This window comes from Telluria sp. BA11, from assembly GCF_056680305.1.
In genome coordinates, this window is the sequence record NZ_CM155275.1 from 4,862,205 (window position 1) to 4,977,547 (window position 115,343).

Here is a 115,343-nt window from a genome sequence, read left to right on the forward strand (position 1 = left end):
AAGCCATCATACGAGCTTGCGGACAAGGCGGCGCACGGTTTTACACGCTGTTACAGCGCGCAAAATTACCGGTACACATGCCTAACTGCGCATCAGGCCAGAATCGTCAGCAACCCGTCCAGGCCGGAAAAGTTCAGTGCTACATCGGCCTGCGCGCGCACGACCGGCTTGGCGCGAAACGCCACTGACAGCCCGGCAATGCCCATCATGCTGAGGTCGTTGGCACCGTCTCCCATCACGACCGCCTGCGACGGCGAGATACCCAGTTCAGCGCACACACGCTCGACGGTGCGTTTCTTTTCTTCCGCATCGACGATCCCGCCAACAACGCGCCCGGTCAGCTTGCCATCCGCAATCTCGAGCACGTTCGCGTGGGTGTAGTCGAGAGCGAGGCGCGCGCCGAGACGCTCGGTAAAGAACGTGAACCCACCCGACACCAGCAGCGTCTTGATACCGGCCGCCTGCACGGCCTTGAGCATCGCCTCGCCACCTGGCGAAATGCGCAGGCGCTCGTCATATACCCGCTGCAGCGCGCCAGCGTCCAGGCCTGCCAGCAAGGCGACGCGGCGCCTGAGGCTTTCCGAGAAATCGAGCTCGCCGCGCATCGCCGCCTCGGTGATTTCGGACACTTGCGGCTTGAGGCCCTGCATGTCGGCGATTTCGTCGATGCACTCGATCGTGATCAGCGTCGAATCCATGTCCATCGCGACCAGACGCACATCGGCCAGCGAACGGCCGGGGGCGATGAAGGTGGCGTCCACGCCTGCCTCGAGCGCAGCGGCATCAATGCGCTCTTTCAGGTCAGCGCTGAACACCACGCCTTCACAGCGCAACGCATGTGCGCCCAGGTCCGTGGTGCGCTGCGGACTGGCCAGTTGCGCCAGTCGCACCAGTGTGGCGGGATCGGCCTGAGGGCCTTGCAGCACCAGATTCATCGTCGTGTTCATGCGAGTAGTTGTTTGATGGTCTGTTTGATCTGGTTCACGCGCGCCGACAGGTCGGGCATGCTGGCCGTGATGCGCAGCTTGTCCTGGCCGGCCAGCTTGACGTGGCGGTTCTTCTGGATCAGCGTGATGATCCTGATCGGATCGATCGGCGGCTTTTCCATGAACTGCAGGCTGGCCGCTTCGCCATGGGCGTCGATCTTGACGATGCCCACGGCCTTGGCGGCGATGCGCAGCCGGTGCGTCTCGACCAGCGCCTTCACGGGCTCGGGCAGCTTGCCGAAGCGGTCGATCAGCTCCTCCTGCATGCTGTCGATACGGTCCGCGCTTTCGCAATTGGCCAGGCGCTTGTAGATCGACAGGCGCTCGTGCACGTCGCCGCAGTAGTCGGCTGGGAGCAGGGCGGGCACGTGCAGATTGATCTCGGTGGTCGACGACAGCGGCGCGGCCAGGTCAGGTTCCTTGCCGGCCTTGAGCGAGCGCACCGCCTCGTTGAGCATGTCCGAATACAGCTGGAAGCCGATCTCCAGCATCTCGCCGGACTGGTTCTCGCCGAGAACCTCGCCCGCGCCCCGGATTTCCAGGTCATGCATCGCCAGGTAGAAGCCACTGCCCAGCTCTTCCATCTGCTGGATGGCGTCCAGGCGGCGCTGCGATTGCTTGGTCAGGTTCTGCACGTCGCTTACCAGCAGGTAGGCATACGCCTGGTGGTGCGAGCGGCCCACGCGCCCGCGCAGCTGGTGCAGCTGCGCCAGGCCGAACTTGTCGGCGCGGTGCATGATGATCGTGTTCGCGGTCGGCACGTCGATGCCGGTCTCGATGATGGTCGTGCACAGCAGGATGTTGAAGCGCTGCGCCACGAAGTCGCGCATGACTTTTTCCAGGTCGCGCTCGTGCATCTGGCCGTGGGCCACACCGATGCGGGCCTCGGGCAGCAGCTCCTGCAGCATCGCGCGGCGGTTCTCGATGGTGTCGACTTCGTTGTGCAGGAAGTAGATCTGGCCGCCGCGCTTGAGTTCGCGCAGGCAGGCCTCGCGGATGATCGAGCCGTCTTCGCTCCGTACGAAGGTTTTGATCGCCAGTCGCTTTTGCGGCGCGGTGGCGATGATCGAAAAGTCGCGCAAGCCTTCCAGCGCCATCCCCAGCGTGCGCGGGATCGGGGTGGCGGTCAGCGTCAGCACATCGACTTCGGCGCGCAGCGATTTCAGCGCTTCCTTCTGGCGCACGCCGAAGCGGTGTTCTTCGTCGATGATGACCAGGCCCAGGCGCGTGAACTTCACGTCGGGCGAGAGCAGTTTGTGGGTGCCGATCACGATGTCGAGCGTGCCGTCGGCCATGCCCTTGATCGCGTTGTTGATCTCCTTGCCGGTCCGGAAGCGCGACAGCTCGGCGATCTTCACGGGCCAGTCGGCAAAGCGGTCGGCGAAGGTCTGGGCATGCTGCTCGGCCAGCAGCGTCGTCGGCGCCAGGATCGCGACCTGCTTGCCACCCATGACGGCGATGAAGGCCGCCCGCAATGCGACCTCGGTCTTGCCGAAGCCGACGTCGCCGCACACCAGGCGGTCCATCGGGCGGCCCGACGTCATGTCCTTGATGACGTTGTGGATCGCCTCGGCCTGGTCGGGCGTCTCTTCGAACCCGAAGCTATGCGAGAAGTTTTCGTAGTCGACATTCGAATATTCGAACGCGTGGCCCTGGCGCAGCGCGCGCCGCGCGTACAGGTTCAGGAGTTCGGCAGCCGTATCGCGCACCTGCTCGGCGGCCTTGCGCTTGGCCTTTTCCCACTGGCCCGATCCGAGCGAATGCAGCGGCGCGTCTTCGGCGGCCGTGCCCGAGTAGCGCGCAATCACGTGCAGCTGCGACACCGGCACGTACAGCTTCGTGTCTTTCGCGTATTCCAGGTGCAGGAACTCGGTCTCGCCCTCGCCCAGGTCCATGCTGGTCAGGCCCATGTAGCGCCCGATGCCGTGGTTGATGTGCACGACCGGGTCACCGATCTTGAGCTCGGACAGGTCGCGCACCATCGACTCGACCTGACTCGTCGCTTCCTGCTTCTTCTTGCCGGCGCGCCGGCCCGAACCGGCATACAGCTCGGTCTCGGTAATGAAGACCAGGTGGCCGGCGCCCGCATCGAGCAGCTCGAAGCCGGCCTGCAACGGGGCCACGCCCAGCGCCAGGCGGGCATCGCTCGCGCGGAAGCCCTCGAAGCCTTCGACCGGCGTCAGATCGAGTCGGTATTCACTGAAGTACTGCTGCAGCGTCTCGCGCCGGCCAGCCGAATCGGCGCAGATCATCACGCGCGTGTCGCTGCGCTCCAGGTAGGTGCGCAGGCTGGCGAGCGGATCATCGAGGCGGCGATTGACGGCGACGTCGGGAATTGGCGCCGACAGTTCGGAGGCCGGTGCGAGCGGGTCGCGCGCGATATTCCAGCGGCCATGCGTCTTGATGCAGGTGAAGAACTGCTCGGCGCTCAGGAACAGTTCGGTCGGCTCGAGGATCGGGCGCTCACGGTCGCTTTTCAGGAAGCGGTAGCGCGACTCGGTGTCCATCCAGAAGCGATTGATCGCGCCCTCGATATCGCCGACCAGTGCCAGCGACGCGCCGTCGGGCAGGTAGTCCAGCAGCGTCGAGGTCGAGTCGAAGAACAGCGGCAGGTAGTACTCGATACCGGCCGCGGCGATGCCGTTGCCGATGTCCCGGTAAATCGGCGAGCGTGACGGATCGCCCTCGAAGCGTTCGCGCCAGCGGCCACGAAAACCGGTTCTCGCCGCTTCGTCCATCGGGAATTCGCGGCCCGGCAGCAGGCGCACTTCGCGCACCGGGTACAGCGAGCGCTGGGTGTCGGCATCAAACGTGCGGATCGATTCGATCTCGTCGCCAAACAGGTCAAGGCGGTAGGGCAAAGCCGAGCCCATCGGGAACAGGTCGATCAGGCCGCCGCGCACCGAGTACTCGCCCGGCGACATCACCTGCGACACGTTCGTGTAGCCGGCCAGTGTGAGCTGCGCCTTCAGGCGCACTTCGTCGAGGCGTTCGCCCTGGCGGAAGAAGAAGGTGTAGGCCGCCAGGAACGACGGCGGCGCCAGGCGCACCAGCGCCGTGGTCGCCGGCACCATCAGCACATCGCACTGGCCGTTACGGATCTCGTGCAGCGTGGCCAGGCGTTCAGACACCAGGTCCTGGTGCGGCGAGAACGCATCGTACGGCAGCGTTTCCCAGTCCGGCAGCAGGTGGCAGGCCAGCTTGCCATCGGCGAACCACGGGATTTCATCGAGCAGCCGCTGGCCATCGCTGGCATTGGCCACGACGACGGTGAGCATCTGGCCCTGGGCCTTGAGAGCAAGCGCGGCAACCGCCAGCGCGTAGGCGTCGGACGAACCATGAAGGAGCGGCAGGACGAAACGATGGCCTGCTTTGGGGAGGTGTTTCTCGAGGTCGAAAGGCATGCCGCGTGCTTGAGATATCCGTGAAAAATGCGCTGGAAAGTGGTGGCCAATTATAGTCGAACGCGTGCCCGCCCGCCGCGCTGCGTGGAGAGCGGCGGCTTGTTCTGAAACTGAATCACGGGCATGATTGCGCTAACATAAAAACAATGGAGATACGATGCGCCCTGCCTACACGGCCTTGCCACTGCTTGTTTCATACCTGCTGAGCGGAGCAGCCAGCGCGGCGCCGCCAGCGCCGGTGGTCCTGTTCGACAATACGCCGCGACCCGGCGTCGAGATCCTTGCGCTGGCGCCCGATACGACGCACCTGCTGAATGGCGAGAAAGTCACTGCTGACGCCGCGCTGCGCACGACCTTCCCGGATAGCTCCATCGAACTCGCGCGTAGCAAGCGGCCCGACGGCGGCGCCGCGCTCACGCTGCAATGGCGCCAGATATGGAAAAGCGGCGTGGCGCTGCAGACGGCGCCGCAGGACCTGCGGCCATTCCTCGCGCGCGGCACGCTGGCGTTCGACCTGAAGGTCGATGCGCTCGACGCGGGTGGCCTCATGGTCAAGGTCGGATGCGGTCCGTCGTGCGAACGCCAGGTGCCGTTCGTGCTGCCGGGGCGCGCCGCGCAGGGCAAGGGCTGGCAGCGCGTCGTGCTGGCGCTGTCGTGCTTCGCACGCGATGGCGACGATTTCTCGCAGGTCGCCAGGCCATTCACGCTGGAAGGTACCGGCAGCGGCCAGGTCAGCATCGCCAACGTGGCCATCGCACCGGGCGGCACGCCGAACACGGCGTGCGCGGACTGGCGCACCGTGGCCGTCACGCCCGCCAAGCTCGACGAAGCGTGGTCGATCGACTGGTGGTTGCCCCGCCATCGCCAGAAACTGGGCGAGGCGCAGCAGATGGTGCGCAAAGCCCGCAGCCCGCAACTGGTCTTCATCGGCGACTCGATCACGCAGGGCTGGGAAAAGGAAGGGGCGCCCGTCTGGCAGACGCACTATGCGAAGTTTGATGCGCTGGACCTCGGCTTTGGGGGCGACCGCACCGAAAACGTGTTGTGGCGATTGCAGAATGGCGCCGTCGACGGTCTCGATCCGAAAGTGGCGGTGCTGATGATCGGCACCAACAACACCGGCTTGCGCGGAGATTTCCCGGCCAGTACCGTGGCCGGCATCCGCCGCAATCTCGACGAAATCAAGCAACGCCTGCCCCGCACGCGCATCCTGCTGATGGCGATCTTCCCGCGCGACGCCACGCCCGAGAGCCCGCTCCGGCGCATCAACGAGGCGATCAATGCCCAATTGCCGGCACTGGCCGATGGCAACCGCGTCGTGTTCCTGGACGTGAACGGCGCGTTCCTCACGCCCGATGGCACGTTGAGCAAAACGATCATGCCCGACCTGCTGCACCCGAACGAAGCGGGCTACGCGATCTGGGCGAAGGCGATGCAGCCTGAACTCGACCGCCTGATGGCGCTGCCGCGGCTCTAGGGAATTGTGTCCGTGCGTTCGACGATGCGCCGGTTCGCGACGCCAAACGGCACGTGCACCATCGGGATGGTGCCGCCCGGGCCGGACTTCAGATGCGTGAGCTGGTCATCAAAAAAGATGTGCGGCTTGAACACCGACAGCACGCGCGCCTTGTCCATCCCGCCCAGGAAAAAGGTCTCGTCAGCCGAGACGCCCCAGCTGCCCAGCGTCGTCACGACGCGTTCGTGCGCCGGCGCGCTGCGCGCCGTGATGATCGCGATCCGCACGATCCGGCGGTAGTCCGGGTCGGCCTGCTGGGCGTCATGTTCCAGCTGCTGCAGCATGGCCAGCTTGCGAAACATCCCGGCCAGTGGGCCAGGCTGGTGCGGACGCGCCATGTGCAGGGTTTCGTGGGCGTGGAATTCGCCCAGGTCGTTGTTGCGCTTGTAGACCGTTTCGGATTCATCGTCGGCGATGACGCCGTCGAAGTCGAATGCCACCCGCAGCTCGATGTCGTCCTCCTCGTCGGCGATCGCCGACGGCAGCACGAGACCGGCCGGGTAATCGACCGCGATGGCGCTCTTGACGTCCTGTTCGTTCGCGGACAGGAACAGGGCGGTGTTGAATGCCGGCAGATACGGGTAGGGCGATTTGCCGCTCATGAACACGGCGCGCGAGATGTCCAGGCCGTAGTGGGCGATCGAACGCATCACACGCAGGCCCGTCTCGGGCGAATTGCGCGAGAACAGCACCACTTCAACGGGCGCCTGTTGCGGGAAGCACCGATTGAGGCTCAGGAAACGCCGGATGAACGGGAACGCGACGCCGCGTGCCAGGATCACGTCGCGCTGGCGCGCCTGGTGGCTGCGGTAGGCTTCCGGACCCTCGTCCAGATACACCTGGTGCGAGTCAGACAGGTCGAACAGCGCGCTGGAAGCGACGCCGATCACGAGTTTTTCTTCGATGGGAAAGGGCATTCAGGCGTCCTGCCGGTCGGCGTTGTCGGTGTCGTTGAAGGTATCGTAGACCTGGCGCAGGCCGGCGGGCAAGGCGGCCACGGCGGCCACGAATGCCGGCTGGCCGCCCCCGGCCAGCATGTGCAGCTTGGCCAAACGGTCGGCCTCGCCAAGCGCAGCGGGCAGACTGGTGGACATGGTGGCGGGGTCGCCCAGATGCGCGATGGCGTGGCCGATGGCCGCTGGCAGCTCCCACTGGCCGGCAATCCCGGCAGAGATCAGGCGCGCGGCGTGCACCAGGCGCAGGCCGAAGGCATCGCTGTCGGGCAGCCCGCCGGTGGGCAGCAGCCCATCGATCACACGCAGCGCCACGACCAGGCCGACATTGTGCATCAGCCCCGCCAGATACGCTTCGAACGGATCAGCGCCATGGTTTGGCGCCAGCAGGCTGGCCGCCTGCGCGCACTTCTCGGACTGATTCCACAATTGCGGCGCGACGAGGCGCGCCAGGCGGCTGGTCTGCAGGCTGATAATCCGGCGAAACGCCACGCGCGCCAGCAGCATGCGCAAGCCGTTCTGGCCAAGCAGCAGCAGGGCCCCTTCCAGGTTGCGCACGGGCGAACTTGGCTGGTAGTACGGGCTGTTGACTTCGCGGAGGACTTCAGCGACCAGTACGGCATCTTGCGCCACCTGGCGCGCAAGGTCGGCCGATGAAGCGGCGTCGCTGCGCAGGCTGCGCAGCACTTGCGGGATCACGGCCGGCACGCGCGGCACGAGGGTGCTTGCCGTGTGCGGATCGCGCACGAGGCGCGCCAGTTCATCAAGCACCAGGGTTTCGTCGCCCGCTGCGCCCGTCACATGCGGACCGGCCAGCCAGTGGAAAAATGCGAGATCCAGATCGAGCGCAGGCGAATCGTCGACGATCGGCGTGGTCACTGTATCGGACAGCGGCAAGGTAGACGGGGAGGGAGGTTGGTCGACAGGCCCTGCGGGCGCGGCACCAAACAGGCGTGCGAGCCAGCGCTTCATGGGGAGGATATTACAAGAGGTAGGGGCATGGAGCGATTCTACCGCGCCAGCCCGACGCACGACCGGAGACCCGGCCATGCGTGAATCAAATTACTTCCTGGTGTCCGAGCTGGTCGTCGTGTGACCAGTGTTGGTTGGGGTGCTGGCGGTGCCAGTGGCCATCGGCGCACCGGTGTTGGTGCCGTCGGTTGGGGTAATGCCCATCTGCGCATCGACCGTCGCGTTGCCAGTCGAGCCGGCAGCCGTCGTGCCCATCGAGGACGAACCGCTGCTGCTGCTGCTGGTGGTGCCCATGGTGTCGGTGGTGTTGCAACCGGCCAGTGCGAAGGCCATGATGCCGCCAATGAGTGCAGTGTGAAGAGTTTTCATAGCATTGCTCCTTGAGAGTGAAATGGCATGGTCAGGTGCGGCCACCCGGGGGTGACCGACTGACTAACCCACGCGCACGGTGGGCCGCTGTGGGTTCGTGCTTCTGCTTCTGCTTCTGGATCAGCGGCCGGTGGCCGAGTTGGTGACTGGCTCGTTGTTGCTGGTGGTGCCCGATGCGCTGTTCACGCCGGTAGCACCGGTGGCGCCCGAATTCCAGCTACCCTGGCCTGCGGTGGTGCTTGGGGTCTGCACCGAGCCGGTGGTCGACATCGTGCTGCTTGAGCCCGACATGCTGTCGGTCGTCTTGCTTGGCGTATCGCATGCTGCCAGGCCAAAAGCCATCATGCCTGCGATCAGTGCGGTTCCGAGGGTGCGTGTCATGGTTGTCTCCGTGATGATTAAGTTGTCTTATCATCAAGCAACCGCGGGTTCACACGAATAGGAACGGAGAGTTCATTCTTGTAGGACGACACGCCCAGCGCACGTCAGCGCAGGCGTCAGTGCACGCCTGAATTCAGGCCTCAATGCAGGTGTCAATGAATTTCCGCATCGTGCGTGGCCAGCCAGGCCAGCAGCTCGGGGGCTGGTAACGGCCTGCTGTAGAAGTAGCCCTGCACCTTGTCGCACAGGTGGTTGCGCACCACGTCCAGCTGCGACTGCGTCTCGATGCCTTCGGCCACCGTGGTCATCCCCAGGCTGCGGGCGACCTTGACGGTGGCTTCGATCAGCACGCGGTGATGGGCGCTGGTATCGGCCTGGCAGACGAACGAGCGATCGATCTTGACCGTGTCCACCGGCAGCAGGTGCAAACTCGACAGCGACGAATACCCGGTACCGAAATCGTCGAGCGCGAGCTGGATGCCCAGAGCCTTCAGGTCGTGCAGGCGCTGCTGGATGTCCTGGTCTTGCGCGGCCAGGCTTTCGGTCACTTCCAGCTGCAGGCAGCCCGACGGCATGCCGGTGTCGCGCAGGATGCGGCGTACGCCGTCGATCCACCCCGGTTGCGCCAGCTGCGCGCGCGACAGGTTCACGGCCATCAGGCCGGGTGCGCGCTCGCCCAGGCGCGCGCGCCAGTCGAGAAAGTCGCGACAGGCGCGTTCGAGCACGAAGTCGCCCAGCATGCCGATCAGGCCGCATTCCTCGGCCACCTCGATGAAGTCGATCGGTGGCACGATGCCGCGCACCGGATGGCGCCAGCGCACCAGCGCCTCGACCCCGGCGGCGTAATCGACGCCGCCGCACGGCAGCAGGCGCACGACCGGCTGGTACACGACGAACAGCTGTTCTTCGACCAGGGCCTGGCGCAGTTCGGCTTCGATGCCGGCGCGGCGCGCGGCGCGTTCGCGCATGCTTGGCGCGAATACCACGTGGCGGTTGCCGCCGGCCCGCTTGGCCTCGACCATCGCGATGCCGGCGTCGCGCAGCACGTCGTCCGGCTCGCGCAGTGCGATCTCCGGGTCGTCCAGGCTCCAGGCCAGGCCGACACTGGCGCCGCAGACAATGTCGTGGCCATCCACCAGATACGGGTGGGCCAGCGCGTCGAGCAGGCGCAGCGCGATGCGCTCGGCGTCGGCGCGCCCGCGCAGGCCGTCCAGCAGGACGACGAATTCGTCACCGCCCGTGCGGGCTGCCAGCTGGCCGGCCTGCGTGCCAGGTTCAATACGGCCCAGCGCCGGGCGCAGCGCACCGCGCAGGCGGTCGGCCATGTGCATCAGCAGATGGTCGCCCACGGCCTGGCCCAGGCTGTCATTGAGCTGGCGGAAGCGGTCGCAATTCAACGTCAGCACGGCGAAGCCGACGTCGGACACCGGCTGCGCCAGCAGGTGCTGCAGCGCGTCGCGTACCGCTTCGCGGTTGGGCATGCGGGTCAGGTTATCGGTGCGCGCGGCATTGCGCAGGCGGCGCGAGAGCACCTCTTGCTCGCGCTGCACTTCGAACGTGGCGTCGGCCACGGTCGCCATCAGGCGCTCGGGGTCGAGCTTCATCAGGTTCAGTGCCAGTACCTGCAGGCTGCCACTGGCCGCGTGCGGCACGCCCACCGGCAGGCGCAGGCCTTCGCAGATCATGCCGGACGGTTCCAGAAATGCCTCGACCATGGTTGCCAGGTGCGGCGCCACGGGCGCCAGCACGTCGAACAGGTTGTCCAGGCCCTGCGCGGTGGCCAGCGGCATCAGAAGGCGCGACGCCATCGGGTTGAGCATGTCGACCGTGCCGTCGAGCGAGGTCTGGGCCAGGCCGATCGGCGCCCGGTACAGGAACTGCACTAGCGCTTCGTAGGCATCGACCGCCTCGTGCTGCACTTTAGGCTCCATCGAGCGCCTCCTGGGAAGTAGCGACGGCGGCTTCGGGTTGCCAGGCCAGGGCGCGGTTGCGGCCCGCGCGCTTGGCCGTGTACAGGGCCTGGTCGGCTTGCTTGATGAGCAGGTCGACGCCGCCATGGCCGTCGAGGGCGACTGCCACGCCGGCGCTGATCGTGCACACGATCGCCTGGCCGTCGAAGCTCTTGGCGTCCAGCGCAACGCGTGCGCACAGACGTTCGGCCAGATCCAGCGCATGCGCCAGGTCGGTCGACGGCAGCAGCACGGCAAATTCCTCGCCGCCGATGCGCGCCACGACATCGACTTCGCGGAAGAAGTCGAGCAGGATCGCTGCCAGGTGCTGCAGCACGGCGTCGCCGCCCGGGTGCCCGTAGCGGTCGTTGATGGTCTTGAAGTGATCCGCGTCGAGGATGATCATCGCCGTCGGTCGCGGCGCGGCGCGGCTGCGTTCGAACTCCTGGCTGGCGGCGTCGAACAGCGCGCGGCGGTTCGCCAGGCCAGTCAGGTGGTCGCTGAACGCCTCGCGCCGGCGCCGCTCGGCGATGTCGCGCTTGTCGCTCACGTCGCGCAGGATCAGGCAGTAGGCCGGGCCCTCTTCGCAGGGCAGGCTCGGGGCGCCATCGGCGGCTTCGCGGTCGGCTTCCGGCAGCGGCGCGATCATCACGCTGCCCCAGAATGCGCTGCCGTCGGCGCGCAGCAGGCGGCTTTCGTCCAGCGCCCAGCCGTCGGCATCGGCTTCGCGCAGGCGGTCCAGCGCGCGCTCGGGCGTGATCGCATCGTCGGGATAGAACATCGTGTAACTCTGGCCCTCGGCGGTGGGACCGAAGCCGGTCACGCGGCCGATGCTCGGGTTCCATTCGCACAGGCGGCCCTGGGAATCCAGGCTGGCCAATGCGTAATCGGTGATGCCGGTCAGGACCGCATTGAGCCAGGCGTCGTTCTGCCGCTGGCGGCATTCGCGCCGCACCTGCTCGGTGATGTCGTCGATGACCGCCATGATGCGGCTGGCGTCGAGCCGGAGCAGCGTGATCGACAGGATCTGCGGCATGCGCTTGCTGCAGCCGCTGCCGGCATGCAGGTGCACGTGCATGCCGTCGCAGATCTTGCCGCTCTGGACCGTGCTTTGCTGGCACAGGTTGCGCAGGTCTGGCGCGATGTCCTCGAGCGCGACAAACAGGTTATCGAGCCCGCCATTGCGCGAGTGCGGCATCAGGAGCTGGGCCGCGATCGGGTTGATCATGGCGATCTCACCGTCGGCGTCGAGCTGTACCAGCCCAACCGGCGCGAGATACAGGAACTGGATCAGCGCCTCGTATTCCGCGCTGAGTTGGGCGAGGTCGTCAGTCATTTTGGCTGCCGCTTGACCAGAACGTAGCGCGTCGCGCTGCCCGGGGTGGACAGCAGGCGCAGCGCGACTTTGACCGGACGCATGCGCAGCGTCAGCACGTAGTCGATGGTTTCGTCGAGGGCACTATTTTGTTCCAGCGCGTCATCGAAACGCTGCGCCACCATGAAGTTGTTCATGCAAGGAGCGACGTTGGTGAACAGCGGCTGGCCCAGGACGCGTTGTGGCGACAGGCCGGCGGCTTGCGACTCGAACGCGTTGTAGCGGCTGACCTCGGTGTTCGCGTCGAAACCGATGACGCCGAAATCGAGCTGGTCCAGTTCTTCGGAAGAACACGCGTCGAGTCGGGTGGCCAGCTCGGGAAAGTCAAAGGCAAAAGTCATGAATTGGGTGCCGACGCGCGGCCATTGGATATTGGTCATCGATGTTGCCATGTGCAATAAACACGTGTCAATTGCCCACTTGCAACAATTCACTATTTAATTGCGAGAATGTGCCTTTCACCACAGTCCCCGGCAAATTGACAGCCTTGTGTTTCAACGTCACCATGCCTTCCTCTTCATGTTCTCACATTTCATGACACACAAACCGGATGATGCGGCCTGCTGGTGGCGCGACGGGACCGGCCTGCAGCGCCTGGTCGCCGACTTGGTGGGCGCCGAATTGGCGGCGCTGCGGCCCGGCAGGCAGACGCTGGCGCAGCCCTGGCCGGCGTCGCTCGATCTGCGCGGCGATCTGGGCGCCGATTCCCTCGAGCTGATGGGACTGGCGTCGGCGCTGGAAACCCAATTGCACCTGCGGGGGACGGCCGACGCGCCGTTGCTGGTGCAAACGCGCCTGGCAGACTGGCTGGACGCGGCGCGCGCCGGCCTGGAAGCTGACGGAAGTGCGCTGACGTTTCGCACCTCGGGCAGCAGCGGCGCGCCCAAGCCATGCACGCATCCGCTGGCCTTGTTGTGGCAAGAGGTCGAGGCGCTTGCCCAATTGCTGCCCGGCCGCCGGCGCATCGTCAGCCTGGTGCCGGCTCACCATATCTATGGCTTCCTGTTCACCGTCCTGCTGCCGCGCCGCCTGGGTATCGACGTGTGCGACCTGCGCGGCCATGCGCCGGCGGCGCTGGCGGCCCAGTTGAGCGCGGGCGACCTCGTCATCGGGCATCCCGATCTGTGGCGCGCGTTCGGCCAGGCTGCCGGGCCGCTGGCGCCGGACGTCGTCGGCGTGACGTCGACGGCGCCGTGCCCGCCCGAGGTGGCTCGCGCCGCGCTCGGCGCGGGGTTGGCGCGGCTGGTGCAGGTGTATGGCAGCTCCGAGACCGCCGGCGTCGGCTGGCGCGATGAACCGGAGGGCGGCTATACGCTGTTCCCGTACTGGTCGCGCACTGGTCAGGGCGATGGCCTGGTGCGCCAGTGCCCGGACGGGGCGCGTCAGCCAGCCTTGTTGCAGGACCGGCTGGCGTGGCGTGACGACGGGCGTTTTCAGCCGGACGGGCGCATCGACCAGGCGGTGCAGGTCGGCGGCGTCAATGTGTTTCCGGGCTACGTGGCCGATGTGCTGCGGCTGCATCCAGCCGTGCTGGAGGCCAGCGTGCGCCGCATGCGGCCTGATGAAGGCGAGCGGCTCAAGGCCTTCGTGGTGGTGCGTGACGGCGTGACGCTTGATGCCGGTCTGCAGGCCGGTTTGCATGCCTGGCTGAGCGAGCGCCTGACGGCGACCGAATGCCCGGCGGCGTATTCGTTCGGGCCGCGCCTGCCGCGCGGGGCGAGCGGCAAGCTGGCCGACTGGATCATCGACAGCGACGTCTAGCGGCGTGCGCGCGCCTACAGAGCAACGAAGCTCTCGAAGCCGCCGAAGAACATGCGCTTGACGTCGAACGGTACGCCGCCCGGTTGCATCATGGCGGCCAGGCGCGGATCGTTCATGACTTTTTCGTTGACTTCGTCGCGGTGGGCGCGCGATTCGTAGACGGTCCAGGCGAGAATCACCGTTTCGCCCTCTTTGAGTTGTACGCTTTGCGGGAACGACGTGTGTTCGCCGGACGGGACATCGTCGGCGATCCATTCGCGGTATTCGAGCGCGCCATGCTCGCGCCATACGGCGCCGGCCAGCTGCGCCTGGGCGCGGTATGTTTCGATGCTGGAGTTGGGAAGCGGAAGGACAAAACCATCGACATATGCCATGTGGATCTCCCTGGACGGTTGGATGCGCGGGGCGCGTCTGTGACCCACCAGTACACGGCCCACGAGGTTCCCGACGGTGGTGTCGGGAACCTCAGGCTACCACAGGCTGTTGTCGGGGGGCGGTGCTTGCGGGGGCTGTTGCGGGGGCAGCGCCGGTGCCTGCGGCGGTTGCTGGGGCGGCTGCACCGGTGCAGGCGGCGGCGCGGGCGGCGCCACGTGCGGCAGGGCCTCGAGCGGCGACGGTCCCTCGAGCGGCGCGTCGTCGAGCGGCTGCTGGAACTCGTCGACGGGCGCCGCTGGCGGCGCGAGCGCGATGTCGATGGTACGTGTCTCGGTCGCATCCGCGTATTCGGGATAGATCCAGTCGCGGCCATCGTTGACCAGGTCCTCCGGCGGTGTGCGCTCCTGCGGTGGCACCTTGGCCAGCGCCACGCGCATGTAGTCGATCCAGATCGGCATGGCCAGCGTCGAGCCGAATTCACGGCCGCCCAGCGAGCGCGGTTCGTCGTAGCCCATCCACGATACCGCCACCACCTTGCCCGCGTAGCCGGCGAACCAGCCGTCAATGGCATCGTTCGTGGTGCCGGTCTTGCCAGCGAGGTCGGTGCGGCCCAGCTGCTTGGCCGAGCCGGCGGCAGTGCCGAAGCGGGCCACATCGCGCAGCATGCTGTCGACGACGAAGGCATTCCTCGCCGTGATGACGCGGTTGGCTTCCTGCGGGCCCTGGGATGGCGGCACCTCGGCAATCACGCTGCCATTGCCGTCGACGATGCGCTGGATCAGGTAGGGCTTGACGCGGTAGCCGCCGTTGGCAAACACCGAGTACGCGCCGGCCAGCTGCAGCGGGGTGACGGCGCCCGTGCCGAGCGCCATCGTGTAGTTGCGCGGATGGCGCGCCAGGTCGAAGCCGAAGTGTTCGAGATACTGGTGCGCGAAATCGACCGACACCGCGCGCAGCACGCGCACGGTCGGCACGTTCTTCGACTTGACGAGCGCCTGGCGCAGCGTGACTTCGCCGTCGAACACGCCGTCGTCGTTCTGCGGCCGCCACGGATTGTCTTCGCTGGCACCGGGCAGTTCGATCGGCGCATCGAGAATGCGGGTGGTGGGCGAATAGCCTTTTTCAAGCGCAGCCGAATACACGAACGGCTTGATGCTCGATCCCGGCTGGCGCCATGCCTGCGTGACGTGGTTGAACTTTTGCAGGTTGTAGTCGAAGCCCCCGACCAGCGCGTGGTAGGCGCCGGTGTCGGCGTCGATCGCGACGAACGCCGCCTCGACCTGCGGCACCTGCACGATGGCCCAGTCGCCGGCCTTGTCCTTGCTGACGCGGATGACGGCGCCCGGCGTGATCCGCAGCGATTCGCGCGCCGCTGGCTGCAAGCCGGGGCTCGCGAATTTCAGGCCGGCGCCCTTGACCACGATGTCTTCGCCGGACAGCAGCGTCACCCGCACTTGGCTGGAGCTGGCCGCCAGCACGACACCGGCCAGCAAGCCGTCGCTGGAGCGGCGCGCCTGCAGCGCGTCGGCAATCGTTTCGTCGCGTTGTTCAGGCTCCGATGGCAGCTCGACGCGCGCCTCGGGGCCACGGTAGCCATGGCGGCCATCGTAGGCCAGCACGTTGCGCCGCACCGATTCATACGCGGCCTTTTGCTCGGCCGCCCGGATCGTCGTCGTGACCACGATGCCGCGCGTGTAGGCTTCTTCGCCGAACTGTTCGTAGACCGCCTGGCGCGCCAGCTCCGCGACATACTGGGCCGGCGTGTCGAATTTCTGGCCAGCGTCGCGCTTGACGCGCAGCGGTTCGGCCAGCGCCGCGGTGTACTGCGCCTGGGTGATCGTGCCCAGTTCGAGCAGGCGCTTGAGGATGGCGTGCTGGCGCGCCGCCGCGCGCTTTGGGTTCGACACAGGATTGGTGCGTGCCGGGTTTTGCGGCAGGCCGGCCAGCATCGCCGTCTCGGCCAGTGACAGCTGATCGAGCGTCTTGCCGAAGTAGCTGCGCGCGGCGCTTGAAAAACCGTACGAGCGCTGGCCCAGGTAGATCTGGTTCATGTACAGCTCGAGGATCTGGTCCTTGGTCAGCGAGCCTTCGATCTTGTAGGCGAGGGCGACTTCGGTCAGCTTGCGCGAGAGCGTCTTCTCGTTGGTGAGGAAGAAGTTGCGGGCGACCTGCATCGTGATGGTCGATGCGCCCTGGCGGAACCCGCCGCGCAGGTTGGCGCGGGCCGCGCCCATCGCGCGGATGAAGTCGATGCCGCCGTGTTCATAGAAGCGCGTGTCCTCGATCGCGAGCACGGCACTTTTCATCATCGCGGGGATCTTCGCGATCGGGACGAAGTCGCGGTGCTCGACCCCGAACTGGCCAATCAGCACATTGTCTTGCGTGTAGATGCGCAGCGGGATCTTGGGACGGTAGTCGGTGACGGCGTCGATCGGCGGCACCTTGGCGCTGATCGCGCTCCACACGCCGATGGCCAGGCCGGCCGCGATCAGCACCAGCGCGGTGAAAAAGATCAGCACGTACGCGTACGCGCGCTTCATGCCCAGCAGGGTTTTTCCGGACTTTTGGTTGGTCGCTTTCAATGCCGAACTCTCACTCTAAAACTTGCTGCGGACCACGTAGCGGGCCAGGATCGGGCGATTATAGTCCGCTTTCAGCGCGCGCTTTCTTTCCGTACGTGCATGTGCGATATTCCTGCTTTCGGTTCGTCCGCAGCGGCGAGCTACGCCCGCAACCAAGGACACCATGCCGCCCGATTCAAGCTTCAAACCCTATATTCCCGCACATGCCCAGCTGGCCGAAATGACGCCACGCGCCCTGATCATGGGCGTCGTCCTCGGCATGATCTTCGGCGCGTCGTCGCTGTACCTGGTGCTAAAGGTCGGCCTGACCGTCAGCGCGTCGATCCCGGTGGCGGTCATCGCCATCACACTGTTCGGCGTGGCGAAGCAGCTTGGCGCGCGCGAGTCGACGATCCTGGAAAACAGCATCGCGCAGACAGCCGGTTCGGCCGGTGAATCGCTGGCCTTCGGCCTGGGCGTGACGATGCCGGCGATCCTGATCCTGGGCTTTGATCTGGAAATCTCGCGCGTGCTGCTGGTGGGCGTGCTCGGTGGCCTGCTGGGCATCCTGATGATGATCCCGCTGCGTCGCACGCTGATCGTCGACCAGCACCGCGAACTGAAATACCCGGAAGGCACGGCCTGCGCCGAAGTGCTCAAGGCTGCGGCCACCGACGTCTCGCGCGACGCCGCGGGCGAAGTGCGCATCGCCGGCAGCGACGCAGCCCGCATCGCCAAGCGCCGCGCGCTGCTGATCTTTGGCGGCTTTGGCATCGGCATCCTGTACAAGACGCTCAGCGTGTCGTTCAAGGGCTGGCGCGACACGGTCAACTTCGAGTTCGGCGCGCCGCTCAAGACGGGCAGCATCGGCGCCGAGATCTCGCCCGAGCTGGTGGGCGTGGGCTACATCATCGGACCGCGCATCGCGTTTACGATGGCGGCCGGTGGCGTGCTGGCGTCGCTGATGCTGGTCCCGATGATCAAGTTCTTCGGCGAGCTGGCCAGCACGCCGCTCTCGCCCGGCACGATCCCGATTCGCGACATGACGGGCGACGATATCCGCAGCGCCTACATTCTCTACATCGGCGCCGGCGCCGTGGCCACGGGCGGCCTGATCTCGCTGGCGCGCTCGCTGCCGACGATCTGGAACGGCTTGCGCGGCGGCCTGGCGGGCATGAAGAACGGCAGCAGCGCCGATGCTTCGCTGCGCACCGACCGCGACATCCCGATGAAGTGGGTCGTCATCGGGTGCCTCGCGATCGTCGCCGTGATCTCGCTGGCAGCGCCGCTGCACATGAACGTGCTCGGTGCGGTGCTGATCCTGGTATTCGGCTTTCTGTTCGCGACCGTGTCGTCACGGCTCGTGGGCGAGATTGGGTCGTCGTCCAATCCGATCTCAGGGATGGCCGTGGCCACGCTGCTGTTTACCTGCCTGATCTTCTTGCTGATGGGCTGGACGGGCGGCCAGTACTACGTGACGGCGCTGTCGGTCGGCGCAATCGTCTGCATCGCCGCCAGCAATGCCGGCACGACGTCGCAGGATCTGAAGACCGGCTACCTGGTGGGCTCCACGCCACGCATGCAGCAGTACGCGATCCTGTGCGGTGCGTTTGCGTCGGCGCTGATCCTGGGACCGGTGCTGCTCAAGCTGAACGACGCGGGGACCGTCTACGTGCCGGCAGCGCAGGTGGCGCCTGGCCTGACGGTCGATGCGTCCCGGTTGACCGACACCGGCACGCTGCATGGCCCGCAGGCCGACATAGACAAGAACACCTATAAAGTCTGGCACAAGACCGACACGGTCGGCGGCCCGGCCGGCAAGTACTTCGTCGACAACGCAGGCAAGGCCGTGTACCTGGTCGACCCGGGCATCAACGGCCATCACAAGACGCGGCCCGACGGCACCGAAGTGAAGAAATACGATGCGCCGAAAGCCGTGCTGATGTCGTACATCATCAAGGGTATCCTGGACCGCGAGCTGCCATGGACGCTGGTGCTGTTTGGCGTGATGATCGCGATCGTGCTGGAAATGGCAGGGATCGCATCACTGGCATTTTCGGTGGGCGTCTACCTGCCGCTGGTGGCAACGCTGCCGATCGCCATTGGCGGCACGGTACGCTGGCTGGCAGACCGCCGCAACAACAAGCTGCCGCAAAACCTGGGCCTGAACGAAGAAGAGCGCCAGGCCGCAAACGACCGCAGCTCGGGCGTGCTGCTGGCATCGGGCTATATCGCCGGCGGCGCGCTGGCCGGGATCATCATCGCGATCACGGCAGGCGTCCTGACGGACTTCGACGCCGCCGCGGCGCGCTGGGCCGAGGCCTACAACCCGTTCTTCGCGGGCGACAGCGCCAACGTGCTGAGCATGCTGCCGTATGCCGTGATCGTGGGCCTGCTGTTCTGGGTGGCGCGTGAAAAGCCGGTGAAGTAGGGCGGACCGGGCCGCGCAGTCGGCCAAGGCAACAGCTGGGGTCAGGTCTGACATTCGGACACGGCCTCAGCTTTAGTCGCTTCCAACAGCTGGGGTCAGGTCTGACATTCGGACACAACCTCAGCCTTGGACACTGCCAAAGCCGCGTTGCCAGTATTAGCACGGCTATGGGCCAGCTAGTTCCGACTCAACGACTGTAGAGATCGTGTCCAAATGTCAGACCTGACCCCGGCTTTTGGTTGAGATCGTGTCCGAATGTCAGACCTGACCCCGCTTTTGCGCTTTTGACTCCAAAAGATGCGAGGTGGTTGAAACAGAAACGGCGGCCCGCAGGCAGCCGTTTTTGTTGGTGCGTAACGCGCTGTTACTTCACGCCGTGCATCAGCTTCTGGATCACAGACAGCTGGGGTCAGGTCTGACATTCGGACACGGCCTCAGCTTTAGTCGCTTCCAACAGCTGGGGTCAGGTCTGACATTCGGACACAACCTCAGCCTTGGACACTGCCAAAGCCGCGTTGCCAGTATTAGCACGGCTATGGGCCAGCTAGTTCCGACTCAACGACTGTAGAGATCGTGTCCAAATGTCAGACCTGACCCCGGCTTTTGGTTGAGATCGTGTCCGAATGTCAGACCTGACCCCGCTTTTGCGCTTTTGACTTCAAAAGATGCGAGGTGGTTGAAACAGAAACGGCGGCCCGCAGGCCGCCGTTTTTGTTGGTGCGTAACGCGCTGTTACTTCACGCCGTGCATCAGCTTCTGGATCACCGGTGCGAGCAGCACCAGCAGGATGCCGCCGCCCAGCAGGGACAGCAGGCCGAAGTTGTAGCCGTCGAGTGCCGATGCCACCGTCATGCCGGTTTCGCCCGAGACGTGCGAGGCGAAGATGCCCGACAGGTTGTTGCCGATACCGGTCGACAGGAACCAGCCGCCCATGCCCAGGCCGACGAGGCGGGTAGGGGCCAGCTTGGTGACCATCGACAGGCCGATTGGCGACAGGCACAGCTCACCCACCGACTGGATCACGTAGACCGCGAACAGCGTCCAGAACGGGATCTTGCCGTTGCCGTCGATCAGCTGCGACAGTGCGTAGACCAGCAGGCCAAACGCGATGCCGTTGAAGATCAGGCCCAGGCCGAACTTGCGGGGGATCGATGGGTTGGCGTTGCGCTTGCCCAGCCAGACCCAGACGGCGGCGATGATCGGTGCGAAGACGATGATGGCCACCGAGTTCACCGACTGGAACCAGGCGACAGGGAAGGTCCAGCCGTTCAGGTCGCGGTCGACGATGTTATCGGCCAGGAACGTGAACGAGCTGCCGGCCTGCTCGAAGAAGCACCAGAACAGGACGTTGAAGAAGAAGATGATCATCATCGCCCAGGTCTTGTCGCGGGCCACTTTGCCTTCGCGGATACCTTCGATGATCAGCATCGCGGCCAGGCCGATGAACAGGACCGTCAGCAGGATCTGCAGGTTGGCGGCGCCTGCTTGCAGCAGCATGTAGACGATCGGGATCACGATCAGCGAGCCGACGATGACCACGGCCAGGCGCTTCGGGCTGGCCAGTTCGCCGACCGGTGCGCCGATGCCCTGGAGCGTCTTGCGGCCGATGAAGAACCAGACCAGCGAGATCAGCATGCCGATGCCCGAGGCCAGGAACACGATCTTGTAGGCTGGCATGGCGGCAGTGCCGAACACTTTTTCAGCCAGCAGCTGGGTCAGGATCGGTGCAAAGAATGCGCCGACGTTGATGCCCATGTAGAAGATGGTGAAGCCGGAATCGCGACGGGTGTCGTTCAGCGCGTACAGCTGGCCGACCATGGCCGAGATGTTCGGCTTGAACATGCCGTTACCGACGATGATCGTGGCCAGGCCCAGCTTGAACACGTCCTGGTTCGGAATCGAAATCATGAACAGGCCGGCCGCCATGAAGATGGCGCCGACCAGGATCGAGCGTTGATAACCGATGACGCGGTCGGCCACATAGCCGCCGAAGACGGCGCCGGCGTACACCAGCGCGAGGTAGGAACCGTAGGTGAGGTTGGCACTGGCCTGGCCAGCTGCGTCGCCGGCATAGAACTGGCCGACGATGTAGAGGACGAGTGCCCAACGAATGCCATAAAAAGCGAAGCGCTCCCAGAATTCCGTCATGAACAGCATCCACAGCGGTGCTGGATGGCCCATGATCTGCTTGAACTCTGGAAGAGGTCCCCGAGCTGGGGTAGTAGCTGCACCGCTCATGCGGTTCCTCCCGAAAATGTAATGACAAGGTAATTGTTATATGGCGCTATTCGACGGGCGAACGTTCCAATAGGCACGCATTCTAGTGCATATCCTGCATCATACGAAGCTTTTTTCCCCGTGTGCCGACGGGTCCCGAACATGGTGCACTGCACCCTGTTTTGGGGCGCGCATGCGCCATCGGATTGGCGTATATTGCTGTACAGGACGGTCAGATTATTGGCAGTCCGCATCACAGAATCGAACGAGGACATCCCATCATGACGCAAGCAGCAAGTGAATTACCCGTAGTAGATACCGAGCTGTCCCCCGAAAGCCGGCAGGTCGTCGACACGCTGATTTCGCCGGAAGGCCAGCTCGAAGTGCTGTCCAAATCCGAAGTCAGCAAGCTGCTCGACACCGGCCGCACCGGCCTGTACGACGTGTTTCGTAAATGTGCGCTTGCAGTACTCAATAGTGGCAGCGACATCGACGACGGCAAGGAACTGCTCGAGCGGTACGCGAGCTTCGACATCAGCATCCTGCAGCGCGAGCGCGGCATCAAGCTCGATATCCGCGGCGCACCGGCCAGCGCGTTCGTTGATGGCAAGATGATTCGCGGGATCCACGAGCACCTGTTCGCCGTATTGCGCGACATCGTGTTCGTCAATTTCGACGTCACCGACAACCCGAAGTTCGACCTGACGCGCACTGACGGCATCACCGACGCGGTATTCCATATCCTGCGCAATGCCAACGTGCTGCAGGCGCAGCGCAATCCGAATCTGGTCGTGTGCTGGGGCGGACACTCGATCTCGCGCATCGAGTACAACTACACGAAGAAGGTCGGCTACGCGCTGGGCCTGCGCGAACTCGATATCTGCACCGGCTGCGGCCCGGGCGCGATGAAGGGGCCGATGAAAGGCGCCACGATTGGCCACTCGAAGCAGCGCCTGGCGGGCGGGCGGTATCTGGGCATCTCGGAGCCGGGCATCATTGCGGCTGAATCCCCGAACCCGATCGTCAACGACCTGGTGATCATGCCTGACATCGAAAAGCGCCTCGAAGCCTTCGTGCGCACCGGGCACGGCATCGTCGTGTTCCCGGGTGGCGCAGGGACCGCAGAAGAAATCCTGTACATCCTCGGTATCCTGCTGCATCCCGATAACGCCGAGATCCCGTTCCCGCTGATCTTCACCGGCCCGGCGTCGTCGCGTGACTACTTCACGCAGATCGATGCCTTCCTGGCGCTGACGCTGGGCGAGGCGGCGCAGAAGCGCTACCAGATCATCATCGACGATCCGGATGCGGTGGCAGTGGCGATGGTCAAGGGCATCAGCGAAGTGCGGGCCTTCCGCAAGGCGCACAGCGACGCCTACTATTACAACTGGCGCCTGAAGATCGACCACGAATTCCAGAAGCCGTTCCGCCCGACGCACGAGAACATGCGCAACCTCGACCTGCACCGGGGCATCCCGACACACCTGCTGGCGGCCAATCTGCGCCGGGCGTTTTCGGGCGTCGTGGCCGGGAACGTGAAGGAAGAGGGGATCCGCGCGATCGAGCAATTCGGCAAGTACGAGATTCGTGGCGAGGCCGCGATCATGGGGCCGATGGATGCACTGCTGGCGTCGTTCGTCGAACAAAGCCGGATGAAGTTGCCGGGCAAGGCGTACACACCTTGCTACACGATCGTGCAGTAAGCATAAAAAAAGGCCGCCCGAAGGCGGCCTTTTTCATGCGAGCGTCAACGCCCCGAGACTCAGTCTTCCTTGCGCAGGTGCGGGAACAGCAGCACGTCGCGGATGTTCGGCGAATCGGTAATCAGCATCATCAGGCGGTCGATGCCGATGCCGCAACCACCTGCCGGCGGCATGCCGTATTCCAGTGCACGGATGTAGTCGGCGTCGTAGAACATCGCCTCTTCATCGCCTGCATCCTTGGCCTCGACCTGCGCCAGGAAGCGCGCTGCCTGGTCTTCAGGATCGTTCAGCTCCGAGAAGCCGTTGGCGATCTCGCGGCCGACCATGAACAATTCAAAACGTTCGGTCACGCCGGCGCGGGTGTCCGATGCGCGCGCCAGTGGCGAGACTTCGGCCGGGTAGTCGACGATGAAGGTCGGCTCCCACAACTGCGCTTCGGCGGTTTCCTCGAACAGCGCCAGTTGCAGCGCGCCCAGGCCGGCGGTGGCGAATGGCTTGACGCCGAACTTCTTCAGTTCGGTCTTGATGAACTCGGCGTCGTTCAGCTGTTCGGGCGTGTAGCCCGGCGCGTACTTGTCGATCGCCTCGATGATCGTCAGGCGCTGGAACGGCTTGGACAGGTCCAGCTCACGGCCACCGTACGACAGCACGGCGCTGCCATGCGCGTCGACCGCGGCCTGGCGGATCACCTGCTCGGTGAAGTTCATGATCCACTTGTAGTCGGTGTACGCCGCATAGAATTCCATCATCGTGAATTCAGGGTTGTGACGGACCGAGACGCCTTCGTTGCGGAAGTTGCGGTTCACTTCGAACACGCGGTCGAACCCGCCGACCACCAGGCGCTTGAGGTACAGCTCCGGTGCGATGCGCAGGTACATTTCCATGTCCAGCGCATTGTGGTGCGTGACGAACGGCTTGGCCGCGGCGCCGCCCGGGATCGGGTGCAGCATCGGCGTTTCGACTTCCATGAAGCCGTTGTCTTCCATGAAGCGGCGCATCGACGACATCGCGGCGGTGCGCGCCTTGAACGTGCGGCGCGTGTCCTCGTTCATGATCAGGTCGACGTAACGCTGGCGGTACTTCGTTTCCTGGTCGGCCAGGCCGTGGAACTTGTCCGGCAGCGGGCGGATCGCCTTGGTGATCAGGCGCAGCTGGCTCACTTTTACCGTGAGTTCGTCGACCTTGGTCTTGAACAGCGTACCTTCAACGCCCAAAATGTCGCCCAGATCATAACTGCGCAGTTCGTCCATCGCGGCTTCGCCGGCGCTATCGAGCGTGATGTAGATCTGGATGCGGCCGCTGGCCGACGGGCCCGAGCTGTCCTGCAGCGTCGCGAATGCGGCTTTCTTGCCCGCTTCGCGGCGCAGCATCATGCGGCCTGCCAGCACCACCGGAACCGGCTCGGCTTCGAGTTCTTCGCGCGTTTTTTCGCCGTACGCCTGAACCAGGTCGGCCGCCTTGTGCTGAGGGACGAAGTCGTTGGGGAAGGCGACGCCTTTTTCGCGGATTGCCGCCAGCTTGACGCGGCGCTCGGCCATGATCTTGTTTTCGTCGGCGCCTGGCAAAGGTGCCTGTTCTTGGTTCTCGGTGGTCATAGTGGTTGTTTCTAATATTGGTTGAACGTGCCTGCGATGCATTCAGCAGTAGTTAGGACAGCGAGAGCAGCGCTTCAACGTCCAGCTGCGTGAAGTCGTTGACGATCGCAATGACGTTGTCGAATTCGGCAAATGCCTCGGCGGGCAGCGTGGTGGTGAGCACCACGGCGCGCATGCCGGCGCGGCGCGCCGCTTCCACGCCCAGCGGCGCATCTTCGAACACGATGCAGTGCGCCGGCAGTACGCTGCAGCGGTCGGCGGCCTTGAGGAACACGTCAGGGTGCGGTTTGCCGCGCGGGACGTCCACTGTGCCCACGACAACGGCGTCGAACTTGCGCTGCAGGTCCATCTCGTCGAGGATGAAACTTGCGCTGCCCGGCGAGGCCGACGTGGCCACCGCCAGGGCCCAGCCCTGTTCGCGCGCGAGGCCGATGAAGGCGTCGAAGCCGTCGATCGTGCGCCGGTGCGGGCCATACAGCTCGCGGTACAGCACTTCCTTTTCGTGGTTCAGCGTTCCGAGCGCATCGTCGTCCAGATCTGCGCCCAGATAGTGGCGCAGGATTTCCTTGCCCTGGCGGCCGGCCGTGTCGCGAAAGAACGCATCGGGCTCGATGGTTTGGCCCCGCCGCGCGAAGAACGTGATCCACGCACGGGTGTGGAAGTCCATATTGTCGACGATGGTGCCATCCATGTCGAAGATCAGTGCGCGGGCGGGTGTCGTCATGTGGGGTAAGCCTTTATACGTTTTGCTTCAGGGACGCCGAGATGAAATCATCGAGGTCGCCATCCAGGACGTTCTTGGTGTTGCCGGTCTCGAAGCCGGTACGCAAATCCTTGATGCGCGACTGGTCCAGCACGTACGAGCGGATCTGATGGCCCCAGCCGACGTCGGTCTTGGAGTCTTCGAGCTTCTGCTGCTCGCTCATGCGGTTGCGCAGTTCGAGCTCGTACAGCTTGGCGCGCAGCATGTCCCAGGCTTCGGCCTTGTTGCGGTGCTGCGAGCGGTCGTTCTGGCACTGGACCACGATGCCCGACGGGCCGTGCGTCAGGCGCACTGCGGAGTCGGTCTTGTTGATGTGCTGACCACCGGCGCCGGACGCGCGGTAGGTATCGATGCGCACGTCGGCCGGATTGATCTCAATCTCGATCGAATCGTCGACTTCCGGATACACGAACAGCGACGTGAACGACGTGTGGCGGCCGTTGGCCGAGTCGAACGGCGACTTGCGCACGAGGCGGTGCACGCCGGTTTCGGTGCGCAGGTGGCCATACGCGTACTCGCCGTCGACCTTGATGGTGGCGGTCTTGATGCCTGCGACTTCACCGTCGGACTGCTCGAGAATCTCGGCCTTGAAGCCCTTGCGTTCGCAGTAGCGCAGGTATTGACGCAGCAGCATCGACGCCCAGTCCTGCGCCTCGGTGCCGCCGGCGCCGGCCTGGATGTCGATGAAGCAGCTCGCGTGGTCCATTGGATTCGAGAACATCCGGCGAAATTCCATCGCTTCGATGATCTTCTGGATCGCATCGACGTCGCCCGCGACGGCTTCCATCGTGTCTTCGTCGCCTTCCTCGCGCGCCATCTGGAACAGGTCCAGGGCGTCGGCGAGATCGGCCTTGGCTTTCTCGAGCGTCAGCACGACGCCCTCGAGCGCCTTCTTCTCTTTGCCCATTTCCTGGGCGCGCTTCTGGTCGTTCCAGATGGCCGGGTCTTCCAGCTCCTGGTTGACCTGTTCTAGTTTCTCTGACTTCTTATCGAAGTCAAAGATACCTCCGAAGTTCGGCCTCACGACCCGTCAGGTCGTTCAGCAGGGCGGAAATGGCGTTGATGCGTTCGGCTTCCATGATATCGGCAGTCTCAATGTGTGTTGAATCGAACCGGGGATTATACCCGACGCGTAGCCCCAATGTGGCGCTATGGCTTGCCCGGCGGCAGGGCAAGGGGTACCATCGCGCGGTCTCGTTACCCGGATTATCCATGAACCGCTCCCTGCGTTATCAGATCAGCACCGCGCTCGTCACCACCTTCGTTCCATTGCTGTTCAATGCTCCCGCCTATGCGGCCAAAGCGCCCGCCGGCGCCACCGCCGTGCTGGCCGTGCTGGAAACATCCGACCTGCACGCCAACGTCGTGGGCTACGACTACTACAAGCTGGCCGCCGAGCCGTCGATCGGCGTCGACCGCACCGCCACGCTGATCAAAGCCGCGCGCAAGGAGTTCACCAACACGCTGTTGCTCGACAATGGCGACACGATCCAGGGCACGGCGTTCGCCGACTACCAGGCGCTGGTCAAACCGCCCGCCTGCAACGAGGTGCTGGGCATCTACAAGATCATGAATGCGCTGGGCTACGAAGGCGGCACGGTTGGCAACCACGAATTCAACTACGGCCTGCCGTTCCTGAACCGGATCACGGGCAGCCAGTTCCAGGTCAAGGGCGTCGACAAGGGCGCGCGCTGCGCCGGTCCGGCGTTCCCGATCGTGCTGGCCAACGTGAACAGCCTGCAAACGAAGGCGCCGCTGTTTGCGCCATACCGGATCATCGACAAGAAGATCACGGCGCGCGTCCCCGATGGCAAGCCGGTCGAGACGCTGGTAAAGGTCGGCATCATCGGCTTCACGCCGCCGGACATCATGGCGTGGGACAAGCGCTGGCTGGAAGGCCGCGTAGTCACTGCCGGCGTGCGCGAAACGGCTGAAAAATACATCCCCGAGATGCGCAAGAAGGGCGCGCAGCTGATCGTGGCGCTGGCGCACGGTGGCCTGGATGATGCCCCGTATTCGCCGGCCATGGAAAACGCCAACTGGCACCTGGCGAAGGTGCCGGGCATCGACGTCATGCTGATGGGGCACGCGCACCAGCTGTTCCCGAACGCCGGGAGCACGGTCCCGCAATTCAACCTGCCGGGCGTGGACAAGGCGCGCGGGCTGGTGCACGGCGTGCCGACCGTGATGCCGAGCCAGTGGGGCAAGCATCTGGGCGTGGTCCAGCTGCACCTGGCCTACAATGGCAAGACCTGGTCGGTCGACAAGGACAAGACCGTCGTGCAGACGCGCGCCACGCAGACGGGGCCCAAGACCTTCGTCGAACCGGATGCCGAGGTAGCCGCCCTGGTGCGCGCCGAGCACGAAGCGACGATCGCCTACGTGAAAACGCCGGTGGGACGCTCGGCGTTTCGCATGACGAGTTATTTCGCGGATGTGGGCGATCCGTCGGCGCTCGAAGTCGTCAACCGCGCGCAGGCCGAGTACGTGAGCAACTACGTCAAAACCAACCTGCCGCAGTACGCCGGCGTGCCGGTGCTGTCGGTGTCGGCGCCGTTCAAAGCGGGCTTTCCGAGCGTGACGGATTACACCGACGTGCCGGCTGGCGACCTGGCGCTGAACAATGCGGCCGACCTGTATCTGTTCCCGAACTCGCTGTTTGCGGTGAAGGTCGATGGCGCAGGGCTGAAGGCGTGGCTGGAGACGGCGGCGCAGCGCTTCAACACGATCGACCCGGCGCTGAGCGCGCCGCAGGAGCTGGTCAACACGCGCTTCCCAAGTTTTAACTTCGACACGATCACGTCGAAGGATGTCAGCTACGAGATCGACGTGACCAGGAAGCCGGGCGAACGCATCGTGAACCTGACGTATCTGGGTAAACCGGTGGCGCCGGCACAGGCATTCCTGGTGGCGACCAATAACTACCGCGCCAGTGGCGGTGGCGGCTTCCCGGGACTCGATGGCAGCAATGTCGTCATCGCGTCGCCCGACAACAACCGCGACATTCTGATCGCGCACATCCGCGCGGCGAAAGAACTGACGCGCGCGTCGCATGGCGCGGCGCGCAGCTGGCGCTTTGCACGGGCCGAGACGAAGGGACAGGTGGTGTTCCATTCAGCGCCGGGCCTGGAGGGGCTGGCGCGCGAGGCAGGGCTGGGCAATGTCAGCCAGGTGAAGGCCGATGATGGCAGCGGCAAGGGGACGGCGTTGTACGCGGTCGATCTGTCGAAGTAAGCGATTCGATTGCGATGAATGCCGGCCCTGGGGCCGGCATTTTTTCGGCGCAGTCAACGTTAAATAGAGGCTGGCTTTGAACTGACGAGCAGTCCAGTGGTCCAACTCCTGTCCCCAGCGTCAGGAGTCGATCATGAAAGCGCCACGTTTCAAGGGCTGGTTCGCAAAACTGCCTTCGTTGAACCAGCCGCAGCGTCGGCAAGTGCTCGATGCCCTGCATCCTGCAGTCGGGCTCGATCAGGTGGTTGCGCTCATTACTGAGGTCAGAGCGCCAGACCGCTGCTGCCCCAGATGCGGCAACGAGCACTGCTACCGGCATGGTTTCGCCAACGACTTGCAGCGCTACCGTTGCTGTTCCTGCGGCCGCACCTTTAACGACCTCACCGGCACGCCGCTGGCGCGGCTCAGGCACAAAGCCAAATGGCTCGCGTATTCGCAGGTGCTGCTCGATTCACTCCCTGTGCGCAAGGCCGCAGATCGGGTCGGCGTACACCGCAACACCGCCTTTCGCTGGCGACACCGCTTTCTGCATTGGGTCAAGCTCGACCGGCCCGCGCTCCTGAATGGCATCGTCGAGGCTGACGAAACATTTCTACTCGAATCACAAAAAGGTTCGCGCACGCTCAATCGCCCGCCGCGCCGCCGCGGCGGGCGCGCTGCCAAACGGGGCATTTCCGGTGAACTGGACTGCATCCTGGTCGCGCGCGATCGCGAGGGGCGCACGGTCGATGCCGTCACTGGCCGCGGTGCGCTCAAGACTGCGCAACTCGAGCGTGACTTGCTGCCCAGGCTCGACAGGCAGGCCTTGCTGGTCAGTGACGGCCATCCCGCTTACCGTGCCTTTGCACGCAAGCACAGGATCGCGCACGAGACGGTAAATCTGCGTGCCGGGGTGCGTGCGAGGCGGCTAGGCAGCCTTGCCATTCACGTGCAGAACGTGAACGCTTACCACCAGCGCTTCAAGGCATGGCTACAGGGCTTTCGTGGCGTGGCATCGCGCTACCTGTCCAATTATCTGGGCTGGCGCTGGGCGTTGGATGGAAAACGAGTGATTTCGCCGGAACAATTGCTTGGCATTGCTATCAGCGTCATCAACAGATAACGCTGACTGAGCCATTTTTTCTAGTGCACCGGCTTTTTCTCGTCCTGCACCAGCACGAACGGGCTCACGACCGATGCCCACAGCGTCGCATCCGTCGCCAGCCAGGCTTGCGCCTGCTCGTCGCTGACCTTGGCCACCTGGCCGTCGCCCATCCAGCGCGTGATGCTGTCACGGTCGTCGTGCGCAATGCGCAGCGCGACATCGATCAGGTCGAGCGTGCTGGAGACCCACACCACGCTCCCGCTGGCGAAGTGGCGTTGCAGCTCGCTCCATGCGACGCGGCCGGTTTCGCGGTTGATCTTGTCGTGCAGTTCGGTGTCGTTCTCGGGTTTGGTCTTCATGTGCATGGTCATCTGGTCAAAGGATCTCGACCGCAGGTTGCGGCGAACCCGCCCATGTTAACCGATAGGTGTGTGCCTTGCGCACGTTGCCCACCAGCGCCGGGCGGAAGCACGCCAGGCACGTCCCGCCGGGCTGGCGCACGCTGGGGAAGATCACGCCGAGCGAACCGGCGCCCAGCAAGTCGTTCGCCAGCGCCTGCGACGCGATATAGCTGGCCGGGTCGAGGCAGGCCTCGAAGGCAGCGATGCCGCGCAGGTCGTGGAAGGTCGCGCTGAAGTCGGCCAGCAGGCACTGGTAGCTGACGCTGTCATCGAAACGGTTGATTTCGGCGTATTCGACGGTCTTGTGAAAGATGACTTCGGCCAGCGACGTGGCCGCGTCGAACCCGCAGTACCAGGCGCCACGCTCGCCATCGTTGAAGCGGCTGCCTTCCGGGCGTGCATACGTAAATGCGGCGTTGATGATGCGGAAGTTCGGCACGCCGAATACCAGTTCGTCCATGCCGATGCCCGGGGCCTGACCGGATTCGGCGCGCAGGCGTTCATTGGTCGCGTTATCGAGGTCGAACAGATCACGCAGCGCATCGTCGCTGTCGGCCAGGGGTGCGAGCACCGAGTCTTCGACATCGGCGAAACGCGACGGGATCAGACGGCAGGTATCGAGCTGGCGCAGCAGCGTCAGCCGTGGCGTGACGGGCGAGCTCACAGGCCGCCGCGCCTGGCGTCGAGTAGCTTGCGCACGGTCTGCATCGCCAGCAGGCCGCCGGCCTGCATGAAGGCGAGCGGCGTGCGGCCGGCAAAAATCGGGTTGGTGTTGGGCAGGCGTACCCATTCGTCGGCGAGCTTGTCGCCATACAGGATGTGCAGGCTTTTGTAGATGCCGAGCAGGTACGAGATGCGCGTGATGCGGTCGACTTCGAGCACCCGGTCGGGGTTTTTCTTCCAGTCGTAGAACGACGACGATGACAGGCCGCCGAGCAGCTCGCGCGCATCATCGTCGCGCAGGCCCCAGGCGGCGGCAAGCCGGAAAAAGCCGGTCAGGGCCGAGCGCGACAAACGTTCGCGCTCGGCCTTGGATGTCAGGTCGACCAGCGTCGCCGGCTCGAAACGGCTCTTGGGGTAGGCGTAGGCAAGGCTCATGATTCCTCCGGTTTTGGAGTATTTATACTCCAATTCGGGATCAATCGCAAGCCCCGTATGGCAGGCGCCCGATCGACTCAGTCGGCGCCAACCGCAGTGACAACGGCGCCAGCGCCGGCGCTGAGCATCCAGCCCGTCATCAAGAGATAGAACATCAGCAGCGTGAACAGCACCGAGACGCGGCGGGCATCCAGACCAGCAAACAGCGGCTTCTTGTCGTAGGCGACGCCAACGAAGTAGGCGCCAAACACGGTGGCGAGGTAGTGCACGGCGCCGAACGTTTCGCCCAGTTCGCCCTTGCGCGGATGGTCGATCAACAGGTGCGACAGGATGACCAGCACCAGGTACGGGATCGAGGCGGCCAGCGGCGGCAGGTACAGGCCGAAGCGCTCGACGAAGGTGCGCACGGCAGGGCGCTTGCGCGCCAGCAGCGGCAGGAACAGGTTGTGGATCAGGCCCGAAATCAGGATGACCTTGAGCAGCACGGCCTTGTGCAGGCTTTCTTCGCCAAAGCCCAGGTTGTGCAGATTGGTTTCGGCCTGGCGGTTATTTTGCAGGAAGAACTCGGGCGACTGGATCTGCAGGATGCGCTGGAACCAGCTGATTTCTTCCAGCGCAGCCACGGCCACTAGGCCGGTGAGGCCAAGCAGCACCAGCACTTCGAGCCGCATGCCGCCGTTCTTCCAGCGGTCGACCGCCACGTAACCGAGCAGGCCCGACGTGAGCGAGAACGCCAGGAACTGCATCCACTCGACGATGCCGTCTTCCACCAGCAGGCGCGAGAGCTCATGCGGATTGCCCGACCATGCCAGCGCCAGCAGCAGGATGAATGCATTGATGATGGTGGCCGAGATGATGACCGGATGTTTGTACCAGGGATGATTGACTGCTAACTTATTGACCACCAACTTGCTCCTTCAGAGACGTAAAATGTTCAGCCGCGATTGGCTGCAGCGCGGGGCCCGGTGCGGAATCGGGATCGCTATGACTTGATGGGCTGCGGTCAGTGACGCGGCGCCCCCTACGGCGCAGCGCGCCGACCAACAGCGCCGCAATGGCCCAGCCAAACAGCAGCGGGTCGAGCAGGGCGTCCCACAGATTCCCGCTTGGCAGGCGCAGCACCGAGAACAGGACGACCGCGCCCAGCACCGCTGCCGCAGTCCCGCGCGCGTGATGCCGCGCGATCGCCAGCGCACAGGCGCCGGCCAGGATGACCGCGACGAGCGGCGCCAGGACGCCGCCGAAACCGGCGTAATAGTAACCGCTCGTGAGAAAGCCGACTGCGTCGAGGTACAGCAGCGTCCCGGCCACGGCGAGCACGCCCGCCAGCGATGGCGGCATGGCCGCGCTGCGGCGGGCGCCGTTCCAGCGCTCCGTCAGACGTACCAGGCAGCAGCCCACCAGCAGGCCGCTGGGATACTGGAACGCCAGACCCAGGTACCAGGCGGGCGACAGGTTGCCGGGCAGCGCCATCAGGGCCAGTGCGCCGGCCAGGATGGCAGCCACCCCGGTGCGCGCGAGCGGCGCCGCGCCGCGCCACAGCGCGCAGACCACGGTGGCGGCGACAATCGCCCAGCCAATGCGGCCGTACACGATCTGGCTTGCGAGATCCGGCAATGTCATCTACGTGGAGCCTTCCGGTTGAATACGGTAGCGATGGTGCGCAATCGCCTGGCGCTGCCAGGTGTAGGTAATGTGCAGTTCGTTGCCGACCTGCTGCATCGAAGGATACGAAAATTCGTCACCGGCCGGCCCCTTGGCGATGTCGGCAATCGTGCGCCAGCTGCGCATGTCGTCCGAGATCGACAGGCGCAGGATGCTGCGCGCCGATGCGCCGCCTTCGACGTGATTATGCAGCATCAGGAACTGGCCGCTGGAAAGGCGTATCGCGGCGACCGACGTGCTGTAGTTGGGCAGGTCGAGCGCCGGCAGGTCGCGCCAGGTAGCGCCGCCATCGAGACTCGCTGCATGCTGGACCAGTTGTTGTTCGCTGTCGTCGCGCATCACGGCGCGCACCTCGTTCTTCGAGATGGCGACAAGGGCCGGCTGCAGCGTCGTGGTGCTGTTGCCGATGCGCGCCAGCGTGGTCGGGTTGCCGTCGGGATCGAACGCCATCAGCATCGGGTACTTGTTGCCGATCTCGAAATACACGGGGAGCCACCAGCCGCCATCGCTCAGCATCAGCGGCGCGGTGCGCACCAGCGCGCTGGTATTGAACAGCGGCGAGGTCGGCAGGATGCGGCGGACGTGGAAGGTGGCGCCCTGATCGTTCGACACCAGGTGCGCAATGCGCGCGGCGGCCCAGCCGCCCAGGCCCGTGGCCACGACATACAGGTGGATCTTGCCGGCGCGGTCGGTCCAGGCGACGGGGTTACCGATGCGGCGCACGCCGAAACCCAGTCCGGCGCCCAGCGTATCGCGGCTGGCGACCATCCTTGGCGCGCTCCACGCACCATGGGCCCAGGTCGAGGCAAAGACTTTGACATCCGGGCCGCTTTCACGGCTGCCGGCCCACCAGAACGCGAGCATGCGATTGCCTGGCAGGGCGGCGAGCGTGCTGGCGTGGGCCGATGGCATGCCGCGTGGCGCGGGGATGTGGGCGTGCGAGAGTTCGGTGAGCGTCACGCGACCAGGGCTGGTCGTGCTCATGGTGGGCATGGCAGCTGCACCAGATGCGCCGCGCCAGCGCAGCGCTTCCGCCGCGATCACGAGCACCAGCACGGCAAGCAGCAGGCCGCCGAGAAGGATCGCATGATGTCTAGGCGGCCGGGGGATCGCGGACTTCTCCATTCGCTTCCAGTCGAAGAACCCGGCAAGTGCGTTGCGCACGGGGTTCGGGCAATGAATTTTTCACCGGTAAAGTCATGCCAATGTCGCGGGCGCCAGCGTACGATCGTGACCGGGAAAAGGCGCTATCCTACCGTAAAGCTGCAAGAAAGAACATTGGGCGCTGATAAAAGACGCGTCGTTACGCGCCGAAACGACGCGGCGATTCGCATCCCCCGCGTCGTTGGTAACACCGCCTATACTGGCTTTTTCGACTCTTCTAGCATTGCCGCATGCGCACCACACTGACTCCGTTGCTGACTGTTTCCGTTCTTGCGTGCGCGCTGTTTGCGAGCGGCTGCGCGCACCGCAATCCGTATTACGACGCCGCCAAAACCCATCATCGCATCGAAGGCTTTGCGAACAATTATCCATCCAACCCTGCGTATCAACGGCCGCCGCGCGGCTTCTTCGAGGGCTGGGCTGCACGGATCGCCAACTGGACCGAGGACGCCGCCGTGCGTGCGCCGCTTGCGCCGATCGCGCCGGTGGCGCCCGACCTGGCCTTCATTCACGCCAACCACAGCGAACCGGCGCTGACCTGGATCGGCCACGCGACGTTCTTGTTCCAGAGCGGGACTGGCGTGAACATCCTGACCGACCCCGTGTTCGACGAGCGTGCCTCGCCGCTGCCGTTCGCGGGACCCAAACGCCATCAGGCGCCCGGCGTGGCGCTAGCCGACTTGCCGCGCATCGACGTCATCCTGCTCAGTCACTCGCATTACGACCACTTGTCGAAGGCGTCGCTGCGCGCGCTGTACCGCCAGCCGGGCGGGCCGCCGTTGCTGGTGGCGCCACTGGGCGTCGATATCTGGCTCGCGAAGAACGTGACGGGCGGCGACCGCTCGCGCATCGTCAAGCTCGACTGGTGGGAAAAGACGGTGTACCGGGGACTGGAACTGCACCTGCTGCCGGTGCATCACTGGTCGGCCCGCTCGCTGTGGGACCGCAATGCGACGCTGTGGGGCGGCTTTGCCGTCACGCGTCCGGGGTTTGCATTCTTCTTCTCGGGTGACCTGGGCTATTCGAAGGACATCGGCGACATCGCCGCGCGCTTCGGTGGCTTCGACCTGGCGGCCATCGGTATCGGCGCTTACCAGCCGCTGTGGTACCGCAATTCGCACGTGAGTCCCGACGAGGCGGTGCGCATCCACCTCGAGCTGCGCGTCAAGCACAGCGTGGGCATGCATTGGGGGACGTACCCGATGGGGCAGGAGCGCCTTGACCAGGCCCCGCGCGACCTGGCGCTGGCGCGTGCGGCGCAGGGCGTGGCGGACGACGCGTTCTTCGTGATGCGGCACGGGCAAACGTACAAGCCACCCACCGCGCCGTGAGTGGGGGCGGGGCGGTCGTACGCCCAGGTCAGGGCTGGGCGCGCAGGGTCAGCTTGACGATTTCGCCAGGTTGCCAGAGCCGCATGCGCGGCCCCCAGCCGCCGGCGCCGCGACTGACCACCAGCTGCATGTGGCCGATGCGGTACCAGCCCACCAGGTAGGGAAACTCGCGCTGGGCCAGATAGGTGAATGGCCAGACCTGGCCGCCGTGGGTATGCCCGGACAGCATCAGGTCGATGTCTTTTTGCGCGGCGCGCTCGATCAGGCCGGGATCGGGGATGTGCGCCAGCAGGATCGTGGCGCCGTCCAGCCGTTTGGGGAGCATGCGTTCGAGGCCGGCATTCACGTTGCGCCCGCCGCGCCTGGCGCGCCCGATATCGTCCAGGCCCGCCAGGTGCAGGCCTGGTGCGATCTCGACATGCTGGTCGCGCAGCCACTTGACGCCGCCGGCCGCGAATTCATGGATCGTCCCGCCAGCGTCGCCATAGTACTCATGGTTGCCGGTGATGGCCCAGACGCCCATGGCGGGCCGCAGCCGTTTGAGGACAGGTGCGAGCTGGGCGTCGTTGATCGGTTCGTCTTCGACCTGGTCGCCCAGCATCACGACGGCATCGGGATCGAGGGCATTGATCTGGTCGACCCGCTTGCCGAGCCACTCTGCGCGGCGCTGGGCGCCGAGGTGCGTATCGCTGATCGCCACCAGCACGGTGCCATCGAGCGCCTTGGGCAGGCCGGGCAGTGTGACTTCCTGTTCCACGATGGCCGGTGCGCGCATCGCCTGGAAGATCGCAAAACCGCTGACCGCCACACCCGCCATCGCGCCGAGGGCCAGAATACGCGGCGCCCAGGTCCGCAGCCAGAAACCGAAGCCCGTGACGATGTCGGCCAGCAGCAGATACTGCGTCATGCAGAACAGCACGCCCAGCCACGTCATCGAGAACTGCCCCGGCCACCAGCGCCAGTCGAGCGCCGCATCCCCGAGCTGCACGCCCCACAGATAGAACCCCCACAGCGCTACGGCGCCCACCCACCAGACACGCGCCGGCACGCGCGCACGAACCGGCCCCAGCGCATACAGGCGATGCGCCACATAAAGATGCATCAGCGAGCCAACGAAATTGATAATGATTGAAAACATGCATGCTCCCGCCGGCAACCAGCCAGCGCACAGGGAATGAGGGGGGAATGGCCAATCCGGCAAACCGGCTCATCATAGCGAACACGCCAGGATCATGTCGCCTGTAAGTATCCCGCCCGCAAACAGTTATCAAACAATTCGACTCTGACCCTAATTGTTACGTTTGCCGCAGAGCCCGCCTGACAATTAGGGTCAGAGTCGAATTATTGGGCAATTGCCTCAATTCGAGCGACCTCCAATTGGGGTCAGAGTCGAATTGTTTTGCAATTGCTCGGGGGACTTGCCCGGAGCGGTCAGGCGGATTCGGCGTGCTCGACCAGGAGCTGGACTTTGGTGACGCCGTTGTACTCGTTGGCGTCGAGGCGGAAGGCGACGCGGGCGCGGTCGCTCAGGCTGTCGGTGTGGCCGAACCAGATGGCGTCGTAGCGGCGGCCGTTCTTTTCCAGCTGCAGCTTCAGGTGGCGCTCTTTGAGAATGCGCTGACTGACGACGCGGAATTCGTCGCAGAACACCGGCGGCGCGAAGCCCTGGCCCCAGACCTGGCCGTCCATCAGTTCGATGAACTGGGTCGAGTAGAACTCGTCCTCGAGCGGCCCGTCGGTTTCGATGATGCGTTCGAGCTGCGCATCCGTCAGCCAGGCCTGGCCGACGGCTTCGAAGGCCTGGCAGAAGGTGTCGAAATTGTCGTGCCGCAGCGACAGGCCGGCGGCCATCGCGTGGCCACCGAACTTGTCGATCAGGCCCGGCACGCGCTTGGACACCAGGTCCAGCGCGTCGCGCAAGTGGAAGCCCGGAATCGAGCGGCCCGAGCCCTTGATCATGCCGTCGCCCGCTGGTGCGAAGGTGAACGTCGGGCGGTAGAATTTTTCTTTCAGGCGCGAGGCGACGATCCCGATCACGCCCTGGTGCCAGCCTTCGTCGAACACGGTGATCGTGCTGGCGCCGGTCGGCTCGAACGTGTCCAGGTGCAGCAGCGCGGTGTCCTGCATCTCGGCTTCGATTTCGCGGCGCTTGAGGTTGATTTCGTTCAGTTGCTGGGCGATGGCCCAGGCGCGGCCTTCGTCGTCGGTGGTCAGGCATTCGATGCCGAGCGCCATGTCCTGCAGGCGGCCGGCAGCATTCAGGCGCGGGCCGACGGCAAAGCCCAGGTCGAACGGCGTGGCGCAGCGCGCTTCACGCCCGGCCACCCGGAACAGCGCCGCCACGCCGGCATGCATGCGGCCAGCACGCATGCGCTTCAAGCCCTGCGCGACGAGGATGCGGTTATTGGCGTCGAGCTTGACGACGTCGGCCACCGTGCCCAGCGCGACCAGGTCGAGCAGGCTGTCGAGCTTGGGCTGCGTTTGTGCATCGAACACGCCGCGTCGGCGCAATTCCGCGCGCAGGGCCAGCAGTACGTAGAACACCACGCCCACGCCAGCCAGGTTCTTGCTCGGGAAGCCGCACTCGGGCTGGTTCGGGTTGACGATCACGCGCGCCGCTGGCAGCACGTCACCCGGCAAGTGGTGGTCGGTGACGACGACGTCGATGCCCAGCCCATTCGCCGCGAGCACGCCGTCGACGCTGGCGATGCCGTTGTCGACCGTGACGATGATGTCGGGCGCCTTTTCGCGCGCCGTGAGCGCCACGATTTCGGGCGTGAGGCCATAGCCGTATTCGAAGCGGTTCGGGACGATGTAGTCGACCTGCGCGCCCATCGCACGCAGCCCACGAAGGGCAACGGCGCAGGCCGTGGCGCCGTCGCAATCGTAGTCGGCGACGATCGTCATACGCTTGCCGGCGCCGATGGCGTCGGCAAGAAACGCGGCGGCGGCGTCGATGTGCTTCAGGCCGGACGGCGGCGACAGCGCTGCCAGTTCGCTCGAAAGCTCACGCGCGTCGAGCAGGCCGCGCGACGCGTAGATACGGGCCAGTACAGGGTGCACGCCGTCCTGGCGCAGCAGTTCGGAGGTGCGGAACGGGCAGGGGCGGGTGGAGAGTCGGGTCTTCAGGATCAATGTCTATCTCGGTCGAGTTGTTTCAGTGCGCTCACCAGTGTTCTCACTTCAGTGCGTCGAGCGTCGGACTGCGCCAGAATTTGCGCTGCGCCAGCGCGCTCGTCGTCGTCTCGAGCAGCCCTTCGCGGCTGCTCAGCACCAGCGTCAGCTTGCTTACGCGGCCCGCCTTCACGGCAGCCAGTAGCGGCGCGAACAGCGTATCTTCCAGTTGCCCCATCACCTGCAGCCAGACGCCCCAGTCGGATGCCTGCGCCGCTTCGGCCAGCGGGCCGACGACCAGCGTGCGGTCGGTCGACAGCAGATCGGCCAATCGGTCGAGCGTGTCGAACCGTTGATCACCGAGCGCGCCCAGCCAGCCCGGCACCGCAACACTGGCCAGCGGCTGCGTCGGTGCAGGCGCCGTCCGGCCCGCACCCCACATCCAGAACGCGTTCACGATCGGCAGCCGCTGCGTTTCGCGCGCGGCGTTCATCGGATGCGCGTGCCACGCCATCTGCACTTCGTTCTGCAGGCGCCGGTAGGCCAGCGCGGGCTGGCCCTTCGGCATGAAATCCGTCAGGTCCATGTTCACGACCGTGTCGGGCGTGGAGGTCTCGAAACCCGTCCAGTCGTCGGCGCGCAGGAACCACGTCTGCGCATCGCCGTAGCGCAGCGCATGGCCAATGCTTTCGCAGAGTTCGGCAGCCGTGGCGAACAGCGCACGGCTGTCGTCATCGGCCAGCGGTACCTGGCGCGTATCGGCCATCGTCAGGTGCGTGCGCGCGATCTGGATGTGGCCGGGACTGACGATGTACCAGTTGCCGCCATCGGGATCCAGCCCGAAGCCGCGCATGGCGGCAACGGCCACGTCAACCCCGCCCGCGGCGCCCAGGCCGAGCGCGCGCGCCAGCCAGGTTTCATGGGGCAGGGCGTGGGTATGCTCGGCCGTCCGCGTGCGCGTGGCGCCCGAGGTGCGTGAGAGCAGCAGTGCCAGCGCCGGCGTGTTCATCGCGCGGATCAGGTCGGGAGCAAATTCGGGAAGCGGCAGGGCGAACGGCAGGACGAGCGTAATATGAGCCATCCCGCTATTCTAGGGCAAATCGCCGCCGCCAGCGGATCACCATCCCGATTATGCCGCCGCATGCCCACTGGAATCCCCTAGTGGGTTTTTGATAATTGCGCCACAATCCCGGTTTGTCTGGCAAACTGCCGGGCTGATGCAGCCCGGCGCTGCGCCACCAATACAAAAATATAGCGGAACACAGCGGATCGGTCGACACGGACAGCATGAGCATCACCCACAAACTCCCCTACGAATGGCAGATCGGCCTGCGCTACACCCGCGCCGGCAAGCGCAGCGGCCGCAACAGCTTTATCTCCTTCATTTCGATGGCCTCCGTCGCCGGTATCGCCCTCGGCGTGGCCGCGCTGATCGTCGTGCTGTCCGTGATGAACGGCTTCCAGAAGGAAGTCACCAACCGCATGCTGTCGATGCTGGCGCACGTCGAGATTTTCGACAGCCGCGGCGCGCTGCCCGACTGGCGCGCCACCAGCCTGCAGGCGCTGCGCAACCCGCAGGTCAAGGCCGCCGCGCCGTTCATCGACGCGCAATCGATGCTGCTCGTCGACGGCGTCATGAAGCCGGCGCTGCTGCGCGGCGTGGCACCGGTCGAAGAAGCACTGGTATCGGACATCACGCGCCAGATGAAGGCCGGTAATTTCGCATCGCTGCGCGCCGGCTCATTCAATGTGGTGCTTGGCCGCGCGCTGGCCAAGTCACTTGGCGTCGACGTGGGCGACCGCGTCACGCTTCTCGTGGCCAGCAGCGGTATCCTGGGCGGCGCCAGCACGCCAGGCGAGAACCCGCTGCCGCGCACGCGCGCGCTGACCGTGTCCGGCATTTTCGAGGTCGGCCACTTCGAGTTCGATTCCACGCTCGCCCTGATCAATATCGACGACGCCCAGGTGGCGACGGGTGCCACGGCGCCGGCCGGCATCCGCCTGCGGCTGCAAGACCTGCACCAGGCGCCACGCGTGGCCTATGAACTGCAGCGCTCGATGCCGGGCGAATTGATCATGCGCGACTGGACCAAGGTCAACACGGTCTGGTTCGCGGCCGTGCAATCGCAGAAGAACATGATGTTCATTATTCTGACAATGATCGTGGCGGTGGCCGCGTTCAACCTCGTCTCGACGCTCGTCATGACCGTCAAGGACAAGCAGTCCGACATTGCCATCCTGCGCACGCTGGGCGCGTCGCCGCGCGCGATCATGAAAATCTTCATGGTGCAAGGCACGCTCGTGGGCCTGCTGGGCGGCCTGCTCGGCGTGGGCCTGGGCGTGCTGGTGGCGCTCAATGTCGACGTCATCGTGCCGGCCATCGAGCGCATCTCGGGCGTGCACTTCCTGTCGCAAGAGGTGTATCTGATCAGCGAGATGCCGTCCGAACTGCTGTGGGCCGACGTCGGCTGGATCGGCGGCGTGGCCGTGCTGCTGTCGTTCCTGGCGACGATCTACCCAAGCTGGGCCGCCTCGCGCGTGAAACCGGCAGAGGCACTGCGCTATGAGTAACCGCGCCCGTGTCGTTTGCCCCGATTCCAATCTGAAGCACGAAAATTCATGAGCATCATCCACAAACTGCCGTACGAGTGGCAGGTCGGCCTGCGCTACACGCGCGCCGGCAAGAGCAGCGGTCGCAGCAGCTTCATTTCGTTCATCTCGCTCATTTCCGTGGCCGGCATCGCGCTCGGCGTCGCAGCCCTGATCATCGTGCTGTCGGTGATGAACGGCTTCCAGAAGCAGGTCACCGACCGCATGCTGTCGGTACTGGCCCACATCGAGGTGTTCGATGCATCGGGCAGCATGCCGGACTGGCAGGCCAGGGCCAAGGAAGCGGCGCAGAATCCGGCCGTACTGGGCTCGGCGCCGTTCGTCGAGACCCAGGGCCTGCTGGTGCGCGACGGGATCATGCGTCCGTCGATCGTGCGCGGCGTGCTGCCCGGCGTCGAAGACAATGTGTCGACGGTCGCGAAGCAGATCCGCGCCGGCAGCTTCGATGCCTTGAAGCCCGGCAGCTTCAACATCGTGCTCGGTTACGCGCTGGCGCGCGCGCTGGGCGTGGGCATGGGCGACAAGGTCACCATGGTGCTGGCCCAGGGCCAGGTCACGCCGGCCGGCATGGTGCCGCGCACGCGCAGCTTCACGGTGGCCGGCATCTTCGAGGCCGGGCACTTCGACTTCGATGCGGCGCTGTCGTTCGTGCACATCGAGGATGCGCAGCGCCTCGAACGCCAGCAGGCGCCATCGGGCCTGCGCCTGCGCATCGCGAACATGCGCGAAGCGCCGCAGGTGGCTGAGGCATTGAAGCTCTCCATGAAAGGCGACCTGGTCGTGCGCGACTGGCCCAAGCTCAACGCCAACTGGTACGCTGCGGTGCAGACCGAAAAAAAGATGATGTTCATCATTCTGACGCTGATCATCGCGGTGGCCGCCTTCAACCTGGTGTCGAGCCTCGTGATGACGGTGACCGAGAAGCAGGCCGACATCGCGATCCTGCGCACGCTGGGCGCCTCGCCCGGCTCGATCATGAAAATCTTCATGGTGCAGGGCGCGGTCGTCGGTGTGCTCGGCACGCTCGCGGGCGTGGCCATGGGCGTGGGCGTGAGCAAGAACATCGGTGTCATCGTCCCGTTCATCGAACGCGTGCTGGGCGTGGAGTTCTTGTCCAAGGATATCTATTTGATCAGTACCGTGCCGTCCGAGCTGTACACGCCGGACGTCGTCACTATCGGCATCGTGTCGGTGGTGCTGGCCTTTGCGGCCACGATCTACCCAAGCTGGGCCGCCTCGCGCGTGAAACCGGCAGAGGCGCTGCGCTATGAATAATGTGAAGAACAATGCGATGAACGACGTGAACAAAACGAACGACGTACCCGTGCTGGCCTGCCGTGGCCTGGGCAAGACCTTCAACCAGGGCGATGCCATCGTGCGTGTCATCGACGGCATCGACTTTGCCGTGTACCGCGGCGAGCGCGTGGCGATTGTCGGTGCGTCCGGCTCGGGCAAGTCGACGCTGCTGCACCTTCTCGGCGGCCTGGATACGCCCAGCAGCGGCACGGTCAGCCTGCGCGGCGAAGATTTTGCGAGCCTGTCCGAATCCCGGCGCGGCGAACTGCGCAACACGGCGCTCGGCTTCGTGTACCAGTTCCACCACCTGCTGCCCGAATTCACGGCGCTCGACAACGTCATGATGCCGCTGCTGATCCGGCGCATGCCGCGCGCCGAGGCGCTGACGCTGGCGCAGGCCATCCTGGAACGGGTGGGCCTGGGCAAACGCGTCATGCACCGCCCGGGCGAGTTGTCCGGCGGCGAGCGCCAGCGGGTCGCGCTGGCGCGCGCGCTGGTTACGCAACCGGCCTGCGTGCTGGCCGATGAACCGACCGGCAACCTCGATCACACGACCGCGCAGATCATCTTCGACCTGATGCTCGAACTCTCGCGCACCCTCGGCACCGCCTTCGTGATCGTTACGCACGACATGGAACTGGCGCGCCGCTGCGACCGCGTGCTGCGCATGACCGAGCACGGGTTGCAGGCAGCGGAAGGCTGACGCCATGTGGATCGATACGCACGTTCACCTCGACGCCCGCGAATACGGTGGCGATGGCGCCGGCGTGGCGCGCAGGGCCGAAGCGGCCGGCGTCTCGATGATCGTCATCATGGCGGTAGAGCGGGGCAATTTCGATACGGTCGCGGCACTGGCGGCGGGCAGCCCGAACGCCTGCTACGCGCTGGGCATCCACCCGATGTGCGTGCCGCAGGCACACGATGACGACCTGGCCTACCTGCGCACGCGCGTCGAGGCGGCGATGGGCGATCCGCGCTTCGTGGGCATCGGTGAAATCGGGCTGGATTTCTTCATCCCCGAACTCACCACACCCGAGATGCGCGAGAAGCAGGCGCGGTTTTTCCGCGAACAGCTGCGCATCGCGCGCGACTTTGGCTTGCCGGTCATGACGCACGTGCGCCGCTCGCAGGACCAGGTGCTCAAGCACCTGCGCCAGATTCGCCCGCCAAGCGGCATCGCGCATGCGTTCAATGGCAGCTTTCAGCAGGCGCAGAATTTCATCGACCTCGGCCTGCACCTGGGCTTTGGCGGCAACCTGACCTTTACCCGCGCGTTGCAGATCCGGCGCCTGGCCACTGAGTTGCCGCTCGACTGGATCGTGCTGGAAACTGACTCACCCGACATCGCCCCTAGCTGGATTCATCCGGGCCGCAACAGCCCCGAGAATTTGCCGGGCATCGGCGCGGCGCTGGCAGAATTGCGCGGCGTGGACACGGATGTCGTGCGCATCGCTGCCCATCGCGCCTCGCTGGCCGCCATCCCGCGCCTGGCCGGCTTGTGCGCTGCCGTCTAGCCAGGCGGCCCGGCGAAGTTCCCGAAACGGCGCCTGGCATCTGTGACACCTGACAAAACGCCATCAGTACGGCGTGCCAAGATGTGCTTCCCCGAGAAACGCATTGGATGGACAGGAGATTCACGTGGACAACGCCAGCGAATTCCTGCGCATGCTGCAGAACGACCGTTCGCTATCGGGGGCGCACCGACCCATCCGGCTGCGTCTCGGTCACGCTGATCATCGGCTTGCCACCATCCTGTTGCCGCAGCGTGTTACGGGCAGCGAAGCCATTTGCGGCGGCGTCGAGTACACCGTCACCTGCGTTGCGTCCACACCGCGCCTGCCGCTCAAGGAACTGATCGCGCTGCCGGCCGAAGTCGCGCTCGTCACCGATCGTGGCGGATTGCGCGGCGTGTGCGGCATCGTGGCCGAAGCCCGCGCCGGCGATTTCGACGGCGGCCTGGGCGTGTACCAGCTGGTGATCCGCGACGCGCTGGCGATCATGGAAAAGCGCATCAACAGCCGTGTATTTCGCTACCAGAACGAACTCGAGATCGTGCAGGTGCTGTTCGACGAATGGCGCCTGTCGAACAGCGTGCTGGCCAGCGCCTTCGATTACGAACTCGATCCGCTGTTCGACCCGCGCCAGTTTCCGCCGCGCGAGCAGACCATGCAATACAACGAGTCCGACGCCGCCTTCGTGCGCCGCCTGCTGCGCCGGCGTGGCGTGGCCTGGACCTTCCGCCCCGGCCACGCGCGCACCAGGGCGAGAGCCAGCGAGCCTGACACATCACCCGCCCACACGCTGATGCTGTTCAACGATCCCAACACGCTGCCGCGCAACAGCGCCGGCGCCGTGCGCTATCACCAGGGCGGCGCCAGCGAAGAGCGCGACACGATCGTCTCGTGGTGCGCCGCGCGCCGCCTGCAGGCTGGCAGCACGACGCGGCACAGCTGGGATTATCGCAATCCGCTGGGCACCAGCTTCATGACGGCCACCGCGCGCGGCATGGCCGATCAGGGCCCCAGCGGCAATGGGCTTGCCGCCAGCCTGGACGACTACCAGGTCGAGATGCCCCATGCCGGCAATGACGTCGAAGACCACTGGCGCCTGGGGCAGCTGCGCATGAACCGGCACGAGCTCGACACCAAATGCTTTCATGGCGCGGGCACCGTGCGGGACCTGCGCGCCGGCGAGTGGTTCACCCTTAGCGGCCATCCCGAGATCGACACGCACCCGGCCGCCGAACGCGACTTCGTCATCACCGCACTGCACGTTGAGGCCGAGAACAACCTGCCGGCTGACGTCGCGCAACGGGTGCGGCGGCTGATGGGCACGGCGCTCACCGGCGCCGACAGCGCGTTTGCGGCGTCGGTGCTGGCGTCTGCGCCTGGGGCTGCGCCGGCGCATGCGCCCGCATCTGCGCTGACATCCTGCGCCATGCGGGTACGCGTTACCTTCGACGCGGTGCGGCGCGGCATCCCGCTGGCCCCAAGGTTCGATCCACGCACCGACCTGCCGCATCCGCAACTGCAAAGTGCCATCGTGACCGGTCCGCCCGGCGAAGAAGTCCATTGCGATGCACTGGGCCGGGTCAAGATCCGGTTCCCCGGCATGCGCACGGACGACCATCGGCATGCACATGGCGCCGGGGCGTCGGATACGCCCGCCGACTCAGCCTGGGTACGCGTTGCGTCCAACTGGGCCGGCGCTGGCGCCGGCAGCCAGCAGCAATCGGGCACGCTCGGTATGCCGCGTGTGGGCACCGAGGTCCTGGTGGCGTTCATGGGCGGCGATCCTGACCGGCCCGTCATCCTGTCGCAGTTGTACAACGAGCGTTCGCAGCCGCCCGCGCTCAGCCGCGCAGGTGGCTTGCCGGGCAATCGCTACCTGGCCGGCATGCGCAGTCGCGAAATTGGCGGCGCGCGTGGCGGGCAGTTGCTGTTCGACGATACACCAGGCCAGATCGGCGTGCAGCTGGCCAGCGACCACGCGGCTGCCGAACTCAATCTGGGCTGGCTGTCCGATCCTCGCTCGAATGGCACGGCCGGGGCACGCGGTGAGGGCGCCGAGCTTCGCAGCAGCAAGGCTGTTGCCGTGCGCGGTGGCGAAGGCATCCTGCTCAGTGCCGGGGGTAGCGACGCCGATGGTGGCGCGCAGCTCGAGCGCGGCGCGCTGGTCGGCATCGCCGAGGTGATGCACGGTGTGCTCGATGAACTGGGCCGGCTGGCGGGCGCGCATGGCGAAGAGCATGCGGCCAGCCCGCGCCTGGCCGAGCTCACCGAACGCCTGCGCCGCTGGCAAGACGGTTCCAGTGTGGCCCCAGGCCTGGCGCAGGGCGGCGCGCCGATGGTGGCGGTGAGCGCGCCGGCCGGGGTGGTGCTGGCCAGTGATGACGCCATCGCGCTGGGCGCGCGGACCAAGATCGACGTCGTCTCGACCGGTGACACCGAAGTGGCGGCCGGGCGCAGCTTGTTCCTGCGGGCGTCGCGCGCGCTCAGCCTGTTCGCGTATGACCTCGGCATGAAGCTGATTGCGGCGCGCGGCGACATCGTCGTCGAAACCCACAAGGGCGATATCGAGATCAAATCGTCCAACCGGATTCGCCTGATCGCCGCCGCCGGCATCGAGCTCGAAGCGCCGTCGGTCAAGGTGGTGTCGCAGGGGACGCAAACCGACTGGCACGGCGGCGCGATCACGCACCAGAGCAGCGGCAACCACGTCATCAAGGCCGCCAGCGTCGACTACCTGACGGGCGGTGGCGGCATGCCAGCCGGCCTGCGGCTGCCGGCCACCGCCCTCGAAACCGATGAGCGTGTGGTGGTGATCGACCGTCAGACGAATTTGCCGGCCAGGGGGCAGCGCTATATCGCACAGCACGAGGACGGCACCAGCATCGAAGGCATCACCGACGATGAAGGCCGCACCAGCATCCTGCACAGCTACGCCATGGGCGATATTGAAATCCGCTTGCTGGCCGATGACCAGTCCAGCGATCCGACGCCCGCCAGCACGGACACAGCATGAGCGAGCCAACCCGGCCGATCCACCAGCCCACCGTCGAGCGCGACGGCAGCCTGGTGGCCCATACGGTCGCCACGCCAGTCGCATTCAAGGTGCGCGCCCGCGTCACGATCGGGTCGCGTAAGGTCATCCCCGTCATTTTCGTTCCTGGCAGCATGGGCTCGAACCTGCGGGCGCGCGCCAATTTGAACAAGCGTGACGACGACGCGCTGCGCCCGGGCGAGCCCGCATGGCGGCCACCGAATCATCTCGCTGGCAAATACCGCGAGGCCGACGTGTGGGAAACACGCGCGCCTGCACTGCGCCAGCGCATCCTCGATCCCGCCATCCTCGAGGTGGACCCTGACGGCGAACTCGACTTCCCGCTCTGCGGCCTGGAGCCTGACGTCATGCGCGAACGGGGCTGGGGAGAAATCCACGCCGACTCGTACGGCGCGCTGCTGGTCGACCTGCAACGCAACCTGGACAAGACGTTCCAGCTCTCGCCCCAAGGCGCGCGCCTGGTGCGTCAGCACTGGAAGCGGGTCATGCAATGCGACCCCGAACGCTGGGGCGTGCGGCAGATCGAGCACGTCACCGAAGCTGAACTCGAACACTACGCCGGCTACCAGTATCCGGTCTATGCCTTCGGCTACAACTGGCTGGCGTCGTGCGACGTGGCGGCAAAACGCCTGCGCGCACGGATCGACGGGATACGCGCCTTCTGGACCGATCGCAAGCATGCATGCCGCCACGTGATCCTGGTGACCCACTCGATGGGCGGGCTGGTCGCGCGCGCCTGTGCGCGCCTGAGCGAGGACGCAGGCGGCGCCTCGGACATCGCCGGCATCGTGCACGCCGTGATGCCGGCGCTGGGCGCGCCGGTGGCATACCGCCGTATGGCCTGCGGCACCGAGGCAGGCAATTTCACTAATGGGCCACTGGCCAATTTTGCCGCATCCGGGTTCGCCGACATCGCCGGCGACACGAGCGCCAAGACGATGCCGGTGATGGCGGTGGCGCCCGGCCTGCTGCAGCTGCTGCCGAATCATCTTTATCCGGCGCCGTGGCTGGTGATCAAAACGTTGCGCGGCGTGAGCGCGCACGAGGATATGCGCGACATGGTGTCACTGCCGGCTGGCAATCCTTACGATATGTATCGGGACATGACGTCGTGGCACCGGATGATCGACCCGGGGTTGGTGGACCCGGCGCAGCGCTACGCCAAGCTGCATGGCGGCCCGGTCAAAAAAATTCTCGACGCAATCAACGAGGCGGAACGTTTTCACCGCCAGGTTCTGGGCGTCGAAGGGAAGGGCGGCAAGAGCACGCCGTACTATCACCGCCATTCTTACGCCTTCTATGGCGCGGACAAAACGCTGAAAGCGTACGGCAAGATTCGCTGGGTGGCGCGCATGCCCTCAACGTCGCCAGCAGTGCTCACGACCGCAAACGTGCGGGCGGCAAAGCTGGTCGCCGATGGTGAAAAAGGCAGTGCCGGCATGCGCGAGGTGGAAACCGCGAACGGTGTCCGGCTGCGCTTTGTCTTGTGGCCGCAGGACGAACAAGGCGATGAGACGGTACCGCTGCAATCCGGCGCAGGGGCGGCAGCGCACGTGCGCGGCGCGTTTGCGCCGACGGGTTTCCGGCATCAGGACAGTTTCCAGCACGAAGACATGCTGCTGCTGACGCGTCATCTCATCGTCAAGATCGTTCAGGAAGTCCGATGAAGCGGCTGAAGAGCCGCCATGTGCGTTGGGTCGGTATAGCGATGGCGTCAGCCCTGACGCTGGTGTCCTTTCTCGCGAACTCGTTCCAGACCGACGAGGATAGGCAAAAGGTGGCAAAGATGACCGGCACGATGAAGACCGTCTGCGTGGGCCGTTTCCTGATCGACCTTCCCGCCGAGGCGACGGTGCGTCTGCGACGTGGCTTCATCGGTGGTTACGATGTCGCCAGCACCGACCGTGAAACGGACGACGACTTCACGCAACGTCTTGACGCACTGGAAAATACGCTGCTTACCGGGAAAGACGAGTACGGCAAGCTGGAGTCGGCGAAGGACTTGCTGTCTGCGACGGGGCAGGGCAAGGTGTTCGTGCACAACCGGCGCCCGGCCCAGACCATCGAACACGGTCACATTGTGGCAATTGAGGACGTGGACGTGCATGGCCTGCTGAGACTACCCCACGTCAGCATTGACGCGCAGGCGCAGGGCATGGCGCCGGGCAGCGGGGACAGCCTGGCACGCGTGCTGCGGCGGTTTCGCGCCATGCAGCCTGGCGAGATTCCGCGCGAGCCGGGATTCTGTCTTGACCACGCCATCGTGCTTGACCCGTATGACGACGCAGACACTGAAAGCGTCGTGCTGTTCGCCGGCCTGCCGGGCCATCCTGACGTGAGTATCGTGCTCTCGTCGATGGCAGGGGTGACGCCCGCCCCGCGCCTGCTCGAACGGCATGCGATCACGGTCGACCGCCGTCCGCTGTTCATGCAGCTCGCGTTCTCGCATCTGCGCGAAGCGGCGCGCGCCATCAATGGCCTCGACGGCGATGAACTGGTCATGCGGGTGCGCGAGCCCAATTTCACGACCGGCTATTCGTTTCAGTGGGAAATGCCCGGGCGCCAGCTTGATGTGCATACGCCGTTCATGACACTGGAACTGGCCGCCGGCACCAATCCGGCGGGTGGCGGCAAGCCGGTGCAGTCGACGTTGTCCGAGCAGGCGCTGATCGATTTGTGGGACCGGATCGCCGGGAGTCTCCGGCTGCGGCCAACCGTAGCCCAGGCGCCGCCATCTGTTGAGCCGCCGGCCACTGCGCTCGGCACCATTGCGCTTGCCGGTGACAGTTGTCCGCACACGGGCTGGTGGCAATGTACCGAGGTCAACGCCCGTGTGCGCGTCTACAACGGGCAACGCCAGTTCATCGACGAAGGCAAGCGCATGCCGCAAGCGCTGCTGCTGCCGCAACCAACCGTGTGGCAGCGGGTCAGGGGTTTGCAGCCCAGCTATGAAAGCCGGAGCCCGACCCGGTGGCGCCTGGCGGACAAGCGCCACCGTCCGCGCTTACGAGTTCAGGCCGCACCAGCGCCTGCCGTGACCGGGTTAGCCGAGCCCGCTCGCGTGCCCGATCTCGCGTCCCTCGATGCGTATGACCTTGGGCCCGATCCTGCGACCGGTCTGGAGCATGATGTTACGTCCGGCGTGACGCCCGAAACGGACCTCATGCCACATCGCGACGCCCTGATCGGCAGCGTCGCGCAAAGCAGTGCATTCTGTCCGGCCAGCGGATGGTGGCGCTGTGACGACCGCGATGCGCTCGATGGCACGCGCTGGTTTGCCGCGGGCAGCTGCCTGCCACGTGCGTCGTTCGGACAACGCGTCCGCCGGCACAGCAGTTGGACACTGGTGCGGCTTGCAAGCGAGCCTTGAGTGCATCGATCCGATCCGAACAGCCGCTTGACGCGAGAACACGAAGGAGATGTCATGGACGGACCGGTGACGCGCCAGAAAGACTGGATGGTCCGCCTGACCGTAGTGGCGACGGGTAGGTGCTTCATCGCTGCAATGCCGATCGGGCACAAGTCGGGCATCAGCCGCCCGGCCGCCTGACCGACGTTGGTTCGCCAACCCATGCGCAGCGCCATCCTTGCCTTCGCTGCAGGCGCTGCCTGGCTTCAGACCCGGCCCGCATTGCCGGAATTAACCAGCCTCGCAGCCTGCGTGGCCACGGCCATCGTCGTTTGCGTGATCCTGCGCGGCTTGCCCCGCAAGTTGATTGCCGGCCTGCTGCTCGGCGCCTGCTGGGCAGCGTTCCTTGCCCACACTGCGCTGGGCGACGCATTGCCGCTTGCGGACGAAGGCCGCGAGATCGCCGTGACCGGCGTCGTCGCGAGCCTGCCGCACCGCTTCGACGGCGGCGTGCGCTTTCAGTTCGACGTCGCGCACGTCGACACGCCCGGCGCGACCGTGCCGCCCAAAATCATCCTGTCCTGGTATGGCGCCACCGCCGCCGATCCGGCGTTCGTGCACCCGGGCGAGCGCTGGCGCCTTGTCGTACGCCTGCAGCGCCCGCACGGCAACGCCAATCCGCACGGCTTCGATTACGAGGCGTGGTTGCTCGAACAGGGCGTGCGCGCGACGGGCTACGTGCGCCCAGCCGGCGGGCGCAATGCAAGGCTAGCGGCGTGGACTCAGGGCGCCGGCTATGCGGTGGAGCGGACGCGGGGCTGGCTGCGAAGCCGTATCCTGGCAGTCCTGGACCGCAAGCCATATGCGGGCGTGATCGTCGCGCTGGTGATCGGTGACCAGCGCGGCATCGACCAGGGGTCGTGGGACGTGTTCAACCGCACCGGCATCAGCCATCTCGTCTCGATCTCCGGCCTGCACATCACCATGCTGGCCGGCCTGGGCGCGTGGTCGATGTCGTGGCTGTGGCGCCGATCGTTCTCTACCGGTGCGAACCTGCCATTGCACCTGCCGGCCCAGAAGGCGGCCGCACTGGCGGGCGCCCTGGTGGCGCTGCTGTACGTGCTGCTGGCCGGCTTCGGCGTGCCGGCCCAGCGCACCTTCTATATGCTGGCGGTGGTCGCGCTGGCGCTGTGGTGCGGGCGCATCACCTCGATGTCGCACGTGCTGTGCCTCGCGCTGGGCGTGGCCGTACTGCGCGATCCTTGGGCGATGCTGTGGCCGGGCTTCTGGCTGTCGTTCGGGGCGGTGGCGGCGATCCTGTATGCGTGCAGTGGCCGCCTGGGCGTGCCCACGCGCGGCTGGCGCGCCGGCCTGTTGGTGGCGGCGCGCACCCAGTGGGCCGTCACGCTGGGCCTGGCGCCGCTTACGCTGCTGCTGTTTGGCCAGGTGTCGCTGGTCAGCCCCCTTGCCAACGCGGTGGCCATTCCCGTCATCAGCCTGTTCGTCACGCCACTGGCGCTGGCCGGCAGCGTGCTGCCGTCGCCGCTGGCCGATCTGGTGCTGGGCAGCGCGCACCTGGCGATCGTCGTCCTGGTGTGGCCCCTGACGTGGTTGTCCGCGCCCGCGCTGGCCGTATGGACTGCGCCCGCGCCGACGCCATGGATCCTCGTGCTGGCCCTGGCCGGCACTGCGTGGATGCTGGCGCCGCGCGGCTGGCCGCAGCGCTGGGCGGGCCTGGCCGCGTGGACGCCGCTGCTGACCCACATGCCGGCCGCGCCAGCGGCAGGGCGGTTCGACATCACGGCTTTCGATGTTGGCCAGGGCATGGCACTGCTGGTCGAAACGCAGCACCATCGTCTGCTGTACGATACCGGCCCGCTGTACGCTCCCGGCGCAAACGGCGCCACGCGCGTCATCCTGCCGTATCTGCGCGGCCGGGGTGTCGGCCGGCTCGATGCGCTGGTGATTTCGCACAGCGACCTCGATCACATCGGCGGCGCCGAGGCAGTGTTGCAGACGGTACGGGTAGGGCAGGTGATCTCGTCACTGCCGGATGGTCACCGGCTGCTGGGCAAGGCTGCGCACCCGGCCCGCTGCAGCGCCGGCCAGGCCTGGCACTGGGACGGGGTGCGCTTCGAGATGCTCGCGCCCGACAGCGCCAGCTACGCAAACCCGCGCCTGAAGGCCAACGCGCGTAGCTGCGTGCTACGCATCAGCGCGGGCGGCAAGGCGATCCTGCTGGCGGGCGATATCGAAGCGGCGCAGGAAGCCGCGCTGCTGGGCCTTGACGCCGACCGTCTGCGCGCCGACGTGCTGCTGGCGCCGCACCATGGCAGCGGCAGCTCGTCGAGTGCAGCGTTCCTGCAAGCGGTCGCGCCGACAGTCGGTATCTTCCAGGTAGGTCATCGCAATCGGTATCGCCACCCGCAAAAGCTCGTCTACGCGCGCTATGGCGCCATGGGCATCGAGCGCATTCGCACCGATGAGCGGGGCGCCGTCTCGCTGGCATTCGGGGCCACTCTCGACGTGACGACCTACCGCGCGACCCACGCCCGCTATTGGTACGGGCGCTGAGCCGCAGATTTCATCGTCCGGTCGCAGGCAGTGTGATCGTCACCTGCAAGCCCCCGCCCTCGCGATTGGTCACGACGATCTCGCCGTCATGCGCCTGGACCACGCGCTGCGCAATGGCCAGTCCAAGCCCGTGTCCGTCGACACCGGTGCGCGATGCGCCGGAGCGGAAGAACGGCTGGAAAATCGCCGGCAAGTCCTCGGGCGCGATGCCCGGCCCCCGGTCGCATACCTCAACCTTTGCCACGCCATCCACGGCGCGCACGGACACCGCCACGACGCCGCCCGGCGCGCCATGTCTGGCGGCATTGCGCACGACGTTCTCGAGCGCGCTCCAGAGCAGGTCCGGGTCGCCGCTGACGTTGACGCTGTCGTCGGCATCGAAGTCGACGCGCAGCGCCGCGCCGCGCTTGTCTGCGGCCTGGGCCTGGCCGGCCTCGAAGCGCGCATCGGCGACAAGCCCGTCGACCAGCTCCACCAGGTCCACCGGCTCGCGCCGCAGCACGTCGGGCGAGGCTTCCAGGCGCGACAGCGTCAAGAGTTCGCCGATCAGCTTGTCCATGCGGTTGCTTTCGCGCTCGATGCGTTCGAGCGTGATGCCGATCTTGTCCGGCTGCTGGTGCGCCAAGCCCAGCGCCGCCTGCATCCGCGCCAACGGCGAGCGCAGTTCGTGCGAGACGTCGTGCAGCAGTCGGCGCTGGCCATCCATCAGCGCGCGCAGGCGTGCGCTCATGCGGTCGAAGTCGCGGCCCAGGTCGACCAGTTCGTCGCCGCCCTTGGCGCCGGGACCGAAGCGCGGCGCCAGGTCACCGGCGGCGGCAGCTTCGAAGGCGCTGCGCAGGGCGCGGATCGGGCGCGAGAAATACCAGGCCAGCAGCGCCGCGAACAGCAGGCTGGCCAGCAGGGTGGCGCCGATCACAACGCTCTGGCCGATACGGCGCCGCGGGCCGGGACCGGGCCCGAGGCCAGGCGTCAGCGTATCGGGGCCGATACCGTCGCGCAGCCCGTCCTGACCGCCGGCGTCGCGGCCGATCTGGCGCCCGAAGTCACGCGACACGAAGGCGATGTACTGCTCGCCGCCCGGGCCGACCAGGCGCCGCGCGCCACGCCACACGGCGTTCTCGCCACCCTGGGCGCCGTCGCGCAGTTCACGTTCGACTGCATGCATCAGTTCAGCCGGCACCGCGCGGCCCAGCAGTTCGTGGCGCGCCCCGTCGAGCACGAACAATTGGGGGCGCCGCATGTCGGGGAGCAGGCTGCGCAGGGCGGGCAAGCCGCCGTGGCGCAACGTGGCGGCAGCGGCGTCCAGCGCGATCGCTGCCGGCGGGCCGCTGTCGAGCACGGGCGTCGCGCGCTGGCGCGCCTGGTCGCGTAGCCAGAATACGCCGCCCACGCCGATGGTCGCGGCCACCTGCGCCAGCAGGATGCACAGGAAGAACTTCCAGAACAACCGGCCCATGCTACTCCTTGATCAACTGGTAGCCCTGGCGGTAGATCGTCTGCAGGCAGGAGCGGCCGTCGGCCAACGGCCCCAGCTTGTGCCGCAGGCTGCTCAGGTGGACGTCGATATTGCGATCGAACCGCGCCAGTGGCCGGCCCAGGCCCTGTTCGGACAAATCGTTCTTGCTGACCGGGCGGCCGGCATTGCGGGCCAGGACTTCGAGCAGATTGAATTCGGTGCTGGTCAGGTCGAGATGCTGGCCATCCCAGGTGGCGCGGCGCTGTTCGGGCAGCATCGTCAGCTTGCCGACGCTGAGCACGACCCCGGGGCCGCTCTCGGGCGCGGCCTGGGTGCGGCGCAGGATGGCGCGCACGCGCGCCGTCAGTTCACGCGGCGTGCAGGGCTTGGCCACGTAATCGTCCGCGCCCAGTTCGAGGCCCAGGATACGGTCGGCGTCGTCACCGCGCGCCGTGAGCATCAGCACCGGCATGCGGCTGCCGGCGCGGATCTGGCGCAGCGCTTCGATGCCGCCCGCGCCGGGCATCATGACATCGAGGACCGCGATGGCGTAGCCGCCGGTCAGCGCGGCGCGCGCGCCGTCCTCGCCATTGTGCACGCAGGTGACGGGAAAGCCTTCCTGTTCGAGGTATTCGGCAAACATGCCGACCAGTTCGACGTCGTCGTCGATGAGCAAAACGTGATTCATGGCGACAGGATAGCGCAGCAGGTCGGCGCCGTCTGCGGTGCTTTACGCGGATTTACCTGGCTTAGACGCGCTTTACACGCCGCCGCCACACAATGGCCGCTTCCACGACAAGAGAGGTCCACGATGACACGAGCAGCTTCCCCGCGCCCCACACTATCCGGATTGCGCGCCGCGACCGCCTTCTCCGTCTGCCTGCTGGCCGCGCCCGCCGTCCTGGCCCAGCCGATGCCGCCACCGGACGGTCCGGGGCACGACGGCCCGCCGTTCGGTCAACGGTACGAGCGCGACGGCGAAACCGGTCCGTTCGGCACGCCGCCATTCCTGCGCGGCCTGAACCTGAGCGATGCGCAGAACGAACGCGTCTTCACGATCCTGCACGGCCAGGCGCCCCGGCGGCGCGCGCTGGACCTTGCCGGGCGCAGGGCCGACGCGGCGCTGCGCGCGGTGGCAGGTGCACCGGAGTTCGACGGGGCCGCAGCATCCGCCGCCGCGCAGGCGCTGGGCCAGGCGATCGCCGACCAGGAGCTGCTGCGGCTGCAGACACGCGCCATGCTCAAGGCAGTGCTCACGCTACAACAGCGTGCGCAGCTCGACGCGCCGCGTGGCAGGGGCCGCAAAGCTGATCATGAATGCCACGATACCCATGAGGGAGACAGCAGAAAATGAACGCAGTACGCCATCATCAAGACACCGGGCAGCACCCCGAGCACGATGCCGACCATCACCAGAGTCTGGGCGCCGACCTTGCCCGCATGCTGACCCGGTCGGCCACCCGGCGCCAGTCGCTGCGCTGGCTGCTTGCCGGCGCGGGCAGCGCGGTCCTGCCCCTCGCTGGGTGCGGCGGTAGCAGCAGCGCGGACGATGGTTTCGGTCTGTCCAGTTCCACCACCACGACGGGTGCCGCCGGCACAAGCGGCGGCAGTGCAGTCTGCTCGGTGATTCCCGAAGAAACGGGCGGGCCGTATCCGGGCGACGGCACCAATCGCAATGCCAATGGCGTGGCCAATGCGCTGGTCCTGTCCGGCATCGTGCGCAGCGATATCCGGACCAGCGTGGCCGGCGCCAGCGGCGTGGCGGCCGGTGTGCCGCTGACGATCCGCCTGAAGATCGAGAACGTGGCGCAGGGCTGCGCGGCCGCGGCCGGCGCCACGGTCTACCTGTGGCACTGCACGCGCGAAGGGGGTTACTCGATGTACAGCAGCGGCATCATCGGCGAAAACTATCTGCGCGGCGTGCAGGAAGCCGACAGCGAAGGCTATGTGACTTTTACGACCATCTTCCCGGGCTGCTACGACGGGCGCATGCCACACGTGCACTTCGAGGTCTATCCGTCGCTGGGCAAGTCGACGAGCGCCGCGAACCGCATCAAGACTTCGCAGTTCACGTTCCCGCTGGCGATCGCCAACGAAGCCTACACCAGCAGCGGCTACGGCAGCAGCGTCAGCAATCTGGCGCGCATGAGCTTTGCGCTTGATAACGTGTTCAGCGACGGCACCGCGCTGCAGATGGCGAGTGTCACGGGCACGGCCAGTCAGGGTTACAGCGCCACGCTGACAGTCGGCGTAAATTGGTGAATTCGTTCTAAACGTGCTCCCAAGATCGGGGCCGGGGCCGGAGACGCCATTACAATGGGCCGCATAATTTGGCCAAGATCCCCGGCCACCATCCCTGATAACCATCCCTGACCATGCCCAAACCGCTGCTGCACTTCGCCCACGGAAACAGCTACCCGGCTGGCACCTACAATCGCCTGCTGACGCATCTTGCCGAGCACTACGACGTGCGCACGCTGGACATGCATGGCCACGATCCGCGCTACCCGGTCGGCGATGGCTGGAACACGCTGACCGACGAGCTGATTGCGCACCTGGAAGGCTATGGCAAGCCGGCGATCCTTGTTGGCCATTCGCTGGGCGGCGCGCTGTCGACGATGGCGGCGCGGCGCCGGCCCGATCTGGTGCGCTGTGTGGTGATGCTCGATTCACCCGTGGTGGCCGGCTGGCGCGCGCTGGTCTGGCGCCTGGCCAAGCTGGCGGGGTGGGGCGCACGGCTGTCGCCGGCGCGCTTTTCGTACAAGCGGCGCGAGCACTGGCCGGACCGTGACGCCGCCTACCGCCACTTCCACGCCAAGTCGATCTTCCAGGCTTGGGCGCCGGGCGCGCTCGACGACTACATGGAGCATGGCCTGGCACCGCATCCCGATGGTGTCACGCTGCGCTTCCGGCGCGACGTCGAATCTGCCATTTACCAGTCCCTGCCGCACCATATGGGCGCCGTGATCCGCGCGCCGTTCCCGGTGCCCGTCGGTTTCATCGCCGGCACCGTGTCCGAAGAGATGCGGCAGGCAGGACTCGCCTCCACGCGCAAGCTGGTGGGCGAGCACCTGGCCATGATCGAAGGCGGCCATCTGTATCCGCTTGAAAAACCGGCCGAGACGGCGCGGCTGGTCCACGCGATGATCAAGCGTCTGCTCGGCGGCACCGAGGTGGGCGGCCAGTAAATCAATCATTGCCAAAGCATCACGGCCAGCGCCTTTTCGCGTAAAATCGCGTGATTTTCTCCCTGCTGGAAACCCACAAATGACTATCAAGAGCGACAACTGGATCCGCCGCATGGCGCAAAGCACTGGCATGATCGAGCCATTCGAGCCGCAGCAGGTGCGCGAGCAGGATGGCCGCCGGATCATCTCGTTCGGCACCTCGTCGTACGGCTATGACATCCGCTGCGCCGATGAATTCAAGGTCTTCACCAACATCAACAGCACGATCGTCGACCCGAAGAACTTCGACTCGAACTCGTTCGTCGACATCAAGAGCGACGTCTGCATCATCCCGCCGAACTCGTTCGCGCTGGCGCGCACGATCGAATACTTCCGCATCCCGCGCAATGTGCTGACGATCTGCCTGGGCAAATCGACCTATGCGCGCTGCGGCATCATCGTCAATGTCACGCCGTTCGAACCGGAATGGGAAGGCTACGTGACGCTCGAGTTCTCGAACACGACACCGCTGCCAGCGAAGATCTACGCGGGCGAAGGCTGCGCGCAGGTGCTGTTCTTCGAAAGCGATGAAGTCTGCGAAACGTCGTACAAGGACCGTGACGGCAAGTACCAGGGCCAGATCGGCGTGACGCTGCCGAAAGCCTGAGCCACTGCACCATCATTCTGCATTCAGTCGGGGCAGTGTGACCGCCGCAGAGCGGCCAGACCTGCCCCGTACACCACGGGCCTGACACCTTGTCAGGCCTGCACTGCCGCTCCCTCACCGCCAAGCCGCACTCCCATCTGCCTGCAGCACGCCGCGCGACCCGGCACGCCTGCGCACACCGTTTCGATCTACAATAAATCACACAGTGATTTTTGGTTTCGCTGTGCAAAACTAAAATCATGGAGACAGTGTTGATGAAAACGCAGCTTGCACCCTGCACGTCCCGCCGCATTGCGGCGCGGGTAGTACCGTCACTCATCGCCGTCCTGGCGCTATCCGCCTGTGGCGGAGACGACGATGTCGGCGCACCGCCGCTGGCGACCACGCCGCCGGTTGCCGTCCAGCCAGAACCACTCCGCCCGCAAGACGGGCGCACCTATGCGGTCATCGAAAGCAACCTGCCATTCAATAGCATGGCGAATGCGCCGGAGACCGACCGCTGGTGGGGCGTGCTGAACAAGGCGGGTTACCAGATCGAAGTGCCGAAGAACTGGAACGGCATGCTGGTCATGTACGCCCACGGCTACGGCGGCACGGGCCCGGCGCTGGAAGTGGCGCCGCCAGCGCTGCGCCGCCACCTGATCAGCCAGGGCTATGCGTGGGCCGCCTCGAGCTATAGCACCAACTACTATGACGTGCGCGCCGGCGTCGAAGACACGAATGCGCTGGCGCTGGCTTTCCGTGACATCGCCGGCAAGAACGGCCGCACCCTGGCAGCGCCGAGCAAAACCTACATCATTGGCAATTCGATGGGTGGCCATGTCACAGCCGCTGCTGTGGACGAGGAAAACATCGAGACAGCCATCAACAAGATCCGCTACAACGGTGCGGTGCCGATGTGCGGCGTGCTGGGCGACACGGAACTCTACGATTATTTCGCCGCTTACCAGACTGCCGCCATGGTGGAGGCCGGCATGCCGGCCACGCGCTGGCCGCCGGCCGACTGGGCAACCATCGGCCCGCAGGTGAGGGCGAAGATGTTCTCAAGCTTCCCGGGTGGCAGCACGCCGAACGCGCCGGCAGTGCCGACCACGCAAGGTCTGCGGTTGAAGCAAATTGTTGCCAACCTCAGCGGCGGCACCCGTCCGCTGTTCGACTACGCGTATGCCAGCGCGTACCAGGCCACGGTCTGGGGCACGTTCGGGCGCGACGGCAAGATGCAGGGCATCCTTCTCGATGACGTCGTGACGACCAATGACATCTTCTTCCAGCTCGATGCTGACCCGTCCATCAGCGCCGATGAAGTTGCCTACAATGCGAGCATCTTCCGCGTGCCTGCCGCACCTGGCGCCAACCGGCTGCGCCGCGACGGCTTGCGCTGGGTGCCGAAGACGAACGCGCGGATCACCGTGCCGGTGGTGACCATCCATACGCTCGGCGACCTGTACGTGCCGTTCAAGATGGAGCAGATCTACAAACGCCGCGCCGATGCACTGGGCACGTCGAACCTGCTGGTCCAGCGTGCCATTCGCGGGATCGCCCACTGCGACTTCACGATCGCCGAACAGGCATCCGCGTTCGACGCGATGGTCAAATGGGAGCAGCAGGGCGTCAAGCCCGAGGGTGACGACGTGCTGACGCCGTCCATCGTGGCCGATCCGCAGTACGGCTGCAAATTCACCGACAACACGCCGTCAGTGGACGACAGCCGTGCGTTGCTGGCCACGCGGGCCGCCTTGCCGCAGTGCGCGCCGCGCTGAACACGCACGCTTAACACGCACGCTTGATGCAACAACGCCAGCCGGTTGGCTGGCGTTGTTTTTATTACCTGGCTGGCCTGCCGGCGCAGCCTGCGGGATCAGTCGTCCTGCTGAACGCAGTCGACGAAGTAGCCGCGCTTGCCATCGACTTCACGCTTGACCAGGCCGTGCACATCGGTCTCGAAGCCGGGGAAGCGCTCGTTGAAGTCACGTGCAAAGCGCAGGTAATCGACGATCGTGCGGTTGAAGCGCTCGCCCGGGATCAGCAGCGGGATGCCCGGCGGGTACGGCGTCAGCAGGATCGCGGTGATGCGGCCTTCGAGTTCGTCGATCGCCACGCGCTCGATCTTGCGGTGTGCCATGTGCGCGAACGCGTCCGACGGCTTCATTGCCGGGATCATGTCCGACAGGTACATCTCGGTCGTCAGGCGCGCCACGTCGTGCGACTTGTAGAACGTGTGGATCTCGGTGCACAGGTCGCGCAGGCCGTGCATTTCGTAGCGCGGGTTGGCCGCGGCGAACTGCGGCATCGCACGCCACATCTGCGCGTTGCGGTCGTAATCGTCCTTGAACTGCTGCAGCGCCGTGACCAGCGTGTTCCAGCGGCCCTTGGTGATCCCGATCGTAAACATGATGAAGAACGAATACAGCCCGCACTTCTCGATGATGACGCCGTGTTCGGCCAGATACTTGGTGACGATCGAGGCCGGAATGCCGGTCTCGCCGAACTGGCCCGACAGGTTCAGGCCAGGCGTGACGATGGTCGCCTTGATCGGGTCGAGCATATTGAAGCCCGGGGCCAGATCGCCAAAACCGTGCCACGATTCTTCGGCGCGGATCATCCAGTCGTCCTGCGTGCCGATGCCTTCTTCCGAGAACTTGTCCGGACCCCAGACCTGGAACCACCAGTCGGTACCGAAGTCCTGGTCGACCTTCTTCATCGCGCGGCGGAAGTCCAGCGCTTCCAGGATCGACTCTTCGACCAGCGCGGTGCCGCCTGGCGCTTCCATCATCGCGGCAGCGACGTCGCACGAGGCGATGATCGAGTACTGCGGCGAGGTCGACGTGTGCATCAGGTACGCTTCATTGAACGCATCCTGGTCGAGCTTGACCGACTGCGATTCGCGCACCAGTACTTGGGAAGCCTGTGACAGGCCGGCCAGCAGCTTGTGCGTCGACTGGGTCGAGAAGATCATCGACTCTTTCGCGCGCGGACGGTTCTGGCCGATCGCGTGCATGTTCTTGTAGAAGTCGTGGAACGTCGCGTGCGGCAGCCACGCTTCGTCGAAGTGCAGCGTGTCGATTTTACCGTCCAGCATTTCGCGCAGCGTCTCGACGTTGTAGACCACGCCGTCGTAGGTCGACTGGGTGATGGTCAGGATGCGTGGCTTCTTGTTGACGGCTTCGCGGGCGAACGGATTGGCCTCGATCTTGCGGGCGATCGATTCGGGCGTGAATTCGGACAGCGGAATCGGGCCGATGATGCCCAGGTTGTTCCGGGTCGGCATCAGGAACACGGGAATCGCGCCGCACATGATGATCGAGTGCAGGATCGACTTGTGGCAGTTGCGGTCGACGACGACGATGTCGCCCGGCGCAACGGTCGAGTGCCACACCATCTTGTTCGAGGTCGAGGTGCCGTTGGTCACGAAGTAGCAATGGTCGGCGCCATAGATGCGCGCAGCGTTGCGTTCGGATTTGGCGATCGGGCCCGTGTGGTCCAGCAGCTGACCGAGTTCCTCGACCGCGTTGCAGACGTCGGCGCGCAGCATGTTCTCGCCGAAGAACTGGTGGAACATCTGGCCGATCGGCGACTTCAAAAAGGCGACGCCGCCCGAGTGGCCGGGGCAGTGCCACGAGTACGAACCGTCGTACGCGTAGTTCACCAGCGCGCGGAAGAATGGCGGCGCCAGGCTATCCAGATACGCTTTGGCTTCGCGGATGATGTGGCGCGCGACGAATTCGGGCGTGTCTTCGAACATGTGGATGAAGCCATGCAGCTCCTTGAGCACATCGTTCGGGATGTGGCGGCTGGTGCGGGTTTCGCCATAGATGTAGATCGGGATGTCCGCATTCTTGTGGCGGATTTCCTTGACGAAGGCGCGCAGGCCGACCAGCGCCGAATCAGTGTCCTCCAGCGAGCCGCTGCCGAATTCCTCGTCATCGATCGACAGCACGAATGCCGATGCGCGCGACTGCTGCTGGGCGAACTGGGACAGGTCGCCATAGCTGGTCACGCCAACGACCTCCATACCTTCTTGTTCCATCGCCGCCGCGAGGGCGCGAATGCCAAGGCCGGAGGTGTTCTCCGAGCGGAAGTCCTCGTCGATGATGACGATGGGGAAACGAAATTTCATGGACAGCTCCAAAGCGAAGCGCCGTGGGGAGCGGCCGCGCCACACCGGATCATTCCGAAGTGGAGCAGGGCCGCCGCGCACGGCACCGTAGAAAATGAGTAGCGGATTTTCGCAGAAATTGCGGGCTCCGGTGAGGTTTTTTTGCCAGCATTGATGCCAGCTTGTTTGCTACATTAACCACTCACGCAGTTCAGTGTCGCACCCTAGCTGTCCAGATGGCGCCCGGCGCGCCGAACCCCCTCGGTCAGCAGCGCGGCAGCCAGCGCCGCGCCCAGCGGCACGGGCGACAATGCCGTCGTGGACCCTTCCAGAAACGCGAACAGACCGAGCGTGATGCCGAAGGTGGCGACGGCGCCGGTCAGCGTCAGCAGCCACGTGCGGCGTGCCAGCAGCGTGATCGCGGCCAGTGAAATCGCGATCTGCTGCGCGACCGACGCTGCCGCCCACTGACGCTGGCGGTGCAGCGCTTCTTCGGAGCGCCGGTTCCAGTCGCGCGACGAAGCCTCCCAGCGCTCTGCTTCCTTGCGGATCACGTCTTTCTCGAGGCGATAGCGCTCGGCCTGCTGGGTGTAGCGGCCAGCATCGACGCCGGGCAGCGTGGCGGCCAGTTCGGCCAGATTCTGGCGGCTCGACTTGGCCTGGTAATGGGCCCAGGCGTTGGCCGCACTGGTCTTTTCCATTGCGGCCGTCGTCTTGAACAGGCTCGCGTCGTTGTGCGACGAGGTGCCGAGAAAGGCAAACAGCGTGCCGATCGTGGCCAGCACCGCGATCAGGACGGCGACGCGGCCGGCGAAGCCGTCACCGCCGCGCGAACCAGGGGGGCGGAGCGCGCTGCTCATGGCGCGCCCTTGCTGGCGCTGCGCTGGTAAGTGACGTAGGCGTAATCGAATCCGGGCGCGTCGTCGCGCTGCGGCTGATGGTGCGTCTCGCGCGCGGTCTCTATCCACACGGCAGGGTCGATCGGCGGGAAGAACGTGTCGCAGGTGAAACGGTGATCGATGTGCGTGACGATCATGGCGTCGGCCTGGTCGATTGCGGCGTTGAAGATCTGCGCGCCCCCGATGATGCTGGCCGGCGCACCGTCCAGCAGCGCGATGGCAGCATCCAGCGATGGGGCGCGCTCGGCGCCGTCATGCGACCAGTCGGCATTGCGTGTAATGACGATATTGCGCCGGCCCGGCAGCGGGCGGCCGATCGAGTCGAACGTCTTGCGGCCCATGATCACTGGTTTGCCGAGCGTGACGCGCTTGAAGTGCGCCAGGTCGTGCGGCAGGTGCCATGGCATGCGGTTGTCGATACCAATGCCATTGTCTTGGTCAATGGCAACTACCAGGGTCAGGTGCGCGGTCATGGCAGGGGGCGCGTGACGGTCGCGGCGTTGGAAACTGGCATCAGAGGGTCCTGTGGTGTCTGAAGTATCAAGACCTTGCATCATACCAATATTTATACCGTTAATCGACAGCAGGTGCAGCATTCTGCAAGGTATACGCTGTACTGACAACAGCTCGGTGTCGCGGGGAGGGTAACTATATCAAGCGGCTCTTGATTGATCGACCAATCCGCGCATGCAGGCTGGGTCGGGGAAAACAGTAATAAAAAGTAAGCAGTATGTACCGGCCCCGAGCGCCGGGGTAATGTCAGCGCCAGGTTGGCACCAGGCGCAAGTGGCGCATGGTGCGCACGTCTTTGCATGTGAAACCCCGGGTAAACAGTTGTCATCGACCATCCAGGTTGTCTGTCCAGAACAGCACGTGGACGCGAAACGAGGATGGTTTGCGAAGGGGAAATTTACGTTGCTAGTTGTAATTTATATATTTTGCTGCGTCGCGTCAAAACTAATGACTTTGAAGCTAAATTAGCATATAGTCTATTTATGTTATTGATGTGCATCAAATGATGCAAACTTAATTTTGCGTTGTTGCTTGATGAAGTCGATTTCATTTTTCTTTTTGAGTAGTACGCGTTACGCGGCGCTGCAGCAAACAATTGGATAGGGAAGCAAATCCAGCTTCTGCAGCACGCTTGGGGGCGGTGTTCGGTAGCCGCAGAGCTACCGGCGCAAGGAGGCCATCGCGCCTTTGTCGTGGTCGCAAGCGTTCTCGGTGGGTCGCACAAGGTGTACCTGCTGGCGGAAGTTGCGCACCTTATTCAATTCATGATGATTGGATCTGTCACGATGAAAAACTTCGACCCTGCTGCCGTTGTCGGCGAACACGATAAACATCGCTCGTCGGATGTCGGTGGCGACCTTGGTTCACTGCTGAAGAAGGGCAGTGCGCAATCGTCGGCCAGATACTGGCTGCCGTTCTTCATCAATCTGCTCAAGATCTCGGATATCGCTGTACTGCTGCTCGCCGGCTTTGGCGGCTTTTTCGTGCGCTTCGGGCTCGACGCCAGGCTGACGACGGCTGGCCACCTCTTTATCTACCTGAGCACGCTCGTCATCATCGTCTCGCTGCACTGCGCGCAGGCCTATCGCGAGCGTGAGATCCTGTCGCTCAATGCCCTCCTGAGTAAGTTGGGACTGGGCTTCTTCGGTGGTCTTTCGCTGATCATGATCGTCGGCTACCTGTCCGGTACGTTGCCGGAGTTTTCGCGCGTCTGGGTCGCAACCAGTGCCTGCGCCTGGTTCGTGCTGCTGCTCGCGAACCGTCTCATCCTCACGCGAATGATTTATCGTGCGCGCATGGCCAATATGCTCGACGAATCGATCATCATTGTCGGCGCCAACGAGCGCGCCGAACTGATCGTCAATGCAATCAAGCGTAACAGCCACGCGAACATCCGCGTGCTGGGCGTGTTCGACGACCGCGTCGAGCGGGGCATCCCGGAGACGCTGCGCCAGCACATGCTGGGTTCGACGTGCACGATGCTCGATTACATCCGCAGCAATCCCGTTGACCGTGTCGTGGTAGCGCTACCCTGGCTCGCGACCGAGCGTGTCGAAGCCCTGCTCACGAAGCTGCGTACTGTGCCCGTCAGGATTGACCTGGTGCCGAACAACGTCGTCTGGCAATTCCCGTCCATTAATATGGAGCGCCTTGCGGGCGTGCCGGTCCTGACGATTGCCAATAGCCGCATCGGCGAGCAGATGGGGAGTTTGAAGCGGATCGAGGATCTCGTGATCTCCAGCATCCTGCTTGCCCTCGTCAGCCCGGTACTGGCAATCATTGCGCTCGCCGTCAAGCTCGACAGCCCTGGTCCGGTGATCTTCAAGCAACGGCGCCATGGTTTCAACAACCAGGAATTCGAGGTCTGGAAGTTCCGCTCGATGAAGGTGGACGACTGTGCCAGCGGGGAGGTCAAGCAGGCGACGCGCTATGACAGCCGGGTTACGCGTGTTGGCGGCTTCCTGCGCCGCAGCAGCCTGGACGAGCTGCCGCAGATCTTCAATGTACTGTTCGGCCATATGTCGATCGTCGGTCCGCGGCCCCATGCCATCAAGCACAACCTGGAATTCGGCGCCATCATCTCCGAATATTACGCCCGGCACAACGTCAAGCCAGGCATTACAGGCTGGGCGCAGGTGAACGGATTCCGCGGCGAGACCGATACGCTGGACAAGATGCAGCGCCGCGTCGAGCACGATCTGCATTACATCGAGCACTGGTCGCTGATGCTGGACATGAAGATCCTCGTCATGACGGCGTTCTCAGTATGGTTCCACAAAACTGCCTATTGAATCAACGCAGTACGCGTCTTGAGGCCTGTCAGGCGCGTCCTGCCGGCAGTCACGCCAGCGGTCCATGTTGCCTCTGTACCGAACGATCTGACAGTCCTTATCGAGCACGCGTAACGAACAGGCGTTCGTGAGGTGGTGTAGTAGAATTGCAACTTATCCTGATAAAAAGACATGTTTGCCTGCCGGGTACAACGGGTCTTTGATGTACTGATTCAAGAAATGTACGGCGTGCGTGTGGGTTGCAGGCGAGCAGGAAGAAGCGTGAAAAAATATTATTTGGGATTGGATTCTTCTTGTACTTACTGCGAACCTGCGAACGTCATGTTGGGTCCGTCGCACCGCGATCACGACGCCGGCTGCCAGCCAGCCGTCTTTGCTCGACGCTGACGACGGCTGGATACGTGGCGCTGCTCTGTTCCCTAACGAGCATGCCCGCGTTCTCCGGCACCCTGCAGCCGTTCGTTACCGCCGGCGTCGAACATGACGACAACCTGTTCCGCTCATCGAATGACGAGGCGACACGGTCGGCGGCGCGTGGCGACACCTACCGCAGTACTGGAGGCGGCCTGCGCTTCGAGCGCCCCGTCAGTCGTCAGTTGTTGAGCGCGGTTGCAGACTTTTCGTCCGTGAAATTTGATCGCAATACCCAGCTCGATTATCTCCGCAAGGACATCCGCGGTGACTGGCACTGGTTCGTCGCATCACGTTTTGATGGGCATATTGGCGGCTACTACCGCCAGGAGCTCGCATCGTTTGCCGATTTCGACGTTGTGCAGCGCAACCTGCGGGTGAGCAAGAAGCGTTACGCCGATGGCCGGTGGCGGTTCCATCCAAGCTGGCAGTTGCGTGGCGAAGTCTCGAAAGAGGAGTACGCCTATGAACTCGCGTCGCAGCGCGCCAGCGATCGCACCGAGGATTCGCGGGTCGTGGGGTTTGATTATCTGGCCCGCAGCGGCAGCACTGCCGGCTTTCAGCTACGCCGGTTGGAAGGGAATTACCCGAACTGGCTCACGGTTGGCAACACCGGCACGATGATCAACGGTTACGAGCAGGACGAAGCGAAACTCAATGTTTTGTGGCTGGCAACGGGTAGCACGCAAATGCTGTTTCTTGGCGGCTGGGTGCAGCGCAAGCAGATGGGCCAGTCGACGCGCGACGACAGTGGCACCAATGCACGGCTGATCGTCAACTATACGCCGGCAGGGAAGGTGAAGGTCACCGGCCAGGCCTGGCGCGAATTTGCCGCCATCGACGGCGCGCTGATCGGCAGTGCATTGGCCAATGGCGCCAGCGCCCAGGTGACCTGGGACCTGTCGGCGAAGATTCAGGCCGAGGTGGATGTGCGGCACGAACAACGCGAATTCAAGCCGTTTGGTGGCGTAGTCCAGCCAGTGGTCGCGTCGGATCTGGCCAGCGATAGCCGCGACACACGGTCGGTGGGCCTGGTGTACAAGCCGCTGCGCAATATCACCATCAAGGCGCGGGCATTTCAGGAGCAGCGCTCGGGAAGCCTCGCCGCAGGAACGAACAGCTACAAGGCAAATGGCGCATCCATCAACGCCACATTGCAATTTAACTGAGGCATGGCGTTGGAACGGACTGGATCGGCGTTACGTGCTGCCGCAGTCATGAACGATCGATCGAATTGCACTATTGACACTTTGTGAATGGAATGAACTTAACATGAAACAAATCTTGCTTGGTATCTTCGCCGTCTTGCTGGCATGGAGCATGGGAAGCGCGCACGCCGATGAGCTGGTGCTCGGCGGCGGGGACGTCGTCAAGATCTCCGTGTTCGGCAACCCCGATCTGGCCGTGGAAACGCGGGTCAGCGAATCGGGCTTCATCACCATGCCGCTGGTCGGGCAGGTCGCCGTTGCCGGTTTGTCGAGCGCTGCGGCAGAAGCGAAGATTGCCAGCATGCTCGAACGCGGCAATTTCGTGAAAAAGCCGCAGGTGAACCTGTTGATCACGGCGCTGACGAGCCAGCAGGTGTCGGTGCTCGGCCAGGTCAAGAAGGCAGGGCGCTACGCGATCGACGGTCGCCGCAGCGTACTGGACATGCTGGCGCTGGCCGGCGGCATCGATACCAACGGCGGCGACATCGTCACCGTCGTGCGTACCCGTAATGGCAAGGTCATGAAGGACGCGCTGGATACGGCCGAACTGATGCGCACCGCTGACATGGCGGGCAACTTCGATCTGCAGGGTGGCGACGTCATCTTCGTCGAGCGCGCCCCCCGTTTCTACATCTACGGTGAAGTGCAGCGGCCGGGCATGTTGCGTCTCGAGCGCCAGATGACGGTGCTGCAGGGACTGTCGGCAGGCGGCGGATTGACTGCGCGCGGTACCGAGCGCGGCCTTCGCGTCAAGCGCCGCGACGCAAGCGGCAAGATGCAGGTCATCAGTGTGAAGGGCGACGATCTGCTCCAGCCCGATGACGTCGTGTACGTCAAGGAAAGCCTGTTCTGACCGTGCGCCATTGCCAAGACCAGAAAGCGCTGTACGTACGCGCGCCATTGCACCTTATTGAAAGCCAACCATGAACCCAAGCCTGTTGTTACTCGCCCTGCGCGCGCGCTACAAGATCGTGCTGCTCGCGCTCGGCGTGACCGTGCTCGCCGCCGTCGTCTTCAGCATGATGCAGCCCAAGAAGTACGAAGCCACCGTGGCGATGGTCGTCAATTACAAGGGCGTGGATCCGGTCACCGGCCTGAGCGCACCCGCGCAGCTGATGCCCGGCTACATTGCGACCCAGGTCGATATCATCAAGAGCAAGAGCGTGGCGCTGAAGGTCGTCGACGATCTGGGGCTGGCCAATGCGCCAGACGCGCAGGCGCGCTTCCAGAATGCCACCGGCGGCAATGGCGGCACGCTGCGCGAGTGGCTGGCCGATTCGCTGCGCGGCAATCTGGACGTGGTGCCGGCACGCGAAAGCAGCGTGCTGACGATTAACTTCCGTGGCACCGACCCGCAGTTCGTGTCGAAGGCGGCGAATGCGTTCGCCAACGCCTATCTCGACGTCAGTGTCCAACTCAAGACCGACCCGGTGCAGCGCGCCAGCAGCTATATCACGGACCAGATCAAGACGCTGCGCAACCGCTACGAGCTGGCGCAATCGCGCCTGTCGAAATACCAGAAGGACAACAACATCTACAGTGCGGACAACCGCCTGGACGTCGAGACCGCGCGCCTGAACGAGTTGTCGAGCCAGCTGGTGGTCGTGCAAAGCCAGAGCATGGACGCCGCCTCGCGCCGCAGCCAGGCCCAGGGCAATTCCAGCAGCTCGCCCGACGTGATGAACAACCCGGTGGTGCAGACCCTGCAAACGAGCCTGTCGCTGGCAGAAGCCAAGTTTGCCGACATCTCGCAGCGCCTGGCGTCCAACCACCCGCAGTACATGGCGGCCGCGTCCGAAGTGGCCAAGCTGCGCTCGAACCTGGAACAGCAGAAGCGCAATTCGTCCAGCAGCGTGGTGGCCTCGGCCGACATCAGCGAGCGCCGCGAAGGCGAACTGCGGGCGGCCCTGGCAGCGCAAAAAGACCGCGTGCAATCCCTGAACGGCGCCCGTGACGAATTCAACCTGCTGACCAACGAGGCGGAAAACGCCCGCCGCGCCTACGAATCGGCCAGCCAGCGCCTCAACACGATCAGCCTGGAAGGCGAGTCCAAGCAGGCCGACATCGCGGTGCTGAGCGCGGCAACGCCACCGCTGCAGCCATCCGGTCCGCGCGTCTCGCTCAACATCGTGCTGGCGATCATTGCCGGTACGATTCTCGGCCTGGGCGCTGTCCTGGTGCTTGAACTGCTGGACCAGCGGATCCGTTCGGCGTCGCACCTGGTCGATGCGTTCGGCCTGCCGATGCTGGGCGTGATCCAGCAGCCCCGCGTGTCCTCCAAGGGCAAAAAGCCGTTTTCGAAGCCGCCTGGCGCCAAGGGCACGGGCAACATGACGCTGCCAACGTAATGGCGCATCAGCATACTGACCAGCATGGAGCGTCCACGATGAATTCCACTACACCGGCCGTCGCAGTGACGGGCCATTCCGCACGTGGCGAGCGCGCCGCCAGCCACCAGTCGCACGATTCGATCGGCGCCATCCTGATCCGCAACGGGCGCCTGTCGGTGGCCGACGCCGACAAGGTGATGCGTGCCTCGATCGAACGCAATCTGCGCTTTGGCGACGCCGCTGTCGAAATGGGTCTCTTGACCGCTGCCGACATCGAGCTGGCCTTGTCGCGCCAGTACGATTACCCGTATCTGCTGGCCGGCCAGAGCGCCATCAGCGATGAGGTGGTTGCCGCCTACGAACCGTTCACGGCGCGTGTCGAATCGCTGCGCGCGCTGCGTAACCAGTTGCTGTGGCGCTGGTTCGAAACGGGCGACGAGCGCCGCGCACTGGCGATTACCAGCGCCGAATCGGGCGATGGCCGCAGCTTCCTGGCCGCCAACCTGGCCGTGGTGTTTTCGCAGCAGCACCAGCGCACCTTGCTGATCGACGCCGACCTGCGTGCGCCGCGTCAGCACGCACTGTTCGGGCTGGAAAACCGCGCCGGTCTGTCGGCCGTGCTGGCCGGCCGCAGCGGACACGAAGCGATCCAGCGTGTACCGGCGCTGGTCGACCTGTCGGTGTTGACGGCCGGCGCGCTGCCGCCGAACCCGTCCGAACTGCTGGGCTCCCCGGCATTTGGCCGCCTGCTGCGCGAACTGGGCGCCGATTACGACGTGATCCTGATCGACACGCCGGCCGGCGCCGAGTATGCCGATGCCCAGGTGGTCGCGAGCCGCGCCGGCGCCGCCGTGATGGTGGCGCACAAGAACCATAGTCACTACAAAAAGATGCGCGATCTGGTCGACCTGTTGACCGATGCGCGTGTGCATCTGGTGGGAACCGTGCTCAACGAGTACTGATCGATGATGACGATGCCCCGCCTGTTTATTTGCTGCGTGCGCCCTCGCGTGCCGACGTTGTCCCTGGTGCGCTGTGCCTTCCTGGGCATGGTGCAGGGTTGACCGTGCGCATCGCGTATCTGATCCTCGCGCACGACCAGCCAGCGCATCTGCAGCGGCTGGTCGCGCGCTTGAGCGCGCCCGGTGCCGCATTCTTCGTGCACATCGACGCGAAGTCGGACCTGGCCGCATTTGCCGCACTGGACCCGGTGGTCACATTCTGCGAGCGCCGCGTCAATGGTGCCTGGGGCGATATCTCGCTGGTCAAGGCAACGCTGGAATTGATGAAGTGCGCAGCGGCCGCGCCAGGCGACTTCGACCGCTACGTCTTGCTGAGCGGCGCCTGCTATCCGCTCTACACGCCCGCGGATATCGCGGCGTTTTTCGAGCGCCACCGCGGCACCGAGTTCATCGAGGCGTTTGCGCTGCCTGACACCAGGTATGGCAAGACGCTGGAACGCATCGCGCGTGTGTCGATCCGTAAGAGCAAGCCGCTCGGCCGCTTTCGCTGGCCGCTGCAGCATTTCCTGAACAGGGCGCTGCCGCTGCGCGACTACCGCAAGGTATTGAAGGGCGACCTGGTCACCGGTTCGCAGTGGTGGTGCCTGAGCGGCGACGCCGTCAAGTATGTGCTGGACGTGACGGCGCGCGCGCCGCAGGTGTACCGGTTCTGCAAGCTGGTCGATTGTCCCGACGAATTCTATTTCCAGTACATCCTGTGGAATTCGCCATTCAGATCCAGCATCAGCCACAGCCTGACGTTCACCCGCTGGTCGCCCGGCAAGACCGGTCCGGACATGCTCGATGCGGCTTATCTGCCCCAGTTCGCGGAGCCGGTGATCCGCGCATCGGAGTTCAAGAACAGCCCTGGGGAACAGCGCCAGGTGCTATTTGCGCGCAAGTTTTCCGCGGCATCCGCGCCCATGCTCGACGCGATCGATGCGATGGCGGCAGGGCGTCAGCCGGCCACGTGCGGCGAAGAAGAATCAGCTTTAACTAAGGTAAAGAATGGCTCGAATTGATATTTTATTGCCAGTGAAAAACGGCAAGGACTACCTGGCGGAAGCGATCGACAGTGTCATCGCCCAGACCTACACCGATTGGCGCCTGCTGGTGCTCGATCACGGTTCGACCGATGGCAGCGTCGAGATGGCCCAGGCTTATCATGCGCGCGACCCGCGTATCGAGGTCCATTCGTTTCCGCAGGCGAAAGGCTTGTCGGGCCTGTTAAATTGCGGCATCGACATTGCCGACTGCGAATTCATCATGCGGCATGACGCCGATGATATTTGCCTGCCGGACCGCATGGCGCTGACGCTGGCCGCGTTCGAGGCGCAGCCGGAATGCATCGTCGTCAGTGGCCAGGCCGACGTTATCGACGCTGCCGGTAACAAGCTCGACGATCTGCGCCTGCCGGTGGGCACTGCCCGCATCGGCGCGGCCAGCCTGTTCCGTAATCCGGTGTCGCATCCAGCCTCGACACTGCGCTTCGACCCGGTCCAGAAGATGGGTGTGCGCTACGGCATCGATATTCTGAAAATCCTGCCCGAGGATCAGCGCATCGATGTGCCGTCGCTGGCAGAAGACTATTTCCTCTTCGGCCAGCTCGCGATCCTGGGCAAGGTGACCAATCTGCCCCAGAAACTGCTGAAGTACCGCTGGCATGGCAAGAACGTCAGCATCACCAGCTTCACTGAACAGATGCAAGTCTCGCTGGCGATTTCGCGCTCGCTGACGCGCTCGTTCTGCACGATGCACAACCTGCCGTGGTTCGATCCGGCGCCGTTCTGCAACCACGGCGGCATCCTGATGGACGTTGGCGGCAAGCGCAACTTCGACGCGGAATTCGAGAACATGGCGCGCAGCGTCCGCAAGGTGTTCGGCGCAACGCCCGAGATCGAACGCGAACTGCGTTACCGCAAGGCGATCTCGACCCGCAACTGGGCGTCGCTGCTGTGGCGCTATAACCGTTTCCGTTCGGGCGATATCACCGAAACGGGCGAGTGGCACGCGGTGCGCGGCTGGCTCGTGCGCCGGTATCCTGGCAAGCGCCGCATCCGCGTCGCGCCTGAACTGGTCTAGTGGTAACAGGGAATGTTGAACAGATCAGTGCAATTGCTTAACTGGCTGAGGGAACCCTTCGGCGTTCCGACCTGGACCATCATGGCCCTGGTCGTTCTGAGCCTGTCCGTCGGCGCCGTGATTCCCATGTTTGGCGACAGCATGGGCTATCAGTTCGGCCGCCTTGCGGCGCTGCCTGCCTTGCTGTTGCTGGGTGTGCTGCTGATCTACGACTATAAAAAACTGGTGATGCTGATCCTGCTGTTCCGGTCGGTCGGCGACATGGTGCTGGAATCGACGCAGTTCGGTATCGGCAGCGTGCGCATGGGCATCGGCGGCTTGATCAACCTGTTCGTGATCATCATCGCGTGCATGATGGTGATGGAAAAGCCGAAGGCGTTTCCTGGCCGGCTGGCGCGTTACTGGTTGCCGTTTGTCCTGATGATGAGCGTGGGCCTGGTGCTGTCGTACGAAAAGACCAATGCGCTGAAAATGTACCTGGGCATCGTGTCCAACTTCGCGATCTTCCTGATTGCGATCTACACGGTCCGCTCGAACGAAGACTTCAACAAGGCCATCCGCCTGGTGATGTATTCGTCGCTGCTGCCCACGCTGTATGCCGTCGTCGATATCGCGCTGCATATGCGCGGCGGGGATTTTCGCCTGCAGTCGACGTTCTCGCATCCGAACGTGCTGGCCTTCTACCTGACGCTCGTGCTGGTGCTGGGGCTGTACATGCTCAAGAGCCCGCTGTACAACATCACGCCGCGTGGGCGCATCGCCGTGTGCCTGTATATGCCGATGCTGATGGTGCAACTGCTGCTGACGCAGACCCGCAGCGCCTGGCTCGCGTGCTTCCTCGTGTTCGTGCTGTATGCGCTGATCTTCAAGCGCAGCTATCTGCTGTACCTGCTGCTGCTGCCGTTGCTGCTGTTCGTGCCGTCGGTGAACGAACGCCTGATGGATCTGGGGCAGGGCAACGAAGTGGTGCGCAATGCCCAGCTCAACTCGTTCGCGTGGCGCGTGATGCTGTGGGAGTCGGCGATCGGCTGGATGGAAACGAAGCGCATGCTCCTTGGCTACGGACTGGACGGCTTCGGTTACCACGTGGGCACGTTCTTCCCGATGGACCGCACGGTCCGGTGGGATGCCCACAATGTCTATGTGCAGTTCTTCTTCGAGATGGGCGCCGTTGGCTTGCTGTGCTATCTGTGGCTGTACGCCCGCGTGCTGGGCACGCTGCGCACACTGGCCCGCATCGATCCGGTGTCCGGATTCCTGATGCTGGCCATCGTGATCCAGTATCTGATCGTGTCGTTCTCGGACAATATGTTCCGTTATCTGGTGTTCAACTGGTACCTCTGGTTCATCGTTGGCGGCGCGTGCGCGCTGGTGAACCTGCATACAGGTAGCAAGGCGCGCACGGCCAGGGCCGGCGCGGCACGCCACGGGGCCGGTCTGTCTGGCCTGCCGGGCAATCATGAAGGAAAAGTATGAACATCGCGTACCTGGTGAACCAGTACCCCAAAATCAGCCACAGTTTCATTCGACGCGAAATCCTGGCGCTCGAGCGCCAGGGCTACAAGGTGCAGCGCCTCGCCATGCGGGGCTGGAAAGACGAACTGCGCGACGAGGAAGACGTCCGTGAGCGCGCCGTGACGCGCTATGTGCTTCAGGACGGCGCGTTAGCGATGGCCATGGACGTCATGCGCATGGCCGTCAGGCGGCCGGTCCGGTTTGCCAAAGCGCTGGCGCTGGCCTGCAAGATCGGCTTGCGGGCCGACCGCCCGTTGCCGCTGCACCTGATCTACCTTGCAGAAGCCTGCCGGATCGTGCCGTGGATGGCGGCGCATGGCGCGCGCCATTTGCACGCCCATTTCGGCACCAATTCCACCGAAGTGGCGATGCTGGCGAGCATGCTTGGCGGGCCGGCCTACAGCTTTACCGTGCACGGCCCGGAAGAATTCGACAAGCCAGAACTGTTGTGGCTGGGCGAAAAGATCCGCCGTTCGGCGTTTGTCGTCGCCGTCAGCTCGTTCGGGCGCAGCCAGCTGTTCCGCTGGGCTGCTTACGCCGACTGGGCCAAGGTGCAGGTGGTTCACTGCGGCATCGACCCGGGCTTTCACGCAGTGCCGCCGCGCCCGAGCCCGGCTGCGCCGCGGCTGGTGTGCGTAGGCCGCCTGTGCGAACAGAAGGGTCAGATGCTGCTCGTGCGCGCGGTCCAAGCCGTGGTGGCCAAGGGGATCCCGATCCATCTGGTGCTGGCCGGTGACGGCGAAATGCGCGGCGAGATCGAGACGCTGATTGCCGCCAACAATCTGGGCAGCCACATCAGCATCACCGGCTGGATCAACGGCGACCAGGTGCGCGAAGAAATGCTGTCAGCGCGTGCCATGGTCTTGCCGAGCTTTGCCGAGGGGTTGCCGGTCGTGGTCATGGAAGCGATGGCGCTGCGCCGGCCGGTCCTGACCACCTACATCGCCGGCATTCCCGAGCTGGTACGGCACGGCGAGACGGGCTGGCTGTTCCCGGCTGGCGACGTGGATGCGCTGGCTGCCGCACTGGAAGCGTGCCTGGCGGCGGCGCCGGCACAGCTGGAGGCGATGGGCGAGGCCGGTCATCAGCGCGTGCTGGCGCGCCATGCCGTCGACACCGAAGCGGCAAAACTGGCGCATCTGATGCGCGAAACCGGGGCTTGAGGCCCACGCGCCCTGGCACGATGGCGCCGCTGGTGACGGCGCGCCATCGCTGATCCGGGCGATTACACCATTGACGCCGATTGCAGACGTGCCAACGGCAGTACTGCGGGCATCACATGAGGGAAGGCCGTTCACCGGCCATGACCGCAATTTTTTTGGCACTCCGAGAGCACGATTCATGATGAGCTGGACTAGAGATATCTACATCAAGCTGCGCTGGCGTTTGAACATGCTGGCGCTGCATACCAAGCGCGAACTGGACTGGCTGACCCGCGGCCGGCGCTATGCGCGCCGCCAGCGTGCCGGCACCGGCGTGATCGTTTCGCTGACGTCGTATCCGCCACGTTTCGGTACGCTGCACCTGACACTGAAATCGTTGCTGTCGCAGTCCCATGTGGCCGACCGCACCATTTTGTGGATCGCACGCGGCGACATGGCCGCGCTGCCGCCGGCGGTGACAAAGCTGCGCGCCGCCGGACTGGAAATCATCCCCTGCGATGATCTGAAGTCGTACAAGAAAATGATCCCGTTATTGCAGCAGGGCTGCAACGCGCCGATCGTGATTGCCGACGACGACGTCCATTACTGGCCGGAGTGGCTGGAGCAACTGATGGCAGCGCGCGACCCGGCTCGGCTCGAGGTGATCTGCCACCGGATGCACCGCGTGAAGCTGGGCGCTGACGGGCTGCCTGTCGCCTACAACGAATGGGAGTTCGAGACCGCCAATCGCGAGTCGAGCGCGTTGAATTTTCCGACCGGGATCGGGGGCGTCCTGTATCCGCCGAATGTCTTCGGTCCCGAAGTGCTGAATGTCGATGCCTTCACGGCCCATTGCCCGCGTGGTGACGATATCTGGTTCTGGTGGATGGCGCGTGCCAATGGCGCCACCTTCAGGCGCGTGCCCCACCAACAGGAATTTCATACCTGGGAAGGTACCCAGGAGGTCGCGCTATGGAAAGACAATCTGGGCGCGATGATGAACGATAACCAGATCCGGGCGATGATCGGTGCCTACGGTTTTGATACAGAAAGAAAAACAACGTAATGTCTGCAATGTCCAATGCGCGATGGCTGACGCTGTCGCAGGCTTCAAGAATCATCCTGCAGCTCATTTCGCTGACCATTCTCTCGCGGCTGCTGCCGCCTTCCGAATACGGTTTGCTGGCGATGGCAACTGTCGCCACCAATTTCGCATTTCTGCTGCGCGATATGGGCACCGGCGCCGCCGTCGTGCAAAAGGAAAACCTGACCGAGCAAACCACGAGCACCGTGTTCTGGCTGAACATGGCCATGGGCCTGTTCCTGACGCTGGCCCTGGTCCTCGCATCGCCATTCCTGGCGGCGTACTTCCGTATCGACCGGCTCGCACCGGTACTGTGCCTGTTGTCGATCGTGTTTCCGATCACGAGCGCCAGTGCCGTGCACCAGTCGCTGGTGGAACGCCGGTCCGGCTTCAAGACGCTGGCGCGCATCGAGATCGTGTCATCGGTCGTCGGCCTCACGGTCGCGATCACGCTGGCCTACCTGGGCTACGGCGTGTACAGCCTGGTGTGGAATTCCCTGGTCTCGGCAGCGCTCTCGTCCACGCAATTGTGGCTGGCAAGTCCCTGGCGGCCCAAGAAAATCTGGAGCGCGCCCGAACTGCGGTCCTTGTGGGGCTTCAGCGGCAATCTGACCGGTTTTAACTTCATCAACTTTTTCGCGCGCAATGCCGACAGCATGGTGATCGGCCGCGTGCTGGGCTCGGTGCAGCTGGGCATCTACGGCCAGGCCTACAAGGTCATGATGTTCCCGTTGCAAAGCATGAGCTACGTCGCTGGCCGGGCCCTGTTCCCGGTGATGAGCCGGCAGCAAGCCGAGCGCGACAAGATGGCGGGGTTGTATTTCCGCGCGCTGGCCATGATCGCCACCCTGACGGCGCCGATGATGGCGGGTCTGTGGGTATTGCGTGAGCCGTTCGTTGCCATCGCACTGGGCAAGCAGTGGGCGCAGGTTCCCATTGTTCTCGCCTGGCTGGCGCCCGTCGGGTTTCTGCAGTCGCTGATTTCGACGACGGGTTCGGTCTTCATGTCGACGGGTCGCACCGATCTGATGATGCGGCTGGGCTTGCTGGGCTCCGTCCTGCAGGTCGGCAGCTTTTTCATCGGTGTCAATTGGGGTATCGAGGGCGTTGCGGCCTGCTATCTGATTGCCAATATCCTCAACGGTCTTCCGCATTTCTATTACGCGACGCGGGAATTGCACACCAGCCTGGCCGGATTGCTGCGCGTGATCTGGCAGCCGGTGATGTTTTCGATGGCGATGGTCGCGGTCATCTATCCGCTGTATACCGTGGTGTCGAACGGCGGTCATGCGCCACAGACGATCCTGATGACCGTTACCCTGACGGGCGCCGTGATCTATGGGGCATTGATCATGCTGTTTTCGAAAGCCGTGGTACAGAGCTGCAAACAAATGATCGGCATGAAGACCGGGTGATCGTGCCCGGCATGTTGCGAGTCCCGCGCTGTTACACCTTATCGAGATCGACGACGTTCATATGGAAAACCTGATTACCGTTTATATACCCACCAAGAACCGCCTTGATCTGTTGAAGCGCGCCGTCAATTCCGTGTTGTCGCAGACGCATCGGCCGATCGAACTCATTATCGTGTCCGACGGTTCGACGGATGGCACCTGCGACTATGTGAACGGGCTGAACGAAAACGTCGCGATCACGCTGATTCACAACGACGCGTCGGTGGGCGCCTGTGCGGCGCGCAATCAGGCGATACAGGTGGCGCGGGGCGAGTTCATCACCGGTCTGGACGACGATGATATTTTTCTTCCGCACCGACTGGCGACCTTTCTGGCAGCCTGGCGCCGCCAGCAGGAAAGCGGCGTGCGCTTCTCGTGCCTGTTCGACCGGCGCATCATCAACGACGGCGACAGCGTGGCGCTGTGGGATACGCAAGCATCGGTATCGGCCGACGAGATCGTCCAGTCGAATGCCGTGGGCAATCAGGTGTTTACGACACCGCAGCGCATGAAGGACGCCGGCGCTTTCGATCCGGCGATGCCGGCCTGGCAGGATTGGGATATGTGGGTGCGGCTGATCAAGACCGGTGGCCCGGCGTACAGCATCCAGGCCAACACCTACATCATGGATATTTCGCACGAGTTCGAGCGGATCACCAAAAAGTCGTCCGAGAAAATCGTTCGCGCTGCCCACCTGTTTTATGAAAAGCACTGCCAGCCTGGCGACCGGGCCGGCTTGCTGTATTCGTTGGCAGGGTACGACCAGATACGGCTGACGCTCAGCGATCTGGGCATCATGCTGCGTTCAAAACATGCGAAATTCGCGTTGAAGAAAATCAGGGCCGGCAAGTTCAAGATGTCGCTGGCCAATTCGATCCGCTAAGCTAAGCCGGTCGACCGATCATTTTCTTTACCTGGCGCTTGATCAGCGCCTTGGTTTGCCCCTTGAAATGACGCACCTTGCCGACCACGGTCCAGAAGGTATTGAGCTTGACGATGGATTCTGTCAGCCGGTAATAGTGGGACGTGAAGAGCTTGGCGTGGCTGCGCTGATTCAGGATCGAATACACGAGGCCACTTTCGCGGCTATGTATGAGCCGGCACGGCTCGGTCGCGGTCAACGGATGAATCGCCAGTGTATAGGCGACCGGGCCGGTCAGCCTGAACGTGCCATGCGCACCGGTGTCGTTGCGCCATGGCAGATAGCGATCGATATTGGCCAGCACCGACAGGATCACGGCGCGCAAAAAAGGGTGGCCCGGCGCGCAGATGATGTGCCATTGCTGGTATTCGCCGTGGTCGATATGCGCGAGTTCCCGGTGCATGCCCCAGCCAAGGCGGTCCAGGTTATCCGGGTCGTCCCATTGCCCCAGCAGATAGCGATCCGACGGCGTAATGAAGTCGTCGAATGGGCGCGTCATCGTGCTCTTGATGTCCAGATAGGCGCCGCCGACTTTATACAGCAGCAGATAGCGAAAGAGGTCAGCGCGCGCTGCACCGTAGTTTGGATTGATGCGCTCGTAATAGCGCAGGATCTTCGCGCCGTAATGCTCCATGATGAATTGCTTCATCATGGGCTCGTCGTACCGGGTGTGCGTCCAGTCCGGATTGAGCCCCCTGATGAAGTCGACGTTGTTCGCCAGCTCCTCGGTAAACGTCCGCGCACCAAAAAAACATTGGTGGATCTGCTTGGGTATGGCGTTCCCCATCGCGAAGACAGGGAGGTCGTATTTCTCGGTGCGGTCAGCCAGTGCGTGCTTCGTATTCAACAAATCTTCTCCTGATCCGGTCTGCTGCCTTCAGGCGCAGCCATCCATTGCCTGCAACAGCGCATCGTCACTGTCGCTAAATTTGCGCGCGAACATCATTGGCCCACTGCCATAGACATCGTCGGCGCCAAATTGCGGTTTGCTGCGGAAGTAGTCCACGTGTTGTGCCGACATACTGGCCGGGCTGGCGCCCCCTGCGCTCCAGTCGGTATAGGTCAGGTTGCGCCTGACGTTTGCCATCAACGGTGAATTTCCCAGGATCGTGTGCAGGAACGTCTCGTCCGCATATTGGGTCCCCTTGAAAAACCGGACCAGTGCCGGATTGCGCCCGGTGTAGGCGACGAGGTATTCGCACGCCGCCCGCGTGAGGGCCCACCAGGTCGAGCCGCCATACGGTTTCAACGCTCCCAGCGCAGGCTGGTAATCGCGCTCGCGCGGGATGATGCGGGCTTTGAGCAATATGCGCAGGGTCAAGCGGTGCAGGGACGACAAGGTCGGGCGCAGCGTGTACGCGGTCAGGCGCGCCAGTGGTTTGCCGGCTGCTGCACAGGGCATCGGCACGAGATTGATGTATTCGGCGTCGGGCTGGCCGGCGAAGAACGCGTTGATGGACGCTGTCGGCCATAACGGATAATCGACGCCACTGAGCAACACGAAACGTGTGAAAGGACCTGCCGCCAGCGCCGTTTTCATCAACAGCAGAATTGCATCCACCTGAGAGAAGTCGCCCCAGTGCACGGCAACTGGCGCTGGCAACAGCGTGACGTCATCCGCCTTCAGGTGCGCAAATAGACGCTGGTCGGCTTTCTTGTCCACATGGATAAAGAACGCCGTGCCATCCGAGCGCAGGCGCGCTATCAACCGCTGCAGGTGTGCGGGGTTACCATGCGCCAGTAATAAATAAGCGATCAATTCTGTCTCCGTGTATTCCACGATGAAGTGTCCGTCCAGACGCGGCCGCAGCCGCAGGCACGTGTTTCAACTGCCGGCATCAGCTCAATCGCGGCGTGGCTGGCGATTGGCCAGCTGCGTCATCAATTCCGTCAGGCGCGCTGCAGCCGCCGGGAAGGTGAACTTGTCGAGCGACGCCTGGCGCGCATTGCGCGACAACGCATTGCGTAGTGCGGCATCTTCCCAGACCGTGCGCAGCGCGCGCACCATGGCCGGTACATCGTTCGGTGGCACCAGCAAGCCATCGACGCCGTCGACGACATAATCATCCGTCCCGGCGCAGGCAGTCGCGACCATGGGCACGCCGCGCATCATCGATTCGATGACTGTCACCTGGCCCGAAGGCGCGTTCACGTCCGCGATCGGAATGACATTCACGCGTGAGTACAGCGCCAGTTGATGGCATTGCGCCAGCGTCAGATTGGAGCGAAAGCTCACGCAGGGCGGTGCCTGGATATGGGCGGTGGCGTGCGTACCGGCGACGATGATCGTCTTGTAGCCCAGTTGCCCGGCAGCGTCGGCGAGCAGCGCGTAATCGCGGTTGGCGGTGCCCAGCGCGACGATATACGGGTCATCGACCTCGTCCGTCCAGATGGCGGAATCCGGCAATTCGGCGCTGAGCGGCACGAAGACAAAGCGCTCCCGCGGCAGCTGCAACCAAGTGCTGTAGATCTCGATTTCGGCCCGCGAATGGACCACAAACAGGTCCACCGCAGGCAGGCAGAAGCGGGCCAGCTTGCCCTTGATGCCGCCATAAGGCTGGGCCAGGTTGAAGCACCACGCAATCAGCGGCACGTTCTTGCGGCCACTGAGCGTCTTGAGCAGTGCGACGATGACGGCCAGCTGCGGAAATGCCGTGACGATCCCGGTAGGGTGCTTGCCGAATGTTTGCCTGAAACCCCGCCAGCCGTGGCGCAGGTAATCGAACCATTCGCGGCGCGACGACACGGCGCGCGAACGGTCGTGATCGTAATCGGCCGGCACTTGCCGGGTACGGTGCAGGCGCGCGTCGATGAACGGCATCAACCAGCCAGGCCAGGTAGTCTTAACGAACGGGGACAATACGAGCCAATCCATGCTGCACGATCCAATCAATTGAAAAACAAGGGTTGCCGGTATCAGGCAACGTGGCCTGGGAGGCCAAGGAGCAGGAAGTCGACATTCTGGTGGCGCATCGTGCGGCGCAGCGAAGCACTGTCGGTCGCCACGCTCAGGGCCATGCCCGTTCTGCTCTGATGCCCGTACAGCAGCAGCAGCAGGCCAAGCGCAGCGCTGTCGAGGCTGCAATCTGCGCGCAACGCGAGATGCAGCCGGCGTGGCTGCGCCGTGGCGCGCGCGAGCGCAAGCCGCAGTGCGCCGAGCGCCGCATCGCGCCAGGCGCCGTCCAGGGTCAGGGTGTACAACTGGCCATCGTCGCTTTCCTGCAGCACGGGCGCAGCCGTGGCCGCGCGCAGACGCCGCGCGTCCAGTGCCGCGGGCAAGGCGCGGGTGGTGAGCAGGCGCACGAGCGCCACGCCGTCACCCCAGTAGCGCCGCCACAGCGCCGGCTCTTCCTTGATGCGCCACAACCATTCCAGGCCGAGCCGGCCAACGAGGGCAGGCGCGCGGCTGACCGTGCCTGCAACGAAGTTGACCACCGCGCCCAGGTGGCTGACCAGCGGCGTGTCCAGCGCGGCCAGATTGTGTTCGATCCACGCCTGACCGCGCTTGGCGCCCAGCGACACGACGAGCAGGTCGGCATGGCTGGCGTTGATGCGTTCGATGATGGCGGGCGTGCTCATGTCTTCGATCGTCCCGAAGCCTGGCGAATACGCCCCCACGCACCGCATGCGACCCTCGCCAGCGTTGAGCACATCGGCGGCCTGCTGCGCGACGCCGTCCGGTCCACCGAAGAAAAACACACCCAGCGGCATGGCGCGCTGATCACGCAGGCGTTCGAAGACGGTCGCCCCCGCAACGCGGTCCGTGAACGGCAAGCCCAGCAATTTTGCCAGCCACACGACCGGCATGCCGTCGGCGAGCGACAGCGACGAGCGCAGCACCGAGTCACGAAACGCCGGATCCTGCTGGCTGGTGATCAAAAAGTTCAGATTCGGCGTCGAGAAGAAGCAGCGCTCGCCACTGCCGGCGCGTGCCAGCAGCAAGTCCACGGTTTGCTGCATGTCCAGCGCGTCGAACGGCAGGCCCAGCACGCAGTACACGGGGCGTGTGAAGTCGGTGACGACGGGCGCACGCTCATGCGGGGTCAGCACAAGATTATTCACTGTCACGTTTTGACCTCACCCATGCAACTTGACGACGGAACAGAAAGCGGAAATACAGCGGTATTTTCGCCAGGACGTAGACGACAGCCAGCGCCAGCTCCTTGCCGCTCAGCACGGCGCGGCCATGACGCCACCACGCCAGCAGGATCGCCACACCAAGCGCAGCGCCCGCCAGCACGCCCAGCAGCAGCGGCGCAACCGGGCCGCCGGCCAGGGCGAGCAGCAAGCTCAAGCCCGTGATCGCACAGACCAGCAGCACGAGCAGCGCCAGCGGCGGCACGCACAGGTCGAGGCCGAACGCGAACAGGCTGGCACTGCGGCGGCGGATGGCGCCAGACAGCGCAGCCGGGGCGGCGCTCGCGATGACACTGAGATGGCCATGCTCCCAGCGCGTACGCTGGCTTTGCACGCCTTCGGCGCTGCTCGGGAAATGGCTGTACACCAGCGCGTGCGGACAGAACATCGGCGGCGTGCCAGCCAGCGCCAGGTCCAGGCCGAGCTTCATGTCTTCCACAATGTGGCCGGTCGCGAGGTTGGCACTGCGGATCGTTTGCCACGGGAACGCCATGCCGGTGCCCATGAGCTGGCATGGCCAGCCGAGCCGGAACCAGCCCAGCGGTCGTACCTTGTTTTTCACGAGCCAGGCAAATTCGGCGATTTTTTTCAACGGTCCGCTGCCGGCCGGTGCATGCATCAGGTACAGCGCCTGCACTGGCCGGCGATGGTGAGCGGCCAGCGTTGCAAGGCGGGCAATTGCGCCTTCGCCCACGATGCAGTCGGCGTCGACAATCACGACGACGTCCGGTGGCGCGTCGGCCAGGGCGTTCACGCCGAAGTCCAGGGCATAGCCCTTGCCGCGCAGTTGCGCGTGGCTGCGCTCGATGACCTGGGCGCCGGCCTGACGGGCCACCTCGGCAGTGCGGTCGGAGCAGTTGTCAGCAACGACGAGAATACGGTCGCTCACACTCAGCTGGGGTTGCAGGCTCGACAGGGTGGCGAGCAAGCCTCCCTCTTCGTTATGGGCAGGGATCAGGACGGCAATGCTCGGACGCGGGCCGGGCGCCGGTGCTGCACTGCGCACAGGGCGCCATGCCAGCAGTGCCTGAGCCAGCAGGACCGTGACTGGCACCAAAATGATGCACAGCAACATCAGCAGGGCGATCGAAAACGCTTGAATCAAGGGACTGTTTTCCTAAAAGTGGATGGCCGGGGCCTGAGGCTGAACAGAGCGGCCTGCAACGGCAACGCTACCGGGCGGTAACACCGACAGCGACGAGGCTGGACGCGTTATTTACCGCTATTTTGATCAATAGCAATATCATAAGCGAAATTTCAGATGCATGAATGGTAACGAACGCACCTATGGATCGATGCGGCGTATCGACGAAAAAAAGCCGCGCACCCGGCGCGGCTGGACATTCAGACAGCAAACACTCAGGTTGATGGAACGAGTGTCGCGTTGACGGACGACGGCCCACTGGTCCCGCTGGACGCGATCAACACGATCGACGCGTTGGCTGGCCACAGGATGCGTACCGATCTTCCATCAACCAGGTCCCACGTGTCGTGCGTGAAGGTGTTGCCCGATTTTACTTGCAGGCGCAGTCTGGCGCCACCGGTGGCGCGCACCGTGAAGTTGACATAGGTGCCCGCCTGCGGCTTGGCCCACTTGACTGGCGTCAAACCCGTGTTGTTGGCGTTTACATAGACGGTCTTGGTCGTCGTCGCACCAAACGAGAAATTCTGCGTGAGCGGGTCGTAGGCGGCCGTGCCCGTGCCGGACTGCCTGTACCAACCGCCGCGCATCGACACGATGTTCATGTTTTGCTGCGGTGTGTTTCTTGCAGCCATCATGTCGCCGTTGCCGTCGACCCAGGCTTGCGCCGACGTCACTTGACGCAGCGCAGCGCGGATTTTGTCGAGCTGGTCCGCAACCGAGTTGTCCCAACCTTTTGGCATCAGGTTGAACCCGGAATCGTTTTCGGCATAGATCACGAACGGCGTGCCTGTATTGCGGTCAACGACGTAGGCGCCATACAACTTGAGCGTTTCGACGATCTTCCTCAGGTCGGGATTGACGATCGCGCTGCTGTCGAAGTTCGGTGGCAGCATCAACAGCGAGCCTTGCGGAATGGCGCCGGTGTTGGCCGATGCCGAATTGTCGGCCGCCGTCGCCGGGAACACATAGGCAGGGTGGCTGGCGCCGTTGGCCAGGCCGTTGAACGTCAACGACATCGCAAGCGCGTGCGGGTAGGCGGCAAGACCGTCCTTGATTTCATGTTTGCGGATCAGACCAGCCGATGCAGGAATGCCCACCGCGCGTGCGCCCTGGTAATAGTGCGAAGGATCGCCCCAGCCAGTCCCGCCCAGCTTGCTCCAGGAATACATCGCCGCGGTCCAGCGGCCATTCTGCTGCCTGAGCTGCCAGAACGAATGGACGATATTCGTGACCGGATCGACGATATCGGCGTGGCCATCGGTACCGGAAGCCGGCAACACGGCCGCAGGCCAGCGAGGCAATGTGATGACGCGGTTGGTCCCGCTGTCGGGGTCAGCGACACCGACGGTCTTGGTGGCGGTCGAACCCGGGCCGACGATGGTCATCGGTGCATCGGTCGCGGAAGCGAGGAAGACGCCGGTGGAATAGGCGCCGGAGGCGACGGTCGGGAAGTAGCTGGACTTCGGAATCTGGAACGTGCCGAAGACCGGGTTGAGGGGGCGCGAGTTCCACAGGGAATCTGCTGCATAAGGACGTAAATAGGTGCCAAAGACACCGTCGAGCGCGTTCGACGGCGTCGTTTGCGCCGCGGGCACCTGTGCCGAGGGTGAGACGGATGGTGTCGTCGAGGCTGGTACAGATGGGCTCGCCGCAGATGCGACGGGCGCGGTGGAGACCGAGCCGCTCGACTGGAGTGCGGGGGGCGTCACGCTGGTGGTCGGCATGACCTGTGCAGGCACGAGTTTGGCCGAGTCGCCGTTGTCGACGGTCGGCGCGGTCACGGTAGCGACTGGTGCGCCGATGGTCGACACGGTCATTGCTGCGGTGGCCGAATCGTTTTCAGCGCCCCCGCCGCCACATGCGGCCAGCGACGTACAAAGTAGTGTGGAGACGACCTTGACGGTCACCGTGCGTGAAAATAGTGTCATATGGGTATCTTCAATATCAGGGAGTATCGGATGCGGTATCAGGCTCTTCGCTCTCAGCCTGTCAGATGACGCCAATATTACGTTAGGGAAAGCAATTCCACACGGCAAAAAAGATTTTTATAGGAAACTATTGGGGATTTGCAACAGAAGATTGCCCGTCTTGCTATGGGCATTAAAAAAGTATTACCGGATGATGTGATCGAATTGAAACGACGCGATCACGACACTTGTGATTCTCATAAAGAGCGATTTCGAAACTTGAGGTCGGCCATCAGAAATCGTCATTACATTCAGCAGCATCCGTATTGACATGCAAGTTTGTTTTAAATACTTGAGGTCAAATCAAATGGCCATATCGGCATGTACGACGAGGCAGTGGCGCCCGAGGCGGTCGACCGGATCGTCTCGCCAGTGAACTGGCCAAAGCGGACGATTACGTGTGGAAGGTGACCGGGCGATTGAAAATTTTACATATCAAGCAGTTGATCTGCTCGGCGCCAGCCGACTACGAGGTGTACTGTGACTTCAGGGACGTGCCGCTCATCGGCGAATCGTTGGGTGGCAATCTCTGGATCCAATTGCGGACGTTTGCATTCCGTCGCGACGCCTGCGATCGTTATTTCCGCGGCGAGTTTTCCAAATCATTTGTGCTTGAAAAGAAATTCTTTCAAACCATGAAAGAGGAATTGGAAAAGCGGAATACCCAGATCATTCCGCGTTTTCGCTTGCAGCCGATTATCGATGGATATTCCGGGTATTCCAACGCCAATTATCGCAGTGCCAGTTACAGGGCAAAAGAGAAACTGCGTATGGTTGCCCGTACAATCGCGCCGGGCGGATGGTTGTGCGTGCGGTCGATCTCAGGGCAGCTTGACCAGTGACGCCTTGACCGTCGATGCGCCGCCGGCGCCGCTGGTCGCGGTCAGTGTCAACTTGGCGTTTGCAGGCCATACAAACCGCGTGGATTGCCCGTTCCCCAGGTCCCTGGTCTCTTCGGTCACGATGTCATTGCTCTTGACCTGCAGACGCAACGTGGCGCCGCCCGTCGCGCTGACCGCCAGTTCGACATGGGCTTTTTCTGATGGCTTCGCCCAGTTCACGCGGGTCAGCCCAGCGTTACTTGCATTGACATACACGGACTTGCCACTCGCCGGTTCGAACACGAGACGCTGTTCGGCCGTGTCGTAGGCTGCCGTGCCGGCGCCCGACTGCCGCGACCACGGCCCCCGCATCGACAGGATGTTCATGTTCTGCTGCGCCTTGATCGCCGCGTTGGCCGTGTTGCCGTTGCCATCGATCCAGCCCTGTACCGCCGTCACCTGGCGCAGGCTGGCGCGGATCTCGTCGAGCTGGCTGGCGACCTTGCCGTCCCAGCCCGTGGGCATCAGGTTGAATCCCGTGTCGTTTTCCACATAGATCACGAACGGTGTGCCGGTGTTGTAATCGACCACATAGGCGCCGTACATTTTGAGCGTCTCGACGATCTTCTTCAGGTCGGGGTTGGTGATCTCGCTGCTGTCGAAGCTGCGCGGCAGCATGAGCAGTGCGCCCTGGGGAATGGCGCCGGTATTGGCCGCTGCCGTATTGTCGGCCGAGGTGGCAGGGAACACATAGGCAGGGCTGCTGACCCCATTGGCCAGGCCATTCTTCGTCAACGACATCGCAAGCGCGTGCGGGTAGGTGGCCAGACCATCCTTGATTTCATGCTTGCGGATCAAGCCAGCCGACGCGGGAATGCCCACCGCCCGGGCGCCCTGGTAATAGTGCGCAGGATCACCCCAGCCGTTGCCCGACAGCTTGCTCCACGAATACAGGGCAGCCGTCCAGCGGCCATCCTTCTGCTTCAATTGCCAGAACGAATGGATGGTCTGCGTCACCGGATCGACGATGTCGGCATGGCCATCCGTGCCCGAGGCCGGCAACACCCCAGCAGGCCAGCGGGGAAGGGTGATGACGCGGTTGCCGCCGCTGTCAGGGTCGGCAACCCCCACCGTGTGGGCGTCGGTGGAGCCAGGCCCGACGATGGTCATGGGCTTGTCCGTCGCCGACGCAAGAAAGACGCCGGTCGAATAGGCGCCCGACGCCACGGTGGGAAAGTAGCGCGATCTGGGAATCACGAACGTGCCGAACGTCGGATTGACCGGACGCGCATTCCACAAGGACGTCGCCACGTAGGGGCGCAGATAACTGCCAAAGGGCGCAGGGTGCGCACTCGCGCTGGCAGATGTTGTCGCTGCGCTCGCGTGCGCTACTGTCGTGGCATGCACGGAGGGCCCGATGGTGCCGGCTTTTGCGTGCACCGACAGGTTGCCACCGCCTGTCGGCGCTGCATGGGACAGGCCGCCGTGCGGACTGGTCGCGGGACCGACGACATCGCAGGCGGCCAGCGCCGTACAAACCAGGGGCGCAAGCAGGCGCAGCATCGTTACGTTCGGTGGAAATGTCATGTCGATCCCGTCAGACTGCCACCGGCGCCTTGATCCCCGGATGCGGGTCATACCCCGTAATCTCGAAATCCTCGAAGCGGTAGTCGAACAGTGAGGCGGGCTTGCGCTTGATGACCAGTTGCGGCAACGCGCGCGTTTCGCGCGACAGTTGCAGGTCGACCTGCTCCATGTGGTTGGCGTACAGGTGGCAATCGCCCCCGGTCCAGATGAAGTCGCCCACCTCCAGGCCCGCCTGCTGCGCCATCATGTGGGTCAGGATCGCATACGAGGCGATATTGAATGGCACGCCCAGGAAGATGTCGGCGCTGCGCTGGTACAGCTGGCACGACAGTTTGCCGTCGGCCACGTAGAACTGGAACAGCGCGTGGCAGGGCGGCAGCTTCATCGACGGCACGTCGGCCACGTTCCAGGCCGAGACGATCATGCGGCGCGAATCGGGCGTGGTGCGGATCTGCTCGAGCACCTGCGCGATCTGGTCGATGTGTTCGCCCGTGGGCGTTGGCCAGTTGCGCCACTGGTAACCGTACACGGGCCCCAGATTACCGTCGGCGTCGGCCCATTCGTCCCAGATCGACACGCCGTTTTCTTTCAGGTACGCGATATTGGTCGAGCCCTGCAGGAACCAGATCAGTTCATGGATGATCGATTTCAGGTGCACTTTCTTGGTCGTCAGGAGCGGAAAGCCTTCCTGCAGATTGAAGCGCATCTGGTAGCCGAACACGGAACGGGTGCCGGTGCCGGTGCGGTCGGTCTTGGTGGCGCCATGCTGCTGGACATGGCGCATGAAGTCGAGATATTGGCGCATTGCGGATGGTGTAATGAAGGGACTGACAACCCGTCATTCTATCATCCGGTGCAGATGGGGGCGCCTGCGACGGCGGGCGCTGCCAGCCGCTCGGCAAAACGCTGCAACGCGAGGCGCAGTGCGTCGTCGGCCATCGCCAGCAGGTTGTCACCCACGTAGATTTCGACGACGCTGGTATCGGGCAGCGCGCCATGGGCAGCGCGGTTGTACATCCAGATACCATCCTCAATGGCCAGCGCGTCGCGGATTGCCAGCGCATGATCGCGGGATACGGGCAGGTGAAGGTGCAGCATATTGGCCTGGGGCGCGGCCGGGTTCACGCGGATCGCCGGGTGCGCCCGCAGCGCGGCATACAGAAACTGCGTGCGCCTGAAATAGTCGGGCATCGCCGCCAGGCGCGCGTCGAAGTCCATCGCGGCGGCCACCACGTACGGTGAGCGATGGATCACGTTGCCACCCTGGCGCCGGAACCATTCGGCGCAGCGCGCCACGAACTCGCGGCTGCCGGCCAGCATCGCGCCACCCAGGCCGCCCAGTCCCTTGTACAGCGACACATACACCGAATCGAAGCCGGCTGCGATCTGCGCCGCGCTGCGCCCGTACCCGGCCGCTGCTTCCCACAGGCGCGCGCCGTCCATGTGCAAGTGGATGCCGCGCTCACGGCAGCCGCGCTTGATCGCCTCGAGTTCGTCCCAGGGCGAGAGCTGGCCGCCGATTTCCCGCATGGGGATCTCCAGGCCCACGGCGCCCAGGCGGTCCGGCATGTCCAGCAGATCGCTGGCCGTCCATGGCCGGTGCCGGTCACCCACGGGCAGTGCCTGGAAGTGGTCCAGCAACTGGTAGTTGGCGCGTTCGTGGGCGAAGATGTGCGAGGTCGGGTGCAGCGCCACCATGCGGCTGGCGCGCTCAAGGCAGGCCAGGCGCAGCGCCGTCACCTGCGCCATCGTGCCGCTGACGCAGAACACGGCGGCCTCGAAGCCGAGCGTGGCCGCGACCTTGGCTTCAAAGGACTGGATCAGGTCGCCGTTGCCATACACGTCGTGATCGATGTCGTGCTGCTCGCACCAGGCCGCCATCGCTGCAAAATGTTCCGCAGGACGGCGCTGGCGATGGCCGGGGAAGATCGTGTGGCAGCGGCGCTGCAGGGCGGATGTTGACAAGGTGCACTCCGAAAGACAGGAACGCTACTCTACACCGCGCGGGGATGCTTCAGGAAGCGCCCGGCACGATGGCCGGGCGCGAGGCTCTTGATCGGCCGAACTTCAGCCGTGGGTCAGTGCCGCGCGGCGTGGCGTCGATGCAAGCGCATCGTGGCCGAGGCTGGGGCCGTCTTCAGCTAGGCGGAAGCTGCGCACCGAACGGGCGAGGGCGTCGGCCTGCTCGTGCATCGCCTGCGCCGCGGCGCTGGCTTCTTCGACGAGTGCCGCGTTCTGCTGCGTGGTCGTGTCCATCTCGACAACGGCGCGGTTGATTTCCTCGATGCCCTGGGTCTGTTCCTGGCTGGCGTTGCTGATTTCGGCCATGATGGCGGTAACCCGCTGCACGCTCGTGAGCACTTCCTGCATCGTGGTGCCGGCCTGCGCCACCAGCGCGCTGCCGGCGCCCACTTCATGGTTGGATGCGTCGATCAGGCCCTTGATTTCCTTGGCGGCAGCGGCCGAGCGCTGCGCCAGGTTGCGCACTTCGGACGCCACGACCGCGAAACCGCGACCCTGCTCGCCGGCGCGCGCCGCTTCCACGGCGGCATTGAGCGCCAGGATATTGGTCTGGAACGCGATGCCATCGATGACGCTCGTGATGTCCGAAATCTTGCGCGAGGCGACCGTGATCGAATCCATGCGGGCGACCACTTGCGACACCGTGTCGCCGCCTTTCTGGGCCACGTTCGATGCAGTCTGGGCGAATTCGTTGGCCTGGCGCGCATTGTCCGCGTTCTGGCGCACGGTCGTGGTCAGCTCGTCCATCGACGACGCGGTGGTGGCCAGGCTGGCGGCCTGTTCTTCGGTGCGGCTGCACAGGTCCAGGTTGCCGGTTGAAATTTGCTGCGACGCGGCGGCAATGTGCTCGGCGCCGTCGCGTACCTTGCCGACCACGCCCGACAGGCTCTCGCCGATGTCGTTGATCGCTACGGTCAGGCGACCGATTTCGTCATTGTTGCGGGGCGCGATCCGGGCGGTCAGGTCGCCGCCGGCGATGCGGCGGGCCACTTCTTCGACTTCGGCCAGCGGGCGCGTCACCGTGGCACGCACCAGCAGGTACAGCAGCGTGGCCAGTACGGCCAGCGCGGCAATGCCGAACAGGATGAAGCGGTTACGCAGCTGGGTGGCGGCGGCGGTGATCTCGTCGATATACGTGCCGCCGGCGATGACCCAGTTCCAGTCCTTCATGTGCGTGTACGCCGCAAATTTCTCGCGCGCGCCGGTCTCACCAGGGTTCTGCCAGTCGTAGCGGACAGTGCCTTCCTTCTTCTCCAGCATCTCCTTGACGAACTCGTGACCGTTGGCCGACTTGCTGTCGAGGATGTTCTTGCCTTCACTCTTCGGGTGCACGAGCAGGTCGCCGTAGGTCTTGCCGGGCGCTGCCGACAGCACGTAGAAGTAGCCGCTGTCGCCGACCTTGATCGCACTGATGCGCTCCTTGAGGAAGGCGATGTCCTGGCTGATGTTTACGCCCACGTAGAGTGCGCCGACGACCTTGCCGGCGGCGTCCCGCACCGGCTCGTACTGGGTGATGAACTGCTTGCCGAACAGGGTGGCCAGGCCGACATAGGTGCGGCCGGCGCGCAGCGCGGCGTAGGCCGGTGCGGTCTTGTCCAGGGCCGTGCCGACGGCGCGCTCGCCGTTCTCCTTCTTGACGGACGTGGTCACGCGCACGAAGTCGTCGCCGGCGACGGCGAACACCGTGGCGTTGGCGCCGGTGCGCTCGGTGAAGCTGTCGGGGACGGCGAAGTCGAGGTTCAGCGCCTTGCCATCGAGGCTCAGCGTCGGCACCTGGCGGCCGCCGATGTCCACGGTGGCCGCTTCGTCGAGCGCAAAGGCGCCCGGCAGACCGGCACTGAAGATGCGCCCGAAACTGACGGCCTGGCTCGACACGGTCTTGTTGAACAGTTCGACCGTGTTGGCCACGCCTTTGAGTTCACTGGAAACGCTCTCCATGGCGCGCTGTTCCAGCATGCTCGATGTCGACAGCGTGATCGTGCCGATCAGCACGGCGATGATGACCCCTGCCAGGGCGAAGGTGACGGCGCTGATGCGGGTGCCGACATTCCAGCTGGCTAAACTATATTTTTGGTTGCTCATGAAAGTCGAGGGATGATGGAGGGTATAACCCCGGATCATACGCCCCAACCTTTTCTCATGGCAATATTTAGTGAGTTTCGGCAGTCTTTACGGTGCCTGGATGCAACGGAATGTGACGGGAAGTCACGGTTGGGCCACCGACACCGGTAATACTCCCGACAATCCTGTCACGCTGCCACGGGTGCATGCGCCTGGAACTGCAGCGCGGCGAGGTTCGCGTACACCCCGCGCAGGGCGACCAGTTCGTGGTGCGTGCCCATCTCGACGATCCTGCCGCCATCGAGCACGACGATGCGGTCGGCGCGCTGCACCGTGGCCAGCCGGTGGGCGATGATGATCGTGGTGCGCCCGATCATGGCCGCTTCGAGCGCCCGCTGCACGAGGCGTTCGGATTCGGCGTCGAGCGCGCTGGTGGCTTCGTCGAGCAGCAGCAGCGGCGGGTTTTTCAGCAGTGCGCGCGCGATGGCAATGCGCTGGCGCTGGCCGCCCGACAAACGCACACCGCGTTCGCCCAGGAACGAGCGGTAGCCTTCCGGCAGGCGCTCGATGAATTCGTGGGCGGCTGCCATGCGCGCCGCCGCGATCACTTCCTCGTCGGTGGCATCGGGGCGGCCGTAGCGGATGTTTTCCATTGCGTCGAGCGAGAACACCACCGTATCCTGCGGCACGATGCCGACCGCACCCCGAAGCGTCTGCAGCGTCAGGTCGCGCACGTCGACGCCGTCCAGGCGAATGCTGCCCGACTGCGGATCGTAAAAGCGCAGCAGCAGCTGGAACAGCGTGGTCTTGCCGGCGCCGGAGGGGCCGACGACAGCCACCGTCTCGCCGGGCTGGATCTCGAGCACCAGGTGCGACAGCGCCGCTTCCTGCAGGCGCGATGGATAAGCGAAGGTGACCCCATCGAGCGTGACACGCGCGCCGTTGGCGGTGCGCGCGGGCAGCGTGGCCGGGTGGGGCGGGTCCTGGATGTCCGAGCGCGCGCCCAGGAGTTCGAGCAGGCGTTCGGTGGCGCCGGCGGCGCGCTGGGCGTCGCCCATCACTTCCGACAGGGCGCCGACCGAACCGGCGACGATGCCGGCGTACAGGATGAACTGTCCCAGTTCGCCCCCGGTCATGGTCCCGGCAATCACGGCATGCGCGCCCAGCCACAGCACAAACACGATCGCCCCGAAGATCAGCACGATGGCCAGGAGCGTGAGCGTCGCGCGCGCACGGATGCGGCGCATGGCGGTGGTGAACGCGCTTTCGACTTCGACGACAAAGCGCCCGGCCTCGTAGCCTTCGCGCGTGAACGCCTGCACGGTCGGCATGGCATTGAGAATTTCACCGGCGACGGCCGATGCATCGGCAATGCGGTCCTGCGAATCGCGCGACAGCTTGCGCACGCGGCGGCCGAACAGCACGATCGGCAGGACGACCAGCACCAGCAGGCCAAGAATGATGGACGTCAGACGCGGGCTGGTGATGAACAGCATGACCAGGCCACCGATGAACAGCAGCGTGTTGCGCAGCGCGAGCGAGATGCTGGTACCGACGATCGCCTGGATCAGCGTCGTGTCGGTGGTCAGGCGCGAGAGTACTTCGCCGGTGCGCGTGGTTTCAAAAAATTCGGGACTCTGACGCACCACGTGCCGGTACACGGCGCTGCGAATGTCGGCCGTTACCCGCTCGCCGAGCCACGAGACCATGTAGAAGCGCGCGGCCGTGGCCACCGCCAGCACGGCGGCTACGCCGAACAGCGCCAGAAAGGTCGCGTTGACGTTCTCGATGCCGCGCGCTGTGGCCGAGGCGCCGAAGCCCAGGTCGATCATCTGCTTGAACGCCGCCGGGATGGCCAGCGTGGCGCCGGCCGCGAACAGCAGCGCGATGCCGGCCAGGATGAACTGGCGCCGGTAGGGCGCCATGAACGGGATCAAGCCCTTGAGGGTCGAGAGGCTGCTCTTGCTCGGGATGTCTGCGTCGGGGGAGGCGGTGGAGCTGGTGGTACGCGTCGTCATCGTGTCTTCGTGGGATTCTTATAATTTCATCGGCTGCACATAGCCGGTCATTTCGAGGTAGCCGCGGCCGACGCGGCGCCCGTTCTGCTGGATCGTGACCGCGCCTTCCCAGTACACGGCGCCCGTCGAGCGGCGCGAATCGAGTTCCTGGTCGTTCTGCAGCGGGACGATCTGCCAGACCTGGTCGCCGGTGGTGATCGTGGTGGCGATCGGGTAGGTCGCCTGCGTGCGCGGGGACGTCCACAGCGTTTGCGGCGTGAACGTGATCTGCTCCGGCGCGTAATGCGTGACCTTGCCCGTCTTGTCACGCCGGGTGGCGTGCGCCCACAGTTTACCACCTTGCTTGTCGCGGATCTGGAAAGCCATCAGCGCACCGCCGTCGTCGAGGTTGGCGCCGACCCAGTTCCAGCCCACTGCGTCGGGCTGCAGGGCTTCGCTCGACCACTCGTGATCGAGCCAGGCGCTTCCGGTGACGGCCGTGGCGGCCATGCCGGCGCGGCCCACGCTGCCCGTGACGGCCAGTTGCGGTTCGCTGTAATAGTAGCTGGCATGCTGCGCGCTCGGGCCCTTGCGCGAATAGCCGCCCTGGCCCTGCGCCAGCACCGGCTGCGTGGGCCGCAGGCGCAGCTCCAGCGTCAGCTGGTTCGAGCGGATGGTCACGCGGTAGGTGCCGTCCTGGTCGCGCACCATGCGCCAGTCATCGAGTTTCAGGTCAGTGTTGCCGGGGCGGGCCCACGCCAGCCCGAAGCCTTCGCGCGCGCTGCGCTGGTCGTGCACCAGGCGCCCGACCGCCGGGTCAGACAGCGCCGCGTGGCCGATCACCAGCTGGCGCGGTGTGAAGTGGCTTGGATTGGCGCCGTCGACGCCCGTGCGGCTGCGAAAGAACGTGACCTGAAAACCCAGCGGGCGCTTGTCGGGCGTTTCGACCCAGCCCGTGACGTACCACCATTCGGTGCGAAACTCGGGATGCGCGCCATAGTCGCGCGGGAATGTCAGCGCCGCACCGGGTGTGACGGGGGCAAATACGGGCGGTTCGGCGCGCGCTGGCAGCGCCAGCAACGATAGTAGCGACAGCAGCGACAACAGTACACCCAGGATGAAACGCATTACCAATCCTCTCTGACAGCGCGCACCGGACCGCCCGACAAGGCCTGGCGGCCTGACACGAGCGCGGTGGCGACGGACGCGATCACCAGCACCGCTGCCACGCTGCCCAGCAGTGGCCAGGGCAGGTGCAGGCCCATGGTCCAGTGGAACGACTGCGGGTTGATCACGAATACCAGGATCAGGCTGATGGTCAGCCCGAGCACGAAACCGGCCACGACGCCCAGGCCGGTGAGCAGGCCGCCTTCAAAGGCGAGCAACTGCAAGACCTGGCGCCGCGTGACGCCGACGTGGCGCAGCATACCGAATTCTCGCGCCCGTGCCAAAGTCTGGGCCGAAAAACTGGCCGCGATGCCCGATAGGCCGATCGCGATTGCGATCGCCTCCAGTAAGTACGTGACGGCGAAACTGCGGTCGAAAATCTTCAGACTCGCGGCGCGGATGTCGCCCGGGCGCATGAAGGTGAGCGCCGCGCCAAATGGCAGCGCGCGCAAACGGGTTTCCAGCGCGGCCGCGTCGACCCCATCTGCGGTCCACAGCGCCGCGTCGGTGACAGCGCCTTCGCCCGTCAGCTTGCGATAGTCGGCCAGCTGGATCACGACCGAGCCGCTCTGGTTCGCGTAATCGCGCCAGGCGCCGGCCACAAAGAACGGCGTCTCGGCGCCGCCCAGCGGCAGGCGCAGCGTCTGGCCGACGCGCGCGCCATACAGGTCGAGCAGCGCCTCGGACACCCAGGCCGGCCGCGCGCCGGCAGGAATCGGCGCGCTGGTGCCCACCAGATACAACAGGCGCGCCGGATCGCGCACGTCGATGTCGCGCGCGATGACGACGACCGGCGGCCGCTCGGGTGCCAGCGACACGCGCCGCGTGCGCAGGAACTGGATCTGCTGCACGCCGGGCAGCGCGGCCAATGATGCCTGCTGCGCCGGACTCAGGTAACCGGTGCCGCCGGAATCCAGCGTGCGCACATACAGGTCGGCCGGCAGGATGTGGCCCATCCAGTCGTCGACCGAGACCCGGAAGCTCGAGACCATGATCCCCATGGCCACCATCAAACTGAAACTGGCCAAGATGCCGCCCAGCGCAATCGAGGCCTGGCCCGGCGCATTGGCCAGGCGCCCGAGCGACAGCGCCAGCACGGGCATCGGATGCCGTTTTTTGGACAGCAACCCTTCGAGCGCGCGGAACGTGACGGCGGCAAAGCGGGGCATCAGGCCGATGCCGCCAATCAGCAGCAGCGCGATCGCCAGGTAGCCAAACAGCGGCAGCTCGAACACGGGCGGCGCGAACGCGATCAGCGCGGCGATCGCCAGGCACGCGAGCGATGGCCAGACGCGCGCCAGGCGCGACAGCGGCGCTTCGTCGGCGCCGGACTTGATCGCCACGGCCGGCCGGGCGCGCGCTGCTTCCCACGCTGGTGCCAGGCAACCGAGCAAGGCCACGCCCAGGCCCAGGCCAAAGAAGACAATGGCCGCGCCCGGCGTGAATGCCACCTGCGGGCGAATGCCGGGGAAATAACCGGCGCCCAGGTCGCCGCCAAAGTAATGCAGCGCGGTGGCGGCCAGCGCGTAGCCGGCGCCGATGCCGAGCAAGCTGCCGGCCACGCCCAGGCTCGCGCCTTCGAGCAGCACCTGACGCAGCAACTGGCCCCGTTCGAACCCCAGCACGCGCAGCAGCGCGAACTGGCTGCGCCGGCGCATGACCGACAGCGCCTGGGTCGAGAACACGAGGAAGGCGCCGGTGAACAGCGCGACCAGCGCCAGCACCGTCAGATTGACGCGGTAGGCGCGGCTCATGTTGGAGGTGCGGCTTTCCTGGTCGGCGTCGTTCGGCTGGCCGACCGTGAAGCGGCCCGGCCAGGTGCGCTCGAGATCGGCTGCTAGAGCGCGCTGGAACGCGGCGCGGTCGACGCCGCTGCGCAGCTTGAGGTCCACGCGCGAGAGCTTGCCCACGCGTTCCAGGCGCCATTGCAAGGCGCCAATGTCCATGACTGCCAGGCGCTGACCGCTGCGCGCCCGCTGCACGGGGCCGGCCACGCGCAGCGTGATGACGCCGGTGCCGGCGCGCAGACTCAGTGAGTCGCCGCGCCGCTTGCCCAGCCACGCTTCGGCGGCCGGCGACAGGAACAGCGCATCGTCGGCCAGCACGTCCAGCATGCGGCCGTTGCCCGGCACGCCGGTCAGGTCGGGCGAGATGAAACCCGCGCGAAAGGCATCGATGCCGATGATGCGCAGCGGCGTGTCCTGGCCCGGCACGCCGGCCTGCACCTCGAGAATCGGCGCGGCCACCGCGACGTCCGGGTGGCTGGCCAACTGCGGGTATACCGCTTCGTCGAACAGCAGTTCGCGCCCCTGGACCTGGATATCCGCCTGGCCCGACAGGCTCTTGACGGCGGCCGAGAATTCATTGAAGGCTGCAGCGTTGATCAGGTGGATGGCAAAGCCCATCGACACGCCGACGGCAATCGCCGCAATCGCCACCAGCGCGCGGACCGGGTGCGCACGCCACTCGCCGAGCAGCAGCCAGCGCGTGAGCCGGCTCAACCCGGGCATTCGACCGCCAGTGTTTCAGACATGCGGCGCGCCTTGATGCGCGCGATGGTTTTTGCCTCATCGCTGCTGCGAGCCAGGTCTTCGTCAGCCCAGCGTGCCTGCAGACGCAGCTTGTCGCAGCGCTTGCGCAAGGCCAGCGCTGCGCGGCCGGCGCGCTCGAATTCATGGGCGTCACGCGCAGCCTGCGCGGCGCGTGCCCCGTCGCTGGCCGCCAGCGCGGTGCGGGCGGCAGCAAGGCGCGCGGCCTGCACCGGATCGGGCGCTGGGGCTGGCGGCAGCGCAAGCGGCGCACCGGCGCCAGGGCAGGGGCGGTCGGCGTAACTCACGTGCATTCCCTCATGACATTTGTAGACCGTGCCGGCCGTGGCCAGCCGGCACACGGCGCAGCACGTCGCGCACAATACAAAACACCACAGGCAACGCATGGCAGGCTCCCGGTCATAGTATTTTCCCGGGATTCATGATGCCCAGCGGGTCGAGCGCGGTTTTGATGGCACGCATCATGCCAAGTTCGACGGGCGACTTGGTGCGCGCCAGCTCGTCGCGTTTCAGCGCGCCGATGCCGTGCTCGGCCGAGATCGAGCCGGCAAACGCGACCACCGCGTCGTGCACGATGCGGTTCACGGCATCCTGCTGCAGCAAAAACGTGTCGTGCGCAACGCCCGGCGGCGGCGCGACGTTGTAATGCAGGTTGCCGTCGCCCAGGTGGCCGAACGTGACCAGTACGCAGCCCGGGAACGCGCGGTCAAGCGCGGCGTCGGTGTGCGCGATGAAATCCGGGATGGTCGAAACCGGCAACGAGATGTCGTGCTTGATGTTCTTGCCGGCCGCCGCCTGCGCCAGCGGGATGTGTTCACGCAGGCGCCACAGGCCCAGGGCTTGCTGGCTAGATGTTGCCACGACGGCGTCACGTGCGATACCGTCTTCCAGCGCAGCGCCGATGCCGGATTCGAGCAGCGCCTGCGCATGCGCCTCGGATTCATTGCTCGACAATTCGACGAGCGCATACTGCGGGTGGCGCGCGGCAAATGGCTGCGGCAGCGCGGGAAACTGTTGGGCAACCAGATCCATACAGACGGCTGACATCAGCTCGAAGCCCGTCAGCGCCGCGCCGCAGCGCGCCTGCAGCAGGTTCAGCAGTGCCAGCGCCTGGCGCGGCGAGTCCAGCGCCACCAGGGCCGTCAGCATGCCGCGCGGCGCCGGAAACAGTTTCAGCACGGCCGCCGTGATCACGCCCAGCGTGCCTTCGGCGCCAATGAACAGGTCGCGCAGCGCATAGCCCGTGTTGTCCTTGCGCAGCCCGCGCAGACCATCCCAGACGGCGCCTTCGGCATTGACGACTTCCAGGCCCAGGCACAGGTCGCGCGTATTCCCGTAACGCAGCACGGCGGTGCCGCCGGCATTGGTCGACAGGTTACCGCCAATCGTGCACGACCCTTCGGCGGCCAGCGACAGTGGATACAGCATGCCGGCCCCTGCGGCGGCGGCCTGGATATCGGCCAGGATGCAGCCGGCCTCGACCGTCATGGTGCGGTTGGCCGGGTCGATCGCGCGGATACGGTTCAGGCGGCGCAGCGACAGCACGATGGCGTCGCCCGACGTATCGGGCACGCTGCCCATGACCAGGCCCGTGCGGCCGCCTTGCGGGACGATAGGGACACCGGCGCTGGCGCACAGGCGCACGACGGCGGCAACCTGATCGGTGTCCAGCGGCAGCACGACGGCGCGCGCGCGGCCGCTGTAGCGGCCGCGCCAGTCGGCCAGGTAGCCCGCCATGTCGGCATCAATCGTGATGACGTGGTCGACGCCCACGATGGAGCGCAGCCCTTGCAGGAAGGCGGCCGCTGAGTGGTCAACCATGCGGGACTTTGACCTTGTCCAGCAATTCCTTGGCCATGCGCTGGGCTTCCTTCTTGAACGGGCGCAGATACAGCAGGGCGCAGACATAGAACACGACCACCAGCACGACTTCACCGATGGCCATCTGGCGCGACAGCGGGCTGGTATCGGCCCAGGCCCGCACGGCGCCTTCGGCAAAGTAAATCAGGATCAGCATCGACGACCATTGCAGCGTGTACAGGTCGCGCTTGATCACGCCGCGCAGCGGCAGCAGCAACGGCAGCGCTTTCAGTGCCAGCAACCAGCTGCCCGGCTGGAGCGGTGCGACGAACGCTTCCCACGCCACCAGCCAGCCGATCAGCCAGACGAGGCTGAGTACCGCGCCGATATGAAAGACTCTGCCTTTGCCCATTATTGACCTTCGTGCAGTTTGAGCGCCGCGATAGCCAGGCGGCGACCGAGCGCGATCGACAAGGCGCGCTCGTCCTCGGTGATGGCACGCTTGCCATCGACGCCGGCCCAGTGGGTGGCGCCATACGGGCTGCCGCCGCTGGCGGTGTTCATCAGTTCGGGATGTGTGTATGGCAAGCCCATCACGAGCATGCCGTGGTGCAGCAGGGGAATCATCATCGACAGCAGCGTTGCTTCCTGCCCGCCGTGGAGGCTGCCGGTGGACGTGAACACGACGGCCGGCTTGCCCGACAGCGTGCCATTGACCCATTCGGCGGCCGTGCCGTCGAGAAAATACTTCATGCTCGAGGCCATATTGCCAAAGCGCGTGGGCGAGCCCAGCGCGAGGCCCGCACATTCGGCCAGGTCGGCCGCCTCGACATATGGCGCGCCATCCTCGGGAATCGACGGTGCAGTGGCTTCCGCCACCGATGACACGGCGGGCACGGTGCGCAGACGCGCCTCGGCGCCGGGGACGCTGTCGACGCCCTGGGCGATCAGCTCTGCCAGCTTGCGCGTGGCGCCGTGGCGGGAGTAGTACAAAACCAGGATGCTCAAAGGGATCGTGTTCATCCTTGGTATTATAGTGCGCTTTGTTGAAGTGACATGCCCGGGTTGACGCCCAATTCGCGGCCTGAATCGGGTATTTCCATGGCCATGCCGAACCAACCGCCGCAGCATCCTTCCCACACTGCCAATGACAGCACCGACGGCAGCCTCGAACGTAGCCTGACCCGCGCCGAGGCCAAAGATCTGGTGCGCTTTGCGCTGCGCCGCCTGCGTGAAGAGCGCTTGCCGCAGGTTGCCGGCAGCCTGACGTTTACGACCACGCTGGCGCTGGTGCCGCTACTCACGATCGTGCTGGCCATTTTCACGATGTTCCCGGCGTTCGGCCAGGTGCGCACGATGGTCGATGCCTGGTTCGTGCAGAACCTGATGCCGCCGGCCATTGCCAGCACGATCAGCGGCAACCTGACCCAGTTCGCCAGCAAGGCCAAGGGCCTGTCGGCGCTGGGCGCGGTGGCGCTGCTGTTTACGACGGCCGCGACCATGAGCCTGATCGAGCGGGTCTTCAACCAGATCTGGGGCGTGCGCCAGCCCCGTCCCTGGACCCAGCGCCTGCTGGTCTACTGGGCCCTGATCACGCTGGGGCCGATCCTGTTCGGCGCCTCGCTCAGTTTCACGTCGCAGCTGGTTGACGTCACGGGCGGGCTGGACCGCGATGCCAGCGTGCTGGCCACGCTGGCCTTCACGCTGGCATCGATTGCCGCGACGACAGGCGGCTACACGCTGCTGTACGTGGCGGTGCCCAACCGCCATGTCGCCTGGCGCGACGCCTTCTGGGGCGCGCTCGCCGCCGCCATCGCGTTCGAAGTCGCCAAGCGCGTGTTTGGCCTGTTCATCCGCCAGTTTCCGACCTACGCGATCATCTACGGCGCACTGGCCGCGCTGCCGCTGTTCCTGGTCTGGATCTATGTGACCTGGATGATCACGCTGGTCGGCGCCTTGCTGACGGCGGCGCTGCCGGTCGTGAAATACGAACGCTGGTGGTACCAGGCCGCACCCGGCGGCGCCTTCGTCGACGCGATGTCGGTACTGAAGGTCCTGCACGGCAGCGCAAAGTTGAGTGGCACGGCGCTCGTGTCCGGCAGCACCATCCGCCATCACACGCGCATCGGTTACAACGAACTGGCGCGCCTGCTGCACCGCATGGTGGCCGAAGGCTGGGTCGGGCGCGTGCACGACCAGGCGCCCGCAAAAATCAGCTGGCGTCACACCAAGCGCGCCAGCCAGGAGCATTGGGTGCTGCTGGCCGACCCGGACACGCTGCGTCTGGCCGACGTGTACCGCCTGTTCGTGTTCGACTTCGCGGTGGAGGAGGCCGTGCAGCGCGAAGAAGAGGCCAGCCCCGATACCGTCCTGTCGCTCGACACCGGCGCGCTGGCGCGCCGGGTCGAAGAGGCGGTCGAGGCAGGGCTGGGCGAAACCCTGCGCGAGCATTTCGGCGACGCCGACGCCGACGCCGACGCCGACGCGGCTGCCGAGCCGGTCAGCTGATCAGTCGTTCAGCCTGCGCCAGCAGCGCGCTTGCTACCGCCTCGGGCGCTTCCTGCATCATCGCATGGCCCGTATCGACCGTGACGATGGTTGCATGCGCAATCGCGTCGGTCAGCAAACCAGCCTTGCGCGGCGGCGTCATCTTGTCCTGGGTTCCCTGCACGAACACGACCGGACAGGTAATGGTGGCGGCGGCCGTCATGCCGTTGGTGTACGCATTGCACGCGGCCAGATCGGTATGCAGCAGCGGTTCGTCGCTACCGGCGGCCAGCCGCCGCATCAGTTCGCGCGCCGCGTTGGCAATCGACGTGTCGCTCCATGCCGCATGCGACCAGGTCACGACCATGTCGATGGCCGCCTGCTGATCTTCGAGGGCAGTGGCGAGCAGGGCGTCGGCCACCTTCATCGGGAACGTGGCGCCCAGCAAGGCCAGGCCGGCGGCGCGCTGTGGCGACCGGGACGCCGCTTCCAGTACGACCAGCGACCCCATGCTGTGGCCGGCAAGCAGGGCGCGTTTCACGCCCGCCGCGTCCAGTAAGGACAGCAACCAGTCAGCCAGCGCCTCGACCGAGCGCAGGGCCGGCCCGCTGCTGCGCCCATGGCCGGGCAGGTCGGGCGCCAGCACGGCGAAACCGCGTGCGGCCAGCGTCCGGCTTTGCTGCGTCCACACCGAGTGATCATTCAGGGCGCCGTGCACCAGCACGATCGTGGGCAGTGCGGGGTCGAACGCGCTGTCGCCGGTATGGCAGAAGGCGGTATGGTCGCCAATCGTGAGTTGCATGTCAGATAACCTGTTTTGATGGAAGCCAGCCATCCTAGCAGCGATGGCCGTTTGCGCAATCTGCACTGCACCATTCTCCCGCCGCGTCCGCACCGTGAGGTGGCGCAATGCTGGATTTTTTACCGGGCATAGGCTACAGTCGGCGTTATGCCTTATACAAATTTATCCAACAGCAGTATTGACCGCGCGGGGGTGGCCAGCATGAAAGTTTCGGAAATCCTGCAAGTGAAAGGCAATATCCTGTACACCGTGACGCCCGACCAGCCCCTGGTCGAGGCCGTAACCACGATGTCCGAGAACGATATCGGCTCGCTCGTCGTGATGGAATACGGCGACCTGGTGGGCATGCTGACGTTCCGCGAAGTGCTCAAGACGCTGCACGCCAATGGCGGCGCGGTGGGCGCCGGCACGGTGCGCCGTCACATGGACGACAGCCCGATCACCGTCACGCCGGACACCGAGGTCAACGAGGTGCGCCGCATCATGCTCGAAAAGCATGCGCGCTACCTGCCGGTGATGGACGCGCGCACGTTGCTGGGCGTGATCTCGTTCTACGACGTGGCGCGCGCGGTGCTGGAAGCGCAAAGTTTTGAGAACCGCATGCTCAAGGCCTATATCCGCGACTGGCCAGCCGAGCAGAACGCCCCGGACTGACCACGCCAACGGTCACGCCGCGCGCGTGACCGACTCATCGGCCAGCCAGGCCAGCAGCGCCTCCGGCGACAACGGCCGCGAATACAGAAAGCCCTGGGCCAGCGGACAACCGAGATCGCGCAGGATCTGCGCCTGGCGCTCGTCTTCGACCCCTTCTGCAATCACCGACAGGCCCAGGTTGCGGCCCAGCTGCACCACCATCTGCGCGATGCTGCTGCCGCGCGCCGAGCCGGTAATCTCGGTGACGAACGTGCGGTCGATCTTGAGCCGGTCCACCTGCAGTCGCTGCAGGTGCGACAGCGATGAAAACCCGGTGCCGAAATCGTCGATCGCGATCGACACGCCGGTGCGCTTGACGTGTGCCAGCTTTTCGACGAGCGCAGCCGGCTCTTCCATGGCCATCGATTCCGTGATTTCCAGCTCGATGAAGTCGGGCGGTGCGCCCGTATCGTCGAGCGCGCGGCGCAGCATGTCGAGAAAGTGTGGATGCCGCAGCTGGACCTGAGAGACATTGACTGACATCGTAAATGCCGTGTGGCCGGCCGCGCGCAGGCGCAGCAGTTCGGTGCAGGCCTGGCGCAGCACCCATTCGCCGATCTCGACGATCAGGCCTGAATATTCGGCAATCGGGATGAAGCGGTCGGGCGAGACCAACCCGCCGTCCGGCTGGCGCCAGCGCAGCAACGCCTCGGCGCCAACAGCGCGGTTACTGGCCAGATCGATCTGCGGCTGGTAATCGAGGAACAGTTCGCCGCGCTGGAAGCCGCTGCGCAGCGCATGCATCATGCGCACCCGCTCGCGAATTTCGACGCCCATGCTGCGCGAAAAATAACAGTGGCCAGTGCGCTGCTGCAGCTTGGCGCGCTTGAGCGCGATGTCGCCATCCTTGAGTGCATCGGCGCCGCTGCCGTCGTGTTCGCGCAGGCGGACGAGGCCCAGTGTCGACGACACCTGCACGTCCTGGCCGTCGATGTGGAACGCGTCGAGAAACAGCGTCTGCAACGCGGCCGGGCGGACCACCTCGGCACTGCCCAGCACGCTGAAAATGTCGCCGCCGATGCGCCCGATATGCAGCGAAGGTGCGAGGCCCGGCGCCAGGCACGTGCACAGTCGCCGGGCGACGGCGGCCAGCAGCAGGTCGCCGAAGCGGTGCCCGAGCGCGTCGTTGGTTTCGGCAAAGTGGTCGATGTCGACCAGCGCCAGCACGGCTTCGTTGTCGGCCCCGGCAGCGAGCGTGGCATCGATCAGTTCGATCATGCGCGTGCGGTTGGGCAGGCCGGTGAGCGGATCGTGGAACGCCGACTTGTTCAGGTCGGTCACCAGTTCGCAATTGTCCAGGCTGACGGCCACCATGCTGCAAAACACCTGTAGCAGGCGCGTCTCGACGTCGCTGATCGCGCGTTCGAGCGGCAGGCAAGCCACGAAATCACGCCCGGCTTTGCCAGGGAAGAACAAGGTCAGCATGCCGTCGTCGGTCGTGCACCCGCGCTGGGCCAGCGTGCGCTCGGCGGCCAGCGCGAGCCGGGTCACGTACGGATCGTCGTACTGCGCGCCGAGTTCACAGCCTTCGAGATCGCGGCTGTCGCCGCTGGCGGCGACCACGCACAGCGGGCCGAAGGCGCCGGTTCCGGTGCCATCGCCAAACTCCCGCGTGCACAATATGCCATCGACCGGCTGCCCGACCAGGCCGGCAGCCTGGGCCAGGATGCCATACGCCACGTCGCGCACGCCGTGCAGCGCCATCAGTTGCGCGCAGGCGGCGACGATGCGCTCCATGCCGACCCGGTTCGCTTCGAGTGCGCAGAGTTGCTCGTACGAGCGGATGGCGGCAGCCACTGCGGTGTAGAGCTTGGTGCGGGTCAGTTCCGACTTGGTGCGGTAATCGTTGATGTCGTAGCCGCGGATCGCCTCCATCTCGGGCGCGTAACCCGGCTGGCCAGTGCGCAGAATGATGCGCACGTCACGCAAGCCCAGTTCGTCGCGGATGCGGCGCACCAGTTGCAGGCCGGCGTCGGCGCGCTCCATCACGACGTCCAGCAGAATGACGGCGATATCGCTTTCCCGACCCAGCAGCGTGAAGGCTTGCGTGGCCGAGTAGGCGTGCAGGAAAGCCAGCGGACGGCCTTGCATGACGACGTTGTCCAGCGCAAAGGTGGTCGTCGAATGGACATCGGCGTCATCGTCGACGACCAGGATGCGCCACGGCGGCCGTCTGCTGTCGTCGACGGCGTCGACTTCGTCGGCAAAAACGAGGTCATCTGTCACGGGGTCATCCTGCGTTGGATCGGAGGGCGGCGTCGAAGCTGGCATGTGCTACGTCTCCAGGGAGGCTTGGCATGTATACGTCAAGTATATAGGCATTTGTAAATTGGAAAGGAAACCGGCAGTTGCTTAAAAGAGAATATAACTTGGTAAATATATCCTGATAGAAACATTTTGGCGAGAGTGGATTGCAGATTGTCGGTTTCTGCTTGCCGGATCGCCTGTTAAAATGATCTTTCGATCAAATCGCACTCCCTCATATCCATGTCCGGCAATACATTTGGCAAGCTGTTTTCCGTTACCACTTTCGGCGAGTCGCACGGTCCCGCGATCGGTTGCGTCATCGATGGCTGCCCACCCGGCATGGCACTGACCGAAGCCGATATCCAGGCCGACCTCGACCGCCGCAAGCCGGGCACGTCGCGCCACGTCACGCAGCGCCAGGAGCCTGATCGCGTCGAGATCCTGTCCGGCGTCTACCAGGGCGTCACGACGGGCACCCCGATCGCGCTGCTGATCCGCAACGAAGACCAGCGCAGCAAGGATTACGGCAATATCGCCGAGAGCTTCCGTCCCGGCCATGCCGACTACACCTACTGGCACAAGTACGGCGTGCGCGATCCGCGCGGCGGTGGGCGTTCGTCGGCGCGCCTGACGGCGCCGGTGGTGGGCGCCGGCGCCGTCGCCAGAAAGTGGCTGCGCGAGCAGTATGGGACCGAATTCCTGGGCTGCATGCGCGCGCTGGGCGACATCGACGTACCGTTTGACGGCTGGGAGCACGTGCACGCCAATCCGTTCTTCGCTGCGACGGGCGACGCCGCGCTGCTGGCGCGCATGGAAGATGCCATGGATCAGCTGCGCCGCGATGGCGATTCCATTGGCGCGCGCATCGACGTCGTCGCGCGGGGCGTGCCGGTGGGCTGGGGCCAGCCGATCTACGACAAGCTCGACGCCGATATCGCCTACGCGATGATGGGCATCAATGCCGTCAAGGGCGTCGAAATCGGCGCCGGGTTTGCCTCGGTGGCGCAGCGCGGTTCCGAGCACGGCGACGAGCTGACGCAAGAAGGGTTTGTCGGCAACCATGCCGGTGGGGTGCTGGGTGGGATTTCGACGGGGCAGGACATCACGGTGTCGCTCGCGATCAAGCCGACCTCGTCGATCCGCGTGCCACGCCGCTCGATCGACAAGGAAGGCAATCCGGCGCTGGTGGAAACCTTCGGTCGCCACGACCCGTGCGTGGGTATTCGCGCCACACCCATTGCCGAGGCGATGCTGGCGCTGGTGCTGATCGATCACGCCTTGATGCACCGCGCGCAGTGCGGCGATGTGAAGGTCGCCACGCCCCGCTTGACGTAACCGTCGTGGACTGCAGCGGCGCGCTCAGGCGCGGGTCGCGATCACGTCCATCTGATGGCGGCGCTCGACCGTGCGCACGACCAGCGTGCGCAAGTCGTTGAGCAGCGCAAATTCTGTCTGGCTCAGGATCACCTGCGGATAGGTGTCGTCCCAGTCGCCATAAATGAAGCCGGCCGGCTGGCCGTGCGCGCACAGCGGAATCACGATGAAGCAGCGCGCCTCCGACAGCGTGTCTTTCCACCAACCCGGCAGCTTGGCCGCGAACTTGGCGTCGTGCGCATTCTCGATGAAGATCACGCGGTCGCTTGCCAGCGCGGCGTGGAACACGTTCGCCTCGTAGGTGTCGTCGAAGGTCAGATCCGGCTGCAGGGCCTTGGCGGTTTCGCCAAGCGCCAGGCGCGCCGTGTAGCGTCCTTCGCGCCGGTTGCGCACGAACGCAAACGAGCGCGAGAATGACAGCCCCTCGTGCATCGTTTCCAGTGCCAGCGACATCATCTGGCCGGCGGTCGCGTTCAGGCCCGCGTCGCGCATGTCGGCCACGCCGCCCATCAGGATCTGGTTGCCGGCAATGCGGTCGCGCCTGGCTGCGGCCAGGCGCGCGCGTTTCTCGGCCGGCCGGGCCAGCGGCGCGATCGACAAATCGGCCGCCGCTTCGATCCGGGCCTTGTCGATCGATGCCAGGATGCCCGCCGGCGAGATGCCCAGCATCGGTGCAAACTGCTCGGCCAGTTCGGCCACCTTGTCGGCACCGGCGTCATCGTCCGCCCACAGCGCATCGGCGGTGCGGGTCGACATCGTGCCCAGCGCCGCCAGCCAGTCATCGTGCTCGAAGCGTTCGCCCCGTTCTCCCGGTTCGACGCGGCGCATGCCGGCCACCAGGTTGCCGGGCAGGCCCCAATGGGCGGCGGTGGCGCGGCCGAGCTCTTCGAGGTGCAGACCAAGCACGTCACGGGCCGCTGCCGTGTCGTCGCCGCCGGCCGCGCTGGCCTGGATCAGGGTCCAGCGCTCGGGCATGTAGAACGTGACCATCATGCGGCCCAGCGAGTGCAGGATCGAGCAGACCACGGCTTCTTCGGGATTACGCACCTGCGCGCCGCTGGCCAGTTGCTGCGCCACCATCCCGGCCAGCACGGCTTTTTCCATCTCGATGTGCGCGATCTCGGTGTCCGGCGTGCTGCGGCCAAGTTCTTCGATCAGTTTCAGTCCCAGCGCCAGGTGGCCGATGCTTTCGGTGCCGAGCACCAGCACGGCCTTGGAAATCGTATTGACGTGCTGGCCGAACGCCGCGTACATGCTGCTGTTGGCCAGGCGCAGGACCTTCTGGGTCAGCACGGGGTCGGACAACACGGTCTGCGTCATCGAGAAATCGCGTTCGTCCTCGCCGCGCATCGACGCCAGGATGGCATTGATGGCCTTGGTAAAGCCGGGCATGTCGCCCTGGCGGCGGATGCGTTCCCACAGCAGGGCGAGAGTGGCTTGCGCTTTCGCCGAGCGCGCGGTGGTGATTGGTGTGGTCATGGTTTCCCTGTCCGGGTGTCGGCCGGCAGTAGAGCGGTATAGAGGTTTTCCTTGAGGGCCGTGACGGCCACGTTGGCCGGCATCGGCTTGCCCGTCAGGTAACCCTGGACATAGTGGCAACCCTGTTCGTCCAGCCAGGACAGCTGGTCTTCGGTCTCGACGCCTTCGGCCACGACGGCCAGGCTCAGGTGGCGGGCCAGGTCGAGCACGACCTTGCAGATGGCCGCGTCCTTGTGCGAGCCGGGCAGGTCCTTGACGAATGCACGGTCGATCTTGAGCACCGAAATCGGGAAGCGCTTCAGGTACGCCAGCGACGAGTAGCCGGTGCCGAAATCGTCGATCGCAATGCGTACGTTGCGCTCGACCATTTTTTCCATGACCGCTTCGGCGTGGACCGGGTCGACCATCAGCGTGCCTTCGGTGATTTCGAGCACCAGCTGGTGGCCCTGGGCGCCGGACATCGCCAGCGCGTCGTCGAGCACCGACAGGAAGCGGTCGCTGCGGAACTGGCGCGGGCTGATGTTGACCGAGATGTACAGCTCGCGGCCCGCCACTTCCTGAAACTGGCGGATCTGCATGCACGCCGCCTTCAGCGCCCAGGCGCCCAGAAGGTTGATCAGGCCGTTGTTTTCGGCGATCGGGATGAAGCGCACCGGCGGCACCATGCCGAGCGTCGGGTGCTTCCAGCGCATCAGCGTCTCGAAGCCTTCGATGACCTTCGTGCGGGCGTCGACGATCGGCTGGTAGTAGAGCAGGAACTCGCCTTCGCGCACGGCCTTGAACATGGCCGCCTCGAGCGAGATGTCGTGCTCGGGCGGGCCCTGGTCGCGCGGGCTGTAGACGACCGTGCGGCCCTTGCCGGTTTCCTTCGCGCGCGACAGCGCGGCGTCGGCCAGCGTTACCAGGCGCACTTCGTCTTCGGCGTGGTCCGGGTATACCGTCACGCCAATCGAGGCGCCCAGGTAGATCGTGTGGCCACCCGTCTCGAACGGCGATTGCAACGTGGCCATCAGGCGCCCGGTGACGAGCTTGATCTGGGCGTCGGTGAAGGTGCCGGGCAGCACGGCGACGAATTCATCGCCACCGACGCGCGCCAGCGTGTCGCTGTCGCGCAAGACCCGGCGCAGGCGCGTCGCGGCCATCTGCAGTACGGCGTCGCCCAGCGGGTGGCCCAGGCCATCGTTGACTTTCTTGAACCCGTCCATGCCGATCGCGACGACCGAGAAACCCTGGCCCGACCGACGCGCATTTGAAATCACCACGCGGATGCGGTCGGCCAGCAGCAGGCGGTTCGGCAATTCGGTCAGCGCGTCGTGGGTCGCCATGTGACGCAGCCGCTCCTCGGTCGCGTGCTGCGCCGACATGTCGCGCCCGATCACGAGGATTTGCGCATCGTCGCCCGTCGTCAGTTGGGCAATGCGCAGTTCGAACCAGATGTCACGCTCGCCGCTGCGAAAGCGCGCCTCGACCAGCGCCGCTTCGCGCGCTGTCGCGGCGCCGTCCAGTGCGTGGCGCAAGGCTGCCTGGTCGACGTCGTGCACGAGCGAGACCAGCGAACAGCCGGGCGCATACCCGTGCAGGCGCTGGGCACGGGTGCCCGCCGCGCGGATCGTTCCGCAGGGCGCGACCCGGAACACGGCGTCGCCCGCACTTTCCAGCAGACCGTCGAGCAGCGTCGCCGGTGGCAGGTGCGCCGTCGGCGGATGGGAAGCTGCGGAAGGTGGGGTCAGCATGGTCGGTCAGGGCTCTCGTGTCGCAGCATGTTCAAGCCATGCCGATATCATCTTGTTATCCGTGCCGGGCAACAAACCAGGAACGAGTCTATCACTGAAAAATTCCGTACTGCATCAGAATGAGCAACGTACGGTGCGTTCGCTTCCATGTCTGCGCCTGCGCACGTCCGGGCGCTGAGGCGCGCAACTGCCAAGGTTGTCACACGCTCGCCTGCCACCTGTGTATTGTCGCCGATTATTGCTGAGTAGAAAATATCTATCGCTCAATTTAGTGCCTTAATGCAACCATATTTGTGTCATCGTGACACATTCATGCGTTGGAGCAGGGCGCTTGCGTGATTCAGTGCGCCGGGGAAGGAGGCACGACGGCCGGCAGGCAGGCCGCTGCAGAGCGTCAGCGACTGCGCGTTGGGAGCGTCGACCAAGAATTATTTCGGCCAGGGCCGGGACAAACCACGTTGTGCCTGTGATAATGCTGGCTTACAAGCTTCATCGACCGTGTCGAGCCCCGCCATGAACCAAGATCCGCGCTTTCCGAACCTTTTTATCCTGAACCACCCGCTGATCCTGCACAAGCTGTCGCACATGCGCGAGCACGACACGTCGACGCGCACGTTCCGCGAACTGCTGCGCGAAATCACGCTGCTGATGGGCTACGAGATCACGCGCGACCTGCCGCTGACGACGCGCCAGATCCGCACGCCGCTGGTGACGATCGATGCGCCGGTCATCGCCGGCAAGAAGCTGGCGGTGGTGCCGATCCTGCGCGCCGGCATCGGCATGAGCGACGGCCTGCTCGAACTGGTGCCGTCGGCGCGCGTCGGCCACATCGGGGTGTTCCGCGATCCCGACACGCATGAGCCGGTCGAGTACATGGTCCGCTTGCCGGACACGACCGATCGCACGTTCATCCTGTGCGATCCGATGATTGCCACTGGCAACTCGGCGGTGCACGCGATCGACGTGCTGAAAAAGCGCGGCGTGCCGGACGAGCAGATCCTGTTCCTGGCGCTGGTCGCCGCGCCCGAAGGGATCCAGGTGGTGCAGGATGCGCATCCGGACGTCAAGGTCTACGTCGCTTCGCTGGACTCGCACTTGAACGAACACGCCTACATCATCCCGGGCCTGGGCGATGCGGGTGACCGTATCTTTGGCACCAAGTAAGGCCGGCATGACCATGACGCAGCCGGCTGATCAGCAATTCTTCGCCCGCCTGGCCGAACTGAACGACAAGTTCGCGGCGCGCCTGCCATCCACGTTCGGGCGCCTGGCGCAGTTGTCGCAAGAGCTCGCGCCGGCCGGCGCACCCGGGTTCGACCCCGCCGGGCCGGCGGGCGAGCTGCAGGCAATGCTTCACACGCTGGCAGGTTCAGCGGCGACCTTCGGGTTTCGCGGCCTGGGCCATCACGCGCGCCTGCTCGAACAGCGCCTGCGCGTGCTGCGTGCATTCGATGCCGTCGCCGCGGGCGAATGGCAAGCCTGGCGCGCCGAGCTCGACGACTACATAGCCGCCGCCCTGCGCGACCCCAAGGCGCTGACCTGAAACACGGGCAGCGCAAGTCGCGCGCGCAATTGTCGAGCAGACCGGAATTTGATTAAGCGCAAACAAATCAAACGTCCTTGCCTCTATTCTTTGCTGCATACCGGATTAAAAAATCGTGCTGTCAAATTTATTGACATTAGGAATCGTAGGGCTACTTACGTATTTTTATTCAACGAATAGGGCATGCGCGAGAAATATTCGGTATAATGTGGGATCGTTGGGTTCGAGGTAGTAGTGCAGTCTGTCTGTCATTTCTTTCTTGCTTCTTCAAACGATCTAAAACGGGCGCAAGCCCAACTAACCGAAATAGGAAATTGTAATGGCAACTGGCATCGTTAAATGGTTCAATGACTCGAAGGGCTTCGGCTTCATCACCCCTGATGAAGGCGGCGAAGATCTGTTCGCGCACTTCTCGGCTATCCAGAGCAACGGCTTCAAGTCGCTGCAGGAAAACCAGCGCGTCTCGTTCGACGTGACCACCGGCCCTAAGGGCAAGCAAGCCTCGAACATCCAGCCTCTGTAATCGCCTAACAGGCGTTGCGAGACCAAAATCCCCGGAACTGCCGGGGATTTTTTTCGTCCATACCTTTTGTTGCTACCCTTCTTCGCAGAGGGTGAGGCGTCAACGTTGGCGCCAGTAGTCGGGCGCCGCGTAACTGCGGCGCAGGAAGTCGACGAAGGCGCGGATACGCAGCGGCAGGTGGCGGCGCTGCGCGAACACGGCGTGGATGTCATTGCCGGGCGCCGCGAACTCGTCCAGCACAGTGCACAGTTCGCCACTGGCGATCTGTTCGCCCACTTCCCACATCGAGCGCCACGCCAGGCCCTTGCCGGCCAGCGCCCAGGCGTGCAGTACGGCGCCGTCGTTGCACACCATGTTCCCGCTGACTTTGTGCGTGACGGGTTTGCCGTTCTCGAGAAAAGTCCAGCCTCGCTGGCTGCCTTCGCTGCTGATTGCCAGACAGTTATGGCGCGCCAGGTCGCCCGGTGTGCGCGGCATGCCATGGCGCTTCAGGTAAGCGGGCGCGGCGACCAGCACGCGCCCATTGTCGGCCAGCTTCACGCCCACCAGGTTCGAGTCGCCCAGGCGGGCGATCCGGATGGCCACGTCGACGCCATCGCCGATCAGGTCGATGACGCGGTCGTTCAGGTTCAGGTTGACCGTGACGTCGCGGTGCTCGGCCAGGAACGAGGGCAGCAGCGGCGCGACGTGCTGGCGGCCGAAGCCGGCCGGGGCCGATACCGTCAGGTGGCCTGACGCACGGCCGCTGCGCTCCGAGATCGCCGATTCGGCCTCGTTGACCTCGGCCAGGATGCGCTGGCAATCCTCCAGAAACGCCACGCCCTCGTCGGTCAGCACGAGCTTGCGCGTGGTCCGGCGCAGCAGCTTGACGCCCAATCGCGCCTCCAGCGCGTCGAGCCGGCGCCCGATCATCGCCGGTGCAATGCCCTCGGCGCGCGCCGCGCCCGACAGGCTGCCGCGCGCCACGACCTCGACAAAGGTTGCCATCTGGGTGAACTTGCTCATGCAAACGGTCCTGTTGTGTAGTTTGATTTAATACAAAAACACACAGATGAAGTGCGTATTTGTCTCGTTTAGCGTTACGCGGGTGAATATACTGGATGCCAACAGGAACGCCAAGCAGGGCCCGTCCCGGCGCAGCGTCGCACGTGATTTTCATTCATTTTCAGGAGTCAATATGTCCCTCAGCATCCCCCAAGGCATGGAAATTTCCGGCGCGATCCAGCCGGCCTACGAGCAGATCCTGACGCCGGAGGCGCTGGCGCTGGTGGCCACGCTGACGCGCGCATTCGAGCCGCGGCGCCAGGCCTTGCTGGCCGCGCGCGCCGAGCGGGCAGCGCGCCTGGACGCCGGCGAACGTCCGGATTTTTTGCCCGAGACCGCGGCGATCCGCGACGGCGACTGGCGCATCGCGCCAATTCCGGCCGCACTGCATTGCCGCCGGGTCGAGATCACGGGGCCGGTGGAGCGCAAGATGGTCATCAACGCGCTGAACTCGGGCGCCGACAGCTACATGACCGACTTCGAGGACTCGAACACGCCCAACTGGGATAACCAGATCAGCGGCCAGATCAATCTGTTCGACGCGATCCGCAAGACCATTTCGCTCGAGCAGAACGGCAAGTCGTACCGGCTCAATGACAAGGTCGCCACGCTGCTGGTGCGCCCGCGCGGCTGGCATCTCGATGAAAAACACGTGCTGGTCGACGGCAAGCGCGTCTCGGGCGGCATCTTCGATTTTGCACTGTACATGGTCCATAACGCGAAAGAATTGCTGGCACGGGGCGCCGGCCCGTATTTCTACCTGCCCAAGCTCGAGTCGCACCTGGAAGCGCGGCTGTGGAACGACATCTTCGTCATGACGCAAGACCTGCTCGGCATTCCACAAGGGACGATCAAGGCGACGGTGCTGATCGAGACCATCCTGGCCGCGTTCGAGATGGACGAAATCCTGTACGAACTGCGCGAGCACAGCGCCGGCCTGAATGCGGGCCGCTGGGATTACATCTTCTCGTGCATCAAGAAGTTCAAGCGCGACAGCGATTTCTGCCTGGCCGACCGCGCCAAAGTGACGATGACGGCGCCGTTCATGCGCGCTTACGCGCTGCTGCTGCTCAAGACCTGCCACGCACGGGGCGCGCCGGCCATCGGCGGCATGGCTGCGCTGATTCCGATCAA

92 protein-coding genes (1 of these 92 only partly in view) are annotated in these 115,343 nt (G+C 64.7%); 41 read left to right on the top strand and 51 right to left on the bottom strand.

What is annotated here, in order from left to right; translation table 11 throughout:
* Positions 1 to 92: 92 nt before the first annotated feature.
* Together serB and mfd are read right to left on the bottom strand one after the other, a co-directional pair.
* A complete protein-coding gene (serB, locus tag AC1MGT_RS21570) occupies positions 93 to 935 on the bottom strand; it encodes a phosphoserine phosphatase SerB (RefSeq protein WP_499504346.1) in 843 nt (280 codons plus the stop codon).
* A gap of 8 nt (positions 936 to 943) precedes the next feature.
* Positions 944 to 4,390 carry a transcription-repair coupling factor gene (gene mfd / locus AC1MGT_RS21575; protein WP_499502019.1) on the bottom strand — a complete coding sequence of 1,149 codons (3,447 nt, stop codon included), beginning with the start codon at positions 4,388 to 4,390 and terminating at the stop codon, positions 944 to 946.
* A 157-nt stretch (positions 4,391 to 4,547) separates the two neighbouring features.
* Between mfd and AC1MGT_RS21580 the strand changes: the two genes are divergently transcribed.
* Positions 4,548 to 5,867, top strand: coding sequence for a GDSL-type esterase/lipase family protein (locus AC1MGT_RS21580; RefSeq protein ID WP_499502020.1), 1,320 nt, complete (start codon positions 4,548 to 4,550; stop codon positions 5,865 to 5,867).
* Here the strand turns inward: AC1MGT_RS21580 and AC1MGT_RS21585 are convergent.
* The 7 genes from AC1MGT_RS21585 to AC1MGT_RS21615 form a co-directional block, all read right to left on the bottom strand.
* Positions 5,864 to 6,823, bottom strand: coding sequence for a 5'-nucleotidase (locus AC1MGT_RS21585; protein WP_499502021.1), 960 nt, complete (start codon positions 6,821 to 6,823; stop codon positions 5,864 to 5,866). The two genes, AC1MGT_RS21580 and AC1MGT_RS21585, sit on opposite strands and share 4 nt — an antisense overlap.
* The gene (locus AC1MGT_RS21590) at positions 6,824 to 7,831 is read right to left on the bottom strand and encodes an HDOD domain-containing protein (protein ID WP_499502022.1); all 1,008 of its coding nucleotides are present in this window, start codon (positions 7,829 to 7,831) and stop codon (positions 6,824 to 6,826) included.
* A gap of 90 nt (positions 7,832 to 7,921) precedes the next feature.
* Complete coding sequence (locus tag AC1MGT_RS21595; protein ID WP_499502024.1) at positions 7,922 to 8,200, bottom strand: hypothetical protein; 279 nt, start codon at positions 8,198 to 8,200, stop codon at positions 7,922 to 7,924.
* Positions 8,201 to 8,320: 120 nt separating this feature from the next.
* A complete protein-coding gene (locus tag AC1MGT_RS21600; RefSeq protein WP_183551816.1) occupies positions 8,321 to 8,581 on the bottom strand; it encodes a hypothetical protein in 261 nt (86 codons plus the stop codon).
* A 152-nt stretch (positions 8,582 to 8,733) separates the two neighbouring features.
* Positions 8,734 to 10,512 carry a putative bifunctional diguanylate cyclase/phosphodiesterase gene (locus AC1MGT_RS21605; RefSeq protein WP_499502025.1) on the bottom strand — a complete coding sequence of 593 codons (1,779 nt, stop codon included), beginning with the start codon at positions 10,510 to 10,512 and terminating at the stop codon, positions 8,734 to 8,736.
* Entirely contained in the window at positions 10,502 to 11,866 is a 1,365-nt protein-coding gene (locus AC1MGT_RS21610) for a sensor domain-containing diguanylate cyclase (protein ID WP_499502026.1), read from the bottom strand. The genes AC1MGT_RS21605 and AC1MGT_RS21610 overlap by 11 nt, the downstream gene beginning before the upstream one ends.
* Entirely contained in the window at positions 11,863 to 12,285 is a 423-nt protein-coding gene (locus AC1MGT_RS21615; RefSeq protein WP_499502027.1) for a PAS domain-containing protein, read from the bottom strand. Before AC1MGT_RS21615 ends, AC1MGT_RS21610 begins: the two co-directional genes overlap by 4 nt.
* A gap of 154 nt (positions 12,286 to 12,439) precedes the next feature.
* On the opposite strand from AC1MGT_RS21615, the gene AC1MGT_RS21620 reads away from it, so the two are divergent.
* Complete coding sequence (locus AC1MGT_RS21620) at positions 12,440 to 13,666, top strand: AMP-binding protein (RefSeq protein ID WP_499502028.1); 1,227 nt, start codon at positions 12,440 to 12,442, stop codon at positions 13,664 to 13,666.
* A 14-nt stretch (positions 13,667 to 13,680) separates the two neighbouring features.
* Here the strand turns inward: AC1MGT_RS21620 and AC1MGT_RS21625 are convergent, their stop codons facing one another.
* A complete protein-coding gene (locus AC1MGT_RS21625; protein ID WP_499502029.1) occupies positions 13,681 to 14,040 on the bottom strand; it encodes a DUF1428 domain-containing protein in 360 nt (119 codons plus the stop codon).
* A gap of 96 nt (positions 14,041 to 14,136) precedes the next feature.
* A complete protein-coding gene (locus AC1MGT_RS21630) occupies positions 14,137 to 16,581 on the bottom strand; it encodes a penicillin-binding protein 1A (protein WP_499504347.1) in 2,445 nt (814 codons plus the stop codon).
* A gap of 205 nt (positions 16,582 to 16,786) precedes the next feature.
* On the opposite strand from AC1MGT_RS21630, the gene AC1MGT_RS21635 reads away from it, so the two are divergent.
* On the top strand, positions 16,787 to 19,033 hold the full coding sequence (locus tag AC1MGT_RS21635; protein WP_499502030.1) for an OPT family oligopeptide transporter: 2,247 nt from the start codon (positions 16,787 to 16,789) through the stop codon (positions 19,031 to 19,033).
* Between the two features lie 732 nt (positions 19,034 to 19,765).
* Here AC1MGT_RS21635 and AC1MGT_RS21640 read toward each other — a convergent pair.
* Complete coding sequence (locus AC1MGT_RS21640; RefSeq protein ID WP_499502031.1) at positions 19,766 to 21,214, bottom strand: peptide MFS transporter; 1,449 nt, start codon at positions 21,212 to 21,214, stop codon at positions 19,766 to 19,768.
* Positions 21,215 to 21,531: 317 nt separating this feature from the next.
* Between AC1MGT_RS21640 and ppnN the strand changes: the two genes are divergently transcribed.
* Positions 21,532 to 22,953: a nucleotide 5'-monophosphate nucleosidase PpnN gene (ppnN, locus tag AC1MGT_RS21645; RefSeq protein ID WP_499502032.1), complete on the top strand. Its 1,422-nt coding sequence runs from the start codon at positions 21,532 to 21,534 to the stop codon at positions 22,951 to 22,953.
* A 59-nt stretch (positions 22,954 to 23,012) separates the two neighbouring features.
* Here the strand turns inward: ppnN and lysS are convergent, their stop codons facing one another.
* From lysS to prfB, 3 genes are all read right to left on the bottom strand, one after another.
* Entirely contained in the window at positions 23,013 to 24,548 is a 1,536-nt protein-coding gene (gene lysS / locus AC1MGT_RS21650) for a lysine--tRNA ligase (protein WP_499502033.1), read from the bottom strand.
* Positions 24,549 to 24,600: 52 nt separating this feature from the next.
* Positions 24,601 to 25,272: an HAD family hydrolase gene (locus AC1MGT_RS21655; protein ID WP_499502034.1), complete on the bottom strand. Its 672-nt coding sequence runs from the start codon at positions 25,270 to 25,272 to the stop codon at positions 24,601 to 24,603.
* Positions 25,273 to 25,285: 13 nt separating this feature from the next.
* Positions 25,286 to 26,390, bottom strand: a protein-coding gene (gene prfB, locus AC1MGT_RS21660) for a peptide chain release factor 2 (RefSeq protein WP_183551853.1) whose coding sequence is annotated in 2 segments (ribosomal slippage) — positions 25,286 to 26,308 and positions 26,310 to 26,390 — 1,104 coding nt in all. Because the reading frame shifts where the segments join, the coding sequence is not laid out codon by codon here.
* Between the two features lie 133 nt (positions 26,391 to 26,523).
* Here prfB and AC1MGT_RS21665 point away from each other — a divergent pair.
* Positions 26,524 to 28,545: a bifunctional 2',3'-cyclic-nucleotide 2'-phosphodiesterase/3'-nucleotidase gene (locus AC1MGT_RS21665; RefSeq protein ID WP_499502035.1), complete on the top strand. Its 2,022-nt coding sequence runs from the start codon at positions 26,524 to 26,526 to the stop codon at positions 28,543 to 28,545.
* A gap of 133 nt (positions 28,546 to 28,678) precedes the next feature.
* On the top strand, positions 28,679 to 29,647 hold the full coding sequence (locus tag AC1MGT_RS21670) for an IS1595 family transposase (RefSeq protein WP_499502036.1): 969 nt from the start codon (positions 28,679 to 28,681) through the stop codon (positions 29,645 to 29,647).
* A gap of 20 nt (positions 29,648 to 29,667) precedes the next feature.
* On the opposite strand, the gene AC1MGT_RS21675 is transcribed toward AC1MGT_RS21670, so the two are convergent.
* The 6 genes from AC1MGT_RS21675 to AC1MGT_RS21700 form a co-directional block, all read right to left on the bottom strand.
* The gene (locus tag AC1MGT_RS21675; protein WP_332533648.1) at positions 29,668 to 29,988 is read right to left on the bottom strand and encodes a DUF2288 domain-containing protein; all 321 of its coding nucleotides are present in this window, start codon (positions 29,986 to 29,988) and stop codon (positions 29,668 to 29,670) included.
* Between the two features lie 16 nt (positions 29,989 to 30,004).
* Complete coding sequence (locus tag AC1MGT_RS21680) at positions 30,005 to 30,694, bottom strand: RES family NAD+ phosphorylase (protein ID WP_499502037.1); 690 nt, start codon at positions 30,692 to 30,694, stop codon at positions 30,005 to 30,007.
* Entirely contained in the window at positions 30,691 to 31,128 is a 438-nt protein-coding gene (locus AC1MGT_RS21685; protein ID WP_499453514.1) for an MbcA/ParS/Xre antitoxin family protein, read from the bottom strand. The genes AC1MGT_RS21680 and AC1MGT_RS21685 overlap by 4 nt, the downstream gene beginning before the upstream one ends.
* A 77-nt stretch (positions 31,129 to 31,205) precedes the next feature.
* The gene (locus tag AC1MGT_RS21690) at positions 31,206 to 32,033 is read right to left on the bottom strand and encodes a hypothetical protein (protein ID WP_499502038.1); all 828 of its coding nucleotides are present in this window, start codon (positions 32,031 to 32,033) and stop codon (positions 31,206 to 31,208) included.
* Positions 32,023 to 32,751 carry a hypothetical protein gene (locus tag AC1MGT_RS21695; protein WP_499502039.1) on the bottom strand — a complete coding sequence of 243 codons (729 nt, stop codon included), beginning with the start codon at positions 32,749 to 32,751 and terminating at the stop codon, positions 32,023 to 32,025. Before AC1MGT_RS21695 ends, AC1MGT_RS21690 begins: the two co-directional genes overlap by 11 nt.
* Positions 32,752 to 33,957, bottom strand: a complete 1,206-nt coding sequence (locus AC1MGT_RS21700) for a sialidase family protein (protein ID WP_499502040.1) — start codon at positions 33,955 to 33,957, stop codon at positions 32,752 to 32,754.
* A 230-nt stretch (positions 33,958 to 34,187) separates the two neighbouring features.
* On the opposite strand from AC1MGT_RS21700, the gene AC1MGT_RS21705 reads away from it, so the two are divergent.
* Positions 34,188 to 35,288 (top strand): MBL fold metallo-hydrolase, encoded by a 1,101-nt coding sequence (locus AC1MGT_RS21705; protein WP_499502041.1) that lies wholly within the window; start codon positions 34,188 to 34,190, stop codon positions 35,286 to 35,288.
* A gap of 28 nt (positions 35,289 to 35,316) precedes the next feature.
* Here the strand turns inward: AC1MGT_RS21705 and AC1MGT_RS21710 are convergent, their stop codons facing one another.
* The 3 genes from AC1MGT_RS21710 to AC1MGT_RS21720 form a co-directional block, all read right to left on the bottom strand.
* Positions 35,317 to 36,426 (bottom strand): metallophosphoesterase, encoded by a 1,110-nt coding sequence (locus AC1MGT_RS21710; RefSeq protein WP_499502042.1) that lies wholly within the window; start codon positions 36,424 to 36,426, stop codon positions 35,317 to 35,319.
* Between the two features lie 293 nt (positions 36,427 to 36,719).
* Entirely contained in the window at positions 36,720 to 38,423 is a 1,704-nt protein-coding gene (gene recJ / locus AC1MGT_RS21715) for a single-stranded-DNA-specific exonuclease RecJ (protein WP_499502043.1), read from the bottom strand.
* A 43-nt stretch (positions 38,424 to 38,466) separates the two neighbouring features.
* Positions 38,467 to 39,483: a hypothetical protein gene (locus tag AC1MGT_RS21720; RefSeq protein WP_499502044.1), complete on the bottom strand. Its 1,017-nt coding sequence runs from the start codon at positions 39,481 to 39,483 to the stop codon at positions 38,467 to 38,469.
* A 206-nt stretch (positions 39,484 to 39,689) separates the two neighbouring features.
* Between AC1MGT_RS21720 and AC1MGT_RS21725 the strand changes: the two genes are divergently transcribed.
* From AC1MGT_RS21725 to AC1MGT_RS21765, 9 genes are all read left to right on the top strand, one after another.
* On the top strand, positions 39,690 to 40,973 hold the full coding sequence (locus AC1MGT_RS21725; RefSeq protein WP_499502045.1) for a lipoprotein-releasing ABC transporter permease subunit: 1,284 nt from the start codon (positions 39,690 to 39,692) through the stop codon (positions 40,971 to 40,973).
* A 48-nt stretch (positions 40,974 to 41,021) separates the two neighbouring features.
* The gene (locus AC1MGT_RS21730; RefSeq protein WP_499502046.1) at positions 41,022 to 42,287 is read left to right on the top strand and encodes a lipoprotein-releasing ABC transporter permease subunit; all 1,266 of its coding nucleotides are present in this window, start codon (positions 41,022 to 41,024) and stop codon (positions 42,285 to 42,287) included.
* 16 nt (positions 42,288 to 42,303) lie between these two features.
* Positions 42,304 to 43,011 (top strand): lipoprotein-releasing ABC transporter ATP-binding protein LolD, encoded by a 708-nt coding sequence (lolD, locus tag AC1MGT_RS21735; protein WP_183553639.1) that lies wholly within the window; start codon positions 42,304 to 42,306, stop codon positions 43,009 to 43,011.
* Between the two features lie 4 nt (positions 43,012 to 43,015).
* On the top strand, positions 43,016 to 43,822 hold the full coding sequence (locus tag AC1MGT_RS21740; protein WP_499502047.1) for a TatD family hydrolase: 807 nt from the start codon (positions 43,016 to 43,018) through the stop codon (positions 43,820 to 43,822).
* A 124-nt stretch (positions 43,823 to 43,946) separates the two neighbouring features.
* Positions 43,947 to 46,832, top strand: a complete 2,886-nt coding sequence (locus AC1MGT_RS21745; RefSeq protein ID WP_499502048.1) for a type VI secretion system Vgr family protein — start codon at positions 43,947 to 43,949, stop codon at positions 46,830 to 46,832.
* Positions 46,829 to 48,538 (top strand): esterase/lipase family protein, encoded by a 1,710-nt coding sequence (locus tag AC1MGT_RS21750; RefSeq protein ID WP_499502049.1) that lies wholly within the window; start codon positions 46,829 to 46,831, stop codon positions 48,536 to 48,538. Before AC1MGT_RS21745 ends, AC1MGT_RS21750 begins: the two co-directional genes overlap by 4 nt.
* Positions 48,535 to 50,241 (top strand): T6SS immunity protein Tli4 family protein, encoded by a 1,707-nt coding sequence (locus tag AC1MGT_RS21755; protein WP_499502050.1) that lies wholly within the window; start codon positions 48,535 to 48,537, stop codon positions 50,239 to 50,241. Before AC1MGT_RS21750 ends, AC1MGT_RS21755 begins: the two co-directional genes overlap by 4 nt.
* Before the next feature lie 54 nt (positions 50,242 to 50,295).
* Positions 50,296 to 50,421 (top strand): hypothetical protein, encoded by a 126-nt coding sequence (locus AC1MGT_RS21760; RefSeq protein ID WP_499502051.1) that lies wholly within the window; start codon positions 50,296 to 50,298, stop codon positions 50,419 to 50,421.
* Positions 50,422 to 50,442: 21 nt separating this feature from the next.
* The gene (locus AC1MGT_RS21765) at positions 50,443 to 52,794 is read left to right on the top strand and encodes a DNA internalization-related competence protein ComEC/Rec2 (RefSeq protein WP_499502052.1); all 2,352 of its coding nucleotides are present in this window, start codon (positions 50,443 to 50,445) and stop codon (positions 52,792 to 52,794) included.
* 10 nt (positions 52,795 to 52,804) lie between these two features.
* On the opposite strand, the gene AC1MGT_RS21770 is transcribed toward AC1MGT_RS21765, so the two are convergent.
* Together AC1MGT_RS21770 and AC1MGT_RS21775 are read right to left on the bottom strand one after the other, a co-directional pair.
* Positions 52,805 to 54,250 carry a sensor histidine kinase gene (locus AC1MGT_RS21770; RefSeq protein ID WP_499502053.1) on the bottom strand — a complete coding sequence of 482 codons (1,446 nt, stop codon included), beginning with the start codon at positions 54,248 to 54,250 and terminating at the stop codon, positions 52,805 to 52,807.
* Between the two features lies 1 nt (position 54,251).
* Positions 54,252 to 54,938: a response regulator transcription factor gene (locus AC1MGT_RS21775; RefSeq protein ID WP_499502054.1), complete on the bottom strand. Its 687-nt coding sequence runs from the start codon at positions 54,936 to 54,938 to the stop codon at positions 54,252 to 54,254.
* Between the two features lie 162 nt (positions 54,939 to 55,100).
* Between AC1MGT_RS21775 and AC1MGT_RS21780 the strand changes: the two genes are divergently transcribed.
* From AC1MGT_RS21780 to AC1MGT_RS21800, 5 genes are all read left to right on the top strand, one after another.
* The gene (locus tag AC1MGT_RS21780) at positions 55,101 to 55,604 is read left to right on the top strand and encodes a Spy/CpxP family protein refolding chaperone (protein ID WP_499502055.1); all 504 of its coding nucleotides are present in this window, start codon (positions 55,101 to 55,103) and stop codon (positions 55,602 to 55,604) included.
* Positions 55,601 to 56,512: a dioxygenase family protein gene (locus tag AC1MGT_RS21785; RefSeq protein WP_499502057.1), complete on the top strand. Its 912-nt coding sequence runs from the start codon at positions 55,601 to 55,603 to the stop codon at positions 56,510 to 56,512. The genes AC1MGT_RS21780 and AC1MGT_RS21785 overlap by 4 nt, the downstream gene beginning before the upstream one ends.
* A 113-nt stretch (positions 56,513 to 56,625) precedes the next feature.
* A complete protein-coding gene (locus AC1MGT_RS21790) occupies positions 56,626 to 57,438 on the top strand; it encodes an alpha/beta fold hydrolase (protein WP_499502058.1) in 813 nt (270 codons plus the stop codon).
* A gap of 79 nt (positions 57,439 to 57,517) precedes the next feature.
* Entirely contained in the window at positions 57,518 to 58,084 is a 567-nt protein-coding gene (dcd, locus tag AC1MGT_RS21795) for a dCTP deaminase (protein ID WP_332532740.1), read from the top strand.
* Positions 58,085 to 58,338: 254 nt separating this feature from the next.
* Complete coding sequence (locus tag AC1MGT_RS21800; protein ID WP_499502059.1) at positions 58,339 to 59,844, top strand: alpha/beta hydrolase; 1,506 nt, start codon at positions 58,339 to 58,341, stop codon at positions 59,842 to 59,844.
* A gap of 98 nt (positions 59,845 to 59,942) precedes the next feature.
* Here the strand turns inward: AC1MGT_RS21800 and AC1MGT_RS21805 are convergent, their stop codons facing one another.
* From AC1MGT_RS21805 to AC1MGT_RS21815, 3 genes are all read right to left on the bottom strand, one after another.
* On the bottom strand, positions 59,943 to 62,201 hold the full coding sequence (locus AC1MGT_RS21805) for an arginine/lysine/ornithine decarboxylase (RefSeq protein WP_183551936.1): 2,259 nt from the start codon (positions 62,199 to 62,201) through the stop codon (positions 59,943 to 59,945).
* 203 nt (positions 62,202 to 62,404) lie between these two features.
* Entirely contained in the window at positions 62,405 to 63,040 is a 636-nt protein-coding gene (locus AC1MGT_RS21810; RefSeq protein WP_499502060.1) for a DUF4337 domain-containing protein, read from the bottom strand.
* Positions 63,037 to 63,552 (bottom strand): dihydrofolate reductase, encoded by a 516-nt coding sequence (locus AC1MGT_RS21815; protein ID WP_499502061.1) that lies wholly within the window; start codon positions 63,550 to 63,552, stop codon positions 63,037 to 63,039. Before AC1MGT_RS21815 ends, AC1MGT_RS21810 begins: the two co-directional genes overlap by 4 nt.
* Before the next feature lie 825 nt (positions 63,553 to 64,377).
* Between AC1MGT_RS21815 and AC1MGT_RS21820 the strand changes: the two genes are divergently transcribed.
* The 12 genes from AC1MGT_RS21820 to AC1MGT_RS21875 all read left to right on the top strand — a co-directional run bounded on the left by AC1MGT_RS21820 (position 64,378) and on the right by AC1MGT_RS21875 (position 78,993).
* On the top strand, positions 64,378 to 65,883 hold the full coding sequence (locus AC1MGT_RS21820) for an undecaprenyl-phosphate glucose phosphotransferase (RefSeq protein WP_499502062.1): 1,506 nt from the start codon (positions 64,378 to 64,380) through the stop codon (positions 65,881 to 65,883).
* 401 nt (positions 65,884 to 66,284) lie between these two features.
* A complete protein-coding gene (gene epsL, locus AC1MGT_RS21825) occupies positions 66,285 to 67,463 on the top strand; it encodes an XrtB/PEP-CTERM-associated polysaccharide biosynthesis outer membrane protein EpsL (protein WP_499502063.1) in 1,179 nt (392 codons plus the stop codon).
* Between the two features lie 103 nt (positions 67,464 to 67,566).
* The gene (gene epsE / locus AC1MGT_RS21830; protein ID WP_499502064.1) at positions 67,567 to 68,355 is read left to right on the top strand and encodes a polysaccharide export protein EpsE; all 789 of its coding nucleotides are present in this window, start codon (positions 67,567 to 67,569) and stop codon (positions 68,353 to 68,355) included.
* A 70-nt stretch (positions 68,356 to 68,425) separates the two neighbouring features.
* The gene (epsF, locus tag AC1MGT_RS21835; RefSeq protein WP_499502065.1) at positions 68,426 to 69,850 is read left to right on the top strand and encodes a chain length determinant protein EpsF; all 1,425 of its coding nucleotides are present in this window, start codon (positions 68,426 to 68,428) and stop codon (positions 69,848 to 69,850) included.
* A 38-nt stretch (positions 69,851 to 69,888) separates the two neighbouring features.
* Positions 69,889 to 70,794, top strand: coding sequence for a chain length determinant protein tyrosine kinase EpsG (gene epsG, locus AC1MGT_RS21840; protein WP_499502066.1), 906 nt, complete (start codon positions 69,889 to 69,891; stop codon positions 70,792 to 70,794).
* A 104-nt stretch (positions 70,795 to 70,898) separates the two neighbouring features.
* Positions 70,899 to 71,855, top strand: a complete 957-nt coding sequence (locus AC1MGT_RS21845) for a beta-1,6-N-acetylglucosaminyltransferase (RefSeq protein WP_499502067.1) — start codon at positions 70,899 to 70,901, stop codon at positions 71,853 to 71,855.
* Positions 71,856 to 71,868: 13 nt separating this feature from the next.
* Positions 71,869 to 72,915, top strand: coding sequence for a glycosyltransferase family A protein (locus tag AC1MGT_RS21850; RefSeq protein WP_499504348.1), 1,047 nt, complete (start codon positions 71,869 to 71,871; stop codon positions 72,913 to 72,915).
* A gap of 81 nt (positions 72,916 to 72,996) precedes the next feature.
* Entirely contained in the window at positions 72,997 to 74,391 is a 1,395-nt protein-coding gene (locus tag AC1MGT_RS21855) for an O-antigen ligase family protein (protein WP_499502068.1), read from the top strand.
* The gene (locus tag AC1MGT_RS21860; protein WP_499502069.1) at positions 74,388 to 75,593 is read left to right on the top strand and encodes a glycosyltransferase family 4 protein; all 1,206 of its coding nucleotides are present in this window, start codon (positions 74,388 to 74,390) and stop codon (positions 75,591 to 75,593) included. Before AC1MGT_RS21855 ends, AC1MGT_RS21860 begins: the two co-directional genes overlap by 4 nt.
* 70 nt (positions 75,594 to 75,663) lie before the next feature.
* Entirely contained in the window at positions 75,664 to 76,638 is a 975-nt protein-coding gene (locus tag AC1MGT_RS21865) for a hypothetical protein (protein ID WP_499502070.1), read from the top strand.
* A complete protein-coding gene (locus AC1MGT_RS21870) occupies positions 76,638 to 78,071 on the top strand; it encodes an MOP flippase family protein (RefSeq protein ID WP_499502071.1) in 1,434 nt (477 codons plus the stop codon). Before AC1MGT_RS21865 ends, AC1MGT_RS21870 begins: the two co-directional genes overlap by 1 nt.
* Positions 78,072 to 78,132: 61 nt before the next feature.
* Positions 78,133 to 78,993: a glycosyltransferase gene (locus tag AC1MGT_RS21875; protein WP_499502072.1), complete on the top strand. Its 861-nt coding sequence runs from the start codon at positions 78,133 to 78,135 to the stop codon at positions 78,991 to 78,993.
* Position 78,994: 1 nt separating this feature from the next.
* On the opposite strand, the gene AC1MGT_RS21880 is transcribed toward AC1MGT_RS21875, so the two are convergent.
* The 6 genes from AC1MGT_RS21880 to AC1MGT_RS21905 all read right to left on the bottom strand — a co-directional run bounded on the left by AC1MGT_RS21880 (position 78,995) and on the right by AC1MGT_RS21905 (position 86,241).
* On the bottom strand, positions 78,995 to 79,879 hold the full coding sequence (locus AC1MGT_RS21880; RefSeq protein ID WP_499502073.1) for a glycosyltransferase family 32 protein: 885 nt from the start codon (positions 79,877 to 79,879) through the stop codon (positions 78,995 to 78,997).
* Positions 79,880 to 79,909: 30 nt separating this feature from the next.
* On the bottom strand, positions 79,910 to 80,791 hold the full coding sequence (locus tag AC1MGT_RS21885; RefSeq protein WP_499502074.1) for a beta-1,6-N-acetylglucosaminyltransferase: 882 nt from the start codon (positions 80,789 to 80,791) through the stop codon (positions 79,910 to 79,912).
* An 84-nt stretch (positions 80,792 to 80,875) separates the two neighbouring features.
* On the bottom strand, positions 80,876 to 81,892 hold the full coding sequence (locus tag AC1MGT_RS21890) for a glycosyltransferase family 4 protein (RefSeq protein WP_499502076.1): 1,017 nt from the start codon (positions 81,890 to 81,892) through the stop codon (positions 80,876 to 80,878).
* A gap of 56 nt (positions 81,893 to 81,948) precedes the next feature.
* The gene (locus AC1MGT_RS21895; RefSeq protein ID WP_499502078.1) at positions 81,949 to 83,082 is read right to left on the bottom strand and encodes a WecB/TagA/CpsF family glycosyltransferase; all 1,134 of its coding nucleotides are present in this window, start codon (positions 83,080 to 83,082) and stop codon (positions 81,949 to 81,951) included.
* 4 nt (positions 83,083 to 83,086) lie between these two features.
* Positions 83,087 to 84,274, bottom strand: a complete 1,188-nt coding sequence (locus AC1MGT_RS21900; protein WP_499502079.1) for a glycosyltransferase family 2 protein — start codon at positions 84,272 to 84,274, stop codon at positions 83,087 to 83,089.
* A gap of 254 nt (positions 84,275 to 84,528) precedes the next feature.
* Positions 84,529 to 86,241, bottom strand: a complete 1,713-nt coding sequence (locus AC1MGT_RS21905) for an Atrophin-1 multi-domain protein (RefSeq protein ID WP_499502081.1) — start codon at positions 86,239 to 86,241, stop codon at positions 84,529 to 84,531.
* A 437-nt stretch (positions 86,242 to 86,678) separates the two neighbouring features.
* Between AC1MGT_RS21905 and AC1MGT_RS21910 the strand changes: the two genes are divergently transcribed.
* Entirely contained in the window at positions 86,679 to 87,122 is a 444-nt protein-coding gene (locus tag AC1MGT_RS21910; protein ID WP_499502082.1) for a hypothetical protein, read from the top strand.
* Here the strand turns inward: AC1MGT_RS21910 and AC1MGT_RS21915 are convergent.
* The 11 genes from AC1MGT_RS21915 to wrbA form a co-directional block, all read right to left on the bottom strand.
* Positions 87,102 to 88,688 (bottom strand): Atrophin-1 multi-domain protein, encoded by a 1,587-nt coding sequence (locus AC1MGT_RS21915; RefSeq protein ID WP_499502083.1) that lies wholly within the window; start codon positions 88,686 to 88,688, stop codon positions 87,102 to 87,104. The genes AC1MGT_RS21910 and AC1MGT_RS21915 overlap by 21 nt on opposite strands.
* A 10-nt stretch (positions 88,689 to 88,698) precedes the next feature.
* Positions 88,699 to 89,493, bottom strand: a complete 795-nt coding sequence (locus AC1MGT_RS21920; protein ID WP_499502084.1) for a thymidylate synthase — start codon at positions 89,491 to 89,493, stop codon at positions 88,699 to 88,701.
* 41 nt (positions 89,494 to 89,534) lie between these two features.
* A complete protein-coding gene (locus tag AC1MGT_RS21925; protein WP_499502086.1) occupies positions 89,535 to 90,653 on the bottom strand; it encodes a threonine aldolase family protein in 1,119 nt (372 codons plus the stop codon).
* Between the two features lie 102 nt (positions 90,654 to 90,755).
* Positions 90,756 to 92,792: a methyl-accepting chemotaxis protein gene (locus AC1MGT_RS21930; protein WP_499502088.1), complete on the bottom strand. Its 2,037-nt coding sequence runs from the start codon at positions 92,790 to 92,792 to the stop codon at positions 90,756 to 90,758.
* A gap of 167 nt (positions 92,793 to 92,959) precedes the next feature.
* Complete coding sequence (locus tag AC1MGT_RS21935; RefSeq protein WP_499502090.1) at positions 92,960 to 94,789, bottom strand: ABC transporter transmembrane domain-containing protein; 1,830 nt, start codon at positions 94,787 to 94,789, stop codon at positions 92,960 to 92,962.
* Between the two features lie 18 nt (positions 94,790 to 94,807).
* The gene (locus AC1MGT_RS21940; RefSeq protein WP_499502092.1) at positions 94,808 to 95,896 is read right to left on the bottom strand and encodes a lipocalin-like domain-containing protein; all 1,089 of its coding nucleotides are present in this window, start codon (positions 95,894 to 95,896) and stop codon (positions 94,808 to 94,810) included.
* The gene (locus tag AC1MGT_RS21945; protein WP_499502094.1) at positions 95,896 to 98,445 is read right to left on the bottom strand and encodes an FtsX-like permease family protein; all 2,550 of its coding nucleotides are present in this window, start codon (positions 98,443 to 98,445) and stop codon (positions 95,896 to 95,898) included. Before AC1MGT_RS21945 ends, AC1MGT_RS21940 begins: the two co-directional genes overlap by 1 nt.
* Positions 98,433 to 98,777: a DUF4124 domain-containing protein gene (locus AC1MGT_RS21950; RefSeq protein WP_499502095.1), complete on the bottom strand. Its 345-nt coding sequence runs from the start codon at positions 98,775 to 98,777 to the stop codon at positions 98,433 to 98,435. The genes AC1MGT_RS21945 and AC1MGT_RS21950 overlap by 13 nt, the downstream gene beginning before the upstream one ends.
* A 106-nt stretch (positions 98,778 to 98,883) precedes the next feature.
* On the bottom strand, positions 98,884 to 100,305 hold the full coding sequence (locus AC1MGT_RS21955; protein WP_499502096.1) for an FAD-binding oxidoreductase: 1,422 nt from the start codon (positions 100,303 to 100,305) through the stop codon (positions 98,884 to 98,886).
* A complete protein-coding gene (locus AC1MGT_RS21960) occupies positions 100,298 to 100,696 on the bottom strand; it encodes a DUF2069 domain-containing protein (RefSeq protein ID WP_499502097.1) in 399 nt (132 codons plus the stop codon). The genes AC1MGT_RS21955 and AC1MGT_RS21960 overlap by 8 nt, the downstream gene beginning before the upstream one ends.
* Positions 100,696 to 101,307 (bottom strand): NAD(P)H:quinone oxidoreductase, encoded by a 612-nt coding sequence (gene wrbA, locus AC1MGT_RS21965; RefSeq protein WP_499502098.1) that lies wholly within the window; start codon positions 101,305 to 101,307, stop codon positions 100,696 to 100,698. The genes AC1MGT_RS21960 and wrbA overlap by 1 nt, the downstream gene beginning before the upstream one ends.
* Before the next feature lie 78 nt (positions 101,308 to 101,385).
* Here wrbA and AC1MGT_RS21970 point away from each other — a divergent pair, with 78 nt between their 5' ends.
* Positions 101,386 to 102,792, top strand: coding sequence for a YihY family inner membrane protein (locus AC1MGT_RS21970; RefSeq protein ID WP_499502099.1), 1,407 nt, complete (start codon positions 101,386 to 101,388; stop codon positions 102,790 to 102,792).
* On the opposite strand, the gene AC1MGT_RS21975 is transcribed toward AC1MGT_RS21970, so the two are convergent.
* Entirely contained in the window at positions 102,785 to 103,573 is a 789-nt protein-coding gene (locus AC1MGT_RS21975; protein ID WP_499502100.1) for an alpha/beta fold hydrolase, read from the bottom strand. The two genes, AC1MGT_RS21970 and AC1MGT_RS21975, sit on opposite strands and share 8 nt — an antisense overlap.
* Positions 103,574 to 103,774: 201 nt before the next feature.
* On the opposite strand from AC1MGT_RS21975, the gene AC1MGT_RS21980 reads away from it, so the two are divergent.
* A complete protein-coding gene (locus AC1MGT_RS21980) occupies positions 103,775 to 104,227 on the top strand; it encodes a CBS domain-containing protein (protein ID WP_332532707.1) in 453 nt (150 codons plus the stop codon).
* Between the two features lie 12 nt (positions 104,228 to 104,239).
* Here the strand turns inward: AC1MGT_RS21980 and AC1MGT_RS21985 are convergent, their stop codons facing one another.
* Positions 104,240 to 106,537 carry a GGDEF/EAL domain-containing response regulator gene (locus AC1MGT_RS21985; protein ID WP_499502101.1) on the bottom strand — a complete coding sequence of 766 codons (2,298 nt, stop codon included), beginning with the start codon at positions 106,535 to 106,537 and terminating at the stop codon, positions 104,240 to 104,242.
* Positions 106,538 to 106,753: 216 nt separating this feature from the next.
* Between AC1MGT_RS21985 and aroC the strand changes: the two genes are divergently transcribed.
* On the top strand, positions 106,754 to 107,848 hold the full coding sequence (gene aroC, locus AC1MGT_RS21990) for a chorismate synthase (protein ID WP_499502102.1): 1,095 nt from the start codon (positions 106,754 to 106,756) through the stop codon (positions 107,846 to 107,848).
* Between the two features lie 24 nt (positions 107,849 to 107,872).
* Here the strand turns inward: aroC and AC1MGT_RS21995 are convergent, their stop codons facing one another.
* Both AC1MGT_RS21995 and AC1MGT_RS22000 read right to left on the bottom strand, forming a co-directional pair.
* Positions 107,873 to 109,366: an HDOD domain-containing protein gene (locus AC1MGT_RS21995; RefSeq protein ID WP_499502103.1), complete on the bottom strand. Its 1,494-nt coding sequence runs from the start codon at positions 109,364 to 109,366 to the stop codon at positions 107,873 to 107,875.
* Positions 109,363 to 111,099 carry a putative bifunctional diguanylate cyclase/phosphodiesterase gene (locus tag AC1MGT_RS22000; RefSeq protein WP_499502105.1) on the bottom strand — a complete coding sequence of 579 codons (1,737 nt, stop codon included), beginning with the start codon at positions 111,097 to 111,099 and terminating at the stop codon, positions 109,363 to 109,365. The genes AC1MGT_RS21995 and AC1MGT_RS22000 overlap by 4 nt, the downstream gene beginning before the upstream one ends.
* A gap of 513 nt (positions 111,100 to 111,612) precedes the next feature.
* Between AC1MGT_RS22000 and upp the strand changes: the two genes are divergently transcribed.
* The 3 genes from upp to AC1MGT_RS22015 all read left to right on the top strand — a co-directional run bounded on the left by upp (position 111,613) and on the right by AC1MGT_RS22015 (position 113,165).
* The gene (gene upp / locus AC1MGT_RS22005; protein ID WP_499502106.1) at positions 111,613 to 112,263 is read left to right on the top strand and encodes a uracil phosphoribosyltransferase; all 651 of its coding nucleotides are present in this window, start codon (positions 111,613 to 111,615) and stop codon (positions 112,261 to 112,263) included.
* A gap of 7 nt (positions 112,264 to 112,270) precedes the next feature.
* Positions 112,271 to 112,642 (top strand): Hpt domain-containing protein, encoded by a 372-nt coding sequence (locus tag AC1MGT_RS22010; RefSeq protein WP_183552033.1) that lies wholly within the window; start codon positions 112,271 to 112,273, stop codon positions 112,640 to 112,642.
* A gap of 319 nt (positions 112,643 to 112,961) precedes the next feature.
* On the top strand, positions 112,962 to 113,165 hold the full coding sequence (locus AC1MGT_RS22015) for a cold-shock protein (RefSeq protein ID WP_137176112.1): 204 nt from the start codon (positions 112,962 to 112,964) through the stop codon (positions 113,163 to 113,165).
* Between the two features lie 99 nt (positions 113,166 to 113,264).
* Here the strand turns inward: AC1MGT_RS22015 and AC1MGT_RS22020 are convergent, their stop codons facing one another.
* On the bottom strand, positions 113,265 to 114,170 hold the full coding sequence (locus tag AC1MGT_RS22020) for a LysR family transcriptional regulator (RefSeq protein ID WP_499502107.1): 906 nt from the start codon (positions 114,168 to 114,170) through the stop codon (positions 113,265 to 113,267).
* 172 nt (positions 114,171 to 114,342) lie between these two features.
* On the opposite strand from AC1MGT_RS22020, the gene aceB reads away from it, so the two are divergent.
* Positions 114,343 to 115,343, top strand: the 5' portion of a protein-coding gene (gene aceB, locus AC1MGT_RS22025; RefSeq protein ID WP_499502108.1) for a malate synthase A. Its footprint extends 589 nt past the window's final position; the window shows 1,001 of its 1,590 coding nt (coding positions 1–1,001); its start codon is at positions 114,343 to 114,345; the stop codon falls past the right edge of the window.

Coding starts and splice junctions, on each gene's coding strand:
- serB (WP_499504346.1), bottom strand. CDS start 935: ATGAATCTGGTGCTGCAAGGCCCTCAGGCCGATCCCGCCACACTGGTG.
- mfd (WP_499502019.1), bottom strand. CDS start 4,390: ATGCCTTTCGACCTCGAGAAACACCTCCCCAAAGCAGGCCATCGTTTC.
- AC1MGT_RS21580 (WP_499502020.1), top strand. CDS start 4,548: ATGCGCCCTGCCTACACGGCCTTGCCACTGCTTGTTTCATACCTGCTG.
- AC1MGT_RS21585 (WP_499502021.1), bottom strand. CDS start 6,823: ATGCCCTTTCCCATCGAAGAAAAACTCGTGATCGGCGTCGCTTCCAGC.
- AC1MGT_RS21590 (WP_499502022.1), bottom strand. CDS start 7,831: ATGAAGCGCTGGCTCGCACGCCTGTTTGGTGCCGCGCCCGCAGGGCCT.
- AC1MGT_RS21595 (WP_499502024.1), bottom strand. CDS start 8,200: ATGAAAACTCTTCACACTGCACTCATTGGCGGCATCATGGCCTTCGCA.
- AC1MGT_RS21600 (WP_183551816.1), bottom strand. CDS start 8,581: ATGACACGCACCCTCGGAACCGCACTGATCGCAGGCATGATGGCTTTT.
- AC1MGT_RS21605 (WP_499502025.1), bottom strand. CDS start 10,512: ATGGAGCCTAAAGTGCAGCACGAGGCGGTCGATGCCTACGAAGCGCTA.
- AC1MGT_RS21610 (WP_499502026.1), bottom strand. CDS start 11,866: ATGACTGACGACCTCGCCCAACTCAGCGCGGAATACGAGGCGCTGATC.
- AC1MGT_RS21615 (WP_499502027.1), bottom strand. CDS start 12,285: ATGACCAATATCCAATGGCCGCGCGTCGGCACCCAATTCATGACTTTT.
- AC1MGT_RS21620 (WP_499502028.1), top strand. CDS start 12,440: ATGACACACAAACCGGATGATGCGGCCTGCTGGTGGCGCGACGGGACC.
- AC1MGT_RS21625 (WP_499502029.1), bottom strand. CDS start 14,040: ATGGCATATGTCGATGGTTTTGTCCTTCCGCTTCCCAACTCCAGCATC.
- AC1MGT_RS21630 (WP_499504347.1), bottom strand. CDS start 16,581: ATGAAGCGCGCGTACGCGTACGTGCTGATCTTTTTCACCGCGCTGGTG.
- AC1MGT_RS21635 (WP_499502030.1), top strand. CDS start 16,787: ATGCCGCCCGATTCAAGCTTCAAACCCTATATTCCCGCACATGCCCAG.
- AC1MGT_RS21640 (WP_499502031.1), bottom strand. CDS start 21,214: ATGGGCCATCCAGCACCGCTGTGGATGCTGTTCATGACGGAATTCTGG.
- ppnN (WP_499502032.1), top strand. CDS start 21,532: ATGACGCAAGCAGCAAGTGAATTACCCGTAGTAGATACCGAGCTGTCC.
- lysS (WP_499502033.1), bottom strand. CDS start 24,548: ATGACCACCGAGAACCAAGAACAGGCACCTTTGCCAGGCGCCGACGAA.
- AC1MGT_RS21655 (WP_499502034.1), bottom strand. CDS start 25,272: ATGACGACACCCGCCCGCGCACTGATCTTCGACATGGATGGCACCATC.
- AC1MGT_RS21665 (WP_499502035.1), top strand. CDS start 26,524: ATGAACCGCTCCCTGCGTTATCAGATCAGCACCGCGCTCGTCACCACC.
- AC1MGT_RS21670 (WP_499502036.1), top strand. CDS start 28,679: ATGAAAGCGCCACGTTTCAAGGGCTGGTTCGCAAAACTGCCTTCGTTG.
- AC1MGT_RS21675 (WP_332533648.1), bottom strand. CDS start 29,988: ATGAAGACCAAACCCGAGAACGACACCGAACTGCACGACAAGATCAAC.
- AC1MGT_RS21685 (WP_499453514.1), bottom strand. CDS start 31,128: ATGAGCCTTGCCTACGCCTACCCCAAGAGCCGTTTCGAGCCGGCGACG.
- AC1MGT_RS21695 (WP_499502039.1), bottom strand. CDS start 32,751: ATGACATTGCCGGATCTCGCAAGCCAGATCGTGTACGGCCGCATTGGC.
- AC1MGT_RS21705 (WP_499502041.1), top strand. CDS start 34,188: ATGCGCACCACACTGACTCCGTTGCTGACTGTTTCCGTTCTTGCGTGC.
- AC1MGT_RS21710 (WP_499502042.1), bottom strand. CDS start 36,426: ATGTTTTCAATCATTATCAATTTCGTTGGCTCGCTGATGCATCTTTAT.
- AC1MGT_RS21720 (WP_499502044.1), bottom strand. CDS start 39,483: ATGGCTCATATTACGCTCGTCCTGCCGTTCGCCCTGCCGCTTCCCGAA.
- AC1MGT_RS21725 (WP_499502045.1), top strand. CDS start 39,690: ATGAGCATCACCCACAAACTCCCCTACGAATGGCAGATCGGCCTGCGC.
- AC1MGT_RS21730 (WP_499502046.1), top strand. CDS start 41,022: ATGAGCATCATCCACAAACTGCCGTACGAGTGGCAGGTCGGCCTGCGC.
- lolD (WP_183553639.1), top strand. CDS start 42,304: ATGAACGACGTGAACAAAACGAACGACGTACCCGTGCTGGCCTGCCGT.
- AC1MGT_RS21740 (WP_499502047.1), top strand. CDS start 43,016: ATGTGGATCGATACGCACGTTCACCTCGACGCCCGCGAATACGGTGGC.
- AC1MGT_RS21750 (WP_499502049.1), top strand. CDS start 46,829: ATGAGCGAGCCAACCCGGCCGATCCACCAGCCCACCGTCGAGCGCGAC.
- AC1MGT_RS21755 (WP_499502050.1), top strand. CDS start 48,535: ATGAAGCGGCTGAAGAGCCGCCATGTGCGTTGGGTCGGTATAGCGATG.
- AC1MGT_RS21760 (WP_499502051.1), top strand. CDS start 50,296: ATGGACGGACCGGTGACGCGCCAGAAAGACTGGATGGTCCGCCTGACC.
- AC1MGT_RS21765 (WP_499502052.1), top strand. CDS start 50,443: ATGCGCAGCGCCATCCTTGCCTTCGCTGCAGGCGCTGCCTGGCTTCAG.
- AC1MGT_RS21770 (WP_499502053.1), bottom strand. CDS start 54,250: ATGGGCCGGTTGTTCTGGAAGTTCTTCCTGTGCATCCTGCTGGCGCAG.
- AC1MGT_RS21775 (WP_499502054.1), bottom strand. CDS start 54,938: ATGAATCACGTTTTGCTCATCGACGACGACGTCGAACTGGTCGGCATG.
- AC1MGT_RS21785 (WP_499502057.1), top strand. CDS start 55,601: ATGAACGCAGTACGCCATCATCAAGACACCGGGCAGCACCCCGAGCAC.
- AC1MGT_RS21790 (WP_499502058.1), top strand. CDS start 56,626: ATGCCCAAACCGCTGCTGCACTTCGCCCACGGAAACAGCTACCCGGCT.
- dcd (WP_332532740.1), top strand. CDS start 57,518: ATGACTATCAAGAGCGACAACTGGATCCGCCGCATGGCGCAAAGCACT.
- AC1MGT_RS21800 (WP_499502059.1), top strand. CDS start 58,339: ATGAAAACGCAGCTTGCACCCTGCACGTCCCGCCGCATTGCGGCGCGG.
- AC1MGT_RS21805 (WP_183551936.1), bottom strand. CDS start 62,201: ATGAAATTTCGTTTCCCCATCGTCATCATCGACGAGGACTTCCGCTCG.
- AC1MGT_RS21810 (WP_499502060.1), bottom strand. CDS start 63,040: ATGAGCAGCGCGCTCCGCCCCCCTGGTTCGCGCGGCGGTGACGGCTTC.
- AC1MGT_RS21815 (WP_499502061.1), bottom strand. CDS start 63,552: ATGACCGCGCACCTGACCCTGGTAGTTGCCATTGACCAAGACAATGGC.
- AC1MGT_RS21820 (WP_499502062.1), top strand. CDS start 64,378: ATGAAAAACTTCGACCCTGCTGCCGTTGTCGGCGAACACGATAAACAT.
- epsE (WP_499502064.1), top strand. CDS start 67,567: ATGAAACAAATCTTGCTTGGTATCTTCGCCGTCTTGCTGGCATGGAGC.
- epsF (WP_499502065.1), top strand. CDS start 68,426: ATGAACCCAAGCCTGTTGTTACTCGCCCTGCGCGCGCGCTACAAGATC.
- epsG (WP_499502066.1), top strand. CDS start 69,889: ATGAATTCCACTACACCGGCCGTCGCAGTGACGGGCCATTCCGCACGT.
- AC1MGT_RS21855 (WP_499502068.1), top strand. CDS start 72,997: ATGGCCCTGGTCGTTCTGAGCCTGTCCGTCGGCGCCGTGATTCCCATG.
- AC1MGT_RS21860 (WP_499502069.1), top strand. CDS start 74,388: ATGAACATCGCGTACCTGGTGAACCAGTACCCCAAAATCAGCCACAGT.
- AC1MGT_RS21870 (WP_499502071.1), top strand. CDS start 76,638: ATGTCTGCAATGTCCAATGCGCGATGGCTGACGCTGTCGCAGGCTTCA.
- AC1MGT_RS21875 (WP_499502072.1), top strand. CDS start 78,133: ATGGAAAACCTGATTACCGTTTATATACCCACCAAGAACCGCCTTGAT.
- AC1MGT_RS21905 (WP_499502081.1), bottom strand. CDS start 86,241: ATGACACTATTTTCACGCACGGTGACCGTCAAGGTCGTCTCCACACTA.
- AC1MGT_RS21915 (WP_499502083.1), bottom strand. CDS start 88,688: ATGACATTTCCACCGAACGTAACGATGCTGCGCCTGCTTGCGCCCCTG.
- AC1MGT_RS21920 (WP_499502084.1), bottom strand. CDS start 89,493: ATGCGCCAATATCTCGACTTCATGCGCCATGTCCAGCAGCATGGCGCC.
- AC1MGT_RS21930 (WP_499502088.1), bottom strand. CDS start 92,792: ATGAGCAACCAAAAATATAGTTTAGCCAGCTGGAATGTCGGCACCCGC.
- AC1MGT_RS21935 (WP_499502090.1), bottom strand. CDS start 94,789: ATGACGACGCGTACCACCAGCTCCACCGCCTCCCCCGACGCAGACATC.
- AC1MGT_RS21940 (WP_499502092.1), bottom strand. CDS start 95,896: ATGCGTTTCATCCTGGGTGTACTGTTGTCGCTGCTGTCGCTACTATCG.
- AC1MGT_RS21945 (WP_499502094.1), bottom strand. CDS start 98,445: ATGCCCGGGTTGAGCCGGCTCACGCGCTGGCTGCTGCTCGGCGAGTGG.
- AC1MGT_RS21950 (WP_499502095.1), bottom strand. CDS start 98,777: ATGCACGTGAGTTACGCCGACCGCCCCTGCCCTGGCGCCGGTGCGCCG.
- AC1MGT_RS21955 (WP_499502096.1), bottom strand. CDS start 100,305: ATGGTTGACCACTCAGCGGCCGCCTTCCTGCAAGGGCTGCGCTCCATC.
- AC1MGT_RS21960 (WP_499502097.1), bottom strand. CDS start 100,696: ATGGGCAAAGGCAGAGTCTTTCATATCGGCGCGGTACTCAGCCTCGTC.
- wrbA (WP_499502098.1), bottom strand. CDS start 101,307: ATGAACACGATCCCTTTGAGCATCCTGGTTTTGTACTACTCCCGCCAC.
- AC1MGT_RS21970 (WP_499502099.1), top strand. CDS start 101,386: ATGGCCATGCCGAACCAACCGCCGCAGCATCCTTCCCACACTGCCAAT.
- AC1MGT_RS21975 (WP_499502100.1), bottom strand. CDS start 103,573: ATGCAACTCACGATTGGCGACCATACCGCCTTCTGCCATACCGGCGAC.
- AC1MGT_RS21980 (WP_332532707.1), top strand. CDS start 103,775: ATGAAAGTTTCGGAAATCCTGCAAGTGAAAGGCAATATCCTGTACACC.
- AC1MGT_RS21985 (WP_499502101.1), bottom strand. CDS start 106,537: ATGCCAGCTTCGACGCCGCCCTCCGATCCAACGCAGGATGACCCCGTG.
- aroC (WP_499502102.1), top strand. CDS start 106,754: ATGTCCGGCAATACATTTGGCAAGCTGTTTTCCGTTACCACTTTCGGC.
- AC1MGT_RS21995 (WP_499502103.1), bottom strand. CDS start 109,366: ATGACCACACCAATCACCACCGCGCGCTCGGCGAAAGCGCAAGCCACT.
- AC1MGT_RS22000 (WP_499502105.1), bottom strand. CDS start 111,099: ATGCTGACCCCACCTTCCGCAGCTTCCCATCCGCCGACGGCGCACCTG.
- upp (WP_499502106.1), top strand. CDS start 111,613: ATGAACCAAGATCCGCGCTTTCCGAACCTTTTTATCCTGAACCACCCG.
- AC1MGT_RS22010 (WP_183552033.1), top strand. CDS start 112,271: ATGACCATGACGCAGCCGGCTGATCAGCAATTCTTCGCCCGCCTGGCC.
- AC1MGT_RS22015 (WP_137176112.1), top strand. CDS start 112,962: ATGGCAACTGGCATCGTTAAATGGTTCAATGACTCGAAGGGCTTCGGC.
- AC1MGT_RS22020 (WP_499502107.1), bottom strand. CDS start 114,170: ATGAGCAAGTTCACCCAGATGGCAACCTTTGTCGAGGTCGTGGCGCGC.